This window comes from Candidatus Poribacteria bacterium, assembly GCA_028820845.1.
Lineage (GTDB): Bacteria > Poribacteria > WGA-4E > WGA-4E > WGA-3G > WGA-3G.
Window position 1 is genome coordinate 57,672 of the sequence record JAPPII010000074.1, and the last position, 100,762, is coordinate 158,433.

95 protein-coding genes and 6 tRNA genes (1 of these 101 running past the window's edge) are annotated in these 100,762 nt (G+C 47.2%); 59 read left to right on the forward strand and 42 right to left on the reverse strand.

What is annotated here, in order from left to right; genetic code table 11:
* Positions 1–271, reverse strand: partial view of a helix-turn-helix transcriptional regulator gene (locus tag OXN25_14945; protein ID MDE0426153.1) — the 5' portion only. 65 nt of this gene lie to the left of the window's left edge; 271 of the gene's 336 nt are visible here — the first part of the coding sequence; the start codon lies at positions 269–271; the stop codon falls past the left edge of the window.
* Positions 255–629, reverse strand: coding sequence for a type II toxin-antitoxin system RelE/ParE family toxin (locus OXN25_14950; protein MDE0426154.1), 375 nt, complete (start codon positions 627–629; stop codon positions 255–257). Before OXN25_14950 ends, OXN25_14945 begins: the two co-directional genes overlap by 17 nt.
* A 1-nt stretch (position 630) precedes the next feature.
* Here OXN25_14950 and OXN25_14955 point away from each other — a divergent pair, with 1 nt between their 5' ends.
* Entirely contained in the window at positions 631–813 is a 183-nt protein-coding gene (locus OXN25_14955; GenBank protein ID MDE0426155.1) for a transposase, read from the forward strand.
* A gap of 536 nt (positions 814–1,349) precedes the next feature.
* On the opposite strand, the gene OXN25_14960 is transcribed toward OXN25_14955, so the two are convergent.
* From OXN25_14960 to OXN25_14975, 4 genes are read right to left on the reverse strand one after another with little or no spacing between them, the layout of a single operon-like run.
* A complete protein-coding gene (locus OXN25_14960) occupies positions 1,350–2,192 on the reverse strand; it encodes a hypothetical protein (GenBank protein MDE0426156.1) in 843 nt (280 codons plus the stop codon).
* Between the two features lie 46 nt (positions 2,193–2,238).
* Positions 2,239–2,880 (reverse strand): hypothetical protein, encoded by a 642-nt coding sequence (locus tag OXN25_14965; GenBank protein ID MDE0426157.1) that lies wholly within the window; start codon positions 2,878–2,880, stop codon positions 2,239–2,241.
* A 10-nt stretch (positions 2,881–2,890) separates the two neighbouring features.
* Complete coding sequence (locus OXN25_14970) at positions 2,891–5,848, reverse strand: hypothetical protein (protein ID MDE0426158.1); 2,958 nt, start codon at positions 5,846–5,848, stop codon at positions 2,891–2,893.
* A gap of 11 nt (positions 5,849–5,859) precedes the next feature.
* Positions 5,860–6,612, reverse strand: a complete 753-nt coding sequence (locus tag OXN25_14975; protein MDE0426159.1) for a phytanoyl-CoA dioxygenase family protein — start codon at positions 6,610–6,612, stop codon at positions 5,860–5,862.
* Between the two features lie 62 nt (positions 6,613–6,674).
* Here OXN25_14975 and OXN25_14980 point away from each other — a divergent pair, with 62 nt between their 5' ends.
* Positions 6,675–6,833 carry a hypothetical protein gene (locus OXN25_14980; protein MDE0426160.1) on the forward strand — a complete coding sequence of 53 codons (159 nt, stop codon included), beginning with the start codon at positions 6,675–6,677 and terminating at the stop codon, positions 6,831–6,833.
* A 78-nt stretch (positions 6,834–6,911) separates the two neighbouring features.
* Here the strand turns inward: OXN25_14980 and OXN25_14985 are convergent, their stop codons facing one another.
* The 4 genes from OXN25_14985 to OXN25_15000 form a co-directional block, all read right to left on the reverse strand.
* Positions 6,912–8,126 carry a DUF362 domain-containing protein gene (locus tag OXN25_14985; GenBank protein MDE0426161.1) on the reverse strand — a complete coding sequence of 405 codons (1,215 nt, stop codon included), beginning with the start codon at positions 8,124–8,126 and terminating at the stop codon, positions 6,912–6,914.
* 79 nt (positions 8,127–8,205) lie between these two features.
* Positions 8,206–8,970, reverse strand: a complete 765-nt coding sequence (locus OXN25_14990; GenBank protein MDE0426162.1) for a Uma2 family endonuclease — start codon at positions 8,968–8,970, stop codon at positions 8,206–8,208.
* A 107-nt stretch (positions 8,971–9,077) separates the two neighbouring features.
* The gene (locus OXN25_14995; protein ID MDE0426163.1) at positions 9,078–11,126 is read right to left on the reverse strand and encodes an AMP-binding protein; all 2,049 of its coding nucleotides are present in this window, start codon (positions 11,124–11,126) and stop codon (positions 9,078–9,080) included.
* 19 nt (positions 11,127–11,145) lie between these two features.
* Positions 11,146–11,751 (reverse strand): Uma2 family endonuclease, encoded by a 606-nt coding sequence (locus OXN25_15000; GenBank protein MDE0426164.1) that lies wholly within the window; start codon positions 11,749–11,751, stop codon positions 11,146–11,148.
* Between the two features lie 161 nt (positions 11,752–11,912).
* Between OXN25_15000 and OXN25_15005 the strand changes: the two genes are divergently transcribed.
* Positions 11,913–12,200 carry a DUF4258 domain-containing protein gene (locus OXN25_15005; protein MDE0426165.1) on the forward strand — a complete coding sequence of 96 codons (288 nt, stop codon included), beginning with the start codon at positions 11,913–11,915 and terminating at the stop codon, positions 12,198–12,200.
* Complete coding sequence (locus OXN25_15010; GenBank protein ID MDE0426166.1) at positions 12,197–12,424, forward strand: hypothetical protein; 228 nt, start codon at positions 12,197–12,199, stop codon at positions 12,422–12,424. The genes OXN25_15005 and OXN25_15010 overlap by 4 nt, the downstream gene beginning before the upstream one ends.
* Before the next feature lie 7 nt (positions 12,425–12,431).
* Here OXN25_15010 and OXN25_15015 read toward each other — a convergent pair whose 3' ends face one another.
* On the reverse strand, positions 12,432–13,583 hold the full coding sequence (locus tag OXN25_15015) for a cysteine desulfurase family protein (GenBank protein MDE0426167.1): 1,152 nt from the start codon (positions 13,581–13,583) through the stop codon (positions 12,432–12,434).
* 74 nt (positions 13,584–13,657) lie between these two features.
* The gene (locus OXN25_15020; GenBank protein MDE0426168.1) at positions 13,658–14,695 is read right to left on the reverse strand and encodes a Gfo/Idh/MocA family oxidoreductase; all 1,038 of its coding nucleotides are present in this window, start codon (positions 14,693–14,695) and stop codon (positions 13,658–13,660) included.
* A 153-nt stretch (positions 14,696–14,848) separates the two neighbouring features.
* Between OXN25_15020 and OXN25_15025 the strand changes: the two genes are divergently transcribed.
* The 3 genes from OXN25_15025 to OXN25_15035 are packed head-to-tail and all read left to right on the forward strand — an operon-like array spanning position 14,849 to position 18,227.
* Entirely contained in the window at positions 14,849–15,391 is a 543-nt protein-coding gene (locus tag OXN25_15025) for a hypothetical protein (protein MDE0426169.1), read from the forward strand.
* Positions 15,392–15,416: 25 nt separating this feature from the next.
* The gene (locus OXN25_15030) at positions 15,417–16,478 is read left to right on the forward strand and encodes a cupin domain-containing protein (GenBank protein MDE0426170.1); all 1,062 of its coding nucleotides are present in this window, start codon (positions 15,417–15,419) and stop codon (positions 16,476–16,478) included.
* 15 nt (positions 16,479–16,493) lie between these two features.
* Complete coding sequence (locus OXN25_15035) at positions 16,494–18,227, forward strand: phytanoyl-CoA dioxygenase family protein (protein MDE0426171.1); 1,734 nt, start codon at positions 16,494–16,496, stop codon at positions 18,225–18,227.
* Positions 18,228–18,333: 106 nt separating this feature from the next.
* On the opposite strand, the gene OXN25_15040 is transcribed toward OXN25_15035, so the two are convergent.
* Entirely contained in the window at positions 18,334–19,143 is an 810-nt protein-coding gene (locus tag OXN25_15040; GenBank protein ID MDE0426172.1) for a LamG domain-containing protein, read from the reverse strand.
* Between the two features lie 328 nt (positions 19,144–19,471).
* Between OXN25_15040 and OXN25_15045 the strand changes: the two genes are divergently transcribed.
* Both OXN25_15045 and OXN25_15050 read left to right on the forward strand, forming a co-directional pair.
* Positions 19,472–20,617, forward strand: a complete 1,146-nt coding sequence (locus tag OXN25_15045) for a fatty acid desaturase (protein ID MDE0426173.1) — start codon at positions 19,472–19,474, stop codon at positions 20,615–20,617.
* Positions 20,618–20,662: 45 nt separating this feature from the next.
* A complete protein-coding gene (locus OXN25_15050; protein MDE0426174.1) occupies positions 20,663–21,556 on the forward strand; it encodes a creatininase family protein in 894 nt (297 codons plus the stop codon).
* A 213-nt stretch (positions 21,557–21,769) separates the two neighbouring features.
* Here OXN25_15050 and OXN25_15055 read toward each other — a convergent pair whose 3' ends face one another.
* Positions 21,770–22,927: a transposase gene (locus tag OXN25_15055; GenBank protein ID MDE0426175.1), complete on the reverse strand. Its 1,158-nt coding sequence runs from the start codon at positions 22,925–22,927 to the stop codon at positions 21,770–21,772.
* Positions 22,928–23,109: 182 nt separating this feature from the next.
* On the opposite strand from OXN25_15055, the gene OXN25_15060 reads away from it, so the two are divergent.
* The 6 genes from OXN25_15060 (at position 23,110) to OXN25_15085 (ending at position 28,102) form a co-directional block, all read left to right on the forward strand.
* On the forward strand, positions 23,110–23,337 hold the full coding sequence (locus OXN25_15060) for a hypothetical protein (GenBank protein ID MDE0426176.1): 228 nt from the start codon (positions 23,110–23,112) through the stop codon (positions 23,335–23,337).
* A 60-nt stretch (positions 23,338–23,397) separates the two neighbouring features.
* Positions 23,398–23,676, forward strand: a complete 279-nt coding sequence (locus OXN25_15065; protein ID MDE0426177.1) for a hypothetical protein — start codon at positions 23,398–23,400, stop codon at positions 23,674–23,676.
* A gap of 351 nt (positions 23,677–24,027) precedes the next feature.
* A complete protein-coding gene (locus OXN25_15070; protein ID MDE0426178.1) occupies positions 24,028–24,930 on the forward strand; it encodes an IS982 family transposase in 903 nt (300 codons plus the stop codon).
* Positions 24,931–25,271: 341 nt separating this feature from the next.
* On the forward strand, positions 25,272–25,835 hold the full coding sequence (locus tag OXN25_15075; protein MDE0426179.1) for a hypothetical protein: 564 nt from the start codon (positions 25,272–25,274) through the stop codon (positions 25,833–25,835).
* 332 nt (positions 25,836–26,167) lie between these two features.
* Positions 26,168–26,713, forward strand: a complete 546-nt coding sequence (locus OXN25_15080; GenBank protein MDE0426180.1) for a hypothetical protein — start codon at positions 26,168–26,170, stop codon at positions 26,711–26,713.
* A 357-nt stretch (positions 26,714–27,070) separates the two neighbouring features.
* Positions 27,071–28,102 (forward strand): transposase, encoded by a 1,032-nt coding sequence (locus OXN25_15085; GenBank protein MDE0426181.1) that lies wholly within the window; start codon positions 27,071–27,073, stop codon positions 28,100–28,102.
* Positions 28,103–28,177: 75 nt separating this feature from the next.
* On the opposite strand, the gene OXN25_15090 is transcribed toward OXN25_15085, so the two are convergent.
* On the reverse strand, positions 28,178–29,545 hold the full coding sequence (locus OXN25_15090) for a sulfatase-like hydrolase/transferase (protein MDE0426182.1): 1,368 nt from the start codon (positions 29,543–29,545) through the stop codon (positions 28,178–28,180).
* A 226-nt stretch (positions 29,546–29,771) separates the two neighbouring features.
* Here OXN25_15090 and OXN25_15095 point away from each other — a divergent pair, with 226 nt between their 5' ends.
* The 4 genes from OXN25_15095 to OXN25_15110 all read left to right on the forward strand — a co-directional run bounded on the left by OXN25_15095 (position 29,772) and on the right by OXN25_15110 (position 30,971).
* Positions 29,772–29,999, forward strand: a complete 228-nt coding sequence (locus OXN25_15095) for a hypothetical protein (GenBank protein MDE0426183.1) — start codon at positions 29,772–29,774, stop codon at positions 29,997–29,999.
* A gap of 69 nt (positions 30,000–30,068) precedes the next feature.
* Complete coding sequence (locus OXN25_15100) at positions 30,069–30,257, forward strand: type II toxin-antitoxin system HicA family toxin (GenBank protein ID MDE0426184.1); 189 nt, start codon at positions 30,069–30,071, stop codon at positions 30,255–30,257.
* Between the two features lie 13 nt (positions 30,258–30,270).
* Positions 30,271–30,504, forward strand: coding sequence for a type II toxin-antitoxin system HicB family antitoxin (locus OXN25_15105; protein ID MDE0426185.1), 234 nt, complete (start codon positions 30,271–30,273; stop codon positions 30,502–30,504).
* An 83-nt stretch (positions 30,505–30,587) separates the two neighbouring features.
* Positions 30,588–30,971, forward strand: a complete 384-nt coding sequence (locus tag OXN25_15110; GenBank protein ID MDE0426186.1) for a hypothetical protein — start codon at positions 30,588–30,590, stop codon at positions 30,969–30,971.
* A 23-nt stretch (positions 30,972–30,994) separates the two neighbouring features.
* Here the strand turns inward: OXN25_15110 and OXN25_15115 are convergent, their stop codons facing one another.
* Together OXN25_15115 and OXN25_15120 are read right to left on the reverse strand one after the other, a co-directional pair.
* Positions 30,995–32,485 (reverse strand): glycoside hydrolase family 32 protein, encoded by a 1,491-nt coding sequence (locus tag OXN25_15115; protein MDE0426187.1) that lies wholly within the window; start codon positions 32,483–32,485, stop codon positions 30,995–30,997.
* 22 nt (positions 32,486–32,507) lie between these two features.
* Positions 32,508–34,556, reverse strand: a complete 2,049-nt coding sequence (locus OXN25_15120) for a hypothetical protein (GenBank protein ID MDE0426188.1) — start codon at positions 34,554–34,556, stop codon at positions 32,508–32,510.
* A 292-nt stretch (positions 34,557–34,848) separates the two neighbouring features.
* Here OXN25_15120 and OXN25_15125 point away from each other — a divergent pair, with 292 nt between their 5' ends.
* Complete coding sequence (locus tag OXN25_15125) at positions 34,849–36,222, forward strand: hypothetical protein (GenBank protein ID MDE0426189.1); 1,374 nt, start codon at positions 34,849–34,851, stop codon at positions 36,220–36,222.
* A gap of 45 nt (positions 36,223–36,267) precedes the next feature.
* On the opposite strand, the gene OXN25_15130 is transcribed toward OXN25_15125, so the two are convergent.
* Together OXN25_15130 and OXN25_15135 are read right to left on the reverse strand one after the other, a co-directional pair.
* On the reverse strand, positions 36,268–36,678 hold the full coding sequence (locus tag OXN25_15130) for a VOC family protein (protein ID MDE0426190.1): 411 nt from the start codon (positions 36,676–36,678) through the stop codon (positions 36,268–36,270).
* Between the two features lie 27 nt (positions 36,679–36,705).
* On the reverse strand, positions 36,706–37,824 hold the full coding sequence (locus OXN25_15135; protein MDE0426191.1) for a Xaa-Pro peptidase family protein: 1,119 nt from the start codon (positions 37,822–37,824) through the stop codon (positions 36,706–36,708).
* A 321-nt stretch (positions 37,825–38,145) separates the two neighbouring features.
* Between OXN25_15135 and OXN25_15140 the strand changes: the two genes are divergently transcribed.
* From OXN25_15140 to OXN25_15165, 6 genes are all read left to right on the forward strand, one after another.
* Positions 38,146–39,969, forward strand: coding sequence for a sigma 54-interacting transcriptional regulator (locus OXN25_15140; protein MDE0426192.1), 1,824 nt, complete (start codon positions 38,146–38,148; stop codon positions 39,967–39,969).
* A 143-nt stretch (positions 39,970–40,112) separates the two neighbouring features.
* The gene (locus OXN25_15145; protein ID MDE0426193.1) at positions 40,113–40,916 is read left to right on the forward strand and encodes a phytanoyl-CoA dioxygenase family protein; all 804 of its coding nucleotides are present in this window, start codon (positions 40,113–40,115) and stop codon (positions 40,914–40,916) included.
* Between the two features lie 111 nt (positions 40,917–41,027).
* Positions 41,028–41,276, forward strand: a complete 249-nt coding sequence (locus OXN25_15150; GenBank protein ID MDE0426194.1) for a hypothetical protein — start codon at positions 41,028–41,030, stop codon at positions 41,274–41,276.
* Between the two features lie 29 nt (positions 41,277–41,305).
* A complete protein-coding gene (locus OXN25_15155) occupies positions 41,306–41,641 on the forward strand; it encodes a hypothetical protein (protein ID MDE0426195.1) in 336 nt (111 codons plus the stop codon).
* Positions 41,641–43,563, forward strand: coding sequence for a hypothetical protein (locus OXN25_15160; protein ID MDE0426196.1), 1,923 nt, complete (start codon positions 41,641–41,643; stop codon positions 43,561–43,563). Before OXN25_15155 ends, OXN25_15160 begins: the two co-directional genes overlap by 1 nt.
* A gap of 89 nt (positions 43,564–43,652) precedes the next feature.
* Entirely contained in the window at positions 43,653–44,780 is a 1,128-nt protein-coding gene (locus tag OXN25_15165; protein ID MDE0426197.1) for a mandelate racemase/muconate lactonizing enzyme family protein, read from the forward strand.
* Between the two features lie 3 nt (positions 44,781–44,783).
* Here the strand turns inward: OXN25_15165 and OXN25_15170 are convergent, their stop codons facing one another.
* The 5 genes from OXN25_15170 to OXN25_15190 all read right to left on the reverse strand — a co-directional run bounded on the left by OXN25_15170 (position 44,784) and on the right by OXN25_15190 (position 48,547).
* The gene (locus OXN25_15170) at positions 44,784–45,713 is read right to left on the reverse strand and encodes a zinc-binding dehydrogenase (GenBank protein MDE0426198.1); all 930 of its coding nucleotides are present in this window, start codon (positions 45,711–45,713) and stop codon (positions 44,784–44,786) included.
* On the reverse strand, positions 45,694–46,017 hold the full coding sequence (locus OXN25_15175; GenBank protein ID MDE0426199.1) for a hypothetical protein: 324 nt from the start codon (positions 46,015–46,017) through the stop codon (positions 45,694–45,696). The genes OXN25_15170 and OXN25_15175 overlap by 20 nt, the downstream gene beginning before the upstream one ends.
* A complete protein-coding gene (locus OXN25_15180; protein ID MDE0426200.1) occupies positions 45,980–46,258 on the reverse strand; it encodes a BrnT family toxin in 279 nt (92 codons plus the stop codon). The genes OXN25_15175 and OXN25_15180 overlap by 38 nt, the downstream gene beginning before the upstream one ends.
* Positions 46,259–46,353: 95 nt before the next feature.
* Positions 46,354–47,259, reverse strand: coding sequence for a type II CAAX endopeptidase family protein (locus OXN25_15185; protein ID MDE0426201.1), 906 nt, complete (start codon positions 47,257–47,259; stop codon positions 46,354–46,356).
* Positions 47,260–47,386: 127 nt separating this feature from the next.
* On the reverse strand, positions 47,387–48,547 hold the full coding sequence (locus OXN25_15190; protein ID MDE0426202.1) for a mandelate racemase/muconate lactonizing enzyme family protein: 1,161 nt from the start codon (positions 48,545–48,547) through the stop codon (positions 47,387–47,389).
* 187 nt (positions 48,548–48,734) lie between these two features.
* Here OXN25_15190 and OXN25_15195 point away from each other — a divergent pair, with 187 nt between their 5' ends.
* Genes OXN25_15195 through OXN25_15205 form a run of 3 tightly spaced genes read left to right on the forward strand, consistent with a single transcriptional unit; the run spans position 48,735 to position 51,329 of the window.
* On the forward strand, positions 48,735–49,577 hold the full coding sequence (locus OXN25_15195) for a carbon-nitrogen hydrolase family protein (protein ID MDE0426203.1): 843 nt from the start codon (positions 48,735–48,737) through the stop codon (positions 49,575–49,577).
* A 25-nt stretch (positions 49,578–49,602) separates the two neighbouring features.
* Complete coding sequence (locus OXN25_15200) at positions 49,603–50,856, forward strand: amidohydrolase family protein (GenBank protein MDE0426204.1); 1,254 nt, start codon at positions 49,603–49,605, stop codon at positions 50,854–50,856.
* On the forward strand, positions 50,853–51,329 hold the full coding sequence (locus tag OXN25_15205; protein ID MDE0426205.1) for an NUDIX domain-containing protein: 477 nt from the start codon (positions 50,853–50,855) through the stop codon (positions 51,327–51,329). The genes OXN25_15200 and OXN25_15205 overlap by 4 nt, the downstream gene beginning before the upstream one ends.
* Positions 51,330–51,347: 18 nt before the next feature.
* Here the strand turns inward: OXN25_15205 and OXN25_15210 are convergent, their stop codons facing one another.
* Positions 51,348–52,100 (reverse strand): phytanoyl-CoA dioxygenase family protein, encoded by a 753-nt coding sequence (locus tag OXN25_15210; protein MDE0426206.1) that lies wholly within the window; start codon positions 52,098–52,100, stop codon positions 51,348–51,350.
* Positions 52,101–52,793 (reverse strand): class I SAM-dependent methyltransferase, encoded by a 693-nt coding sequence (locus tag OXN25_15215; GenBank protein MDE0426207.1) that lies wholly within the window; start codon positions 52,791–52,793, stop codon positions 52,101–52,103.
* 135 nt (positions 52,794–52,928) lie between these two features.
* On the opposite strand from OXN25_15215, the gene OXN25_15220 reads away from it, so the two are divergent.
* Both OXN25_15220 and dgoD read left to right on the forward strand, forming a co-directional pair.
* Positions 52,929–53,993, forward strand: a complete 1,065-nt coding sequence (locus OXN25_15220; protein ID MDE0426208.1) for a sialidase family protein — start codon at positions 52,929–52,931, stop codon at positions 53,991–53,993.
* A gap of 18 nt (positions 53,994–54,011) precedes the next feature.
* Positions 54,012–55,136, forward strand: coding sequence for a galactonate dehydratase (gene dgoD / locus OXN25_15225; protein MDE0426209.1), 1,125 nt, complete (start codon positions 54,012–54,014; stop codon positions 55,134–55,136).
* Positions 55,137–55,147: 11 nt separating this feature from the next.
* Here dgoD and OXN25_15230 read toward each other — a convergent pair whose 3' ends face one another.
* The 7 genes from OXN25_15230 to OXN25_15260 form a co-directional block, all read right to left on the reverse strand.
* Positions 55,148–55,438 carry a hypothetical protein gene (locus OXN25_15230; GenBank protein MDE0426210.1) on the reverse strand — a complete coding sequence of 97 codons (291 nt, stop codon included), beginning with the start codon at positions 55,436–55,438 and terminating at the stop codon, positions 55,148–55,150.
* A 55-nt stretch (positions 55,439–55,493) separates the two neighbouring features.
* A complete protein-coding gene (locus tag OXN25_15235) occupies positions 55,494–56,063 on the reverse strand; it encodes a DUF309 domain-containing protein (GenBank protein ID MDE0426211.1) in 570 nt (189 codons plus the stop codon).
* A gap of 15 nt (positions 56,064–56,078) precedes the next feature.
* Positions 56,079–57,458 carry a UDP-glucose/GDP-mannose dehydrogenase family protein gene (locus tag OXN25_15240; GenBank protein MDE0426212.1) on the reverse strand — a complete coding sequence of 460 codons (1,380 nt, stop codon included), beginning with the start codon at positions 57,456–57,458 and terminating at the stop codon, positions 56,079–56,081.
* Positions 57,459–57,490: 32 nt separating this feature from the next.
* Entirely contained in the window at positions 57,491–57,709 is a 219-nt protein-coding gene (locus OXN25_15245) for a hypothetical protein (GenBank protein ID MDE0426213.1), read from the reverse strand.
* A gap of 18 nt (positions 57,710–57,727) precedes the next feature.
* A complete protein-coding gene (locus tag OXN25_15250) occupies positions 57,728–58,747 on the reverse strand; it encodes a MoxR family ATPase (GenBank protein MDE0426214.1) in 1,020 nt (339 codons plus the stop codon).
* An 11-nt stretch (positions 58,748–58,758) separates the two neighbouring features.
* Entirely contained in the window at positions 58,759–59,817 is a 1,059-nt protein-coding gene (locus OXN25_15255) for a GHMP kinase (protein MDE0426215.1), read from the reverse strand.
* Between the two features lie 323 nt (positions 59,818–60,140).
* Positions 60,141–60,422 carry an HU family DNA-binding protein gene (locus OXN25_15260; GenBank protein MDE0426216.1) on the reverse strand — a complete coding sequence of 94 codons (282 nt, stop codon included), beginning with the start codon at positions 60,420–60,422 and terminating at the stop codon, positions 60,141–60,143.
* A gap of 842 nt (positions 60,423–61,264) precedes the next feature.
* Between OXN25_15260 and OXN25_15265 the strand changes: the two genes are divergently transcribed.
* From OXN25_15265 to OXN25_15310, 10 genes are all read left to right on the forward strand, one after another.
* Positions 61,265–62,266 carry an aspartate-semialdehyde dehydrogenase gene (locus tag OXN25_15265; protein ID MDE0426217.1) on the forward strand — a complete coding sequence of 334 codons (1,002 nt, stop codon included), beginning with the start codon at positions 61,265–61,267 and terminating at the stop codon, positions 62,264–62,266.
* Positions 62,267–62,281: 15 nt separating this feature from the next.
* Entirely contained in the window at positions 62,282–63,418 is a 1,137-nt protein-coding gene (gene mtnK / locus OXN25_15270; GenBank protein MDE0426218.1) for an S-methyl-5-thioribose kinase, read from the forward strand.
* Between the two features lie 45 nt (positions 63,419–63,463).
* Positions 63,464–64,333 carry a J domain-containing protein gene (locus OXN25_15275; GenBank protein MDE0426219.1) on the forward strand — a complete coding sequence of 290 codons (870 nt, stop codon included), beginning with the start codon at positions 63,464–63,466 and terminating at the stop codon, positions 64,331–64,333.
* A 97-nt stretch (positions 64,334–64,430) separates the two neighbouring features.
* Positions 64,431–65,378 (forward strand): hypothetical protein, encoded by a 948-nt coding sequence (locus OXN25_15280; protein MDE0426220.1) that lies wholly within the window; start codon positions 64,431–64,433, stop codon positions 65,376–65,378.
* A gap of 71 nt (positions 65,379–65,449) precedes the next feature.
* Positions 65,450–66,634, forward strand: a complete 1,185-nt coding sequence (locus OXN25_15285; protein ID MDE0426221.1) for a pyridoxal phosphate-dependent aminotransferase — start codon at positions 65,450–65,452, stop codon at positions 66,632–66,634.
* Positions 66,635–66,994: 360 nt separating this feature from the next.
* Positions 66,995–67,486, forward strand: a complete 492-nt coding sequence (locus OXN25_15290; protein ID MDE0426222.1) for a hypothetical protein — start codon at positions 66,995–66,997, stop codon at positions 67,484–67,486.
* 10 nt (positions 67,487–67,496) lie between these two features.
* Positions 67,497–68,189, forward strand: coding sequence for a tetratricopeptide repeat protein (locus OXN25_15295; GenBank protein MDE0426223.1), 693 nt, complete (start codon positions 67,497–67,499; stop codon positions 68,187–68,189).
* A gap of 58 nt (positions 68,190–68,247) precedes the next feature.
* On the forward strand, positions 68,248–69,678 hold the full coding sequence (locus OXN25_15300; GenBank protein MDE0426224.1) for a DNA methyltransferase: 1,431 nt from the start codon (positions 68,248–68,250) through the stop codon (positions 69,676–69,678).
* A gap of 80 nt (positions 69,679–69,758) precedes the next feature.
* Positions 69,759–70,346, forward strand: a complete 588-nt coding sequence (locus OXN25_15305) for a hypothetical protein (GenBank protein MDE0426225.1) — start codon at positions 69,759–69,761, stop codon at positions 70,344–70,346.
* Positions 70,347–70,583: 237 nt separating this feature from the next.
* Entirely contained in the window at positions 70,584–72,314 is a 1,731-nt protein-coding gene (locus OXN25_15310; protein ID MDE0426226.1) for an arylsulfatase, read from the forward strand.
* 2 nt (positions 72,315–72,316) lie between these two features.
* Here OXN25_15310 and OXN25_15315 read toward each other — a convergent pair whose 3' ends face one another.
* Together OXN25_15315 and OXN25_15320 are read right to left on the reverse strand one after the other, a co-directional pair.
* Positions 72,317–72,814, reverse strand: coding sequence for a gamma-glutamylcyclotransferase (locus OXN25_15315; GenBank protein MDE0426227.1), 498 nt, complete (start codon positions 72,812–72,814; stop codon positions 72,317–72,319).
* A gap of 65 nt (positions 72,815–72,879) precedes the next feature.
* Positions 72,880–73,626 carry a LamG domain-containing protein gene (locus OXN25_15320; GenBank protein MDE0426228.1) on the reverse strand — a complete coding sequence of 249 codons (747 nt, stop codon included), beginning with the start codon at positions 73,624–73,626 and terminating at the stop codon, positions 72,880–72,882.
* 192 nt (positions 73,627–73,818) lie between these two features.
* Between OXN25_15320 and OXN25_15325 the strand changes: the two genes are divergently transcribed.
* A tRNA-Leu gene (locus tag OXN25_15325) sits at positions 73,819–73,903 on the forward strand.
* A gap of 159 nt (positions 73,904–74,062) precedes the next feature.
* Here the strand turns inward: OXN25_15325 and OXN25_15330 are convergent.
* The 3 genes from OXN25_15330 to OXN25_15340 form a co-directional block, all read right to left on the reverse strand.
* On the reverse strand, positions 74,063–75,241 hold the full coding sequence (locus tag OXN25_15330) for an MFS transporter (GenBank protein MDE0426229.1): 1,179 nt from the start codon (positions 75,239–75,241) through the stop codon (positions 74,063–74,065).
* Positions 75,242–75,285: 44 nt separating this feature from the next.
* On the reverse strand, positions 75,286–75,840 hold the full coding sequence (locus OXN25_15335) for an O-acetyl-ADP-ribose deacetylase (protein MDE0426230.1): 555 nt from the start codon (positions 75,838–75,840) through the stop codon (positions 75,286–75,288).
* 95 nt (positions 75,841–75,935) lie between these two features.
* Positions 75,936–76,835 carry a DUF58 domain-containing protein gene (locus tag OXN25_15340; GenBank protein MDE0426231.1) on the reverse strand — a complete coding sequence of 300 codons (900 nt, stop codon included), beginning with the start codon at positions 76,833–76,835 and terminating at the stop codon, positions 75,936–75,938.
* A gap of 250 nt (positions 76,836–77,085) precedes the next feature.
* On the opposite strand from OXN25_15340, the gene OXN25_15345 reads away from it, so the two are divergent.
* From OXN25_15345 to dpdA, 16 genes are all read left to right on the forward strand, one after another.
* A tRNA-Pro gene (locus tag OXN25_15345) sits at positions 77,086–77,160 on the forward strand.
* A gap of 30 nt (positions 77,161–77,190) precedes the next feature.
* Positions 77,191–77,264: transfer RNA gene (locus tag OXN25_15350), tRNA-Arg, on the forward strand.
* Positions 77,265–77,298: 34 nt separating this feature from the next.
* Positions 77,299–77,370 (forward strand) — tRNA-His (locus OXN25_15355).
* Positions 77,371–77,558: 188 nt separating this feature from the next.
* Positions 77,559–77,631, forward strand: a tRNA-Lys gene (locus OXN25_15360).
* Between the two features lie 164 nt (positions 77,632–77,795).
* Positions 77,796–77,880 (forward strand) — tRNA-Leu (locus OXN25_15365).
* Between the two features lie 69 nt (positions 77,881–77,949).
* Positions 77,950–79,254 carry a trigger factor gene (gene tig, locus OXN25_15370; protein MDE0426232.1) on the forward strand — a complete coding sequence of 435 codons (1,305 nt, stop codon included), beginning with the start codon at positions 77,950–77,952 and terminating at the stop codon, positions 79,252–79,254.
* Between the two features lie 55 nt (positions 79,255–79,309).
* Positions 79,310–79,903: an ATP-dependent Clp protease proteolytic subunit gene (locus OXN25_15375; GenBank protein MDE0426233.1), complete on the forward strand. Its 594-nt coding sequence runs from the start codon at positions 79,310–79,312 to the stop codon at positions 79,901–79,903.
* A gap of 152 nt (positions 79,904–80,055) precedes the next feature.
* Positions 80,056–81,570 carry an ATP-dependent Clp protease ATP-binding subunit ClpX gene (clpX, locus tag OXN25_15380; GenBank protein ID MDE0426234.1) on the forward strand — a complete coding sequence of 505 codons (1,515 nt, stop codon included), beginning with the start codon at positions 80,056–80,058 and terminating at the stop codon, positions 81,568–81,570.
* Positions 81,571–81,732: 162 nt separating this feature from the next.
* Entirely contained in the window at positions 81,733–84,174 is a 2,442-nt protein-coding gene (gene lon / locus OXN25_15385) for an endopeptidase La (GenBank protein ID MDE0426235.1), read from the forward strand.
* A 127-nt stretch (positions 84,175–84,301) separates the two neighbouring features.
* Positions 84,302–84,586, forward strand: a complete 285-nt coding sequence (locus OXN25_15390; protein MDE0426236.1) for a S4 domain-containing protein — start codon at positions 84,302–84,304, stop codon at positions 84,584–84,586.
* Positions 84,587–84,666: 80 nt separating this feature from the next.
* Positions 84,667–85,827 carry a 4-hydroxythreonine-4-phosphate dehydrogenase PdxA gene (pdxA, locus tag OXN25_15395; GenBank protein ID MDE0426237.1) on the forward strand — a complete coding sequence of 387 codons (1,161 nt, stop codon included), beginning with the start codon at positions 84,667–84,669 and terminating at the stop codon, positions 85,825–85,827.
* Between the two features lie 32 nt (positions 85,828–85,859).
* A complete protein-coding gene (locus tag OXN25_15400) occupies positions 85,860–86,309 on the forward strand; it encodes a hypothetical protein (GenBank protein MDE0426238.1) in 450 nt (149 codons plus the stop codon).
* 336 nt (positions 86,310–86,645) lie between these two features.
* Entirely contained in the window at positions 86,646–87,053 is a 408-nt protein-coding gene (locus OXN25_15405; protein ID MDE0426239.1) for a hypothetical protein, read from the forward strand.
* A gap of 115 nt (positions 87,054–87,168) precedes the next feature.
* Complete coding sequence (locus tag OXN25_15410) at positions 87,169–89,472, forward strand: ATP-dependent helicase (GenBank protein ID MDE0426240.1); 2,304 nt, start codon at positions 87,169–87,171, stop codon at positions 89,470–89,472.
* Positions 89,473–89,485: 13 nt separating this feature from the next.
* Positions 89,486–90,409, forward strand: coding sequence for a PD-(D/E)XK nuclease family protein (locus OXN25_15415; GenBank protein ID MDE0426241.1), 924 nt, complete (start codon positions 89,486–89,488; stop codon positions 90,407–90,409).
* An 89-nt stretch (positions 90,410–90,498) separates the two neighbouring features.
* Entirely contained in the window at positions 90,499–92,274 is a 1,776-nt protein-coding gene (dpdA, locus tag OXN25_15420) for a tRNA-guanine transglycosylase DpdA (protein ID MDE0426242.1), read from the forward strand.
* Positions 92,275–92,371: 97 nt separating this feature from the next.
* Here dpdA and OXN25_15425 read toward each other — a convergent pair whose 3' ends face one another.
* Complete coding sequence (locus OXN25_15425) at positions 92,372–92,494, reverse strand: hypothetical protein (protein ID MDE0426243.1); 123 nt, start codon at positions 92,492–92,494, stop codon at positions 92,372–92,374.
* A gap of 150 nt (positions 92,495–92,644) precedes the next feature.
* Between OXN25_15425 and OXN25_15430 the strand changes: the two genes are divergently transcribed.
* Positions 92,645–99,013: a C25 family cysteine peptidase gene (locus tag OXN25_15430; GenBank protein MDE0426244.1), complete on the forward strand. Its 6,369-nt coding sequence runs from the start codon at positions 92,645–92,647 to the stop codon at positions 99,011–99,013.
* 87 nt (positions 99,014–99,100) lie between these two features.
* Here OXN25_15430 and OXN25_15435 read toward each other — a convergent pair whose 3' ends face one another.
* The 3 genes from OXN25_15435 to OXN25_15445 form a co-directional block, all read right to left on the reverse strand.
* Positions 99,101–99,430, reverse strand: coding sequence for an NIPSNAP family protein (locus OXN25_15435; protein ID MDE0426245.1), 330 nt, complete (start codon positions 99,428–99,430; stop codon positions 99,101–99,103).
* Positions 99,431–99,599: 169 nt separating this feature from the next.
* Positions 99,600–100,274 (reverse strand): RraA family protein, encoded by a 675-nt coding sequence (locus tag OXN25_15440; protein ID MDE0426246.1) that lies wholly within the window; start codon positions 100,272–100,274, stop codon positions 99,600–99,602.
* Positions 100,275–100,425: 151 nt separating this feature from the next.
* Positions 100,426–100,762 (reverse strand): 5-(carboxyamino)imidazole ribonucleotide mutase (locus OXN25_15445; GenBank protein ID MDE0426247.1); only part of this gene is annotated, 337 nt, incomplete at its 5' end.

Genomic DNA, 100,762 nt, shown 5'->3' on the forward strand with positions numbered 1-100,762 from the left:
GAATCTCAATATCGCGGTTGAATCGATTCAGAAACGTCAACAGCCGTTCGACGCTATAATGATTAAACTTTCCTTTTTTGAGTCGTGAGATTTCAGGCTGCTTCACGCCGAGAATCTTCGCCGCTTCCGCTTGGGTGAGCTGACGATCTTCTATAATCTGAAACACTTCAAACCCAAGTGTCGCTTTGAGAAACAGTTCGTCGGCGTCCGGCAAGTCTAAATCCTTAAACACATTGCCAGAACTCTTTTCAAATTCAATCTTCTTGCTCATAACTCTTCTCCAGTTCCTGCGCCATTCTGAGGCGTTTCTTGATAAGGTCTACGTCTTTCTTGGGGGTCTGAATGCCGCGCCTTGATTTTTTCTGAAAACAATGCAGCACATAAACCCGCGCTCCAATTTTCACGGCATACACGGCACGATACGTGTCCGTCCGATAATCGGCTCGTATCTCAAAAACCCCTGAGCCAACGCCCTTGAAGGGTTTCGCTGCAGGAGACATGCTTCCCGCCTGTGCAATAAACAGAGCGTCCCCTATATCCTTTTGAACGGACTGCGGAAATTCTTTCAGATGTGCCTTAGAATCCCCGACCCATATAGCGTCTCTTAAGTTCAGCCTTTCGTGATCCATAATGTATTATAACCAAATGGATATAATAGGTCAAGCATCTCAATCCGATGTCGAAGCGACCGAGCAAAAGTGTCGGCTGCGGTGGAAGATTGAGCAACTTCACCGGGAACTGAAGCAGACCACAGGGATCGGCAAGTGTCGCAAGCATCGTGCCCAACGCAATCATATTGCGTGTTGTTTATAGGTCTGGGTGAGTTTGACGCGCACAGCGCGTGCAGCGGGTCAAACGATTTATCAACTCAAAGCAAGTTTACTTGAGGATTACATCCGACAGCAACTGCAAAATCCTACTATTTCTATTAATATTGCGTAAGTCCTAAATGGTTTATATGCTGAGTCGAAAGGACAATTTATAAGAACATTATCGGTATAATGGGCTGATCTCATGAATCCTTACAATCGCGTTGAGTTTCGGGCAAGTTTTCGCAATGTGAAATTATTCAAACTTCTAATAATTATGCCATAAATCCGCTGGTATATCAAGGGATTTTTACAACTTTTTCAGGCATATTTCGTTTTCCACTCTTTAGCCTCGTAGCGGCGGCATGTTTATAGAAAAACGTTCCATACGCCTTAGCCCCAGCGGGGCGGCACGTGTTAGTATCAGTTGCAGCCCATAATAGGTAGGTGCGGTTTCCTAACCGCACCGGACACTACCTAAACATTGCCTTACTTTTTAGACTTCGGTAAACGTTCCATATTCATAATATCCTGACTAAATCACATTTTAGGATTCCATGATACTTCTCCGCTTTCAGATGCGGTTTTCTTTTCCCAACCCAACAGTTTGGCTATAGGTTTTATATCTTTTTCAGATATATCTTGAAGATTCATCAAGTCGAAAATGGCTTTCCCGATACTTTCAAGTAGCATGCTATTAGGGTTAAGAGTTTCATATTGTGGTAGTCGTCCATTGAAAATGAATGTAAGTCCGCCCTGAATATATCCATTCGTGACGAGTTCAAAACAATCGTGCAGTAATTTGGATAGTTCCAATGGATGATCAAGTTGAGGATTAAGTTGCAAATCTCTAAGTGCGTCTTCTCCCTTCTCTCTCCTACCAACCATGCTCAAAATACAAAGATGCTGGTAGGTAAGTTGCTCAGCAGATTTTATGATTTTATGACTCAAATCTGCACTGATTTCCTGCTCAAAAACACTATTCTCATAAATCTTTGCGATATATCGAGCCTTCTTTTCCTCTGGTTCTCTCTGAACTTTCAATACCATATTTTCCAGCACTTCTTCAGCGTCCGCCCTTCCCGTATGATTTTTATCGAAAAAACCATCCTCACGGGGGTTCTCGTTTTTTAAACGTTCGCGAATGCCTTCAGCTGCCAATATTAATGCACTACCTACCCGCAAATTTTCTCTCGGACTCAACATGCGCTCGGCATATTCCTGTCCAATATTTTTCAACGAATTGGCTAATGTGGGAATTCCTATTTCAAGGACCTCTTCTGGGATTATGCCTTGTAAAGTGTTTGACGCAAGGGGACTACCTATTATAGAACCATATTCTATAACCTGCTTTATTAGTTTTAAACCAGCGTTATCTGACATTCTAAATCTCCTATGTAATAGTTCCCTTGCAATCCAATCTCTCAATTTAGAATAAATTTTTCAGAAGTGGTTCAGCAACAGACCAAATAGAAGCAACGCTTCCGGTATTCGTTAATATTTTTTCTAAGGCGGAAATAGCAGTTTGTCCCATGGTCGGCTGCAATTCTGACTTTGGAGTAAGAGCTTGATTTGACAAAAATGATAGCCACTCAAGTGCTGAGTTCTTATCTTCTGCTTTAATGTCAGTGGCATCTAAAATAGCTTGAGTAAGTTGTTGGAGTATATCGGCTAATTCTCGTTTGTTTTCAGCTCGCATTGCGTGCATATTAACATCAAGTTTTCCAATATTTCCAGTGTTAATGGTCCCTACAACGCTATTATCAACTCGTATATTATGATACATAAAATCCCCTGTTTTTATTGTATTTGGCATAGGTATATGAATGCGTCCTTTTTTATACCCCAAACCTATGCTATGTTCTAATTCTTCATTTTGATAATTCAATATTGAGGCCTCTATAACCCAATCAAGGTAATTAGCCTGTTGAAGCTTTGAATAACAGTCTACACAAAGATGGTTATCCGCTACTTCCAATATCGCTGGTTTTTTGCATTGACTGCATTTCTCAGGCATTTTCGTCGTCTTTTTATTTTTAGAGGGTCGTAGCAATTCTAAAATATGTTTCAAAATGAAATCCTTATTCCTCAACATACCAACTCGGAAAAGGAATCCCCTTCAGCTTAAGCTTCGCCAACTCTGCATCAAGATTGCATGGATCCTTTTTCTCACCTTGGATACTTGGTTCAGCGCAAAGCATCTCACGCAAAGTCTGCATAGATGCGAGGACACCTATATCTTTAATGCCAAGTACTTCCGTCAGTAGGTCGGTATCCAATTCGTGTCGGACAGAATCGTGGGCGCACTCGTTGACGGGTAGCATCCGCTTATACTTCAAACGTTCAAAGAGTGTATCAGCATTTGCTAACTGTTTTTCAGAGAGTTTACGAACATCTAACGTTGGTAGTGTTTTTAATGTCTGCTGGCGCAGTGTTCCGCGTCCCATATCCTGTTTACTGCTGTGTAACCAGTGGCAGAAAAAGCCTAATGTTGAGTTGCACCACAATGTCCACGCAATTTCGTGTCGCGAGTCGTTGAGTAAAACATTTATCATTGATCGGATCCCAATGGAGGGATCCTGAGTAAAGGAGGATATAATTGAATTTGAAGTAAATCTCAGATTGATATGATAATGGGTTTTACTCATGCAGTCTAAGGCTCGTTTAACTGTAGCGTTTTCAGTTGAACGAGGTATCGCTTTAGAGTCTGGCAAGGCAACCATGGTTCGTTGTAAAGGCGCGTTAACTTTCCATAACGCATCGTAACCATCACTGTTAGGTTCCCATCCTTCTACCATAATAAATGGTCCGTCTTTTCTGTACAGGTCAGCTGATCCAATTTTTGCTATATCTTGCATTCTGCAGATGTCAATCGGAATAGGTTCTCTTGCCATCGGAAGATGTAATTCTCCACCAGCAAGTTTGTGTGCACTCTGTAGCAATGCCATTGATCGCGCCCGTGTTGCAACCCACTCTACGCCATCTTTAATGGGACAATCTAGCATTTGCCCATTGTTTGTATCTCCCATACTGATAATATCACCACCGTTTGGAGCATCTTCGAGTTTCCGAATGCTTTTACTCCGAAGGATCTGATTTGCGATTTCCATGGCTTCAAGTGGTTTTTGGGGGCGCTGTTTTAGACAAACAAATTTCCCGCGGCCTGTATTTTCCCCGATGCCCTTCGTTGCGACGACAATACACTCCGCCTTTTTGGTATCTGCAGAGAAGGCACAATCCTCCGCCTTCCTTTTAGGTATAGTAATCACGACTACGTTGTGATATTCGGTTGCCCACATATCCCTAATTTTCTGTGTAATAGGTGACCTCAATACTGTCAACAGTAGAATAAATCCCATCGTCCCACCACGCTTAAGTTTCTTGTCCGCAAGATCAACGAAATTGGGCGCAAATTCAGAAATGCCCGATGCTACTCTTCTGTCTTTAGGTTTCAAGGCAGCCTGCATTGCTTTCTGGTCTTCGTTTGGACGATCATACCCTTGGAATGTAGACTTTGGGACTTCAGTGTTGCTATCTGCTCCTGGTCTCGTGAAAGGTGGATTTTGAATAACCACATCGAATTCACCGTGCTGGAACGCCTGCTGGAGTTTAACTACCGTATTCTCCTCGCCCCCAATTTGTTCAGCATCAATGTCCAATAGCGATACATCATCAAGCAACTCCAATGAGCCAATTGCGTAACTGCCATCATCCATAAGTCCGTATGGTGCTGTAAGTATCCGGGTGCCAGCGATTTTGGTATCTGCATGTGTGCTTGCAAGCGCAGCTGCTGTCAAGTGTGTCGCGTTGGGCATAATGTCTGCACCACCGATGTTTTCCTCAAGCATCCGCTGATGAATATTTTTACCGTTCCCACCTTGCTGTTCATACAGAGATAGGATACGCTGATAAACTCCATTAAGAAGTGCTCCCGTTCCACAAGCAAAATCCGCCACTTTCGGAAGTTTACCTTTGGGCAGTTCAGGCAACACAAGCGTTGACAGCAGTACGGCACTTTCTGGTAAGGTGTAATTCGCCTTAACATATTTCCTATCGGTGATGAGTTTTTGGAAAACGATGCCAGCGAGTTCGTGAATCTGTGCGATTCCGGTGTCAACGAGGTCTCTGGCTGCTTCGCAGAGGAGGGTTAAGACGGGTTTGACTAACCTATCATCAGTGGCGAGTGCCTCAACGAGATAGCGAGCATCTTCAAAAATAGGACGGTAATTGACTTTTAGGATAGTGTTCCAGTCGGCGATAACATCGGCGTAGTCAATTGTTGGCAGGAGTTGCCGAAGTGAACGGACGGATTCCATCTCTGCTTTGCCAGCAAGCGAACTCTGAAAAATGAAGGCATCCGTGATAATCAGGGCTGCCATGCGGAGGGTCTGTAAATTAAGTTTTTCTTCTTCGTCATTTTTATCTTTGGAGAAAACTTCTTGGTGAAGAATCGTCTCAATTTTGGTCCCAATAGCACGATGATCGGCGATTGCGTCTTCAAGGAGGTGGGCTGCGCTGTCAATGCTATATTCTAAGTCCTTTGCTGCCTGTTCGAGTTGAGAGTTAGGCATTGCGCCGACGTGCAGCGCATTGGCAATGTCTCCCACTGTGCCTGTTGCCCATCCATTTTTAGGAAAGTGTCCGACGGTGCCTCTGAGAGTACTGATGAGTTTGTATTGTAGGTCGTCCGCCTCACGGAGTTGCAGATTGATGTCGCGTCCCGGCATCGTCTTAAAACGCTCAGGATACAGAATCGCCATGACGTTGTTCAGGGTTTTCGTGGCGGTATGGTATTCGGCTTCGAGTTCGTAGACGAGTCTGGTTTCGGCTTGTTTGATGAGGTTTTTGGCGTTGGTAGTTGTGGCGAATTTGGCTTCGATGCCGATGGGTTCTCTGCCGCGTTCAATCACGAGTGCGTCGAGTTCACTGTTGCCTTTGATGAAGGCGTTGACTTCTGTTTCGAGTTCCCATCCGTGACGCATGTTCCGTAAGATGTTCACCAATTCATTTGTAATTGTTGTTTCGCGTCGGTTTGGCATGGTATTTCCTGTTACCTCGCGGGCTGATCCGGCGGTTGCGGTTGGGAATCGAATCCATAAATCCGACGCATCGTTGGTGTAGCGCGTTCAACGACTTCCGGTTTCAGGTGATGCACAAAATCGAACATCGGCTTCACAAAAGAACGACAACAGAAACATATTAACGCGATACGTTGTTTGTCGGTTTTATTCGCACCCGCAGAGTGCCAAATTGCACCGTTGAACAGGAACACAGAGCCTTTCGGAGCAGATAACCGGACTTCGTCGGGATGGTAGGTCGTGCCGGGAGGCGGTTTTTTCCGATGGAGATGGATGCCCGGGACATGACGTGTGCCGCCGTTTTCTGGCGTGAAATCGTCGAGAAGCCAGAGACTGTTAGCGACCAACGGGAAACTGGGGAGCGGTTCCGGCATTGTTCCTACGATATGATCGACGTGGTAGCCGCCATCAGTTGCCCCCGGGGCGATGATGTTGGAGGTGAGTGTGCTGAGTGTATAGTCGGAACCGAGCAGGTGTTCAAAGAACGGCATTACCTTGGGATGGGCGACAAGCTTCTCGTACATCTGTCCTTTGTTTACTAACCAGCGGACGTGCTGCCCATACCCATCGGTGTGTTGGCGCGCCAATCCGTTCTGCTTCTCTTCCGCTGCCAGTCGAAGTATATCGGCTCTGTAGACTTCAATCTCCGCATCGGAGAGCACATCTGGGATGACGATGCATCCCTGCTCGTCTAACTGTTTCTTCTGTGCGTTGGTGATACCCATTTTGTGTTCTCCTTTAATAGGCGAGGTTAGGAATGCACATCGCATGAATCAGAATCAACGGTATGAAGTCCGTATGGACTTCACCGGGTATTCATGCCTTAGGGCATTCCCCGGGAGCGTGTACGCTGCAAAACCTCGCCTACCAGATGTTAGGTGAACGGTTCGGAACCTCGCCTACCAGATCCTTTTTCTCTCCAGAGGCACCCCTCCTTGCGAGATAAAGAACGTTAATGCAGAAGCCTCTTAAAATCCGCGTCATCCGTGTCATCTGTGATAATCCGCGATTCAGACAGAGGAAATTATGCAGCAAAGGGTTTCAGACAATCTTCATAGACGTTAAAGCGTTCGCCTTCGTGCTCTTCGGCATCGACAAGTTTCAGCCAGAGTGCGCTGTCCTTCTTGTCACCACTCAACTGCCGACGGCTGCCGAGATTCGACGGATCCGGTCCGCTCCAGACGACTTGACCGTCTTGCATATAGATGAAGTTATCGCGATACCGGTCGATAAGGTCTCTCTGGTTTTCTTGATAGACTAACCCTTGTTCACACGTCGTCCGTCGCCAGTTAGCGACCGTTTCTGGCGTGTCCGTTTCTACTGAATCAAACTCCGCCAAAGGTGCCGTGACTTCGCTCTCCCAATCAATCTCATTGAGGTTGACAGTCCCATATCCACGTTGTGCAGCGATGAGGATATGGTTCCGATCGCGTTTGAACGGAGGTGTGGGCCAGTCGGACTGCGGATCGTGCCCCATCAGGTGCATACCGACAGCATCCGTAGTGATTGGGTGATCACCAGCAACGAGAGCATTACAGATTCTGCCTTCACCGCCCCACTCGCGTCCCCACTGTCCCGTCAATGCATCGATGATGTTGAGGCACGGCTTTGTGATGAGTGCCAAATCCGGGAGTACGTAGGAGAGACGGATGAGGTGGTGGTAATAACTCCGAGTTCTGCCTTCGGGGAGGATCATTGGTGGCAATCCGAAGAGATTCTTTGTGCATAGGGTGATACCCATGAAAGCGTGGTTCTTCATCTTTGCCACAGAGACGACCGCATCGGCATCGTCGAAGCAAGCACTCAGTGTATAGCGATTGAACATGGAGCCGCCACCCGGAACGTCGTAGGTCTTAAACGGCGGTAGGTTGGAATCGACGAATTGTACGTCGAATTCTTTTAGGTGGTGTAGGTAGTTGAAGTTTGGAGGCATCCGATGCCCGTGGGTATACGGATTCGTATCGGTAGCGACAAGCTGCGCCGTGGTGTGTTCCTTGATGAGTCGCAGAACGGCGCGGCAGGTGGCATCGTCTACTAATTCTCGGCGACGCCCTTCGTAGTAGATAATCCGCTCAGGGGGCTTCATCATATTGAATTTCATGACTACCTTCTTGGCGGTTTCAATCGGTTTCCAAGCGCGAGTGAGCGGGTCAGTGATACGGCGGAGCGTCTGATAGATTTCCTCTTCCGTGGCACGATAATCGCAGTGCGCTGCTCTAACTTTGAACTGTTTTTCCATTGGGGTCTCCATTACAAATAGTTAATTCGCTAAAATAATATGAAATTTTGGACAATTTTTGGACCTCGCTCACGAAGCGTTAGTCATCTGACAAGCGTGCTTTGAGACGCTCGAGTTCTTCACGCAGGCGTGAGACTTCCGCTTCCGCTTCCGCGCGTGCGGCGGCTTCACGCGCGCGTGCGGCGGCTTCACGCGCGCGTGCGGCGGCTTCTTGTTCAACGCGCTGCTCTGCTGCCTCTGCAGCCTCTGCAGGGGTTTGCAGCCAGCGTCCTGTCGTCTCCTCATAAACGGCTAACCCCTCATCTAACAGATGGAACGATACGCCTAACGTCACAGAAGGGATACTACCATCTGCGTTCTCGGGTATTCGCTCATAAGTTCCATCTTTGAGGCGAAACCCCATCAGCGGTGTCGGCAAATAGCGTCTATCTATATCGCAGAGAAAATACTCCGGTATTCCCATTGACGCGTAATGTGCCTTTTTATGCCCTAAGTCATTTTGAAACGTCCCTTTGCTCGAAAACTCCATCACGAAGTCTGGCGGCTTCCCCTCTTCCCACGCCTTATAGGTGCGGCGGAGTTTCTTGCCTATGCCGAAAGAGACGAGGATATCGGGCGAGACGGCGGTGCGGCCGGGACCCTCTATATCATACATCATGAGAGTCCCGGAGACATAAGTATCCGGGTTATCCGCGAAGAAGCCGTCAAAACGTTGCCGCAAGTCGATGATAGCCACTGCGTGCATATCCGTTTCAGCCATAGGTTTTCCATCCGATTCAGGATATAGGTCGGCAGTTTCTGTGGGAGCGTAAGGGATGTGGCGTGAATTCGGATACGTTTCCATGAGAACATCTCCTTTTCCACAAAGTGATTGAAAGAACAAGTGTATGTCACTCGGGTGTCTGTTAAGTATACCTAAAAAAATTCCATAAGTCAATCTTTTTGAAAAGGTCACATCGCTTGCTGGCGCAAAAGGCGACGCATCACCTTGTTAGAAGCGGTTCGCGGTAACGCGTCTACGATAACGACATCGTGAATCCTAAACAACGGATTGAGGTGTTCGGAAAGTGAGGCTTGCAACATGGTGTGAAGTTCCTGTTTTGTGGGTGCCGATTCGGGTTGTATCAGCACGGCATAGATGACGAGTTGGCTCGCTCCCCCGTCTTTTGGTGAGACGGCAACCGCTGCGGTCTCTTGGATTTCGCTGACGACATTAAGGACTTCCTCAATCTCTGCGGAACTTATTTTAATACCACTCAGATTCATCGTATCGTCAACACGACCGAGTACCCGATACTTAGTCCCCTCCAGCCAAGGTTCAGTATCAAAGCCGTTACCTAACTGTTCAAGTGCATCGCCGTGACGACGCAGATTCGGTCCTGGCGTTCCTGCGAAGTAGACCTCATTGTGATCGGCGTTAAGGAGACTTGTAGAGAGACCGAGAGAGGGCGGAACAATAAAGACTTCGCCGTTGTCAACTGGGTTTCCCTCATCATCGCAGAGTAAGAAATCCAAACCGAGTGCCGGTGTTGTGAACGTCGAAGGTGCAGCGGGTTGAACCCGGGTCCCAGTAACATAACCGCCCCCGATTTCGGTGCCGCCGCAGTATTCAATTACCGGTTTGTAACCCGCCAAGGACATCAGGTACAGCATTTCCTCTGGGTTAGAGCATTCGCCTGTTGAACTAAACGCTCGGATTGCCTGCCAATCAAGTCCATGCATGCAGTCAGTATTTTTCCATGCCCGGACAAGCGTCGGCACGACACCGAGCATACTCACTTTCGCGTCCTGCACAAATACGCCAAAGTCGCGTCCTGTCGGTACGCCGTCGTACAAGGCGATAGTCGCTTTATTGATAAGGCTTGCGTAGATGAGCCATGGACCCATCATCCAACCGAGGTTTGTATACCACGCAAGCACGTCACCCGCATGAATGTCGTGGTGTAGGTGAGCATCCGCAGCGCATTTGATGGGGGTGGTATGTGTCCACGGAATCGCTTTAGGTTCGCCGGTGGTTCCAGAGGAAAATAAAATATTAGTATGTGCATCAGGATCGCACGGGACAGCAGTAAAAGTCTCTATTTCACTGAGAAAGTCGTTCCACGTTATATCCTCCTCCCGCTCGTTCTGTGCGATGGTATTACTGCCTTCATTTGAAAAGAGAATGGCTTTCGGTGCGTTCGCAGCAATCACTTTCTCATATAAAGGCAAGTGTTTCCCTGCCCTATTGATGTAATCCTGCGTGAAAATGGCTTTTGCTCTACCGATGCGGAGGCGCGTGGCTATCTCATCTGGTGCGAAACTGTCGGCGATTCCGACGACAACACATCCTGCCTTAACGATTCCAAGATAAATGGCAACGGATTCAGCGTTCATCGGCATATCAATCGCCACCGCATCTCCGGGTTTTAGTCCAATATCTACAAGTCCATTTGCGACTCGATTCGTAAGGCATGCCAATTCGTGATAGGTAAGCGTTACGAGGTTATCGGTGCCTTCGCGTTGTGCAATAATCGCGATGGCATCATCGACGGCACTGAAGCAGCTATTGACGATGTTGAGTTTCGCGAGGTGTGTTGCAGTGCCTGTTGCGTCTTTTTGTGCTTCGGTATTTGTTTCAGTTGCGTTAATGCCCAGTCTGTCAATCATCATCTGCCAAAAGGTATCGCGATTGGCAATTGACCACGCGTGGAGTTCAGGGTAAGTTTTAATGGAGAGTTCCGTCATAAGATGCGTGATGTTCGCTTCGGTAATGTCTTCGTCGGTAGGAAACCACGCCGGTGGGGGGCCGTATGTTGCGTGATCGAAGTCGGCGTACACGGTGTCGTAAAGGAGTTGGTGGAGTGCAAAGGGGTGTTCTGGTCTGAGGATATAGCGCGATATTTCGTACCAACAGGCTGTCGGCGACTGTGTTGACATGAGTCGGTTGACGGTTTCTGCTATCTTTGATGCTTCTACCTTTTCCAATCCGCAGGCGATGAGTTGTTCAGAGGTTAGCATGCGACGCGCGTTTCCTTTTTTAGACGTTACGGGTAGCTGGGAGGGTATCATCTGTTTCCAATTCAACGAATCTGTAGATTTGATTCAAGGAGAGTTCTGCTCCGATTGAAGTGAGGGGGAACACGTTCTCAAGCGCGCGAAATTCGCTGAGCAGCCACCGTTCGCCTTGACGAAGATAATGCTCAACGTGGACCTGATCCTGCGAAATTAGGATATATTCTTGCAGTGATTCTAATTGGCGATAGCGTGCGAATTTCTCGCCCCGGTCGTAGCTTTCGGTTGAATCAGAAAGCACTTCAACAATGACTTGCGGATTGGTGAGTATGTCAAGAACGTCATCTTCAAAACGGGGCCTATCACAGGTAACAGCAATATCTGGATAGAAGTAGGAGACTCCCGCGCCAATGCCGACGCGCATATCACTGGCGTAGACTCTACATCCGCGTTCCGTCACTTGGTTGTAAAGTCCATTTGCCGTATTCATCGTAATAAGATTATGTTTATTACTGGCACCCGACATTGCGACGATCTCGCCGCTGAGGTATTCGCTTTTGAGCGTCGCCTTGCGTTCGGCAGCGATGTATTCTTCGGGGGTTAGATAGGTTCGGGCTGCAATGGATGACATGTGGGTATCCTGCTGTTATAGGCGTTAAATTTGACGATAGAAGTATAGCGTATTATCAGGAAAATTGCAACAGTTCTGCAAATTGGGCAATATCTTTTGCAATCTGAATTTGATCTATGCTATAATTATTTTGACTTATCAAGAAAACGGTTAGGTAGTAAATGAATATTCGCTTTTACAGTGATCCCGAAACTGGCTTGCCCCATATTTATGACCATGGTGTTACCGAAGACGAAGTAGAAGAAGTCTTGTTAAATCCTGTTGAAAAGAGATCAGGGAGTAGACGATCGAAGGTTGTCATAGGTCAAACACAAAGTGGTCGTTACCTACGAGTTGTCTATGTTGAGGATCGACGGCCTGATAGTGTTTTTGTGGTTACGGCTTATGAATTGAGTGGAAAACCTTTAACGGCATACCGTCGGCGACGAAGAAGGAAAGGCAGACGATGAAAAAAAATGAATTTCCCCCAGGTTGGGATGAAGAGCGCGTCCAGAGTGTTATTGCACACTACGAGCAGCAGACAGAGGATGAGGCCGTTGCCGAAGACGAGGCAGCATTCGCAGATGAATCCAGTGTGCTGATAGAAGTTCCCATCGAGCTCGTTCCTGCTGTGCGTGAATTGATTGCTAAGCACGCCGCAGAAAATCCACTACAGCCGGAACAAAGTTCCTAACGCTTTGCTATTCAGGTGCTAAAGCGCGTAACCGATTAACAACCTTTGTAACCTCATCAGCAACAATATCCACCTCTTCAGCTGTATTGTAGCGTCCCAGGCCGAAACGGACGGTCGTCAATGCCAATTCATTCGGAACTCCCATTGCAACCAAGACATGTGATGCCTTCACCGACTCCGAATCACATGCTGACCCTGTGGATACCGCAACACGCTTAAGCCCCGTCAGTAAAGCGTGACTTTGCACACCCGCGAAACAGAGATTCAGATTGCCCGGGAGCCGTTGTTTCGGGTGTCCGTTGAGATGAATGTCATCTAAGTTTTCTCTGAGTTTCTGATGAAGTGCGCCGCGTAAGGTAGACACATTACTTTTTCCCGATGCCATGTAACTTTTAGAAAGTTCGCACGCCGCACCTAAACCGACAATCCCGGCGACGTTTAGCGTGCCGGGTCGCACCCCTGACTCCTGACCACCACCGTAGAAAAGCGAATGCGGTTGCGGAGTGCCTTGACGGATGTAAAGCGCACCGATCCCCTTCGGACCGTAAATTTTGTGTGCCGTCAAGGATGCCAAATCCACACCAAGCCCCTTCATATCCGACGGCAACTGTCCAATCCCCTGTACGGCATCTGAATGGAAAAGCACACCGTGTTTCGCAGCCACAACCGCAATATCGGATATCGGGTTTATCGTGCCGACCTCGTTATTCGCATACATGAAACTCATCACGGTCGTCTCTGAGGTTATCGCTGCTTCAACATCATCAGGATTGACCCTCCCATATTTATCCACAGGAAGGTACGTCGTCTTAAATCCTTCAGCCTCTAAGGCGTGGCATGTATCGAGGATGGCGTGATGTTCGGCTGTGCTTGTGATGATGTGGTTTCCCTTGTCTCTACAAGCGTAGGCGATTCCCCTGATGGCGAGGTTGTCCGATTCAGTCGCGCCACTGGTAAAGAAGATCTCTTCTGCTGAGCATCCGAGCAAGCCAGCGACTTGGTTACGCGCCTTCTCTACAGCGTCTTTCGCCGTCGTGCCGAAGGGATGCGTGCTGGAAGCGTTGCCGAAGTGGGTCGTGAGATGGGGCAGCATGGCTTCCAACACTTCGGGTGCGATTGGCGTTGTCGCATGGTTGTCCATGTAGATGAGGTTATTCATCGGTGTAATTTCTTTTGTAAAGCGTACTTATATTGAAAAGGTGGTGAACGGCGCACGGAGTGCGCCTACTACTTTTAAAGCCGCTCTCTGAACATGTCAATCATACCATCAGGTGGGTCAAACGGCAATTCGACGATTGTGTTCGTTAGTCCACTGTAGTAAATGCCCAGAAGCAGGTTGAATTCAGCGAGGGATTGCTTGAGATGCGTCGGATGTACCTTACTCTCATCGTCAAGCCACTCAAAAACCGCGTCGGTAAGTCCACCTTGCGCGATGACATCCTGATCGCCGTAGCTTAGGTCCCCGCCTTCATAGCCGGTTTCCGGTAGATTGCGTTCCCAACTCTCAAACCGCCAGTGGACGAACCCTGTCTCACCGAACACACAGACGCGTTTGTGTCTATTGTTTGAGGTATCGGGTAGCACACGGGGTGCCATTTCTGGACCGAATGCGACTGAAGCTTGCACGCCGTTTGCGTAAGTGACGAGTGCTGTAGCATTTGCAGGCGAAGGTTGCGCCGAATCGAGTTGGCCGGCTCCGGAGATTTGCCCCTGCACCTTCACCGGACGCGAATTATCAATGTAAGAGGACACGAGTTGTAGGACGTGTGGTGCCTGATCGACGGGTGGGTTGCGTGCGCTTGCTTCTATAAATTTAATCGCTCCGATTTTTCCTTCGGCGACATCTTGTTTGAGTGTGAGGTTCTGTGGGTGGAAATTGAGTTGTGTGTTAACGACGAACTTCGTTTTCGTGCGTTCGGCGAGTTCAGAGATCTGCCGCCAGTCTTCACTCTCGACAGCAATCGGTTTTTCGACGATAGCTGCAGGCACGCCGTGTTCAGAGGCTTGATTCATGAGTGGATAACGAATGCGTTCGTTGCTGCCTCGTAGGACGGGTGCGGTAACGATGTGTAGTAGATCCGGTTTTTCTTTTGATAGCATTTCGTCGAGGTCGGTATAACGGGCATCAATCCCGAATTCATCGCCGAAGTCGTTGAGCAGGTCTTCCTTCATATCGCAGATCGCAGCGAGTTTACCGCCCTTGACGTGTTGATAGGCGCGAGCGTGCCCGCGTGCACGTCCCCGACACCCCAAAATCGCGCTTTTGTACATAGTTTTCTCCTTTATACCTATAGATGCAGATAATACAATTATATGTCGGATGCGGTTTTAAAGCAACGGTTTTCACAAAATTCTGGTTCAAAGAAGAATGGAAATGTGGTATGATATTCTCCAAAAGCGGAAACAGACAACAGGAGGCGGGAGATGCGACGTTACCTCTTTATCTTACCAGCAATTTTCGCGGTTACAATCGTTTTAGGATGTCAGTCCAAAGTATTGCAGATGATTTTTGAACCGCAGGAGCTTTACAACTACGCTGTCACGGAAGGCGTTACCTGTACTTCACCGGAGATGATAGACGGTGATGTCCAGACGAAAGGATATGCGGATGGCAGATGGATTCACCTAAACTTACCAACGCAAAAGGCGATTCATCGGATCGCGATCCGCGGGACTAACATCATAAACTGTATGATATACGAGAAATTGGAGGGTGAAGGACATTGGCGCGCAATTCTGCAGGTTCAGAACAACGACAGTCCAGTCATTGAGGCACGCGTCAGTGGTGTTGTGACGGATACAATCCGTATCTACATCAGCGGGACTACTGAAGATAAAAAGAAAGCGGGTGAGTGGGATCCAAGGCGTGGCGGAATTGTGGCGTATACAGTGTTGGGTAAAGCCTTCATACACGAACTTGAAGTTTACGGGTTCGTCTCAAAGGAGAAACCTGAAGCCGTCCCATAGCAACTAATGTGTGAGGCATGTAGTAATGAAACGTTTGATTTTTGAAGATTTATACAGTTGGAGCGTCTTTAGTCCAGAACGGCAGGTAGACTTTAACGGGCATTTGTGGGTGCGTCCTGACGGAAATATCCTTATAGATCCGGTTGCAATGTCAGATGCCGATCAGGAACACCTGACAGCACTCGGTGGCGTGAGGTCGATTGTGCTGACGAATGCCGATCATGAACGCGAAGCCGCTGCGCTTCGGGAGCAGACGGGTGCCGACGTGATTGTGCATGAAGCGGATGCTGACGCGCTGAGCATCAGACCCACAAGGACCGTGCAGGATCGAGAGGCGATTGTCCCTGGCTTACATGCTGTCCATCTCGGTTATGGAAAAAGCCCAGGCGAAATCGCACTCTACTTTCCAGAGAAGGGGACCGTTCTGTTCGGCGATCTGGTGGTAGGCGCGCCGATGGGCGCGTTGACGCTACTCGCCGATGAAAAATTAGCTGATCCGCCTAAGGCAGCACTCGAATTGCGTAAGATTTTGGGGCTCCGCTTTAACACGATTCTCGTTGGCGATGGACACTCCATCTTTAAAGATGCCCGACAACACCTCGTTGACTGCCTCCAAGCGCGCCGCGACATCTACATCAATCGTATCCATATTGATGAAGTAGAGTGGCAGTATAAAAATGCCCCACATCCTTATGATTTTGAGGACAAGGACATTGATCCGCTCATCGGTGGCAAGAATTTAGGGTATCGCGTGATCCGTCTCCTACCCGGTAAGATGAGTTTCCCGATGCATTTTCACAATTTCGGCGAAGAGATGTGCTATGTGATGGAAGGAGCTTGCACGCTGAAAACCCCACGCGGCGATGCGGAAGTGCGGGAGGGAGATTTCATTGCGTTTCCGCCCGGCACAATCGGCGCGCATAAGTTTGTGAATAATAGTGATGCCCCAGTCGTGTTATTTATACTCGGAACCACTACACCTCACGATGTAAGCGAATATCCAGATTCTAACAAGGTGTTGCCTTATGTCGTCGGAAAGATTTACCGTAAGGATCCAAGTCTCAGTTACTGGGATGGCGAGGTTTAATAACAGGAGGAACAGATGGATAACGAACTCATGAGCAATGAAGAGAATTACGCTTTTGATGTGGCGGGCTACCTACACGTTCCGGGTGTTCTCACTCAGGAAGAGGTGGCAGCACTGAACGAGGCGTTAGATGCTGTTGCGGACAGTGAGATGCTCTTAGGCGGTCTACATCGTGAATTGTTCCGCGACCTACTCGTACACCCTAAAGTGGTGTGGTATCTCAACCAGATCGTCGGACACGGTTTTCGACTCGATCAAGCCCCGCGACTGCTGGGAAATCGAGAAGGCGAAGTCGGGATGACCCTCTTCGGTGGCGATGAGCCGAGAAATCCGTCCCAAGCCTATTTTCTACAAAACGGTCAGCGAAGTTCCCAAGGTGTGAGAGCGATCTGGGTGCTGGATGATGTTGCAGAAGAAGACGGTGGATTGGTTGTCGTGCAGGCGAGCCACAAGAGCAATGTTGAAACCCCGCGCGACTTGACGACCGGTGTTGATGATATGGGGTTAGTGATACAACCCGAACTCAAGGCAGGCGATCTGTTTTTAGTCGCATCCGCTACGCTCCAAGGCGTTCGACCGTGGAAAAATGGATCGAAAAAGTTGTTAACTTACTGGTATGCCGGACGTGCAGCAATTCAGTCGAATCCCGATGGACCCAACGCAGAAACCGAGGCTTTGCCGAGATGGGCTGACGAAGCAACGCCTGCGCAAAAAGCGGTCATGTATGTCCCTGGGTTTAAGGGGTCAAGCCCGTCGCCGGTGCTAAATACAGATGGTGAGGAGACGTGGGTCGAGGAAGGGACATCCGTCATTCATCCATCGATTTATACCCGCGACCCGATTTCAGGGATTGATGAAAAAGAGTTTTATTTCTGGGATCTGAACGGGTATCTCGTGATTCGCGGTGTGATGGATGAGGAGTGGTTGGCAGCTGCCAATGAGGCGGTGGATAAATTCCAAGATCGCATCGTCGTTGGTAGCGAACTGGCGCGGGGTTCGATCAGTCAAGCCGGGACAGGACGGCCGCTCCTACCGGGTTTGTTAGACCTACCCGATCCGTATAACGAACCGTTTCGGCGGATGATTGCACATCCGGCTGTCGTGCATCGCCTCAATTGGATGGGCGGTAGCGGCTATCGCACAGGGGGTGCGACGGTGTTCTGTGCTGTTCAAGGCACATCGGGGCACTCACTCCACGATGGAAATGAGCCGATGAGTCCATCGCGCGGTTATTATTTTAAGAACGGACGGAGTTATTGCGAGACCGTCACCATTACATGGCAATTGCGTGATGTCGAGCCAGAACTCGGCGGTTTCGCATGTGTGCCGGGATCTCACAAGACCCAGTATCCATCGCCCCGCGGGATTCGGACGTGTGATGACACGATGGGGTTGGTGGTGCAGCCGGTTATGAAAGCCGGGGATGTTCTCTTCTTTATGGACGGCGGTTGCACACACGGTGCCTTAGCGTGGAAGAATCCAATCCCGAGACGCGGCGTCCTGATTAAGTATCAGTCGAAAAATTCCAATTGGGGTGGCGGTGTGATTGACCCACAAGATCGGTGGGGCGATATGGTTGAAGATATGACGGAGGCACAATTCGCTGTCATGCGGGGACCCGAACGCGATGGTCGCCACCGCACTGTACCCCGACTCGTTGTGCATGATGGACAGGTATCCGTTTCGTACGATCCGGATGGCGATAGCTATTCGTCGAAGTATCGCAAACCCGGTGAAAAGCGGGAATAATGGTTATTTCTCACCTACCGTTCCCGGACCAAATCCGAGAACGGTAGGTGATAGCATAGATAAGTAAACGATTGTGTTTCGCACCGGATTCTACCAGCGGAATCCGTCATTTATCATTACCGACTTTTAAGTCGCCCCAGGTCACTGCCAATTTGTCTGAAGGTTCGACAGCGAGTATACCGAGTGTCTCCTCCAAGCCGTCGTTCATGATGGCGTTGATGTCTTCTTCTTCCAAAGCGACGCTAAAAATCGCAGCCTCGTCGATAAGACCGTTTACTGGCTGAATGCCGGTTGGGTAATTGGTTCCAATGACTACAGGGGCGTTCGTGTCGGCAATGTCCGCAGAAAAGACCCGCGTGCCAGAAAGCACGCCGTCAACGTAAATCTGTGCTTCTTCGCCGGTATAGACACCAGCTACATGATACCATGTGTCATCTTCAGGTAGGATGTTGGATGCTGTCCAGACGGTATTGCCTGCTTCCCCGAAAGGCGCGAACTCGAATTTGCCATTAGCAGCCCGTTGTAACAGGTAACACATGTCGACTTGCCATCCTTGTGCTTTTGTCACTAACCCGTGCCAGTCGTTCGGCCTGTAAGTGCCTTGAACCCAGATGACGATTGTGAGTGCCTCACTGAGTTCGGTATCCAAGGTTTTATGGTCAGGGACGCTGACGTAATCACCTGCACCATCCAATTCCAGGGCGTTGCCAAATTTGCCACCGGGGACCCAATTCGGGTCACCCTCCAGTGTGCCATCATTGCCGTTTCCAGAGGAATCGGATGCCGTGTCACCATCGGTCTCGTTAAAGAGCCATACGCCAACGGCAGTTGTTGGATCGATTTCAGCGTTGCTGTATCTCAAGGATATGGCAAGGCAGCACAGGATACCGAAAATTATGACTGTTAGACGCATCATTTGATTCACCTCCATTAGGTTCATCTGAAGTCTACTTTAGTCTTCGTTATGCCTGATATTTTCAAACGCAGAAAAAAATCGTCAATTTCGCAGAGAAGTGATACAATATCCGTAGAGGCTATTTTTCTGAAATGTGAGTTCCCGCAATTATACCAAAGCGGTTCTCTTTTTACCATATTTTTCTGGAACTTACGTTTTAATGGCAAGATCCATTTTGTGCTGTTGTGTGGCATGGATGCGCCATTTTCCAATGCAGATGTCAAATTAGTACCCGTGTGTGATGCCTTACATACGGGTCAACAAACGTTAGAGATAAAAGGGTATTCAAATGACTTATCAACCTCTTGCTGAAGTGCGAAAAACGCTGCGTGTCAAATGGTACCGGAGTAAAATAGACCACACAACCTTACGGAATTTATCAAAACGGAGCGACTCGCAAGGCTGGTTTCAGGCTGGTGGGCATCTTGCCCTCTGGTTATTGACGGGTAGTTTGGTTTACTTCTTTTGGTCACAAACGATATGGCTCGGTTTTTTCATTGCCTTGTTTGTGCATGGTACGGTCGCCAGTTTTTTCAAAGGGACAGCCAACCACGAATTGGGACACGGCACTGTGTTTCGTACCAAATGGCTGAACAAATTTTTCCTTTCCCTACTGAGCCTCATAAGTTGGTGGGATCATTTTGACTACGCCAGTAGCCATACCTATCATCATCGCTACACCTTGTACCCCGAAGGCGATCGCGAAAATCTTCTCCCGCTTGAACCCAAGTTAGGTTCCTTGTTCGTCCTCCAACTATTCACCATAAATTTGCTCACGCAACCCGGTCGCACCTTTAGCAAAGGCGGGTTGATTGCTGCGGTTATCTGTACCATCCGCAGTGCGTTTGGTAAAGAGGGACCGCCAGAGGTTCCGAGTCAAGAGTGGTTGGCATCCTTACATACTGACCAACCCGAAGAGCATAAAAAATCGATGGGGTGGTCTCGGGTTCTACTCCTTTTTCACGGCACGCTGTTTGTCGTTTCACTCACTACTGGCTATTGGGTTTTTCCGCTTATCATCACTGCCAGCGCATTCATTGCAAACTGGGGATCCTATGTCGTTTCTCTGACCCAACATTGTGGTTTAAAGGAAAATGATCCTGACTTCCGCAAATCCACACGGTCAATCAAGCTCAATCCGTTGGCAGAGTTTTTGTATTGGCGTATGAATTGGCACATTGAGCATCACATGTTTGCAGGTGTGCCCTGCTACAATTTGAAAAAATTGCATCATCTGCTTGCCGAAGATATGCCCGAACTGCGCACGCTTTTCGGAGCTTGGCGAGAAATGCGCGAAACTTGGCGGCGGCAAAAAACTGATCCCGACTACTTTTTTGATACGCCACTTCCACCAACGGCTCAGCATATACCCACGGAAGCATCTAATCTTCTGGAAAGTTCCATCGGGGAATTGGCACCTAAAGGGTTGAAATAAGGCATCTATAAGAGGTATTTTTCTGTTCTTGGAAAGGAGTATTGTATGAGACATAATGAAGTGCGATGGGAACGGATGTTTCCTGATGAGTTAGAAGCGGCATTAGCGGCGTGTCCAATGGTGTATCTACCTTATGGGTTGTGCGAACCGCACGGTTGGCACAATGCAGTCGGAATGGATGCGATTCGGGCACACGAATGCTCCTGTCAGGCGGCGGAAGCACACGGTGGAATTGTGGCACCCCCATTTTATTGGCACTGCCATGAGATTGGTGGCTACGGTTCATGGGGACACAATCAAGTTAATCAAGAACGACCCTGGCTAACAGCGATACCACCGTGGATGTTTTTGAAGAATATTTGCTATCACATTCGAGCGGTGGATGCATTGGGGTTCCAAGGTGCGATTCTGTTTTCGGGGCATTCGGGTCCGCATCGGTTAGACGTACCAATAGTGATTGACATTATGCAGGCACATGTCGGTGTTCGGATGTATTCGACGATGAGCATAGGCGCGGATATTGAGCGTTTCGAGGATGGTAAAGGATTGGGTGGACACGCCGGACGCGGCGAAACCTCTGTGCTTTGGGCAGTCGCTCCCGATTGTGTGGATATGTCGCGGATGCCGACGGATGATACACGCGCCCCTCATTTTGCAATGGGGTCTTTCAACGAGTCCTCGAGCCGTCGCGTTGGAGAACAGATGGTCGCAGATATTGTGGCGCATTTTGGTGAAAAGACGAAGGAGTTGCTGTCTGCTTATGAAGCGGAGGTGTCGAATCGAACACCGTTGACGTTTGATGATGTCGAAGGGATTTGGGAAGACGAAATCCGACCGAAGTTGGCTGAGTTTGCTTCTCTGCAGCCTCCCGAACCATCACCACCCGCTAATTCTCGGTGGTATCCCAACTCACAACCTCCCAAAGGACGGGTCCTGTAGAACGCAAAGTGATTTTCAGCATTAAAACTTCAGTTTTGATCTGCTGCCGGATTGGAAGCGTGGAAGTATGGAAGCAAACAAACAGATTTTCTTGAAACCCTAAAATTTATCAAATTCTTTAGAGGCAAAACTCTGGCTTTCAAGCCAGAGATGTAGCCTCTGCGGATGGCGTAGTTAAACTGGTATTTCTCAAAAGATTGTTTGTTTCAATAGTTATATGTGTTCTTGTGGGTAGGGTTCATGAAAATGCGCGGCGATGACAGACAAGAGCTGCCTATCTCCGGAAAGTTGAAGTTTTATGTGATGAAAAGTGAGTCGTGTTGAGCGACTGACTTGCTGTATCATGAGATAACTGAGAACCTTTATGCCCAATGTGCCATAGGCACCATTTCGGTGATGCAAACTCATTGCCGAAAGTCGGAGATCGGTCTTCAGATGTCGCCAAAACTGTTCAATGCCATGGTGTTGGGCCCAAATATGCAGGGTCTCTGCGGCGCGTAAAGGTCTCCCAAAGACCAGCATTGTTTGCGTCTTAGCGTTGGCTGAAAAGCAGAGGAGCACGAGTTGCCGAAAAGTCGGACTTTTTGCTCGAAAACGCCGCACGGGTTTATCACACCCCCATTGCTGGGTCAGCAACTTCACGGTCTTCTTATGTGCTGAAAGTTTGGCAGTTTTAGCGTCAATCTCCATAACGTAGTTGCTTTTACCATGAACAAGGATGCGAGTAAATCCTAAATCTAACAACGTTTCAATGAGAGTTTTACTGCCATACCAAGAATCAAAGGTGATTGGATACTTTCTCAAATCAATGCCTTGTGCATCGAAGACTTCAAGAACTTCTTGGATCATCGTCCGAAAGCACGTCGGTTTATCGGTGTTCCCTCTGCCTTGTTTAGAGACGATACGGATGTTTAACGGGAGAATGACATCACCTATCTTGAGAGTGATTGCCAATATATTTCGACCTTTGATAGCCTGCTTCTGCTGTGTTGACCACCATTTATAGCCATAAGAGAGCGTCTTAGCATATCGCGGGTCGTTGGTGTCATCAACACTTATCGTGATACAGCGTCGAGATTGTGTCGATGCTGACTTTGATTCAGTCTGACGGATCGCTTCAATAGCGATTGTAGAGGCGACACCGACTAACAGAGACTTCCACTGATAAAGACTCATCTCTTTCAGGTCTCGATAGCGTTTATTTTTCGAGATGCTGAGAGCATCTGCGACTTGATTCGGATTGTAAAGTCCAAAGAGATGTCCCGTTGAAAGGAGCAGCAAGGTTTCAGCGAGTTCGGATGTCATCTTCGGAGCGGTTGCGTAGAAAGCGGATTGAAAAAACCCCGCTGCTCTGATAATATGGTGTCGCATGAGATGTCCTCCTGAAAAGTTGAGTTAACTCTTAGGATGGCATCTCATGTGCTAAAAATCAAGCAACTTTTTGAAAATAAAGCGCATTTTCATAACATGACACGCTCTTAGGCAACGCTTTTAGTAGACCGACTATAACTTTGATAGATGTCAGGTGTATTACAAGTTTGGAGGTGAACTATATGGAAAATCCGACTCTTGAGGATTTACAGTCACCAGACTCTAAAATACTCTATCAGTTGTTATCTGAAAAGATAGACGAGAGGGTAGAGAGTCTGGAAGAATTTATGAAAGACACTACAAAAGCGCTTGCTGATGACCTTTCTAATGTCAAGGACGACGTTGATATGATTGCATCTGTCTTTGGTTTCGTTAGAAATGGCGAAGGCAAACTGCATCGTCCTATTTGAAAGTAGAAGGTGTGGGTTATAGTTGCCCGCACCTTTTTTTTGCGAAAGAAAGGAATTGATATGACAGTCAAAACACTGGCACATATTGGTATTGTTCATATAGAAGAAGCTATTGCGACAATCTTATTTGGATCCTATCCTGAATGGACACGTGCTGTTGATTTGAACAGAATGCTTGGCTATAAAGATTGGGACACAGCAGATTGGATAGTCGGTGTTATTTTACCCAAAATGGAATCAGCGGGACGGCTTATGCACCGTAGGGAAGGTGGCAGAGCAACTGGCTGGAAACTGACAGAAACCGAGTATAATCGGTTGAACGGAGATAATAATGAGTAGCAAAAGGAGTTATCTATGCTTTTCGGAGTATTTTCTTGCGTAATGGTGCTATTGTAAAGGCTTGGAGTTGATATGTGGGGTAAATACTTTATCTACAGAGGCATCGTAGAGGCTATAAGGGGCAACGGCTATAAACGCTATAAAGATGACGGGTGGGGTTTTTGGAGTTTCGCGTTCTTTGTTCTTATTGTTTGCATAATACTGTTCGCCCTTGTCTATGTGGTCATTCCGCTTGCGACTGGGTTTCTGTTATACTTGTTTTTAAAACGACTTGTGCTAAATAGAATTAAGGTTGAATAGGTCCATGCTTATGTTATCCTATAAGTTCAGCTAAGAAAAGGAAACATAAGGATGGAGTTACAGTCTACTTTAGAAGCCTATGCGTTGCAACTGAAAAATGTGCCCTGCACGCTCATAGCCGTCGCAGGCGTGGTGCGGCAGGTCATGAAACTCCTTTATGAGACGCATTTTCGAGATGCCGAGGATCATAGACCCGGTCGCAACCCCGACTGCCCCGACAGCGACATCCTCGCCATCGGGTGGCTCTTGGAATCCATCGGAGCAGCGCGTGAAAGTTCGGGGTATCGACGTTTGAAATCTCAACTCCGCACGGTTTTCCCGTGTTTACCTGAACGCTCGCGTTTCAATAGGGGGAGACGCAATCTCTGGGGTGCCTCTGAAGTCATCCGTCGGACTTTGACGCAGGTCTTACCCAAGTCGGATGTCTTTATCGTGGATTCTTTTCCGATGCCCATCTGCGATGTGAAACGTGCCACAGCGTCAAAGTCCGACCTGAAGTGGGCAGACGGTTCGGGAACACTTGCCACTTATGGACATGCTGCCACGAAAAGTCTCGGAACGTTCTTTGGATTTCGGGGACATCTGATAACCACCCGGGACGGCGTGCCTGTTGACTTCGCCATCGCTTCTGCACATATAGACGACCGAGAAGTCCTGCGCGTGATGGCTGAAAACCGTGGGTACCCCATCGTTCTCGGGGATAAAGGTTATGTCTCTAAGGCACTTCAGCAAGAGTTGCTTGAAACTGAAAATACCTGTTTGCTGGCGACGCTGCGCCGGAATCAGAAGCAGCAGTATCCAGAAGACTTTAGCAAATGCCACGTCAAAATGCGGAGACGCATTGAGACGACGATGAGTCAACTCACAGAGCAGTTCGGGGTTTCTCGCGTGCGTGCGCGAACGCATTGGGACTTCAAACCCGCATGGGTTTCCATAAGATCGGTGCCTGTCTGATTGGTGTTTTCCTCAATAAGTGTTTCGGACGCCCTTTGATGCAACTCAAAGACCTCGTCCTCGCATAAACTGAAATCTCGAAAAATCTAATTAGCACAAGTCGTTTTTAAAAAAACTGATTACGTCCGCCACTTTCCGACGCGGCGTATGGTGTGTCTTGTTATGTATATTCGCAGTGGCTTGTGTAATTGCCATTGCACGCGGTGTGGCATATCTATTTTTCTCATGATACGGTTGGATACTAAAGTCCATAGAGAAAAAAATCTTTGCCTTACTGTGTGAAATCCGATTTAACTAATTCCGAATCTACTGAATGCGAAAAGAATAAATAGGAGAATGCTATGTTAGAAACAACAGCGAAAGATAATGTGAATCTATTATCAAAAGAAGCCTTGCATAACGTGATACAAGGCAATTTAGGGCTTTTGTGCCAATATGTTAAAGGCACAGTTGCTAATAAATGGGCGTGCGTTATTCTGCTGTTACAATTTATAGAATACTTGCTAAAGCATCAGATACAAAATGATGGCAACAAGTTTCCAAAAGGGAGCGATGGACACAACCTCAAAAAGTTGTATGGGATGCTCGAAGATCATCAGGAGCGCATAGAAACGCATTTTAACAGATTAATGGCACATAAGAAACAGATCGATCCAGAAAGTTTTGGCACAGTAGAGGACTTTGTTGAAAACTATCACAACTCTTACACGCTTTTTCGCTATTGGATATTGGAAGAAAACTTTGAAACGGAGGTACCATATTTTTACATTACAGACACATTCCTTGTGCTTATCACGCTTATGGAATGCTCGGATATTGATTTTGACTTTTCCGAAGCGCATAGTGTGCTACAGGAGAGAATAGCTTTAGACAAAGTATTAAAGGCGGGCATAATAAATTCTTAGCACGTCAAGGTATCAACAGTGCAAGTAGAATAAGAATGAAGGGAAATTATGAACTACTGGCGACTTTTAGGAAATATCCTCCTGTTTATCTGTAGGGCACTTTTTGATACGCACCACCTTGCAAAAGACGTGCTATTGGTTTAGGCTGAATACGTTGGCACGCAAAGACCATCACTTCCTGTTTACATGCTTGCCGTTATACGCTTGGTCATCTTTGGTGTGTTTTACGTATGTTGGATGTCCGTTTACTTCATTATCAACCGTGCAATAACTGGCACGTGGAGATTATCCTAATCTTCACGCGCTTTCGCGTTTAAAAGGAAAGGTAAATTATGTTTTACAAAAGTCTTTTTTTAACAATAGTTCTTATGGTTAGTCTAATCGGTTGCCAACAGCCCGACAATTCCGCATATATAAAAGCGTTAGAGGATCAAATTCAGACGCTGGAAGATCGCGTAGATATATTGGAGAGTAAGCAAACCGAGCAAACTACAACTGATATGTCCAGTGACACCTCTAAAGAATTTGAACGTATCAATTTACAAATTCAAGACCTCTATTATATGACAGAACCCTTGCGAACACAGGTTATAGACAAAATGGAAGGTAATTATTCTTATGCGTTTTATGGTCGGACAGTTAGAGGAATGTTACCGTCTCAGCTCAAAATGGCTGAACTCTATTACAAAATTCGCTCACATGAAATGTCCGATTTAGGGTTCTCTGAAGATGAAGTTAAGGCGTTGACAGCGGAATTAGAAAGTTATATGAGTAATCCGTACTTCACACGCTACAAAGCAAAATATCTATATGATATGAGTGAGTTGACTTATCACCCGGACTTACGAGCCTATGTAGAAAGTTTTAGAGGTAAATAAGAATCCGTTACAATTTTCACACAAATTGTTGTGAAAATTAATTTAACCAAGTCCGAAACTACTTATTGCGAATATTTTTGAGTAAAGCACTGCCAATGTAGCGACTGCTATCTTAGCAGTGCTTTTTACTTGAATTACTTGAATTCAGAATTTATATGTGATATAATATAAGTAAATCTATGTGAGGTATTGGTAAAAAATGCGAACTTTCAAGATCAAGATACCATATTCGGAGCAGTTGGATGTATTGAATTCTGCTTCTGCGTCGGTTTGGGGTGAATGTCTCAAGCTTCAGGAGATGTGGTGTTATGCTCATGGTTCTTGGGGTTATTTTCCGAATATTAAGGAATGTGAATTATGGATAAAAGATTAACAAAGTCACAGCCTTTGCATTCACAGAGTATTCAGGAGGTGCGTTCGCGGTATTTCAAGAATTGGCAAGGTTTTCGTGTATTGCGTCGTAATGGTGATAAGACTGCGAGGCCTCCGTATAAAAAGAAACGTTTTCAAACAACCACTTGGAAGAAGTCAGCGATACGTTTCAAAGAGGGTTTGTTTGGTAAGCAGGTTGTTCTATCTAATGGCAGGCGTGGTAAGCCTTTGGTGGTGGATTTGCCAAAGCGGTTTGATATAAAGAATATTCCTGCTATCATCAATCTTGTGTATAATAGGGGTCAGTATGAATTGCATTTTGTTTACAAAACTGATAAAGCTGTAAAAACAGAAGCGAAGGGTATTGTTGGCGTTGACATTGGCGAAATACACCCTATGGTAAGTCATGATGGCATGGTTACTGAAATCTTTAATGGACGGTATATTAGAAGTTTATACCGGTTGAGGAATAAGGTGATTGCGTCTATGGACAAGAAGATAGATAGGTGTGAGCGTCATAGCAACCGCTGGTGGCACTTAGTAAAACACAAATGGAAACACATCAGAACAATTGACAATCAAATCATGGACGGCTTGCATAAACACACTACAAAGTTTGTGAAGTTGTGTGAGTCACGGGGTATTGGTACGATTGTTCTTGGTGATTTGACGGGTATACGCAATAATATCAAGGCGAGGAAAAAAGAACGTCAAAAGTTGCATCAGTGGGCTTTTGGCAAAATTACGCAAATGATTACCTACAAAGCAAAGGCTTTAGGTATCAAGGTGGAATTAATTAATGAGGCGTATACTTCGCAGACTTGCTTGAATTGCGGCAAGAGGAACAAACCACAAAAGCGTTCTTACAAGTGCAAATGTGGATTTGAACATCATCGCGATGGCGTTGGTGCGACTAATATAAGACAAAAGTATCTTGGGTGTTTCGGCACCCCAGTAGCGGCGACTATGGCATCGCCCGTTGGTATTCGCTTAGAATGCCGACGTTGCTCCGCCTGAGCGGAGAATATTCCCACGAGGAACAAAAGGAATCTCCAGACTTTAGTCTGGAGAGGGTTCAATTTCTGATATTGTTTAACTGTTCCTACTATTCAATCTACGCACCCTTTGGTTTTCTTTTGCGCGTGCATCTTCTCGTTCTGGATCGAGAATCGCGCGCAAGGCGGTTTCCAGTTCGCTACGTCTTGCTGCATATTCAGGTTTTGCTGCTAAATTGTTGTTCTCCCGTGGGTCAGTGTCTATGTTAAACAGCTGCGGTTCGCTCCCGACGTAGTGACACAATTTGTAATTCCCGCGCTTGAGCATAAAACCTGCGTTAAGCATACCCATGTGATGGTATTCAGAAAAGACAGTGCGCGTCGTTTCGTTTGGTTGGTTTCGGGCTATCCGCAGCAGGCTATCCCCCGGTAAATCAGACGGTGTTTCCAGACCGGCGACTTCCAACAGGGTGGGCAAAACATCTACCAGAGAGACGTTTTGTGCCACACGACCGTTCTCACCTGAAGGTAGGCGCACCATTAATGGCACCCTCACTGCAGGTTCGTAGAAACACTGCTTCTGCCAGATGCCGTGGTGCCCTGCCATCTCGCCATGGTCACTCGTATAGAGGACGAGTGTATTTTCGCGTAGTGGCGACGTATCAATCGCCTCAAGTATCCGTCCGATGTGCGCATCGAGACACGAGACAAGGGCATAGTAGGAGGCTAACGCGCAACGGACAACGGCTTCAGGGGGTGGGATGTCGTTCCGCCACGACCAACGGTGGTGTCGGATGATGGGGTGTTGGGATTCAAGTGCTTCGTTCCATGTCTCAGGTAATTCCAGTGTGTCTGGGTCGTATAGTGCGTAGAATTCCGGTGGTGCAATCAATGGAAAGTGTGGGTGCATGAACCCGCAGTAAAGTAGGAAAGGGTTATTGTCAGGAGATGCAGCTTTTTCTTGAAGGAAATCCACTGCTAAGTCTGTGACGTTTCTGTCGTATCTCGTGTGTTCGTGATCTCCCGGTCCACATTCGGCGACGTGTGAGTTAGAGCCTCGACGGGCATCCGGCGTGCGCCGTGGTGGACGACCGGTTGTGTGCCGCCATCGATGTAGGTCATCCAGCAAGCGATGGGAGAAACCGAGCAACCGATCTGTTCCGTTGAAATGCGTCCGTCCACATAGCACGGTCTCATAATCTGCCCTCGCCAAATAATCTCCCCACGTCTGGTACTGTCGATCGGCGATTGCACCCAAATCCCAGGCTTCAATCTGATGTGGGTAGCGTCCTGTAAGCATGGACAAGCGTGAGGGTGTACAGATTGGATAATTGCAATAAGCGTTATCGAATGTGTAACTCTGTTCAGCGAGGCGGTCGAGATGCGGGGTCTGGACAACGGGATGTCCGCTGTTTCCCATGATACTACCGGCGTGTTCGTCTGAGAATAGAAAAACGATATTCATAGATAGGATACTCCGTTCGCTGCAAAGTCGCGCAATGGACGATTCTCTGGTAGCACCTTGTAGAAGTATACCCGATTTCGAGAAAGAAAGCGACAATTTTTCTCAGAAAATATCCGATTGATTTTATAGGGAATCTGTGGTATAATTCTCCTAATTGGTTAGGTTACACTCCTAATGGGCATCGCACGCTATTTTTGCCCCTTGCAGTAAGGAAGGAAATTAATCAATGGAAGAGCAAAATATTAGTCTCAAAGATATAAATTCATTAGGGTATGACGTTATAGCGACAGTGTACCAAACAGGCGCGTTCAAAGCAGGTATAAAGTTTGACAATAACGGTAAACTACTGATAATTCATGAAGGTCGCGTTATATGCTCGTTCCATGCTGAAAAATCCGAAAGCGAGGAAGGAAAAGTCTCAGCGGCTTTTAGCCAGAAGGCATATGATGGATGATTATGGCACAAGGAGCTGGACCCGTCATTTTCTTCCAATTAGTGAACTTAAAACCGACAAAAGCCTACTATGAAGGTTCGATTGCTCATAAAACTGATTCAAGACGATGGTTGGTATCTCGTCCGGACGCGAGGTAGCCATCGACAATTTAAACATCCAACAAAAAAGGGCACCGTGACAGTTGCCGGAAAATTGAGTGCGGATGTCCGTCCGGGCACACTCAACAGTGTTCTAAGGCAAGCTGGACTCAGATGGTGAGGTGAATAAATCCATGGAATACGTTGTTATTTTTGAAGAAGGAGAAAATGGTTGCAGTGCTTATGTCCCCGATCTTCCTGGGTGCATTGCGGCAGGTGATACAATAGAGACAGTGCGGACATTGGTCGCTGAAGCCATTGCGTTTCATATTGAAGGTCTGCGCGAAGATGGAGACGTTGTTCCATTGCCGTCGTCAAGTTCACCCATTCCAATAGATCCGGGCATGTTGGTGGAACTTAGAATCTGATGCCGGAGGGAAAGCCTTACGCTGTGCTAAACCTCATCAGTGCTTGAATCTGAAATATGCCAATTAGTATTTGAGGTAGAAGTATGAAAGAAACAATCGAAGTCGAAATCATGGAAGTGCTTGATACGTGGATGGAAGCCTTTAATCGTCTTGATATAGTGGCATGGGAGAAGACGTTTCACTTTCCGCACTACCGTCTCGCGTCTGGCAATATGCGAGTCCTCAACAAACCGGGTGAGCAGGATATGGAGAGAATAAGACACAACCTAACCACAAGAGGCTGGCACCATAGTGATTGGGACAGACGCAACATTGTCCATGCGTCGGAGTCTAAGGTCCACGTTGATACGCAATTCACGCGCTATCGCGCCGATGGTACAGTCATTGCCTCCTACGAATCGCTTTATATCTTAACCTACGAAGCGGGACGCTGGAGCATCAAGCTGCGATCGAGTTTCGCGCCGTAATAGACTAAGGAAAATTCAACATCTCACCAAGGGTTGGTTGCGTCCATCTCCCATTTAACGATATTTCTGACCGCAATTCGCCCATCTTCGCAAAACAATCTCACCTGTTTGCTGTCGGGGCGCGTCGGATAAACCCGTTGAACAATGCACATCTCGGTGTTGACGAACATTTCAATTACCGACCTGTCAACAAAGATATCGAGTTCAAGTACTTGGTCGTCTCCCAATGCATAAGGCACTGTTTGCTTGAACCTTCCGGGTTTCAACACTTCCCGTCCACAACGGTATGAGAGGGTCCAGTCGTTACTTGCTTTTTCAAAATCGACAACAAAGGCTTGCTGTCCCACATCGTAGCGAATCACCGTTTCCTCCTCAAGATCTGGCGAACAGAACAATTTTAACCCAAAGCGTTGCGCAGAACGTGGCTCTATCGTCAGTTTCAGTTCCATACAGTCCGAAGCAAGCCCTTCAACGGTGATCTCCTGCTTTGCCTCTAAAAATATATCTTCAGTTTGAAATGGGTTGTATCTCAAGGACTGTAATTCTGGAACCGGTTCAATGTTTAAGTGGTTGTCCGAAGTCGGCTTTAGATGCCAAGGAAGCGTCATGATGCTCTGCCAACCGTGTCTATCTGCATCGTGGGCATCGGCGATCCACCCCCAAAAGATGCGTCTCCCTTTATCGTCAATCAGGGTTTCGGGACCCGCGAGCATACTGCCGAGATGGCTGAGTTGTCCGTTAGCTTCTGGGTAGAAGGTCTCGTTTTCATAGTGTCCAATATAATATTGGCACTTATTGAACGGAAAGTGTGTGTGCATCAGGAGCATGTATTTCTCCCCAAAGCGGAAGAAGTCGGAGCATGCGCAATCTTCAACCGCTGCTGTCCATCTACGCGAGGATTTATAGAAGGGGCCAACGTAGTTCCATTGCTTGAGATCTTCCGACTTAAACAGGCTCGTCGAATCGCCTTCATACCCGGGGCGATGGTTTTTATTGCCGATTAAGGCGTAATAGATATCCCCTTCTTTCCAGCCACTCGGATCGAAAATCACGCATTCGGGGAATTCGTCGGTATCGATTGGAATTACTGGGTTTTCTGCCAACGGGGTCCAGTGTGAGAGATTGGCATCGTGACATTGGTAGATACAGATTCCCCTTCTCGGCATATTGGTAATGATCGTCGGAATTTCCATTCCTTCCATAATGTCGCCGCTGTTGAAATAATCGCCCTTTTTCCCTTCAAGCGGTTCATCAAGATATGCTGTGTGATAGGTCCAATGTAGTAGATCTCGACTCGAAATGTGTTGCCAACTCGAAAAGTCTCTCTCATCGGGCCCGTTTCTTATCTTTTGGAGGTAGCCAATATGATACCTACCGTTGAAGAAGATCGCACCGTTGATGTCATTCCAACGGCCATAAGGTGGTAAGAAGTGATATTTCGGGCGAAATTTATCGGCGACCATCTTTTCCCTAAATTGATACGACTCCATTAAAAAATCGTCATACGTACGCATAGTTTACCTTTCTTTTTTTATTTCAATCCAACAAGATGCGATAGCCGGTTTGAACGCCGGTTATCATCCCAACGATTGACCAGAGCCCGGCACACGTCATCTCACCGAGGATCAATCCAAGAAACAGCGGACGTGCTTCCCTATACGCCCTGAGGCCCCCATATTTCACAACACCATATTTGAGAAAATAACCGAGCATGATAGAGAACCATAGCTTAAACGATGCCCATGAGCTGAGCATCGTATACCCAATCGGATGAATCGGCCACCAGACAAAAACTTTTCGTATCCACATCAATCCGATTGTAAACGTGCTCCCGAAAAGCGTCCAACCGGTATTCGCCCAGTCGGTTCCCTCCGTAGGGCTCGTAAGGACAGCACTCAACCAGCGCGCCCCGCCGCTACCGCCTGTATGCACGAATAGTGCGCCGTGTTGGTAGCTGACTTTCAGCACGGAATAATATGAGACAAACAGTCCGAGCACCATCGCCACACCCATCGCCATGAGGAGTCGCCGCCGGTTGGTTCTAACGGTGTCCGCTGCCTTTAGCCCGTTCATCACATTCGGCATCATAAATTCTCTCAGGTGTGAGGTTAAGCCGGTCGGTTGCATGAACAGCCACGTTGTCGTTGAGGGAGTGATATGTGCCGTCCCAAGTGTTGTCAGGAAGAAACTTTGCGGTGAAAATGAAGGATTGATAAAAGGGATACCGCCGTTGATAATCTGCCATGTCAAAGCAACGAACACGCCAATTGAAAAGATTACAAAGAGCACCGCAAATCCGAGCGACATTCCCATCAGGACGCTTAGGTATATCAAGACGGATAAACCTCCGAGCAACCCAAAAACTGTCAACCCGGCGGACATCGGTTCGTTCTGAGCGTCAGATTGGTGGGATCCGCGTCCGAAGCCGCTTAGAAAGAGTTGCTTGATGTGTGTTCTGGCTTTGAAGAGTGCCCAAGCCCCAAGCGTCAGACACGCACCCGCTTCCTGTGCTGCACTGAACGAATACGCTGTCCATTTTACACCCGGACCCTTCGTTATGAAGAAACCGAGCATACTGCCGATGAGACATTGTAGTTTGAAAAACAAAAAGAAAAACCAGAGACTAAAGGCGACCTCAAGTGTGAGCAAGTAGCTGAATCCTACCATGGACATCAATATCACAATCTGAAAAGGTCTCAAGGCGTTGAGGGGTCTACCGACGAGGAACGGGTCGAGCCAATATCGGATGGGGATATTGGGTAGCGTCGGAAAATACGCATGAAGTCCGTTCAACGTGTGAACAAACGCCGGTATCGCGAACCCGACCCACATCTTTCTGTTTTTAAAAAATGAATTGACCACCCCTGATTGGTGGACAGAGATTTCCACGGGCAGTTGAACGAGTGGAAACGTGCATTTCTCGTATTCGATCCACTGTTTTCGGAGCATCACAGCGAGACAAACCATAACAAAGTAGGCGGTTAGAACATACAAGGCCCACACAGAGAGCGGTTTCAGCCATGCCCCCCAAGGGATCCGCTCGCCGACGGATAGGCCTTCATAGAAGGAGACAATCGCGGTTTCATCTCGTACGACGCGCCATTCGGGGATATATTGAAAGAAAAGGGATCGCCATTCATTCTCTGGGGTGGCGAAATAGTTGTAAGCTGCGAAAGTAGATAGCGCGTCTCGCATCATGCCTGATGACGGGATACCCGCGACGGCAATCATGATGCACCAGATAACGACGAGTTCTTGGGCGGAGAGGGCGAGTTTCGGATGCAGAAGCCTTAGGACAGAATTAACAACCAACGCCAAAGCGGTCAAGACAAAAAATGGGGCAAGCGGAAAATGACCGCCTGCCAAAAATGTGTTCCGAATGACAAAATCGTTATAGGGCGCGATTAAACACTCTAAAACTGCTAAGGCGAGTCCAATGACCAACGCCCTTTTTGACCATACGGTTTGATATTGGGTGCGTACTGATGACACGTTACCCGTATCACCGGCTCGATGGTATTCCAGGTTTCCCCTATTTTTCCCCATTTTTTGACCAAGATTTTTATGATTTACGTGATTTGCCATTCATCTCATCTGCCTCTTTTGCGTTAAAAATTCTATGCAGTCACTACATTAGCGAACCATAACGTAATTCTCAAGATTATAACATACGTCAGTTAAAATGTGGATTTTTGTTTTTTATCAGAGGACAACCACAAGGGCTGCTTCTACTACACCCCACCTACATAGGAGCATTCGATTTTTCTGTAGGAGGGATTTCCGAATCCTGACACACCGCGACACCAAAAAGATTGCTAAAAACCAAAGAATCGTGATAACATAACCCGCATATTAAGGAAACAACGAACACACCGACATGCTTATTCTGCAACTTAAACATCTCAGTCAATCAGAACTCGCGAAGAAGAGAGCCTTATGGGTACTATCCATCGGACTCCTATTTCTTGGGTTTCTCTTTAACGTATGGCATGTCGCCGAACAGGAATGGTTTGACACGCATCAACGGGACACCGAAAGCCTTATTGTCGGAAGAATGGTCAAATCCCGCCAAGACGGCCTCTTCTCGGCAGGCGGACTGACGGGGGCAGGAATTGCGACGAATATTCAGCAGGACTGGATATCTGAAAATCAGATTGACAATCAATATGCAGCCTATCTTAACAGCGGATCCTTTGATAAATTCTCGCCGTACATGTCCCAACCCGGTGGACAAGGCATAATTTTCAGTCTACTCGATGGACTCATCCCCCTCTCACCCCAAATCAAACTCTGGTTGTTCTATGTATTGACGGCTCTACTCTCGGCAATCGCATTGACCTTAATTGTAAACTGGTTTTATGAGGCGTTTGGCGGCTGGGTCGCGATCTTCGTCTTATGTTCGGTGGTGCTCTCGCAATGGTTGACAGTCTTTGGGAAGAATCTTTGGTGGAGTCTATGGGCGTTCTATCTGCCTATGATTGCTGTCTTGTACTTCCTTAAACACCACAGAGTTCCAGCGAACCTTCAGGGCATCAGACTTGGAATCCTAATCTTCATCACCGTTTCTATTAAGTGTTTCATCAACGGCTATGAGTACATTACAACCACGCTGTTAATGATGATGGTGCCGTTCGTCTATTATGTTGTCCTTGACAAGTGGAGCAAACAACAGTGTGTGAAATCGGTCCTTGCAGCCGGACTGGGATCAGGGGTCGCAATTTTTGTCAGTCTCATCATGTTATGTGTCCAAATAGGTGCTGTCAAGGATGGGTTCATGGATGGCGTGGCGCATGTGATCTGGTCTTTTGGGAAGCGCACGTATGGAGAGACGGGAGACTATCCGGCTGTATATGCTGCCAGTCTGGAAGCCGGTACAATAGGCGTGGTCATTACCTACATGAACGGTATCTTCTTTGATCTCAACAACTATCTATCTGTTACTAATTCCTTTGTCTCTAATTTCCTATTCAAAATCCGCTATGTCTACCTGATAGTTCTGTTTATAGCGATGTCTGCGCTGCTGTTTCGGCGTAGCACTGAAGAGCGGCAACAACATTTCATCGCTTTAATCTGGACGACGTGGTTTTCGATTCTGGCACCTTTATCGTGGTATGTCATCTTCAAGGCGCACTCATATATCCACATACACATGAGTTTTCTTCTCTGGCAGATGCCCTTTACTTTCTTCGGCTTTGCCGTGTTCGGTGCTGCCGTGCTGCAAAAAACTTGTAGGGCAAGCACCACGCCTTAACCCTACAAGTTTTAATAAGTATTGCGTCCCGAACGAAAGTTATTTTTATTGTGAATAATCGTTCCGTTTCGCTGGATCATCCGTGAAGTATTCAACGAACTCCCATTCAAAACCATCCGCATCCATGAAATAGATTCGCTTTCGGTAGGGATGTGGTTCGACTTTATAACCTTCTTTATATCCGGCAGCCAGCATACGTTCCCTGATACCTTCAGCGTCATCAACAGCAAAACCGAGATGGTTCACATAAGTCCCTTTCCGGTCTCCTGTGAACGGATGCTTGCGGTCTGACAATGCAATGTAAAAATCGTCAGTCCCAAGATGACACCATTTCGTCCCGTTTGCATTATCACCACCGCCCCTGACTCGAAAATCTGGAAAGGCGGTTGTTAGAAAATCGATCGCTTTTTCAAGGTCGTTCACGCTCATGTTCGCATGTTCAAGATAACGGCTCATTTCTTAATCCTCCTGAAAAATTGAGAGTTATAGTGGTTGTGGCAATTTTAATTCGGCAGGGAAAGCTGTCAACGGCTTCGCGATGCTCCCCGAAATATGGCAAGTATCCTCCAACCGAACGCCTCCCGTTCCCTGAACAGAAAGTACGGAATGTCCGACGGTCACCGTCATTCCGTCAGAAATCTGGATACCAGAATCACCGGGATGGATTGTTGGTGCCGGGGTCTCCTCAAAACTAAGTCCGATGCTATGACTGATCCCCGCGACGTAGAATTCACCATAGCCGTTTTCAGTGTAAACTTTCTTTGCCGCTGCGTCAATATCTCGCATCTTCCTCCCTGGTCTCAACGCTGCGATCCCTGCGGCTTGGGCACTTTTATAAGTCTCGAACATATCCATCTGTTTCGCTGTTGGTGTCCCAATCGCAAATGTCCGGCAGAGGTTTGCACAATACCCTTTATAACGCGGCACCAAATCCAGAACGACCAGGTCCCCCGCCTCAATAACTTTGTCAGAAGCAGTGCCGTGTAGCCATCCCGAACGGACTCCCGAATTCACAAACACAGGCGTTGCAACACCATGTCCACCGGCTTTCCGCATAGCGTACTCAACTTCCGCTGCGACCTCATTTTCCGTTATACCCGGTCTAAGCGTTTTGACTGCCGTCTCCATGCCGATGCCAGCAATTTCTGCAGCACGCTGCATGAGTGCTATCTCGGTGTTATCTTTCACCATACGGAGGGCATCCATAACCGGGGCGATATCCATGACATCAACAATCGGATTCGCTCTTTGGAACATGTTCAATAGGAAGGCAGGGGTGCCGAACCACATCTGGACACCAATTTTGAGTTTCTCCTTATCTCCTATCATACCACGCATCACCTGAACAACGTCCTTAATCTGTTGACCGACAGAGCCGAAAATCCGGACATCTTCGACACCCAATGATTCTTTAACCTCTTCCTCTTCTCCAGCAAAAGTGACAACAATTGGCACCCCGTGTGCGGGGATAATAGCGCGCGGTTGATACCGATCCTCTCCGAAAAAGTAGATATAATCATCGTGCGTCAGAATAAGATAGGCATCAATCCCTTGCTGCTTCATCCTGTCCTGCGCTTTCTGAATCCTCTTTCTATTTACCATCGTAATTTCCTCCTGTTAGGATAGTTACCGTTCTCTTGTCGTATTAAAGCATAGTATTGCAAATTTCGTGCCAAATGTTCAGCACCTGTCCAATTGAGATATATCAGCGTTTTACGGGCTAAAATGAAATTTCAGATTTTGCCGATATGTTTCAAATCTGAAACAAAACCTGAATTAATTGCTGAGAAGCCTCGTAAATAAAAGTTATTTCACAAATGAAACAAATTTCATTTATGAAACAAAATTCTTGACATCCGCTGCACTATGTGATAATCTGTAACCTATAGGGAACAAATCTTGTGCACGCGTGGGGGGGAAATAGTGAAGTGGATTAATACCGATCAGGTCTATGGAATCCTTGAGCAGATTCAGATCGGAAAGACACTCGATGAAGTATTTGAGAACATCTACGCTGGACTTCAGAATATAGTGCCACATAACCGGTTAGGCATCGCACTCATTGACGAATCCTCCGGCGATTTAGTGCAGTGCAAAACGAAATCGAACAAAAAAATTTTGCTGGACAACGGGTTTTCAGCAAAAATCGAGGGGTCAAGCCTTGAACCTATCCTCAATTCAGGTGAAGCACGAATTATTGACGATTTTAGGGAAATTCTTGCAAGGAGACCGGCGCACTGGACACGATTAATGGTCCAAGAGGGGATGCGCTCAAACCTGACCCTTCCGCTCAAGGTGCAGGGTAAACCCATTGGGGTCGTCTTTTTCACCAGTGAAAAACCCCGAGCATTCTCCGAGGCACATATTGGGCGGCTCAAACCTATTGCCGGACAACTCTCGATTCTGATTGAAAAAGGGAGTTGGACAGACAAACTCGCCGAAAGCAATAAACGGTATCGCACACTTTTTGAGATGTCCAATGACGCAATCTTCATAGTTCCATCACTCACAGAAGCGTTTGTTACCGTAAACGAAAATTTCTGTGCCTGGCTCGGTTACACACACCAAGAACTCGTCAATCTGTCGCTGCGTGACCTAATGCATCCCGATGAATTTCAAAACACCCGCGAAACCCTCAAAAGCCTCGATCAACAGAATCCGATTACCTTCCAAACCGAACTGTTCCGTAAAAACAAGAATCGCTTGCCAGTGGAAATTCGCGCAATCCGAATTGTGCATGACGATCGGGGATTCATCCAAGGGTTCGCCCGGGACCTCTCAGAGGTAAAGGCACTCAATGCCCAACTCAAGGAACGCCATTCGTTTGGGAATCTCATCGGAAAAAATCGGAAAATGCGGGAGATTTTCGAGTTAATTCAACTCGTCGCCCCTATGAAAACGACGGTCCTGATTCAAGGCGAAAGCGGCACCGGCAAAGAACCGATTGCCCACGCAATCCACGACAATAGCGAGCGGGCAAAACAACCCTTCATCCGCGTCAATTGTGCTGGCTTGGTTGATAATTTGTTAGAGAGCGAACTCTTTGGACATGTCAAAGGTGCGTTTACGGATGCCATTGCGACCCGCGAAGGACGGTTCGCAGCTGCGGACGGCGGCACGCTTTTCCTTGATGAAATTGGCGAATTAAGTCTCGGAACACAAGCGAAGTTGCTCCGTGTTTTACAAGAGGGCGAATATGAGATGGTCGGTTCAACGGAGACAAAAAAAGTAGATGTCCGCGTCATTGCAGCGACAAATCGAATCCTGAAAACAGAAATTGAGGCTGGACGGTTCCGCGAGGATTTATACTATAGACTCAACGTCGTCCCGATTACCCCGCCGCCACTCCGTGAAAGGCGAGACGACCTTCCACTTCTCATTGAACACTTCATCGAAAAATTCAGTCAACAGACACAGAAACCTATTCATCGCGCCTCACCCGAGGTCCTTGAAATCTTAATGGATTATGCCTACCCTGGCAACGTGCGGGAGTTGGAAAATATCATAGAGCATGCCTTCGTTAAGTGTCAGGGTGGCAGCATTGAAAAGCAACATCTACCGCTTGACCTTATTGCGTCGAGGGACGATATTGTTACGCAGGCACTCCGGGAAAGCAACCCGCTTGCTGCATTGGAACGTGAGTTAGTCCAACGGGTTTTGGAGGAGTCTGATGGGAAACCACAACTCGCTGCACAACGCTTGGGGATTAGTCGGACAACCCTATGGCGCAAACTTAAGACAGTATAGCTGAGCTATAGGACAATCGATTTGTGGTGGACCTGAGAAGAAATCCAGTACCAACATATTTTTTTATTGACAACTTCGCTGAGGTTAACATACCATAGCAATAAGCGTTGACCCATTGCTACCGTCCGAAAGGAGTACTGAAAATGGCGAAGGAACTCTCACTCGTTGCCTATAACGATTTAGAAAGCCAAGTTGAGGCACTGGAAAGGGATGGGTATGTCTATTTCCCCAACGTGCTTGATACCAATGAGATTGCTGAATTGCGTGCGACTATGGATCAATTGCCAGCAATCCCAGCGTCTCATGACAGGGACGAAACACTTGAAAATGGTGACGCATTCCTCCACAAACTCATTAGCAACGCCTTTAATCGCGACCCCTTGTATCTCCAATTCCTTGACAGATCCCCCGTTTTTGAAGTCGCCGAAGCAGCGCACGGTGAGGATTGCCATTGCATCGGTATGCATTCGTGGTTGACGGGACCGGGCCGCCCGGATCAGGGATTACATACGGATTGGCTGCCGATTCGTCTACCTGCAGATGTTCGTTCCGATCCACGCGTCAAAATCCCAATCTTCATCACGACTGCCCATTACTACCTCAACGATATGTACGAAGAATTGGGTCCGACGAAGTTTGTGCCGGGCAGTCATTTCTCTGGGTGTTCTCCAAACGGCGCAACAGAATGGAATAATCGGGGAGAAGAGAGTATCCTATGCAATGCGGGGGACGTGGTGCTTTTCCGCAGTGAAGTCTGGCATCGTGGCTCAGCCAACACGAGCGACGAAACCCGTTATCTCTTGCAGGTACACTATGCGATGCGGATGATTACACAGAAATATCCGCCCTATCTGAATAAGTTTCAGTTTGATCCCTCAATTCTTGCCCAAGCGAATCCTCGACAAAGACGACTCCTCGGCGACCATCGACCCAGCAATTATGATTGAAAGCACATGTAATGTTGTTCTAAAGCGTAAGCAGCTCAAACCCAGTAGCGAATTAATCGGGAACCTGCCTGAAACGAAGTGGAAGGCAGACCGGAAACCTAACAATAAAAAATGAATACACAACGGACAGGCGATCAGATTGAATTTTACCGCGAAAATGGATTTCTGGTTATTGACGACTTTCTGACGGGTGCCGAGTTGTCAGTGTGGCAGGATGCTGTTGACGAGGCTATCACAGAACATGTGAGCCGTGATGATGCCTACCACAATCGAAAGGGAGAAGACAATTACTACAAAGATGAACATCTGCCGTTGGTTTTCTCATATCAAAACGGTAGCACGTTGTCAAATCAGTCTTAAATCGAAAACCAAATATCAGGAGTTTTCTCATGTTGCGCGCAATTGTGAATGAAAAAATCATCGTGTTGATTCTATTGACGATATTATTTCTTACCGCTTGTGGTAGTGATGTCGATTATCTTGGGGACTCCTACTCGCCTACCGCCCATGTAGATGTTTACTTCTCGGAGGATGATATAATCAAAGACTATCTGGTGATGGGACATGCTACTATAGAGGGAGGTGAGGCGGAGGCGTTACAAGAAAAGTTAATGGAAAAGGCACGCGAGAGCGGCGCCGATGGAATCGTATTTGAAGAACTTCGAGTAGAGACCGGAGTATTACAAGTTAGATCTATTTTTATCAAGTATAAGAAGAATCAGTAATGTCGGACATAAAACCGACCCTATCCTTATCAAAACCGCCCTCACCAATCCGTTGGCGGTCTATCGCAGTTGGACTTCTTCTCATCCCCATCAATTGCTATTGGATTACCTATATTGAACTCGTCCAGTATTCCGCGCAGCCCACAATCGTCTCGTTGATTTTCACGGTTGTTTTCAACCTGCTTGTGTTGATAGGATTCAACCAGATATTCAAGCGATTCGTGCCTCGATTGGTGCTATCCCAAGGTGAACTCCTCGTCATCTATGTCATGTTATCTGTAGCGTCCGCCACAGCGGGGCACAGCATGATGGAGATTTTGGTCTCCACACTGGGGCACGCTTTCTGGTTCGCAACGCCAGAGAACGATTGGAAAGACCTGTTTTGGCGATATATCCCGAGTTGGCTTGCTGTGACCGACAAGAACGTTCTTTCCGGCTACTACGAGGGTGATTCTACACTGCACACAAAGCAGCATCTGTTGGGGTGGCTAACGCCTGTGATGAATTGGTTCGCCTTTCTCTTTGTAATGCTGTTTGTGATGGTTTGTATCACTGTCATCGTGCGGAGACCATGGACGGAAGATGAGAAACTGGCGTATCCGATTATCCAACTTCCATCTCGAATGACAAGCGATGGTTTTTTTACGAATCGACTCATGTGGATTGCTTTCGGAATTGTAGCAGCTTTCGACATCATTAACGGTCTCCACCACGTCTTTCCTGCGATACCTTCTGTGTACGAGAAGGCATACCGTTTCAGATTCACAGAGAAGCCTTTCTCCGCGATGGGGTGGCTGAGATTAGGGATTTACCCGTTTGTGTTGGGCATCGGATTTCTGATTCCGTTGGATCTATTGTTTTCGACGTGGTTTTTCTTTTGGGTGTGGAAAGGACAACAGATCGTCGGAAGCGTTATGGGATTGGAAGGGACGGGTTATCCTTACATCAACTATCAGGGATTCGGGGCATATATGGGCATCTTTCTGATTGCGGTGTGGAGGAGTCGAAAACACCTTCAGAATTTGTTGGGCGTGAAAACCCAGTCTGTGTCCACGCGGGATGAACCGATGTCGCCCCGGACTGTTGTTCTTGCACTTATTTTTGGCATTGCATTTCTGACCTTCTTTTGCTTGAGGGCAGGTATGTCCTTCTGGGCGATACTCGTTTTCTTTGGACTCTATTTTGCCTTTTCGACGGCGGTTTCCCGGATGCGCGCCGAACTCGGATCGCCGATGCACGACTTGCACTACACGGGACCCGAACGGGTCATGGTTGCGGCTGTAGGCACCCGTCCGCTGGGACCGATGAATCTTTCGATGTTCTCTTTTTTCTGGTTCTTTACACGCACCTTCGATTCGCACCCGATGCCCCATCAACTTGAAGGATTCAAACTTGCCGCAACGTCAGGAGTCCGAAGTCGTTTCATGCTATTTGCGATCCTGATAGCACTGTTCGTCGGCATCCTCTCGCAATTTTGGGCACTTATATCCATCCCTTATCGACTCGGTGCTTTACACGAGATGTCCCGCGTGCCAATCGTCTACGGGTCTGAACCGTGGACGCATCTACAGAAATGGTTAACACACCCATTACCTCCGGATTATTGGGCGTTAGGATTTACTGGGATAGGGCTATTGTTCGCACTTTTCCTGATGCTAATGCGAATGAAGTTTTTTTGGTTCCCGTTTCATCCCGCAGCGTATGCCGCTGTGTGTGGGAGTTGGGCGGTCAATTACATCTGGTTCAGTCTTGGGATCGTGTGGGTGCTGAAATTGGTTCTGCTGAAATACGGCGGGAGAAATGCCCATCGAAAGGCGATGCCATTTTTTCTCGGCTTGATACTCGGACAATTTACCGTCGGGAGTCTGTGGACAATATTGGGGATGGTGTTTAACATACCTGCTTATGGAATTTGGCCATAGTCAAAGTATAGTGAGTTTACGGGCACCCACAAGGGATGTCCCTACATATTTCTATAATTCACCACAATCTAAAAGGAGAGAAAAATAGAATGAGGATTCAAAAAATTCAGGCGTTTCCGCTTGCGTATCCTGAGCCACACTACAAAGGTATCGAACGCTACATCACGCTCGCTCGCGTGGAGAGCGACGACGGTCTTGTGGGTTGGGGGGAGTGTATCTCACAATTTCGAGAAGCAACACTCGCGACACAGATAATCATTGAACAGGGATTCGCACCGTTAATTATTGGTGAAGACGGTTTAGATGTGGAACGGCACTGGCGTAAAATGCTTGATCACATCTGGTGGTATGGTCCCGAAGGCATTGCTGCTTTTGCTGTCAGTGCTGTAGATATGGCGTTATGGGACTTAAAGGGCAAAGCACTCGGTTTGCCGGTTTGTCAACTCCTTGGCGGTCAGCTCCACGACAAAATCGTTGCTATGGCATCAATCATTTTTGATATGGAAGATTTGGATTGGACGCTCAACGAATTTCAGTGGATGCGCGAGGAAAACTACCGCGTCGTTAAAGGGGGTTGGGGAATGCGACCAGAAGCGGTCTTCGGTCTCGACCGCCAGCGCGACCTTGAGATGATTCGGCGTGTGCGTGAAGTGATCGGAGACGAGCTTGAGTTTGTCATTGATACACCTGGCCACCGTCGTATATGGGATGTCCCGACCGCCATTCAACGTTTCCGAGACCTTGAGCCTTATCGACTCAAATGGATTGAGCAACCCCTGCCTCCTGAAAACTTTGAAGCATACGCTCAGCTGCGGTCAGCGGTTATGACCCCCATCGGGACCGGTGAAGATGAGTGGAATGTCGAAAGTTACAAACGACTCATCCAGTCCGGTGGTGTCGATATTGTCCAAATTGATCCGGGACGCTGCCACGGACTCACTGGCAGCCGACACGTCATCAAACTCGTTGAGGCTGAGAACCTTCTGTTCAGCGCGCATTCGTGGAGTAGTGCCTTAAACACCGCTGCGAGTCTGCACATGTTAGCGAGTTCGACACATGCCGATTGCTCGGATTTTAAGCCCCACGAATCCCCGATGCAGCATGAATTGGTCAGCGATCCGTGGGGGCAAGAGGATGGTTACGTCGCTCTTCGCGATGTTCCAGGATTGGGAGTCACCGTACGGGAAGATGTTGTGCAAAAATATCTGTTTGGATAGCCATTACGTCCCTGCTACGACCCCCTTGATATAACTGCCGTCTCCATTTGTTGCGTCCTTGAGAAGTGCAGGATAATCTTCAAGCGGTACGATATGCGTTACAAGCGGTCTTAGGTCGATGTGGCCACGCTCAAGCATCCGAATTGCGGGTGGAAATGTATCCCTAATCTTTGCGCCCGGCGATGAGCTCACCAAGTTAAACGCACCGCCGTGCCACTCGGAACCGTTGATGGTCACCTCTTCTCGGATGCAACCGAAGAGGTTGATGTGTCCGCCTCTACGAACGATTTTCGTCGCGAGGTTTAACCCATCAGGCTTCCCCGAACAGTCAAATACCACATCAATTGGAAATGCTTTCAGCTCCGATATGAGTTCAGAGGCGGAAATTTCCTTAGGGTTGTACGTGAGGTCAGCCCCTAACGACTTCGCCAGTTGCAGCCGTTTCTCAACAATATCAATAGCGATAAGGTTAGATGTATAAAAGCGGCTGAGTGCTTGGACGAACATCATCCCCATAAAACCACATCCGATGACTGCGACGTTATCAGCCGGTAGCAGCGGTGCCGTGTCGAGTCCTGTTACAACACATGAGACGGGTTCAACTAACCAGTATTCGTCTGGAATGTCCGATTCTGGAACGATGTATATCTGATCCGCTGGGCAGTTTTTGAGACCATCAAACCCTAACACGCTGCCCGTAACACGCATCCCTTCCTCAATACCTTGAACACCGCTCCCAACTTTAGTAACATAGCCGACACCTTCATGACCCGGCGGCGCGTACCCGCCGTCCCGAAAGGTCGCTAAGTCCCATGCGCAGACCCCACATGCAGCGCGCTGGACTTGCACTTCTCCCACTTGCGGGTCGCGGACATCAATATCAATGATCTCAACTCCGCCGTTTTCTCCATACCTAATCGTTTGTGTCTTCATTTGATATGCCTCCCTGTCCGTTTGCTTCCATGTATGACCGGAGTACCGTATTAATTTGTGCTTCGTAATCAACGTTACGGGCTTTGAACCACTTTAAGATATCCTGATCGATACTCGCAAAGTGTGAAGGGAGAGGCGCGGTTTTCCAAAAAGTTTCATCGGTAGGTTGGGCATCTTTATCATTAAGCGCGTCCTGATAAACTTCCTCATCGGTCATGGCATCGACCTTTTCCCAATCTGTTTCATCGGGAACATGTGCAAGTTCTTCACGCGTATATTTGACTAAAGTAGATTTGTCTTTCATTTTTCGTTGCCTTCCTTGCTGAAATAATGCGACGCCTGCTGCCGCGCCACGTATAAACCACATACAAGAGACTACTTGCGCTTCGACCAAGGACAACGATTCTTTTTTCATCGTAGTCGTATCGAGCATCTACGCGCTCTATCCGATCCGGATCATCAAAGACGAGGGAAGCGCGTTTGAAACTAATTCCACGTTTTTGGATACATTCTTGATTCTTCTGCTCGTCCCATTCGAATTCCATTATGGCAGGTTTGAGGCGTGTCTTATTCTAATTCTTACAAATTGTCTGAACTTTAATGCAGTATAACATATTTTGTGTGAATAGTTAAGAGAAATCTAATCGGACAAATTCGCGTTACTTCCACAACCGGCAGTCTCCGTGAGGTAGGGAACTTGCCAGTCAGTGTTCCGAATATAGTGTTTCCAGAAGAAGATAGCAAACGGTGTAATGATTGTGAACCCTATGAGTCCTATCCACCAGAGTTCTTGAAATTCTTCGAGCGTCGTTTCTGAAGGAGAGGCATCAGACAGTATCTCAAACCACTCCATAATTGATGGAATGCTGTTATTTGCTATATGGATGACCATTGGAATAAAAAGCGACTTCGTTCGGATATAAAAAACAGCCATCACACAACCGAAACAAAATGCACCAATAGGGTCGAGATGCAAAATGGCGAAAACCAATGATGACGCAAAAATGCTTCGCAACACACCCCACTTGACAGCCCATCGCGTTAATAAGATACCGCGAAAGAAAAATTCTTCAACCATAGGTGCGATAAAAACAGCCGTTAAAAAGACCAACAGATTCGCCAGCACATGTTTATCGCTACTCAACGAGATTGTAGAGTGGTCACTTTCAATAAATCGCTCTTGGAAGAATTCAGGCATGAAGAAGGCTATGGGAAAGTAAAGGAGAAAGAAGGTTGATAAGGAGAAAATGACCTGGGGGAATGCCCAGAGACTATACAATCCAAGTCTACGCCACGTCGGGAACTCTCCACACAGTTGCCTGTAAGACAGACCTGCACGCCCTAACATTCCGAAGGTAAACAGACAGAAGAAAACATACAATAGTGGTAGTATCACGGATCCTCGAAGTGGTGCCGACTTACCTTTAAACCAGGCAGGTAAGAATGCTCCGAGGATAACAACGGTAAAACCAGTCGCGATAAAGGCGAGAATGGCGTAGCCAACTAATGCCCTAAACCGAATTTTTTCAAAAGGATTGATGTACATGTTAATATCTATCTAATGCCTCTGTCCTCTAATCAGAGAAGATAGGTGAGACTCTGACGCAAACTAACAGTTTATGCTACATACAAAAAAGAGGCTCGCGTTCGGCGCGCCTCTTGGTAGAGATGTGCTACCAATTCGTATGGGATCCGTCCCGTCGGCGGAGGTGTGGCGGTTCCGAGAATTTGAACGTCTGCGCCATTACGAGTTCTTCATTAACCTCAACACCCAAACCGGGACCATCCGGTACGGGTATCGCTGCCCCTTCAAGTTTGTGCTGCACAGGAAACAGATCTTCATCATAGTGTCCAGAGGCTTCTGTTGGAGAGACCCGGATTTCCAACCATGCAAAGTTTGGAACCGCTGCTGCGAGATGAACCGTCGCAGCCGTGCATATAGGACCTAACGGGTTATGGGGCATTAAATCGATATAGTGTGCCTCTGCCAAGCTCGCGACTTTCATCGATTCCGTCAGTCCACCAACATTACAGACATCAAGGCGGGCAAAGTTGGTGATACCGCGTTCCAGATACGGGAGAAACTGCCACTTACTGGAGAATTCTTCTCCGATAGCGAATGGGACATCGGTCATCGTCCGGAGGGATTCATAAGCCTCTGGGGTCTCGTCTCGAATTGGCTCTTCCAAAAAATCAAGTGTGCCAGACGGCATACGCTGACAAAAGGACGCTGCTTCCGCAACACTGAGTCGGTGGTGATAGTCAATACCGAGAACAGGTTCCGATCCAATGGCTTCTCGCAGTGCTGTCAACCACTCCGCTGCGAGGCTGATCGACTCACGCGGTTCAAAGATGTTTTCCTCACCCAGTTTCGCACGATGCAGTACGTTTGTGCGGATGACGTTCCAACCGTTGTCAAGTAATAATTGGGCGTTTTCGATCAACTGCTCAACCGATGCTGCACCTGTCGTAGCAAAGCACGGCACACGGTCTCGCTGTTTCCCACCGAGGAGTTGGTAGACCGGCACGTTCAGTGCTTTTCCTACAATATCGTGGAGTGCGATATCGATCGCTGAGATTGCTCCTGTCAAGGCACGGCCTCCCTCAAAATACTGGCTTCGGTACATCTCCTGCCACAAGCCACCAATCCGCATCGGATCGCGCCCAATGAGGAATTCGCGATAGTGTTTCACCGCACCCGCAACAGCCAATTCTCGGCTTGAAAGTCCAGATTCACCCCACCCGTAAATGCCTTCGTCGGTCTCTACTTTAACGATGTGTTGATTCCTGTGTCCTACCCAAACAGGAAACGGTTTGATGTCGGTAATTTTCATAATGTCTTTCTCCTTGGATTTTGTGCTCAATTTCTAATCCTTATACCAAATCGCTTGGCAATTGTCAACCGATTTTTGTATGTTGACCATTGATGGCTGACTGCTGATTGCTGAAAACCTATCGCGCCACTTGAATTAGATTCGCAGGTCTGATACAATGGCGAAAATGGAAAGAGGAGGTATTAAGATGGCGAATAACCAGATTAAGGTCGCAGCAGGTCAGCTGCTAACAAGTGAAGACGTTTCCGCCAACACCATCAAGGTATTAGATCAAATCGAAGCGTGTGCAGAGATCGGGGTTCAGATTGCGGCGTTCCCGGAAGGGTGTCTGTTCGGCTACTGCTGCCGGACAGATTATTGGGAACGGACCTCGCCGCAAGTCTTTAAAGAGGCTGAGGCTGAAATTGCCGAAGCAGCACGTCGGCACGGAATAGCCGTTGTCGTCGGTTCAGCACATCACGATGGTGAGAATTGGCACAACGACCTTGCCGTATTTAATCAAGAGGGTCTCCTGAAATACCGTTATGGCAAGACCTTTCTCGCTGGGGAGAAATGGTGCATCAACAATCGGGGTCCGTTGCCGATTGTCGAACTCGCCGGTGTTGCGTGTTGTTTTATCATCTGCCACGATGTACGTTATCCTGAATTAGTTAAACTTCCTGCAGCAATGGGGGCACAACTCTGCATTTTCTGCTCGTGTGAATCCGGACTGCTCTCAGAATATAAACTCTCCGCTTACCGCGCTATGCCGATTTCGCGTGCGACAGAAAACGGCATCTATCTCCTAATGGCGAACACACCTGCGAACCCTGATGACATTCGGGCACCCGGTTCATCACACGGAAACTCGAAGATTATCCATCCAGATGGCAACGTCATCAAAGAGGCAGGGTTTTTTGGAGACACCATCATCGCTGAAACAATAGACCTCTCACAAGCAACGGGTTCACAGGCGAAACGGACTTATGATGAAGATACGATCTTGCGGGAGTGGTTCCTACAAGGCTGTGAGTTTGTTGTGAAGGTTTAAAGCAAGCATTTAAGGAAGAAGATTCATGTCAGATCAAATCGTTTGTATCCGTGCCAATTCGCTTGTTGATGGGATAAGCACATCTGCCAAATCCAATCAGGCAATCCTTGTGACTAACGGACGCATTGATGCAGTAGGCGATCAAGAAGAGATTGCGAAAAAGACACCGCCTGACGCAGAGGTTATTGACCTCGGCGATGCGTGTCTCGCGCCGGGTCTCATTGATGGACATACACACTTGAGCCTGGCAGGCGATGGACGGAACTATGTTCAAATGTTCTCTGAGACGGATGAGATGATGGTGTTGACCGGCGCGATGAATCTACAACGCCATCTCGCCGCAGGGATTACAACGATCCGTGAACACGGCGCGCGGAACAAGGTAGGATTCACGCTTAAGGAAGGACTTGAACGCGGTTATATTCCGGGTCCACGCGCCTTGGTCAGCGGACGACCGATTACCTGTACAGGTGGACACTTCCATGTATGCAACGAGACAGCGGATGGCGAGGCGGAGATGCGGCGTTCAGTGCGTCGCTTAGTTCATGAAGGCGCGGATTATATCAAGATTATGGCGTCAGGCGGTGGAACTGCCGGAACGATTCCCGGACGCGCCAGTTACACCGTCGCCGAATTGCACGCCGCTGTCCACGAGGCACACCATTTCCATCGGCTCACGGTGGCGCATTGCCGTGCCAGTGAGTCGATGGTACGCGCCGTTGAAGCAGGTATTGATCTGATGGAGCATGCGGAATTTCTTGATCCGGACGGTGAACTCCGGTTTGATCCGAAAATTGCGGAGATGATGGCAGAATCGGGTATCTGGATTAGTCCGACGCTCCAAGCGTGGACGGGATATCCACGCATCGTTGAACTCCGAGCAAAACGGGACAATGGGACGATTTCTGCCGATGAAACAGCCGAATTGCAACGAAGTGAGGCGCGAGCAGAAGTCCGATTGGATGTGATGCGGCGTATGCTCGACTACGACCTCCGGGACCGGATTGTTCCCGGCACGGATTCAGGTGTCGGTAATCTTGCATTCGGACATCTCGATTACGATTTGCAGCTACTTGTCGAAGTTGGGTTTACACCCGCAGAGGCACTCATCTCAGCAACCCGCATCTCCGCCGAAGCAATCGGGATGGCAGATGAGATTGGAACTATCGCGCCGGGCAAAATCGCCGATCTCGTTGCTTTTGAGAGCGATCCGACAAATGATGTTGGGGTGGTGAGTCGAGTGATTGCGGTATTTCAAGCAGGGCAACGCGTAAAATGACGCACAATATGCAGTCAAACATTGACCCCACTATCTTTCAACGGTTGTTGATCGATGCTGAAAAAGACGGTGTGCAAAAACTGGTTGTGGGCGCGGTCATCCGTAAAAACAGCAAATTCCTACTTTTGGAACGAGTTCCGTCTGATTCCATGGGTGGATTTGTTGGAATTCCGAGTGGTACCGTGGAGGATGAGGAAGACCTACTTACAGCACTCGCTCGAGAAGTGCAGGAAGAAACGGGACTCATTGTAACATCAATCCTTGAATATCTCGGCTCCTTTGATTGGACATCCAGTTCTGGGAAAAAAACGAGACATTTCAACTTTTTTATTCAGGTTGAGGATGGTGAAATCAAACTTAGTCCTACCGAACATCAAGCATACTATTGGGTTGCGTTGTCCGACGCAGCTTACACAACGCTTAACATCTCAGATGCTACTAAGCAGATTCTCAAAACTACAGTACAACAATAACACGAGCGTTTGGTGCGATTAAAATTCATAGATGTCAGCGCGTCGTTTTGCGACCTTATGTCGAACAAGTGCTTGGAGGTCTTCCGGCATCCGCGCAAACGTCTCTGGAAAAACGGGTTGATGACCACCCTCACGCATGAGATTCCACCAAGCAGGATAGTAAGCGATATTCAACGCCATGCGATGTTGATCGTCGGTTGTATTTGCCCCTTGCCCGTGCCATGTTCCGCCGTGCCACAATAACACAGAACCTTTTTGCCCGCAGACCGGCACTGGATGGCTTTCTACAATGTCGGATTGTGTAGGTCTGCGCCGTGCGCGATGGCTAAACGGCACAACGAGCGTCGCGCCGTTCTCGATAGTAAAATCCGTTATCATCCAGATGGAGTTAATCATCCATGGCGTTTCGGGAAGGCGTGATGGCAAGTCGTGCGTCGAATCGGAGTGTATACCACCTTGGGGTGCCCTTGGCTTGACCCACTTGGTGCAAGCCTCACCCAGTCGCGCACTATCGCCGAGAAAATGACGGACGACTTGTAGCACTTGTGGATGTGCGATACATTCCCAACACATCTCATCGAGGTTGACTACACCGAAAAGCGTTTGATAGAGTTCAGCGTTCGGGTCCTGAAAAGCATCCCGATTCTTTGGGTCTCGGTGGAGTTGGAAGTATTTCTCTGCCATCGCGTCTGCTTGTACTGTGGGGATTGCATCTTCAATCAGACAGTAACCGAACGTTTCGAGATGTTCTATCGCTTCTTGTTGCAGCATTTACAGACCTCCGTTTCTCTTTTTGTTACGGAACACCAACATAAATCTGTTTTCTTCTATTTGCGCAACGCGTTCAAAAAGAAAGTACTTCTCAATAATGTGCTTCGCAAAGGGGACTGTCCAAAAGTAGGATGGATACGCGTACGTACCTTTGTCAGGAATTGTCCTACTGCCTCCTATCAAACCGGTCTGCACGTCGTATCGATCTGGAAGGGTTTCCTCTCCCACTCTCTTCACCAATTCATCGTGCATTATTACAAGGAAGATGCCATTGTCCGATAGAATTTCTTTAAGTTGAACTGTTAAGCACTCCAGCATCTGATATGATAAGTAAATGTTATTTTGAGGAAGCAGCGCGAGGTCGAAAGAATTCTCTTTGTAAGGTAGCGCAGCCATATCCCCAATATTGAATCGACATCTGCTCTTTCTTTTCTCTGCGACCTCTTTTGCGTGACGGAGTGGAATCTCCGCGCAGTCAATACCTGTTGCTATCGCGCCCATGTCTTCCATGGCAAAGGTAAAGCGTCCAGCATTGCAACCTAAATCCAAGGCGCGCATGCCGGGTCTTATGAGTTTACGCAGGTGGTCTTCATATCTGTCAACGGCAAATTGTGATCTTGGGTTATCAGGGTCAGTCGTCGGATGGACCCCCGCTGCATTGTAATGTTTCCGAGTTGCATCGAATACGTTCATATATTTCTTTGCCTTCAAATATGGCTTGCATTGTCCGGTGTTATCGTGTAAATTGGTCGGATAGGATATACCGAACATTTTGCCATAATTCATTATGTAGGACAAGAGAAATTTACTGTAAAGGGAGTCCAGCAAATGCTCTCAACCGAAAATATGGGTGGCGTTGTCGTCACGCCAAATCAATTAAGTGAGATGCAAGCGGGTGATTATATTCTGCATGCCCGCGATGGTCTGCTAAACAAGGTTCCAGTAGAGAAAATCCGCATGCCGTTGGATCCGCAAGGGCACTATCAGGGATTGAATTTCGTTCAGGCTCCCGATGGTACTATCTATGCAGTCCAGCACACCATTATCTCTAAGTCCACAGATGGTGGCAGGAGTTGGGAACATCTCAACAGGGTCCCTGCTGCTTTCGGTTTCAACGGATGGTTGTTGCAAGCCAATAGGCATGGGCAGCTTATTCACGTGAGTCAACATGGAGAAGAACAGCCAACCACCGTCTGGGTTTCTGATGATGAAGGTGAGACATGGGAGCAGACGAGCGAAATAGATGTCGCGCCGTTTCAGAAAACCGTCGCTGGTTCAAGTCTGACCCGACTCAACGATGGCACGCTGCTCCTACCAATTAAAAGAAGAGACGACCCGTTTTACGAAGGCACGAACCCGACTTATGTCTTTGTTTCCGAAGATGATGGATACACCTTCTCGAACCGCTTCTTTTTGTCGGATTATGGCAATGAAGTCAACATCGCAGAACTTTTTTCTGGCAGACTGCTCGCGGTCATCCGATACCAACCGGGACACCCAGACCAACCGCATACAAACAAAACGGTTTTTCTTGCAGATTCAGTAGATAGCGGTGTTACGTGGACAAATCTCCGTCAGTTAACGAGTGTGCATGGGCAGTGCCACGGCGCGGCTGTCGGACTTTCCAATAAGCGTGCTGTTGTGGCTTATGATCACCGGTATCCGAGGGAACTCGGCAGCGGTAGGGCAATGGTAAGCGACAACAACGGCGAAAGTTGGCGTGATGAAGTCTATTACCTCTGTCATGGGCATGTTGCTGGCTTTCCGAGACACATCACCTTAGATGGCGAGGAAATCCTAACCTTTATCGGTTCCTGCTACGGCGATGTCAGCAAATGGGAGAACGCCACAGGGAACTCACACTTCTGTATTATCCGGTGGCGACCGGTTTAGGACGAAAGAAAGGATACTATGAAAATTACCGGATTTGAAACAATACCTATTCAAGGTCGGGCGATGATCTTGAAAATGTTCACAGACGAAGGAATCATCGGCTACGGTGAACCGATGAACTATGAGCATTGGCGCGTCGTTGCCCAAGCCGTAGACGACATGGCGGAATACCTAGTCGGCAAAGACCCACTGCAGATTGAAGCGCACTGGCAAGCGATGTACAGGTCGAGTTACAGCCGGAGCATGCCTGTATTGGTCGGAGCACTCAGCGGTATTGAGATGGCGATGTGGGATGTATTCGGCAAGGTCGTCGGAATGCCGGTCTGGAAACTATTAGGCGGTTCCGTGCGGGATCGGATTCGCGTCTATACCGGTATAGGGGGTACAACACCTGAAGCGTGTGCAGAGCATGCGAGGAAGGCAGTGGCTGCAGGATTTCGGGCAGTAAAGATGGGAGCCTCGCCGCAACCTGTTCGATTTGTTGATACCCCAAAGGCGATTGGCACGATGGTGACACGGGTGGCAGCCGTGCGAGAGGCAGTCGGTGATAAGGTCGATATTGCTGTTGATCTGCATCGACGCTTGAGTCCAACGATGGCAGTCATCTTGGTAAAGGAATTAGAACCCTTCCGTCTCCTGTTTGCCGAGGAGCCGTGCCATCCTGAAAACAATGAGCCGCTTTTGATCTTATCCCGGTCCACAACAGTACCCATCGCGACGGGTGAACGGCATTTAACACGATGGGGTTTCCGGGAGATAATTGAACGTGAGATGTGCGCGATTTTGCAACCCGATATCCGACACTGCGGTGGGATACTGGAACTGAAGAAGATAGCCGCGATGGCGGAAATCCACAATATGGCGATTGCACCGCACAACGCTGCCGGTCCTGTCGGAGTGGCCGCATCGGTACACGTCATGGCGACCGTGCCGAATTTGCTGATATGTGAGGGCGGACACCGACGCGGAGAAGGACTGTTTCAAACACCTTTGGTTTTCAAAGATGGATTCATTGAACTCCCGACAGCACCCGGACTCGGTGTGGATATGGACGATACAGCTATTGAAGCGATTCGAGATGAAACATTTCGGCTGCGTGGAATGTTCTGGCACGCAGACGACGGGGCTTTCGCAGATTACTAACCACGCGCACTTTACGTCATTTTATTTTGATCATTCGGTCGTGTGGAAAGATTTGTTTTCGGAGGAATGTCCCATGAAATGTGTCCACAGCGCGGGCATCGCATCTCAAATTCGACGAGATTTCTGACTGTGCCGGTTTTTTCGGGTTTCCGTCGGGTTTGACATTGTGGACACCGGACAGCCCGAAATTCGTCGGCATCGCTTTTGCCAAAGTAAGCACCTATCTTAAAGAGAATAAATAGCAACACAACGATGAAAATGCAGAAGAGGCTGAAAATGAGAAAAGGGACAAGCGTTGGCATGTGGCTTTCCTCACAAGGGTCAAGGCTGGAAAATAAATGTGGTTGTCGGTCGGTGTTAACCTGTCAGCAATATGAGCGGTTTAACAGAGTTCTGAAGATACGTGGTTTCTGTGACATTGTCGGCGAAGAAAGGGGCGAAAAATGCATCAGCGATTTCCAAGAATGCGGGCAAGTCGAGTCCCATATAGTTTCCGAAAGCATCGTCACACTCAACGACAACCTGCCTCAATTTGTCCCGTCCCGCAGTGGAAAGTGTGCGCAAGGGTCGCAGCATTCGCATGTGATATTTGATGAGGGATGCTGAAACCTGAATCAGTCCTTGAAGAAAAAGACGATACGTGTCCTCTGCTTGGTGCCACAACCCTTCCCACGCTTCATGTGCTTCCCACCAATAGGCAAAGTTATATAAATCTATCCCGTAGAGATAGTCCTCGTTTTCTCGCCAGAGTTCTGGAGGTAGCGGATCAGCATCGTGTTCTTCTTCGAGGCCATAACTGTGTCCGCGCGGATCTCGGATGGGATGCGGTGTGACACCAGGGATATGTCGATACGGCGGGAACGGTTTTTGTGGACAATATCGATGCCAATTTGCATCAAAAGGTTCGGGTTGTTTAATAGTGTCCATATCGTCAGCGGCATTCTATATTCTGCCGACCCCGATGTAATGAAAACCCGCAGCTTTTGCTTCTTCCGGCGAATAGACATTACGTCCATCAATGAGGATGCGGGTCTTCATCTGTTTGGCGAGTTTACGGAGTTCGAGTCTGTGATAGAGTTCCCATTCAGTGACAAGCACTAACGCATCCGCATTGTAGGCGAGTTCATCTATATTTTTTGTGAAGTAGAGGTTGGTGTTAGCAGATGGATCCCTTCCACTCAAAGCACGCTGCGCATTTTCAATAGCGATCGGATCGTGTGCGCGAACGGTTGCACCCTCAGCAATAAGTTCACGAATAATGTCAAGCGACGGGGCTTCTCTAACGTCATCCGTGTTAGGCTTGAATGCGAGACCGAGGATACCGATAGTTTTACCTTTGAGCGTCTTCAGAGCACCTTGCAATTTTTCGATGATATGCGCGCGTTGGCGAAAATTAACGGTACGCGCGGCTTCCGTGATAGGCATCTCGTAGCCGGATTGCGCTGCGACCCCTAACAACGCTGAAGTATCTTTAGGGTAACAACTCCCACCCCATCCGAGACCGGCACGGAGAAACTGATTTCCGATGCGAGCGTCGAGTCCAATACCACGCGCAACCTCCGTCACGTCTGCACTGACCTTTTCACAGAGTCCTCCAATTTCATTGATAAAACTGATCTTGAGGGCGAGGAATGTGTTCGCAGCATATTTAATCATCTCTGCACTGTTTGGATCGGTGGTCATCATCGGTGGCAAGTGGTAAGCCGACGGACGTGGAAATCCACTCGGTGGATCAAACGTCTGTTCGAGGATCGGTTTATAGAGGCGACGGAGGGTATCAATCGCTTCATCGCTATTGGCACCAACAACAATCCGATCCGGATACAGTGCGCCTTGTAACGCTAAACCTTCTTGTAAGAACTCCGGGTTTGAAGCAACGGACACATTTCCCTGAATACCACGTGTCGAAAAAACAGACTCGACAACCTTAGCGACGCGTTGGTTGGTGCCGATGGGAACCGTGGACTTAACGACGAGCGTATAGTGTCTATCGGGCAGACAGACTTCTGCAACTTCCCTCGCTGCTTGTTCAACGTGCTGTGTATCAGCTTCTCCATTCTTTTTCGGTGGTGTCCCGACAGCAATCAGAATCAGCTCTGAATCGGGGACGACCTCAGCGACGTTTGGCGTAAAACGGATGGTGTGCTGCACTTCTTCAAGAAGGTTCTGGATGCCGGGTTCGTGAATAGGGCTTTTCCCTTCGTGCAGAAGGTCTAATTTACTTTCGTCTTTCTCTACTATTGCGACATTGTGATTGAGGTAAGCGAGGACGACACCCGTGGTCAAACCGACGTATCCTGCTCCTATAATTGCAATCTTCATTTTTTTTGCTATTGAATCTGGTCATCGTTCCTTTAACTTGGTGTGAATTCAACAACTTCAAGAACTCTTTGAAGTCGTTCGGTAGTTGGATCGTAGCCATAATTAATCTGTCGCATCAATTCGAGGGCTGCCATACGTTCTTGTGGGGTTTTGGAATGCCAATATGCTTTATCAGCCACATCTGCTTCTTCAAAAGAGGATAAAACTGAAAATTCCTCCTTATCCACTCTAAAACTATCAATCGCTCGCATTGCTTTCATATCCTCTATTTATTCAACCGGTGGGGGTTCAACGCTTTCCAGCAACCTATTGATAATATCTAAACTCGTGATACCGTCAGCCTCGGCGTTGAAATTCGTCAGAATTCGGTGGCGTAGGACGGGGATCGCAACAGCTTTAATATCTTCATAAGCGACATGATAGCGTCCGTGGAGGATGGCTCGCGCCTTTGCACCGAGAACGAGATATTGCGATGCTCGGGGGCCTGCTCCCCATTGGACCCAATCCTGAATGAAGTCGTATGCATCTGGGGCAGGACGCGTCTGCCTATTCAATTCCACGGCATACTCTACAATCGCTTCAGCGATGGGGACTTTCCGGACGACCTGCTGTATTTGTAGGACCTCTTCTCCGGTGATAACGGCATTGATTTCCGGTTCATAAGCCGCTGTTGTTGTCATCACAATCTCTTTTTCAGAAGTTTTGTCTGGATAATCGAGGGTGATATGGAACATAAAGCGATCAAGTTGTGCTTCTGGTAGTGGGTAAGTCCCTTCTTGTTCAATTGGGTTCTGTGTCGCTAAAACAAAAAACGGGCGTTCCAAGAAATATGTTCTACCGCCTGCGGTGACCTGATATTCTTGCATGGCTTGTAAAAGTGCGGCTTGTGTTTTCGGAGGTGTTCGATTGATTTCATCGGCGAGAACGATATTGGCAAACACTGGACCCTTAATAAATCGGAAGGCACGTTTACCGGTTCCATCTTCTTCAATAATATCGGTCCCTATAATGTCGGACGGCATTAGGTCTGGTGTAAATTGGATGCGGTTAAATGGCAATTTGAGAATTTGTGCGAATGTGCTAATGAGCAGCGTTTTTGCCAACCCCGGTACCCCAACCAACAAGCAGTGTCCCTGCGAAAAGAGCGCAATCAGGAGCTGCTCAATGACCTCGTTTTGTCCGATGATACGTTTTTTGAGTTCAGTTAGAATATTTTCTTTGGCTGTTTTTAATGTTTCAGCGATTTCTATATCAGTTGCAGGTTGCGTGGAGGGCATATCGTTTTTCATATATTTAAGGTTTAGTAGTTTGAGACTCTCCACATTTGGAGACCATCGAAATCGAAGTTGACATCAATAACGCGTGCACCAGCGTCTTCGAGTTTCTGGCGCACACTATGTTCGCGTGTCGGTTCACAGTAGAACAGGAGACACCCGCCACCACCGGCACCACACGCTTTTCCGCCGATGGCACCGTGTGCTGTCGCGATTTTAAAAAGCTGCTCAATCTGCTCGTTTGTAACAGACGGGTGTAACTTTTTCTGATTCCGCCAATTTTGGGTGAGTAATTCGCCGAATTCGGTCAATCTGCCGCGCATCAGTGCCGTTTTTGTCGCCTCAGCGGTGGCTTTGAGCGTCTCTAAGGCATCGCGGACACTTGGATCGGCACTTTTATAGGCGGTTGTCACGTTCTGATGGATGTTGCCCGAGAGTCTCGGTTGCCCGGTATAACAAAGGACGAGATTTTTTTCAAGTTCGTAGCGGATCTGAGGAGGGAGTCTCAGCGGCGAAGTTTTGACCTCTTCCCCTTGGAATTCCATAAAATGAATACCACCGAGGGCACTCGCGTAATGGTCTTGCTTCCCACCGAGTATACCGAGTTCATGGCGTTCGATAGTGCTGGCGAGTTCGGCGTATTCATACGGAAGATAGGTGGCTTCTTTGAGTGCGCCGAGGACGCTGACGAGGGCAACTCCCATTGCTGCCGAAGTTCCCAATCCACTCCCAGGAGGGGCATTGGACTGTGTGATCAGGTCGAATCCACCGATCTGTATAGACATGCGCCGGACCCCTGCCTTTACTAAATCGATATTTCCATCGTATTCGAGTTGACGGACATCGTCGGCTTCAATGAAGGTATCGAAATCTGCGGAATAGATACGAATACTTTTATCTAAAATCCGCTGCAGTTCAACGGAATCGTCCTGCGTTGTCTGACTTTCACAGCGGAGCGTGGCGTAAGCATACCGGTTGATTGCTCCGTTAACGACCAGCCCCTTTGAATGCTCGGTGAATAGGGCTACGTCGCTCCACCCCCCAGCAAAGTCAATTCGGACTGGAGCTCTCGCTCGGATTAGCATGACGAGTCTCCTGACATCGGTTTTTACGAGCACGCTTGCAAAGAATATGTATAAAATAGTGCGAAAAGTAGACAAGCGAAACTACAGATCGGACAAACCGGAAATAGACACATGCCCTCGCAAAAGATGATGAATACAAAAAATTGTGGCGAAGGTTAGCCGATAGTCGTATTGAAATATTTGGCAAGGGCAGTCTCTGTCGAGAAAGTGGTTAAAATAGTTGATGGTAGATGTAACGTGGAAAAGCCGCAGCTACCCCCGATTCGGAAACGGGGCATAGCCCCGCGGCTTTTCCCAGAAACTGAGCGAAATAACCGCTAATCTTAGGCAGCAGCGTCGCGAAGCTTCTTACCAGCTTTGAAGACAGGGACGGTCTTCTCAGGAATACTGAGCGGTTCGCCAGTCTGTGGATTGCGACCTGTACGGGCTGGCCGAACTTTGGCTTCAAATGTTCCGAAACCGATCAACCCAACGGAATCGCCGTTACTCAAAGCATCGCAAACAGTCGCAGCAAAAGCGTCAACAGCGGCTGTTGCCTCTTTCTTGCTAAGACCCGTCTGTTCGACAATACTGCTGACGACATCGTTCTTCATTAATTTTGCCATGTCAAATGTTCCTCTAATTTTCAGCCCGAACAAGAAAACAATACGTCTGCTAAATAATTAAGAAACGTGGGTTCTCCCATATCGAGCGTAAATTGGATTTAACAAAAAACTAATAGTAGTAATTATATTATACTATACAAATATAGATATGTCAAGATGAATAGCACCCACAACCTGAAGATTGGGGCTTCGGCTTCGTAGCAACTGCGGTTTTCTCAAAGAGTCAACCGTCTTAGTATCGCTCCACCCGTAGGCAATTCCCCTATACCCTGAAAGAAATAGGTAAGGGCATATCGTGCGGAAACTTTCACGGCTATTCCTGCCTACAAAAAAAAAGGAGAGTAGCAGTAATGCAACGTGCTGGCTTTCACCTCCGCTCCGAAACTTACGCGTGAACTGCTACCGATACATGTTTTTTACAAGGTCTCACTTGACACCCGCCACACACCATACGACTGGTGAGGATAGGACTCTCTCAAATGAGAGAGGTCGTATTCCTATCCAGCAAGTGTAATATCATTATACTACATTTTTAGGTGAATAACAAGTTTATTTTTCAATAACGCCATTAGTTTCCGCCTACATCCCGCAAACGAAAGCATAGAATTCGATGCCGAATGTTAAAATTAATACCATAGATTGCGGAATTTGTCAAATTTTTTCTTTACAGCCATAAATCAAATTTTTAGCGGAATGATTGATTTTCAATAGTTCCTTTGCCTGCCGATATTGAGTGGCTTGACCGAAATATTTGCTTTAAGCGGTACGTTTGTGGTAAAATTAATAAAATATAGTTTACTGAAGATTCCGCTTGAGTAACACAATAAAGGAAAATATCAAAAATGCATGAAAGTTATCGTGTAGCAGTTGTAGGCGCGACCGGTGCTGTCGGCAACACGATGTTGCAAATTTTAGAAGAACGAGGCTTCCCTATTGCCTCCTTGAAACTTCTGGCATCGCACCGTTCCGCTGGTGAGATTCTGTCCTTTAAAGATGCCCCAATTATCGTTGAAGAATTAACGCATGATTCCTTTGGAGATGTGGATGTCGTCTTTTCATCGGCGGGTGGGTCTGTCAGTCGCGAGTTCATTCCGACAGCTGTCGAAAAAGGAGCACTCGTCATTGACAACACAAGTGCCTTCCGTATGGATCCAGACACACCATTGGTTGTCCCTGAAGTTAATATGGATGCTGCACGGACACATAACGGACTCATTGCCAATCCGAATTGTTCCACCATTCAGATGATGGTAGCACTTAAACCAATTTATGATGCCGTTGGTATCAAGAGGATCGTTGTTTCGACCTATCAGAGCGTTTCTGGCAAAAGTGGACGCGCTGTTATAGAATTGGTTCAGCAAACAAAGGACGCTCTCGAAGGGATACCGGTTACTTTAGATAAATTTCCACACCAGATGGCGTTCAACGTCGCCTTTGATTGGCCCTTTTTAGATGGCGGGGACAATGAGGAAGAGGTCAAAATGATCAATGAGACTCGGAAAATACTCGCCGATGACACAATTGGGGTCTCTGCTACAACCGTTCGAGTCCCAGTCTTCTACGCACATTCCGAATCCATAAACCTTGAAACACACGGAAAACTCACCGCAGCTGAAGCGAGAGAATGTCTCGCCACTGCTCCGGGTGTGAAACTTGTGGATGATCCGAGCAATCAGCAGTACCCACTTGCTATAGATGCTGCAGGCAAAGATGATGTTTACGTAGGTAGAATCCGGGATGATGCCTCGATAGAAAACGGTTTGAATCTTTGGGTCGTTGCGGACAACTTACGGAAAGGCGCAGCCTTAAATGCTATTCAGATAGCTGAGAACCTGCTGTTATAGTCGGGTGAAAAAGATATGGAACTCACCCTTGCGACTCTCCAAGACTACTTGTGTAGACGAGGGACGGAGATAGGTGCATTTGAACCTGATACGGAGTTCCACATAGAAGAGATTGGTGATGGGAACCTTAATACAGTCTATCGCGTCTCGGATGCAACGCGCCCAGAGCATTCTCTCGTCTTAAAACATGCCCCACCATATATTAAGATATTGGGGCCCGATTACCCATTATCTACCAAACGTTTGATTTATGAATCCCGCGCATTGGACGTTTACAATCGGTTGGTGAGTGGGGCTGTGCCTGTGCAATACAGCTTTGATGCAGATATGGCGGTCATAGCGATGGAAGACCTCCGAGACGCACACGTGCTCCGAGACGATCTGATTGCTGGTATAGTGGACCTCACAATCCCTGAACAAATTGGACGGTTTATGGCGGTTGTGCATAGTCAGACGTATGTTGAGAACCTTGATAGTAAGACCGCGCAGCACTATAAACAGCAGTTTGCCAACACCACTATGCAGTTGATAACTGCCGATTATGTGTTCACCTTTCCCTATACTGAACACGAGACGAACTTCTGGACTCCCGGATTAGCGTCTGATGTTCAGCAGTTGAAAATGGATACGGACTTTTTGCAGCGGGCAGCGCATCTAAAACAGGTTTTTCTGACTGCGCAGCAGGGCGTTACCCATGGTGACCTACATACAGGTAGCGTTCTGGTCCAAGACGACACAGCTAAAGTTATTGATGCCGAATTTGCCTTTTACGGTCCCGTTGGGTTTGACCTCGGATTATATTGGGCGAATTATCTGTTATCCTATTTTTCGCATCAAGGTGCCTTGCGCGTCCAATCGGCACTTAAAGCGGCGATTGTGCAAACGTGGCATACCTATAGTGCTGAGTTCAAAATGGTTAATGCTGCGTTGAAGGCGCAAATATTGCAGAATATCTTTCACGATGCAGTTGGGTTTGCAGGATTGGAAATGCTACGTCGTCTCATCGGTGCCGCGCATGTCAAAGATATAGAAGGTATCGCTGATATGTCTCGGAAATTACGTATAGAAAGAGCAGCCCTTCAATTCGGAACGCGACTGGTCAAACAACACCAATCTTTACATGATGTCGCATCGGTCATAGTGATGCTTTAAGATAATTGCGTATGTACCGCGCAGCCTTTACAAGATAACATATTTATGAGAGATTACTACGAAATCCTCGGTGTAGACCGAAGAGCAACTCCAGAAGAGATTAAAAAAGCCTATCGCAAACTTGCTGTTCAGTATCATCCGGATAAAAATCCGGGTGACAAAGGGGCAGAAGAGAAATTCAAGGAAGCATCGAATGCCTATTCGGTCCTTTCTGATCCAGAGAAGCGACGCGTCTATGATACGCGCGGGCATGCTGGCGTGAACAATATGGGATTTGAAGGTTATACGACGATGGACGACATCTTCGCGAATCTGAACCTCGACGATATTTTTGGGCGCGGTGGGTTTGGTGGATTCGGTGGGTTCGGCGATGCGTTTGGTGATGCTTTTGGACAACGACGCACAACCGCTCCCACACGTGGACGCGACATTCGTATGAACATCAGTATCCCTTTCGGGGATGCCGTATTGGGTAGCAAGAAAGAGGTGACTGTCCGAGGAAAGCGGATCACCCTTACAATTCCACCAAGTATTGAGAATGGGAAAACCTTACGCATTCGCGGGCAAGGCGAATCTCTCGGTATTGGTACTTCCGGCGATTTATTGGTGACAGTTTCTGTGCAACCGCATCCGACGTTGACACGTGATGGCTTAGATCTGCTGACAGACGCAAAAATCTCTATGACAACTGCCGCATTAGGGGGTGCGGTTCGGGTGAAGACGCTAACTGAGGATGTGGATCTGAAGGTCCCACCAGGAGCGCAACCTGGGCAGCAGCTGCGTCTGCGTGGCCGAGGGGGAACGGATCCCTCTGGACGGAAAGGGGATTTACGGGTGCGATTGGTTGTGGAGATACCGAGATCGCTGTCGCGCAAGCAGCGGAATTTATTGAAGGAACTTGAGAAGACACTGTGACAAATACAAACCAGCTAGCACCAAGCCTCAGCGTAATACGTGATTCAGAAAATAAAAATTGCTGATATGCATTGACAAATCGGTGTGTGGGCTTCGTATGCAAAATATCTTACGCGACTTCTTTGAAAACTTACCTCACAACCGGTTCGATATTGTAAGTAAAGACATCTTCGGGACGTTCACCGAAGATTTGTTGAAGAAACTCACCAATATCCCCGGACTGAAGTTCGTAGAACAACTTGAGACAGAATTGACGACCGTTGAAATACGGCGTATGGATATTTTATCGAAAGTAGCGGTTGACGATAAAGAAGTTTTGGTGCATATTGAGTTCCAAGTGAGTCGTGAGAGTACATCAGAGATACTAAAGCGAAAAGTGGGCTATTTCGGAAGGTGCTTTGAGAGATACGGCTTGCCGATTTTGTCTTTCACCATCTATCTCCGTTCAGATGCCGGTGGAAACGACCCGGGTGAGTATAGCCAAGATTTTCCAGGACATAATGCTCTGATAGAGTATCAGGTGATCCGACTAAGCGAGTTTGATGGGCAATCCATCTTTGACACCGACCAGACCAGTCTGATAGCATTTACACCGTTGATGCGACCACCGGAAGGCATATCCAGGGTTGAATGGGTTGAGGAGTGTCATAAGATGACGTTTGCTCTCCCGCTTGCGCCGGCTCTACAGAATAACTTATTGATATGGCAATGGATTTTGAGTGGTTTGATCGTTGATCCTGCCGAAATTCGCCATCTGTTGGAGGGACCCATGTTAGAATCATCAACTTACCAATATATCCTGCAACAAGGTATTGAACAAGGTATTGAACAAGGTATTGAACAAGGTGAGAGGAAAAATGCTGTCAAAAGTATCCTTAACGTTCTTGATGCTCGATTCCACGTAGGAGCAGAGCAAACCTTAAAGCTATCTCTTGAGGGTATTGAAGATTTGAAACGCCTTGAGCAATTACTCCGGACAGCCGCACAAGCAGAGAGCCTGGAGGCGTTCATGCGGACTTTGATGACAAACGGCAATTCCACTTGATATTCAATTTCTCTTCGTTCAATTCAACCGACAGCTATACGTAAAAACCTATTTTCAAAGGAGAAAGAATGATCGCATTATCACAACGAAGTCAAAGTGTAACACCCTCATCTACCTTAGCAATCACTGCGAAAATTAACGCCTTGATTGCCGATGGCGTAGACGTTGTCAAATTCGGGGCAGGCGAACCCGATTTTGATACACCCGATTATATCAAAGATGCCGCAGTCAAAGCACTCAGTGAGGGTTTTACGAAGTACACCCCAGTCCCCGGCACCCCCGAGCTCCGAGAGGCAATCACGGAGAAATTCAAAAGGGACAACGGACTGAGTTATGAATCCTCTGAAGTCATCGTCTCGTGCGGTGCAAAACACACCATCTATAACATCTTCCAAGCCATCTGCGACCCAGGCGACGAGGTTATCTTCGCCGCGCCGTATTGGGTAAGCTACCCAGAACAGGTTAAACTTGCAGGCGCAGTGCCAAGCGTCATTGAGACGACCCCCGCACAGAACTTCTGCATGGCACCCGATCAGGTCGAAGCAGCCATTACCCCGAAGACAAAGGCAATCCTCGTTAACAGTCCAAGCAACCCCACCGGTACAACTTACGATGTGGACACGCTCAAAGCCATTGCTGAGATTGCCGTTAAACACCAAATTTACCTTATCTCCGATGAAATCTACGAAGCGTTGCTTTACGACGGGGCAACCCATCAGAGTCCGGCTGCCTTCAATGAAGAGATCAAGGCGATTACCTTTGTTGTCAACGGCGTTTCTAAGGCCTACTCTATGACAGGGTGGCGGATTGGGTATACCGCAGGTCCCGAAGACGCTGTTTCGGCGATGTCGCGTATCCAATCCCATAGCACTTCAAACCCGACATCCATTGCACAGAGAGCCGCACTGGCCGCACTCAATGAACCGCAAGACGCTGTCGAAGAGATGCGAAAAGCGTTTGAGGAACGCCGAGATGTAATCTGTCAACGTTTTGACGAGATTGAAGGGGTCAGTTATGCCAGACCACAAGGCGCGTTCTATATCTTCCCCGATTTTTCCGCACATTATGGTAGAACACTTGGTGGGAACAAGGTCGAAAATTCGATGGATATGACCGATTATTTATTAAATTCTGCAGGTGTTGGTGTTGTGCCGGGAGACGGTTTCGGTGCCGACAATCATTTGCGACTCTCCTTTGCGACTTCATTGACGGAGATTAACCGCGGATTGGATCGCATCAAAAAGGCGTTGCAGTAAGTGAATGCTGTATCAAGTTTGAGTTTATGGGGAGTAGGTTGGGTGGAGCGCGAGCAAAACCCAACATAATTCCCCGACATCCGATGAAAAAACGAAAAAACTTGACACCTATCCGAAAGTATGATATAATTATACTACACTGGGAATAAGTTAGACGTTAATCTTGGAAAGTTCACAATCGCTAAAATGTTACACTTTTGGCAAAATTGCTTTTTTTCACACAAGAGAAAATCGGAAATTAAACGTCAACGAACCCTTACGGGGACTGGTTTCTTTAACGTTGTAGGCAACACACCCTAATGATACACGGGTGTAACTTTAGTGTAACATTTTTAAGACGAATCTATTAACTCAAGGAAAATGATGATGTTGAACGGACGCGTAATGCTGTGGAGCATTTTCGGAGTACTCTTTATTTTTTCGATCGCCTTTACTGCTTATGCACAGCAGGAGCAACAATCTGATGCCGCCCTGTCACAATCCCAATTTATGCAGATTATTGATAGGATAGACAAATCTAAAGAAGAAATACGTGAGCATGTAGACGAAAGATTTGAAAAACTTGACAAGAAAATTGATGAAAAATTTGGTGAACTTGACAAGAAGATTGATGAACTTAACACAGATGTTGCCTTTATAAACGGACAATTGACCGTTATAAAATGGAGTATTACAATATTTGGTGCCCCTCTTCTTGTTGGTTTGCTAATTTATTCCTTGCAAAACCGTAAGAAGACGGTTAATACAACTGCTGATGTAGCAACTAAAATCCCCGCTGAAAGCAGAGAAGAATCGGATAAAGATGTCATACGAAGAAATTTAACAGATGATCAACAATCCGAAGCCGCGTAGGAATAGTCAGATGAAAAAAGATAATTCCCCTAAGAACGTTGACAAATCAGCAAAAAACTACTTTGATAAAGGTAAACAATTATATGAACAAAAGTATTATAGCACTGCTATATCTACGCTTGACGAGGCGATCCGTTTAGACCCTAAATATGCCCGTGCCTATAATGGCAGAGGTGCCGCAAAAAGCCGTTTAGAACAATATTTTGAAGCCCTCTCCGATTTTGACGAGGCTATTCGTTTAGACCCTAACCTTGCACTCGCCTATCATAACAGAGGTCTCGCAAAATACAAATTAGGACACCCTCAAGAGGCTATCTCGGACTATGATGAGGCTATTCGACTTGACTCAGGGTATGTAAACGCCTATCGCAATCGTTCCCTTGCAAAAAGCGAGATAGGACAACATTTTGAATCCATATCCGACCTGGACATGGTCATCCGTTTAGAACCTGAAAATGACGCAGCATACAACAATAGAGGAGCCGATAAAGCACGTCTAGGACACCATGAAGCTGCTGTACTTGACTTCGACGCGGCTATTCGCATAAATTCCAAAGAGGCAGATGTATACTTCAACCGTGGGCTTTCCAAAAAGAAATTAGGACGCACGGCAGAGGCAGAACAAGATTTTCAGAAAGCACTCAGTTTAGCACAAGAAGCAGGAGATGCGGAACTTATAACCACAATTAAGAAGTATATATAATCTGCCCATAATTGACCTATCGTGCAGGAGCGGTTTTCAACCCCGATAACAAAACCCCATGAATGTCCAAAACCGAACCATCTTCTCAAACGACAACCTACCCGTCTTGCGTGGTATAGACACAGAATCCATTGACCTGATCTATCTTGACCCACCCTTCAATTCCAACCGCAACTACGCAGCACCTATCGGCAGCGACGCAGCAGGCGCAGCGTTCAAAGACACTTGGACGCTCTCCGATGTAGATAACGCATGGCACGGCGAAATCGCTGACCGCCAACCCGCGCTGTATCAAGCAATACACGCAGCCGAGCTCACACATGGCAAAGGCATGAAGTCTTACCTGATTATGATGGCGGTGCGGTTGTTGGAGATGCAGCGTGTTCTCAAAAAGACTGGCAGCATATACCTGCACTGCGATCCGACTGCGAGCCATTATCTCAAAAGTGTAATGGATGCAGTGTTTGGGAAGAATAACTTTCGGAATGAAGTTGTGTGGCAACGCACAAATACACATGGTCTTGGTAAGCAGTTCGGTAGGGTTCACGACACAATACTATTTTATAGCAGAAGTAGCCAAAGGGTATGGAATGATGTCTATACCGAACACGATCCAGAGTACGTCCAGAGAACTTATCGTCATAGCGACGAAAGGGGACTTTTCCAAGTCGATAATCTTACTGGCGGAAGTGTCACGGAAAAAGGGGAGTCTGGTCAACCTTGGCGCGGTATAGATCCGAGTCTTGTCGGTAGAAACTGGAGCACTCCCCAGAGATCAGCGTGGCCAGAAGGTGTAGAACCGCCCGATAATTACGAAGAACTCTCAGTTCATGAAAGACTGGATGCTTTGGACGCTGCCGGTTTGATTTATTGGCCCCCAAGAGGAAGGGTGCCAAGATTCAAGCGTTATCTATCAATATCAAAAGGGCGAAAAGTACATGATGTCATTACAGATATAAATCCGGTTGCAAGCAAATCCAAAGAACGCGTCGGCTACCCTACCCAAAAACCCGTCGCGTTATTAGAACGCATCATCAAGGCAAGTAGCGAGAAAGATAACGTCGTATTAGACCCGTTCTGTGGATGTGCCACAACCTGTGTCGCGGCAGAAAGGCTACAACGTCAATGGATCGGTATTGATATATCGCCCAAAGCCGTTGATCTTGTGCGAGTGCGCTTAGAGAACGAGGTTGGACTTCTCGGAAAGGTCATCCACCGAACAGATATTCCCAAAAGGAGTGAGAAATTACCCAATTATCGTACACACAAGCATACGCTGTTCGGTAAGCAGGAAGGCTTATGTAACGGATGCAGGACACAATTTCCATTTAGAAATATGACAGTTGACCACATCGTGCCGAGATCACAAGGCGGCACCGACCATGAGGACAACCTACAACTCCTCTGCGGTGCATGCAACTCCACAAAGGGACGAGGCACACAAGCCGAGTTGATTTCACGCTTAAAAGCACAAGGCGTTTTACGCTAACTCTCTTGGTTCGTGCGCAATTCTACCCACGTTTCTTCATCTTGCCACTTTGCGACCCTCTGATCAAAGGAGAATTCAAGATGATATTTAGATGTTTCAAGTTTTTCAGTCTCATCATAGTTGTAGTGTTAATAGCAAGTTGCGACCCACACACACCAGATTTAAACGCCATACTGGATACAACACAGTGTCCACTTCAGCTTGAAGGACCTTATATCGGACAATCTGCCCAAAGTCTGAATAGCGATAACCCTTATAGTTTATCACCTGCTGAAACACGATTTGCTCCTGACCAAGTTTTTCGACCGGATGATCCGTGGCAGATACATAGTGGAGAAGTGTTTACTTCTAATGACGCTTTTCTCATTTGGGATCTGTCGGAGACAGGAATAGACGCATACGCTAACAACACTGATAGAATTTGCACTGTTTCCTTCTCAACGAAGGCATCAAGTCTGATTACTGATGATTCTGACTATCGGTATACCTGTATTTTTACCTTCAGAGATGCGCGTTCAAATATTCTAACTTACTCCAAACCTTTTCAGTTATCCTTTCAAAGACAGATTCATACTTTCTCGTTTTCTGCCCCTATAGATATACAATATCCGACCTTCGGCATTTTATTCGGTCATACGGGCGCGGATTTTATCGTAGACAGCTTTTAGGCATCTTTCCTCAATGGTGATTACTGCGAATTAGAGAGTCAGCCTTGATAAAGTTTCTCAAGTCCGAAACGGCTTATTCCGTTAGAGTAAGTGCAAACAAAGCGAACCGCGACCCCCAACCTGTCGCGGTTTTTCCTTGCCAACGCCCCTCGAAAATGATACAATGTTAACTGTGAAATTCAATCTAACCAAGCCCAAATCTGCTAACTGTGTAGAAAAAATAAAGGAGATACAATCGTGGCAGAACAGACGACACCGAATCTCGTCTTTGTCATCACCGACGACCAAGGCTACGGCGATTTGGGATGCACCGGAAATCCCACTATCAACACACCGAATCTGGACGCACTCGCCGACGAGAGCGTACAACTGCAGAACCTACACGTCGGACCCACCTGTTCCCCGACCCGTGCCGGTATTATGACGGGACACTACTGCAACTCTACAGGCGTATGGCATACCATCGGTGGACGCTCACTCCTCCGTAGCGACGAGGTCACGATGGCGGATATTTTCCGACGCAACGGCTATAAAACCGGTATGTTCGGTAAATGGCACCTCGGCGATAACTACCCCTTCCGTCCACACGACAGAGGCTTTGACGAAGCACTCTACCACGGCGGCGGCGGTATCAGTCAAACCCCGGACTATTGGGGCAATGACTATTTTGACGACACCTATTTCCGCAACGGTTCCGAACAGCCGTTTGACGGTTACTGCACGGATGTCTGGTTTGATGAGGCGATGGCGTTTATTGAGAGACAGGCTGGAGAAGGTCAGAACCGTCCGTTCTTCTGTTACCTCTCTACCAATGCCCCACACGGCCCATTCCGTGTCCCTGACGCTTACGGCGAAGTCTACCGACGGAAAGGTGTGCAAGGCGAGCGTGCGAATTTCTGGGGTATGATAACCAACATTGATGACAATATGGCGCGGTTACGGCATCACCTCAAGGTATTGGGAATTGAGGATAACACGATCCTTATCTTCATGACGGATAACGGATCTGCTGCGGGATGCGATTTGGATAGACAGCAGTTCGTCAGGGCGGGGTACAACGCCGGAATGCGCGGGAAAAAAGGATCGCCTTATGAAGGTGGGCATCGCGTCCCGCTCTTTATGCATTGGCCCGGTGGCGGTTTCAGTGAAAAGCACGAGGTACACGAACTGACTGCAAACATCGATTTACTTCCGACACTGATAGACCTCTGTGATCTTGAAGTTTCCTCAAGCGCGAGTTTCCACGGTAAGAGTATTGCCCCGTTATTGAACGGTGAGACCGAGGCGTGGGAAGAACGGGTTATCGTCACGGATTCACAGCGCGTTGAGAACCCAATTAAGTGGAAAGACAGCGCAACGATGTCGCAGCGGTGGCGGCTCATCAACGGCACTGAGCTGTATGACATTCAAGAGGACCCTGGACAGCGAGATGACATCGCCGATGAACACCCAGAGGTTGTCGCAGAACTCCGCGAACATTATGAAGTGTGGTGGAAACTCGTTTCGGAACGGTTTGATGAGGATTGTCCCATCGTCATCGGGACGCAAAACGAACCCATTGCCTGCATCACGACGCACGATTGGCACGGAGAAGCACAGGCTTGGAATCACGGCATGATTCGCCGAGGGCTGGAATGTAACGGATATTGGGCTATTGAGATTCCCGAAGATGGGGAGTACAGCTTTGAGTTACGTCGATGGCCCCTCGCCGAAGATAGAGCAATAACGGACGGCATACCCGGCGAACATATCGATCTTTACAACGGCGGAAAGGCTTTGGCATTAAAAACGGCACAAATTCGCGTCGGGGAACAGACCGCAACGCAGGAGATTTCACCGGATGCGAAAGGCGTAACCTTTACGTTTCACCTTACTGCCGGTCAAACGCGCATGCATACCGAATTCGCTGATGAAGCAGGTGAGTTAGCGATTGGGGCGTATTATGTATATGCGAAACGGGTCATCTGAAATTAGAGGAGAGACGCATCGGGACAAGCGGCTGTTGCAGCGAAAAACAGATCCTCTAATTCAGCCATTGACACACCGAGGCTCTCTTCAAGGTCCGTCTGTGTTAACCCAAGCTGCTTGACACCGAGGCTCTCTTCAAAGTCTTTTTGCGTTAACCCGAATTCACAGTATCCCTGAATGACCATTTCCAGATACCATTTTGCTGGTGGTTCTGAATCTGCGCCCCCTTGCGCCATCCGGTAAAACATGACCTTGTCTTGGTAATATTTGCCGTAGTAGTCTGGATAGCCTTCATAGCGGTCAAGGGCTTCTTCATGGACTTCTGTAATTTGCCAGAGTCCGCCGTGGACTGAACAGCCCTCCATCGGGATAATATCGGCGTGATAGTTGAAAACGAGGCGAAAGCCTTCAAGTCTCAATTTCCCGATGGAAACAATACCTGGGCAGTGTTGTTGCATGTGATCGTGATTCATGTTCGACCCGTAAGCGAAATATTGCATCGACCGGTTCCTTAATCCTAAAGAGAGGTCTCCGCGCCAGATAAAGCGTGGAGACCTCAACATCATTATCGCGCCTTCAGTTCACCCCAGAGGACGGGAAGTTTATCCAACGGTTCCACAGCAAAAGCGGTGTGATAAATGCCGTCATTCATAATCCCCTGAACTTCATCTTCGGTGAGTGCATCGTTAAAAAGTCCAACATCATCCATAATAGTGGCAGAGAGGAAGCCAGTCCCTTTATCGGTAGCGAGCCACGCCGTCTGGTCCTGGTCTAAAAGTTGGAATTTCGGGACCTTTTGTGAGACTTTCTCCTCGCCATCAATATAGATATTACAGGTTTCTCCGTCATAGACATTGGCGACGTGATACCAGGTCCCCGCCTTAACGGTCACACCACTGGCGACATCCCATGTATTGGTCCAACTACGCATGAGGTTTCCACCGTTTTTGTAAGGCACATAGCGGTTATTGCTCTGATCCCATATAGAGAAATAGTTCTGCTGACCACCGATGTCAGTAAACTGCAACCAGAGGATAAAAGTCACCTTATCTTCAATAATGCCTTTACCGAGCGGAATGGTAACAGTCCCACCTTTCTTGATTTCAAGCGCACCGTTGAACTTACCTTCTTCCCATTGACCTTGTGTAATCGTCCCTTCACGGCCATTTTCAGATGCGTCTTCAGCAACATCACCCTTGCCTTCGTCCAATAGCCAGATACCGACGATTCTATCTGGATCAATCTTGGCATAACTATAATTGGCGACGAGACCCAACAGGAATATCGCACAGACAAATATATTCATTCTCATGGATTTGTGCTCCTTTTTGTTATACAGAGAGTCACGACCATAAATCGTTCCTATCCGTAGAAATTGCAACCGGTCTGTCAGTTACATTAGACTTATTGATTATATTTGACGTTTAATTCCGAATTTCTGCTGACTCGTTCTCTCTGATTTAATTTGACAATGAACAGAGATTCGGGTATACTATAATTACTTGCCGGGATGCTGGAATTGGTAGACAGGCTAGGTTCAGGGTCTAGTGTGCATTACGCGCGTAAGGGTTCGAGCCCCTTTCCCGGCATTTTCCAACAAACTGAGAAACTGATCGGTTAAAAAGACATCTCACTTTGGACAATTTTCCTTATTAGGATGGTTGAGGGTGAGACGGTTCTCCGCCTGCAACCTTCCTCACACTTTAGTTTGCGGGCTCTTTCCTTGCCAAGCAGGTGGATGGAGAACATTATTCTTTCCGTAAGGTCTCCGGGACCAGCCACAAAAAAATGCCAACCGCGAGATAACCGATGCCTCCCAAAGCGAAGCCAGAATAACCCAATCCGAACAAATCGGCAAGGTTACCGACAATAACAGGTCCCGCAGAACCACCGAAATCTCCCGTCAGTCGCCACAGACCTAAGAATTCACCGGTACCCTCGCGTGGCGCGAGGTCTGCCCCGAGCGTCATCATTGTCCCTGAAGCGATACCGTTGCCTATTCGCATGAAGATCGCTGCGAGCAGCAATCCTGTAAATGTACCCGTAAACGGCATCAACATCATTCCTGTAGCAAAAACACAGACCCCCGGCACTGTCGCGAATCTTCGACCAAATTGATCCATCATATAGCCAGCAATGGGGAACATCGACATGTCCACTGCTGAGGAAATCATAACCACCGCTCGGACTTGCTGCGTTGTTAATCCAACAACCTCGTCGGCATAGAGCGGAATAATGATGTTGCAACCGCGCCGAAGCGTTTGTACACATACCTGTCCCACGCCGGCAGTCGCAAGGAGCCGTGCATGGTGACGCGATATTTCGAGGAGATGTCTAAGATATGGAAGTTTTTTACCAGCAGTTTGGTTTGTCGAACGCCGTGTTTCTGGAATAAAAAAGAGACAGAGGATAAAATTCAAAACCACAATACCCGCAAAGATGAAGAACGGCAGGCGGAGATTCACCCCAAGAAAAACGGAACAGAACTGTCCGGCGAAAGTGCCCATCCGGTTTACACCGCCAAACAGCGCGATCGCTCGTCCACGATTTGCTATTGGAATGACATCTGTCATGTAAGCATGCCGAGCGAGCATCCACAATGCATTTCCGATACCCCCAATTAATTGTGCACCGATGAGTTGGAAGAAATTCGTCGCTATCCCCATCCCAAGCGTTGACACCCCTATCATTACCAGTCCCAGCAACATTGAGGGTTTACGACCCAACCGTTCCACTAAGATACCTGCTGGGATATTTCCAATCACTCCGACAGCAAGGACAACAGTCGTTAATGTGTAGGATAACTCAAACGATTTAACATAAATGGAGAGCGTTGGTAAAACAATACCCGCGCCTGTTGACAAGAGAAACGCTGGAATGTAAAGCGGAAGAATCAACGAGGCACGGCTAAATTTCGGGTTGTTCAATTTTGGATAACTTTCAGCAGCGGTGGCTTTCTAATGTGTGAACCCTAATTTGGGAAAAAGATGGACATAACGTCCACATAATGCGTGTGTGTCGCCTCGTCAAATAGGACAAACTGAATCTCCCTGAGTGCGACGGGATTCTCCTCTTGCACAAAACCTTTTACCGCCATCAGCGCAACGACTGCTGCCTTCTCCGTTGGATAACCGTAAATTCCGGTGCTAATGGCGGGAAAGGCAATGCTTTGAATACCATTTTCTATCGCGAGTCGAAGGCTCTCCCGGTAACAACTCGCTAACAGTTCGGGTTCACCTAAATTACCGCCTTCCCAGACGGGTCCAACTGTATGAATGACATATCTTGCAGGAAGATTGCCCCCTGGGGTGATGACCGCCTGACCCGTCGGACAACCACCGTCGCGTCTACGAATTTCCGCACAGGCTCGCTCAATTTCGGCACCGCCAGCACGACGTATTGCACCATCCACACCGCCTCCGCCGACGAGTTGGCTGTTCGCTGCATTCACGATAGCATCAACTCGCGTTTTCGTTATGTCACCTTGGAGGAGCGATAAATTAATCCCTTGAATTTGTATTGTCATTCCACGACTCCTTTAGGGTTTACGCACTTCACCCGTAGAGGCGAGGTTGCCTCGCCCTCTGCGTAATGTCTCATGAATTGTAAATTCTACCATAGTCATCGATTTCTCTGAATCAAACCAGTTCTGTGAAGTTCCTCCAGAACAAAGGTTTCAATCGGCGTATCAGTTTTTAATTGGGCGTAACCGATACCTTGGTCGGTACAGAAACGTTGTAGATTATCGCAAAACGCTTGCTGTTGGGTTTGGTATTGCGTTAAGATTTCAGCATTAATTGTAATAGCCTTCGTTTCACCCGTCTCGGCATCTTCCATCAACCAATCGTTTCCTGTAGCTGCATTTTCCAAGTATGTCTGCGGATCTATTTCTTCTCGACTTACCACGTGAATTGCTGTGAGTGAGAATCCGTGTCCTCTGAGTGATTTAAAACCTGCTGTGTAACTATCTGGGTCCAAAAAATCGGAAAAAACAACGATCATTCCACGGTGTCGTTGATACGTGGGAAGTTGCTTGAGGCATTCCGTCAATCGTGTGCGTCCGCCTGCTGCAATGGCTGTGATCGCCCTTGTAAGTCGTGGGAATTGCGCTTTGCCCGATGTAGGGGGTAGCGTTAACGAGAGGCGTTCAGCACAGGTGTAAACTGCAACGCTGTCTGCGTGTGCTAAAGCGACATAGCCAAGTGCTGCAGCAACCTGCTTGGCACATGTCAACTTCGTCGGTGCGCCAAATTCCATAGATCGGCTCCTGTCAAGTAGGAGAACAATGGGCAAGTCTTCATCAGTATGATGAAGCTTGATAAAGAGTCTGCCAAGGCGGGCATAAATGTTCCAATCGACATACCGTAGGTCATCACCGGGTTCGTAAGCCCGATGGTCGGCGAATTCCATACCTGTGCCACGATTAAGGCTTCGCCGTTCGCCTCTGAGTTTTCCTCGAAATGGATGTTTCGAGTGGATGTAGAATGGATCAAGTTGTTTCAGGAATTGTGGTGTAAGCATTATTGATGTAGGTTTTTAGAGGGTAGGTGAATGCGCCTGTAACTCTTCTTTTCCCGATGTCTACTATATTAGCATGGGTCTAAGAAAAAGACAAGAATTTTCATATTTAACTTGACAGACCCCAAAAAATGATGTATAATTTAAACACTGAAAAAGATATACAGTTTAACTTGCAAACGTCCATTACACCAGCAAATGTAGTCTTCAGTTTTGCTTGTGTTGCTTGTAAGTGTAGGCTGTAGATACAGCTCGGGGCGTAGCGCAGCCCGGCTAGCGCGTCTGCTTTGGGAGCAGAAGGTCGGAGGTTCGAATCCTCTCGCCCCGATTTCAAAACAGAATAAGATTTCTAACACAAGCGCCTATAGCTCAATTGGATAGAGCAACGGACTTCTAATCCGTAGGTTGCAGGTTCGATTCCTGCTAGGCGTGCTTTTCATACTACTGAAGGCAAAATCTAAGTGTGGTGGATGTAGCTCAGGGGTAGAGCACTTGACTGTGGATCAAGTGGTCGTGGGTTCAAATCCCATCATCCACCCTCATTCGTATCCGGGGTCCGCTCTATCACTGGGAAAGGAACCCGTTTGTATACGGACGTCGGGAGGCGTTAACGGTTTGGCTCCTTCGCGACGCGTTACTTAATAATAGACTGGGAGACCAAGTACGTCACAAGTTAAGAGCAATGCTTGTAGAGACCCTCTCCAGTGGTAAAGATACTGGGCAGACGCGCCGTTAGCTCAATTGGCAGAGCATCTGACTCTTAATCAGGCGGTTGAAGGTTCGATTCCTTCACGGCGCATCGCTTATAATATTCGACGAATGTAAGACAAAGGTAAATTTGGTTTCCGCGTAAATCAACGTCAGAATGCGTGTGTGGCATTCCAAATCAGAATCAACGGTATTCATGCCTTATGGGCATGAACCGGGTATGAAGCCCGTGTGGGCTTCCCCGGGGCAAAATTTGGGCGGGTGCTGGAATTGGTAGACAGGATAGACTTAGGATCTATTGGGGTTACGCCTCGTGAGGGTTCAAGTCCCTCCTCGCCCATAGTCGCAGATTTTTAGTCAGTGATTTAAAGTATCCGGGCTTTAAGGGCTCGGCATGAGGACAAAAGACTTGAAAGTTCAAACTGAAAGGTTAGATGCCACGCGAGTTCGTCTCAATATAGAGGTTCCTTCTGAAGATGTTAACACGGCGTTGGCTGAAACTTATGAGACGCTGCGGTCACAAGTCTCTATTCCCGGTTTTCGCAAAGGGCGCGTCCCTGTAGCTATCCTTAAATCTCGATTTCCCGAATACGTTAGTAGTGAAGCTGTCCGGTATCTCATCGTACCTGCTTACGAAGATGCGGTTGATAGAGAAAGACTCAATCCGCTTTCACAGCCTATTTTTGAGCCACCACTCAATGAATTGCAAGTTAAAGAAAACCAACCGCTCGCGTTTTCAGCGACTGTTGACACCCGACCCAGTATCCATCTCCCAAATTACGACGAACTCGAAACCGATAAAAACCCCGTTGATGTGCCTCGTGAAGATGTTGATGCCTATATTACACGATTACAAGCCCAATCTGCTACTTACGAACCACTTGAGGTTGAACGATCAGTGGAAGAAAAAGACTGTGTACGTATAGATTGGGAATGCTTACTTGACGGTGAGCGTGTTGACCCTGAATCGCGACAAGATGTTGATATAGAACTCGGTGTCGGTGCGATACACGAAAAACTTGAGCAGGCGTTGCTTGGTATGCAAATCGGGGATACAAAATCTGTGGATATTGGGTTTCCGCAAGAACACAGCAACCCAGAACTTGCAGGAAAGTCTGCCCACTATGAAATTGCACTGCATGCTATCACGCAGAAACATCTTCCCGATTTAGATGATGAGTTTGCGAAGGATTTGGGGTATGAAAGTTACTCTCAACTCTATGGATTAATATGGAACAATCTTGTTGAGGAGGAGACCAGTATACACGTTGATAAGCAGAAAGCGGAGTTACTGACGCAACTCATTGAAAAGACCGATATCGCTATTCCTGAACCTTTAGTGGATCAGTATGTGCAACAAACACTTCAGAACCTCCAACGACAGTTGCAAAATGAACATAGAACGCCCGAAGAGGCTGGAATTGACATGGAAACACTCCCTGAGGAATTGCGGAGGGATGTCATTCAGCAAACGAAGCAGTCATGGATTTTTGAGACTATCGCTGAGAAAGAAGGCATCTTCGTATCCGATGATGAACTGGAATACGAGATTCGGCGCGCCGCTGAGCAACAAAATCGGGACGCTCAAAAATATGCTGCGCTTCTCAAATCAAGCAATCGATTGGAGGATTTCCGAGGGCAGTTACAACACGAAAAAATCTATCAGTTCCTAATTCAGCGTGCCTCCGCCAAACAGTCGCTTATCATTACCTAAGGAATAGTTATCAGTTATCGGTGATTGGTAGTTAGTGGTTAGTTAAAATATGAATTTGATACCTGTCGTTGTTGAACAGACAAGCCGAGGCGAACGCTCTTATGATATTTATTCTCGCCTGCTTGAAGACCGTATTATCATGATTGGGACACCGATTGATGATGATGCCGTCGCAAACATCGTAACCGCACAGATGCTTTTCCTCGAGGGAAAGGATCCTGATGCCGACATTGTACTCTATATTAACACGCCGGGTGGTTCTGTTTCTGCCGGTTTGGCAATCTACGATACAATGCAGTACATCAAAGCAGATGTACAAACTTGGTGTCTGGGGAGAGCCTATAGTATGGGGGCTATCTTGCTCGCTGCGGGTGCACCGGGCAAACGCTACGCGCTACCACATGCAAAAGCACTCATTCACCAACCCATGGCAAGTGGTATTGGCGGACAAGCCTCCGACATTAGTATCCATGCAAACGAAATTTTACAAGAGCGCGATCGGCTTTATACAATTTTAGCGCAACATACTGGTCAAGCTGTTGAGAAAATCGCTACCGATGCCGACAGAGATTTTTATATGACTGCCGGACAGGCACTTGAATACGGTTTGGTCGACCAAGTTGTTTCCCAACGTGCTACAGAGTCGTAGAAAGTTTGCCAGTTGAAAGTGTTCTAAAGTCCGTAAAGTTGTATGTGTGTCCCAACAACTTTAATTCACCTTAACCATACTTTAGTACATTTCTTCTTGTCTGACTGTTGAAAGCGCAGCGACCTGATGGCTCATAGAGAGGAGAACTCTATATGTCACAATCCATCCAGCGTGAGTTATTCTGTTCTTTCTGCCAACGCGATAGTACACAAGTTCGTCGCCTCCTTCAAGGCAGGGAAGCGAATATTTGCGTTGAATGTATTGTCCGGTTATCTGCATCCACTGCGGAAGAGGCTTCTTGTGCCTTTTGTAGACGCGATAATACCCAAGTTGAAAGGCTCTTTAATGGGCTTGAGGCAGATATCTGTGAGAAATGTCTTGCTGAGTGTATTACTGTCTGTAACGACATTCTCGCCCATCAAAATCCAGATGGCAGTTTTGATGTCTCGATGGAAAAAGATCAGCAGGAACACCACGGAGTGGGTCGCGAGCAGCAGAGACAGGCAAGAAGACAGAGCAGTGGACGGCGCGAAGCAGACACTGAAAGCGCAACTCGCCCCCAAGCACAGGATCAACAAGAAACACTCTCAAAACCGCCTTCACCCGAAGAAATAAAAGCAAAACTTGATGAATATGTAATAGGTCAAGAGCAAGCGAAAAAAAGTTTATCTGTTGCTGTTTATAATCACTATAAACGTCTACACCACGGCGAAACGACAGATGAAGTTGAATTAGATAAAAGCAATATCTTGCTCATAGGTCCAACAGGTACAGGAAAAACGCTACTCGCCCAGACGCTCGCTAAGGTTTTAGATGTACCGTTCGCTATTACTGATGCAACGACGTTGACTGAAGCCGGTTATGTTGGTGAAGACGTTGAGAATATCATCCTGAAATTGGTCCAAGCGGCGGATGGTGATGTCGCACGCGCCGAAACTGGCATCATTTATATTGATGAAATTGATAAAATTACGCGTAAATCCGAGAACCCTTCAATTACTCGTGATGTTTCTGGTGAAGGCGTTCAGCAGGCATTGCTTAAGATTCTTGAAGGCACAACAGCAAATGTCCCACCACGCGGGGGGCGGAAGCATCCACACCAAGAGATGATTGAGGTGAATACCAATAGGGTCTTGTTTATCTGCGGCGGGACTTTTATTGGCGTCGAAAAGGCGGTTAAAGATAGACTTGGCAAACAGAGTATCGGCTTCGGGACTGCTATACAATCCAAGGATCAGACCAAAATTCATGAGCTTCTTGCACAGGTGACACCCAAAGATCTCATCAAATACGGCTTTATACCGGAGTTGATTGGTCGGCTCCCGATTGTTACAACCCTCCACGAGTTGGATGCTCCAGCATTAATTCGCATTCTTACTGAGCCGAAAAACGCGCTCGTCAAACAATATCGTCAGCTTTTAGTTTACGAGGATGTGGAGTTCCACGTAACCGATGCGGCGTTAACTGCTATCGCTGATGAAGTGATTGAACGCGAGACAGGGGCGCGCGGATTAAGAGCCGTTTTTGAAAAAATTATGCTTGATACGCTCTATCACCTCCCTTCACTTGAAGATGTTGAAGCCTGTCATATTACTGAAGACTCTGTCCGTAACCATGAGCCACCGCAACTTATCTACAGAAAATCCGAAGAACTTAAAACTGCTTAAGGGTTATTGGTCTTCGGTTATCGGTTTTCGGACGAGAGATTTTTGTGGCAAGTAAAACGTTCGCAACCACTACAACGCGCTAACCGACAACTCGGTTCATGCCACACGGCATGAATACCGTTGATTTCAACTGGGAACTGATAACCAAAGAGGATAAAAATCATGAACTCGACAGCAACAAAAGAATATGAAACGGTAAGTTTACCCGTTATCTATTTGCCTCCGGATTTTGACGCTATTTTTCCGAGAACGAAATCTGTTTTGAATGTCGCGCGTAAAATGGGAGTTGCAGCAACCCATGCAGCCCTGCGTTTAAAGCGGCATATACTCCTCCTCCATCAAAAAGTGGAGTTGGACGAGGGAGAAGAAGCAACCCCCGAACATCTCCATGCGATTGGTGCTGTCGCGAATATTATTGAGTCTTATGAACCCGGCGATGGTACTATCCGTATCGCTATTGCAGCCGAGCAGCGCGCAATTGTTCTCCGCTATACCAAAACTGATGACTTTTTGAGAGCGGATGTCCAGATTGTTCATGAAGAGATAGGTTTGGCAGATGCTGCCGAACCTCTTATGAAAGAAGCTAAGAAACTTTTCAGTAATTACGCAAAAGTCCGACAAAAAGACCAAGGACAAGGCTCACAATCCCACGTCTTGACCTCCGAAGAAGTCAAACGGGCTATTACAGAACAGGAAGAACCCGGACACCTTGCTGATACGATCGCTGGACTTCTCAACCTCACACCCGCGGAGCGTCAAGCCATTATTGATGAACTCAATCCTATTAAACGACTGCAACTCGTTATCCAATTCTTAAAGGAAGCATCAGAGCGAAACGAGTTACGCGACGACATTCACAATCAGGTCCGGGAATCCATTCAGAAAACACATCGTGAATTTTACCTGCAGGAGCAGATGAAGGTTATCCAGAAGGAACTCGGTCGCGATGACATCGCCGAGGTTGATGAACTTCGGGAGCAGGTGAAAAACGCCGGAATGTCCGAAGAAGCTGAAGAAAAAGCACTCAAGGAACTGGATCGGCTTGCACAGATTCCACCTCAATCTGCTGAATCTGGGGTTATCCGCACTTATGTCGATTGGATACTCGCGTTGCCTTGGAAAGAAAGCACTGAACATCAAATCCATCTTCCTGAAGCTGAACGTATCCTTGATGAGGACCATTACGGCTTGGAGAAACCCAAGGAGAATGTGCTTGAGTACCTTGCTGTTTTGCAACTCGTCAAACATCTGAAAGGACCGATTATCTGTCTCGTCGGTCCCCCAGGCGTTGGAAAAACCTCGCTCGGTAAGTCGGTCGCTCGTGCCACAGGTAGGAAATTCGTTAGGATGTCGCTCGGTGGTGTTCGCGATGAAGCCGAAATTCGTGGGCATAGACGCACCTATATCGGCGCAATTCCCGGTCGAATTATCCAAGGACTCCGGGATGTCAAGTCAAAAAATCCGCTGTTTCTGCTCGATGAGATTGATAAACTGAGTTCAGATTTTCGAGGGGATCCGGCATCGGCACTCCTTGAAGTCCTTGATCCCGAACAGAATGCAACTTTCCGGGATCACTACATGGATATCGCATTTGATCTTTCTGATGTGATGTTTATCACAACGGCGAATACCCGTGTCACCATTCCACCGGCACTCGAAGACCGGATGGAAATCATTGAATTGCCGGGGTACACTGATTTTGAGAAGCATAAAATCGCTACCTTTACACCGAATGGACTTATTCCGAAGCAGCTTGAACGTCATGGTCTTTCATCTGAGAATATCACCTTCACAGATGAAGCCATCTTTGAGATGATTCACAAATACACGCGCGAAGCTGGGGTGCGAAGTCTTGAACGAACGATTACGACTGTCATGCGAAAGATAGCGAAGGAAATGGTCACTGAAGAAAAACCTGACTTCAATATTGAGATAACGCCAGTGAATTTGAGTGATTATCTCGGTCCGGCGAAATGGACACGCACAAAGGCTGAGGAGAGTGATGAGGTCGGTGTCGCTACAGGAATGGTGTGGACCCAAATTGGTGGAGATATCGTCTCTGTTGAGGCAACAACCATGCCCGGCGAAGGTAAACTCAGTATGACTGGACAACTTCAGGAAGTGATGCGTGAGTCAGTCCAGGCGGCTGTCGCCTACATTCGATCGCGTGCGGAATCTTTTGGAATCTCTAAAGACCAGTTTGAGAAGCACGATATTCACATTCACATTCCAGAAGGGGCTGTCCCGAAAGATGGTCCCTCAGCAGGTATCACTGTCGCTACGGCGATACTTTCTGCCTTGACAGGAAAATCTGTCCGAAAAGATGTCGCTATGACTGGCGAGATTACACTCCGGGGTCGGGTGCTACCGATCGGTGGCTTGAAGGAGAAGGCACTCGCTGCCTATCGCAATGGTATTTTTGACATCATCATCCCCAGCGATAATGAAAAAGATGAGGTTGACATTCCAACTGAAATTCGGGAGGGTATCCGTTTTCACAAGGTCAACGATATGATACAGGTGCTGGAACAAGCACTCAGAGAGCCGATGGTGGAAACCGAAGTTCCCGTAGAGATGCCGGTTCCCTCCCAACCCTCTGTGTAATAGCGGATAGCGGTTAGCAGTCAGGTCGCTGCACTTTCAGCATTGTCCCGCAAGTCCACACGCGACTTGTGTGGCAAGGTTTCTTGTGCTGAGCACTGACGGCTGATGGCTGACGGCGATAAAAAACATGCGATTAGACAAATTTCTACAGATCAGCCGCCTTGTGAAACGGCGAACGATTGCCAATACGCTCTGTAGCAGAGGTGCTGTGAGTGTCAATGGACACGTCGCAAAAGCCGGGAAGGTGCTCGCTGTTGGAGATGTAATCCGATTGCCTGTCGCTGTATCTGTTACTGCAGAGGCGCATCTGGATGAAGAAGCTGCCGACCCTGCGTATGAGGTCCTTGAGTTACCATCAGGGAATGTCTCACGCGCCCGTGCTACAACACTCTATCGCCAAATAAATCCGTAGCCTCCATCTCTTGATCGAGGCCCGGGTCCCCGCCCGTTACAGGGGAGGGTATCTTACTTGATCAAGGGAGAGAACTTGCTATGACTCCTGAAGAGGTCCAAATCCGACAAAAAGCGACAGGTGTGTACCGAAAAGGTAGGGCATCTGGTGTCAGGAAACCAAAGATTGGGATAACGATGGGCGATGCAGCTGGCATCGGTCCCGAAATCATCGTCAAGGCACTCGCTTATGAAAGCATATATTCGGTGTGTCAACCGATAGTCGTTGGTAGTCCAGATATCCTTCGGGACGCAGCTGTTAGATTTACTCCCCCTGGTATACCACAGCTAAATCTCAATATCATCAATACACCGGCGCAAGCGGTCGCAGTGCATGGAACGATTGATGTTTTGAACGTAGTTCCAATATCTCCACAGGATATTCCTGTTGGGACTGTGGATGCGCGCGCGGGTGCTGCTGCCGTCAAAGCGGTTGAAACAGCGACTTATCTCGCGATGGATGGCGAACTTGATGCAATCACGACCGCTCCCATTTGTAAAGCTGCCATACATCGGGCAGGGATGCCGTATCCGGGACACACGGAAATGCTTGCTGCCTTCACCAACGCACCTGATGTGGTGATGATGCTTTGCACAGCTGAGGCATTAGGTGGCAGTCGGAAACCGCTGACCGCTGACCGCGAACTGCGAACTGAGAACCACTTCCCGCGGTACGCGAATAGCGATACGCGAATAGCAGTCTCTTTTGTGACAAACCACATTGCACTGGCTGATGTGCCAAAACATCTGTCTATACAAAGAATTGTGGATGTCATCTGCCTCACCCATCAAGCACTCATTCGTAGTGGTATTTCTGAACCACGGCTTGTTGTTGCAGGGCTGAACCCTCACGCCGGTGAAGAGGGGATATTCGGGAAAGAAGAACAGCAATTTATCTGTCCAGCCATCGCGCAGGCACAAGCGCACGTCGGCAAAATAGACGGACCTCTTCCTGCCGATGCACTTTTTGTCAAAGCAGTTCAAGGAGAGTGGCACGCCGTGATTGCTATGTACCACGATCAGGGTAATATTCCGATAAAACTTTTGGGTTTCGGTGAACTTGTAAATGTTACCTTGGGTTTGCCGATAGTCCGCACCAGCGTTGATCATGGGACAGCTTTTGATATAGCCGGTAAAGGAATCGCCAGTGAAACGAGTTTAGTGGCGGCACTAAAGTGTGCTTCACAACTCACAGAGACATAGATCCATAAATTAAAACCTATGAAAAAATGCTGATGCATCAAAAAAACAAACTTGATTTTTACCTGAAACAGTTATATAATTTGCGCAGTTTGTCGGAAAGAAAAAATCATGAGCAAGCAGGGCAAAAGGGACCACTAACTATGAAAACCATTTTGCTATTTTCAATCCTGTTGTCTGCGATCACTCTCCCAGCGACCGGTGAGCTGACGGTTGAAGACATCGAGAAAATTGATGCTAAAATTCAAGCCTCCGAGACTCGAATAAGAGAAGATTTCGGCGAAAAAATTCAGGCAGTAGACAAGCACATGAACTCGAATTTCAGTTGGATAAAGTTTTTTCTAACCATTATTGCTGCCATCGTCGGTATACCACAAATAAGTGTTGTCTGGCGTAGTAGAAAAGATCAGGCACACGAGCAAGAGATTGAAGAACTCAGGAACGAAGTAGAGATACTGAAACAACAGCAGGTTGTAAACCCTTGATAGCATCTATCCAAGGAGTTGCTATGACCTTTATCATCCAGAGTTGAAAAAACATCGTTCCGTGCCAGTGAAGGTCGCAAAATTCTCCAATTTCAAACCGCTGAAGCCGTTTTGAAAAAGATTCTATCGGCAATCAAGAAAGGCAAAAAAGCCATCGCCATCGTGGATTTAGAACAGGACGAACTTCAAACTTAATAACCGTACGCTCGGAACTCAAAGCGGGATGTCATTCAGTGGTTTGCTAAAAGGGGGAAGTGGATATTTATGAAAAAGTCTTTACTAATTATTAGTTGCTCTGGAAGGAAAGATAAAACGCCAGGATTGATCCCCGCACTTATGAGATATAAAGGTCCACTCTATACGACGCTACATAAGGCTAGTAGAGAGAATCAATTCCCGAAAAGTCTTGATATTCTCATCGTCTCAGCGAGATATGGGTTACTCCAATCGGATGAACCAATTGAGGACTACGATCAAAAGATGGACGATAACCGTGCTGGAGAGTTACGTCCCAGTATACAGAAAAAACTTGAGGCATTTTTAGATGGACAGGACTACGACCAACTTTTCAACGGTTTGTGGAAGGATTACCAAGCAGTGCTCGAAGGATTTGATTTAGAAAGGCATTTTGAAAATGTGATTTTAGTAGAAACGAATAGAGGGAAAAAGATGTCTCAATTTAAAACATGGATCACAGATTTGTTTAAATCTGAAACACAGCAAGAGCACGACAGTACTCGCTGAATCACTATTAGGATGTTACAACCCGTTCCACACCAACCGTTTCTTTTTCATATTTTGCATAAGAAATTTACAATAGTCGGAAGATGTGCTACTATAACTAAGGGAGGTATAGTGTATGGATCTTCAGGAAATGCTAACTACCATTAATGATAAAACAAAAATCGAAGTCAACGATGAACAGAAAGCAGTAATTGCTCATGAAGATGGACCGCTATGGGTTATTGCCGGTCCTGGTTCAGGAAAGTCGGAAGTGTTGGTATTGAGGACCTTGAAATTAGTCTGTGTTGACGGAGTTCACCCTAAGTCAATTATACTCACTACTTTTACTGAAAAAGCAGCTAGGAACATACAAGATCGGTTAGCGATTTACAAAAACTATCTTGATCAGGTTGATGAGAATCTACGCCTAAGAGTTGATTTGTCCCAAGTCCGAGTGGGGACGTTGCATAGTCTGTGCAACCGCATAATGCATGAATATCGTTACTCAAAATATCAGAATTATCGCCTGCTTGATGATATAGAGCAATTGCTTTTTGTTTATGAACAGTCAGACTTATCTACGTCTCAACAAGCACATCTGCCTTTATGGCAAAGATTTGACCTTTTGACAGCAAGGTACAATCAGGCAGCAGGGACTCGGTGGAATAGATCATCTGGTTATCCGCCACATAGATGGATTCGTGTCAACGCGGCTGTTACCTTATTCAATCGAATTGTTGAAGATCAAGTTGATGTTCCTCAAATGCATGCTGAAGGCGGAACTTGGGAAATCTTAGCGAATGCTTATACACAATATCGGGATAGTTTAGAAGAACATAAGACTTGTGACTTTGCTCATCTACAGTTAAAATTTCTTGAATTTCTTGATTCACCCAGCGGTAGTCGTTTTCTTAATGGTGATGGTTTATCAGATCAAGATCATCCTGGTATAAATCATGTTCTTGTTGATGAATACCAAGATACGAATCCAATCCAAGAAAACATTTACCTACGGTTGACACAACGTTTTCCTCATAACTTGTGCATCGTGGGAGATGACGATCAAGCTTTGTACCGATTTAGAGGAGGGACAGTAGAATGTATGGTAAACTTCGATCGCGCATGTCAATCTGCATTGGGGGCTGGAGTAAGGCCATACCCACTTCATCTTTCTACAAACTATCGTTCACATCCTGATATTGTTGATTGGTGTGATAATTACATTCAGTCCTTCCAGGTTATGACTGAACCTGGAGCAAGGGTTAGTAACAAACCCAGTCTTTCACCGGATCCACAATGGGTTGATCGTCAAACTCAACAGGGATGCTCCATTGGTAATTATCCGGCTGTATCCTACTTGCTAGGTCAAAAATATGAAGATGTTGCAGCGCGCTTTGCGGAAACGGTAAGGGGTTTATTGGACAATGGGATTGTAAACGATCCGAGTCAATGTGTGCTTCTGTTGAGGAGCACACGACTTTTGACTCAGTCAGCCGAGCCGTATCAAAGAGCATTACAGGACCAAGGATTTGATGTTTATAATCCACGATCTCGAACGTTCCTGGAACAACCTGAAATCCAAACGGCATTGGGAACATTAGTGAAAATACTAGATCCGAATCAAAACGGACTTTCTGACGTAAAAACGAGAAATGTGAGAGAAATGATTGAAGATTGGATTCAAGTTTACACCGATCAAGCATCACAGAACCCCGAATTAGCAACTTATGTCGAAGGGGCAATCAGTCGGATTATGCAAACTCCGGCTAACAAAACAATCACGCAATCCGCAGGACAGGATAAAACGATGAGCCCAGCTACGATTCAAGACATCTTCTATCACATGATTAGTTTTGAACCTTTTGTGAAATGGCGACAGGACACTGAGCGAGATTTTCGTTTAGGAAAGTTATCACAAGTCCTTGAGTCATATTGCATGCTTCCTTTTAGCGGTTCAATAGGGTCAACACGAGAAATTCTGCGAACAGGCTATACAGATGGTTTAATCAGTTCTGGCCAATTGGGACACCTTTATTACTCCCTCGTAGGGTTGCTTGTTTCAGAAGGCCTCAACGATCCAGAGCATGAAGAAATTATCTGTCCACAAGGAAGTTTCCCGATAATGACAGTTCATCAAGCGAAAGGTCTTGAGTTTCCCTTTGTTTTTGTTTCACTATTGGGTAAGATTCAAAAAGTAGAGATAGGATCAGAACTTCAGATTGAAGACACTATGCGGCAGTTTCGGAATAATCCATCCCCATCAAGTTTCAGTGATCAAGAGCGTGCAGAACAAGACAGGATCCGTTTTTTCTATGTGGCATATTCTCGTGCCATATATTCCTTAGTGTTCTTGGCAAGAAACCAAGACTTCAGAAATCAAGGGATTGGTTTTGGAGATAAGGGTCTTCAGTGGTTTACGGATGAAGTTAAAAGGTTATAAGGAGGAGAAGTAAATGTCCTGGCAGAAATTTCAAGATCTTAGGGTACCCCAAACTACGGATGCCTCAGTTAAACGTAGGTATAGCGTAACAACAGATATTCTATCATTTAAACGTTGTCGTCGCCAATACGGACATTTTGTGGTGAGAGGGTATGAACCGGCTCATGCTGTTCAAATTTATTATGGAACACTTATTCATCAGGTTTTAGATCGTGCTTATATGCACTATGCTGGATTAAGAGATAAAAAGACAGAAGGTCAAATCCCTAGAGATGAAGATATAGAGTATTATTTCAACGAAGTTGATACTGCTTTAAAAATCCGTGGTATTCGTTCGGTTCGCGCGTTCACACACGCAGCAGAGCGCGAGGCAGCTCTAAGACGGCTAAAAAGATTTAATCAAATTGAGGGATCTGAACTTTATCCCAGAATCAAAGATACTGAGCATCACTTGCAATCCCATCAAGGCGATTACTTGCTTCACGGAACGGTGGATGTTCTGGCAGATGTCCCAAACTGGCACCCTGGAATGAAAGCAGAAATATGGGATTACAAAGGAGGACACCCACCCGATGATCGTTATTCTGAAGGATTTCGCCAATACCAATTCCAAATGAGGGTTTATGCAGAACTTTATCGCGAACGCAATGGCGTTTATCCTGAGAAGGCAATTCTTTATTTTTTAGGTGCATTAGATGCTGTCGAAGACTCTTCGACTCGCCCATCGAATGCTCTTATTGAGGTTTCATTGGATGAGCAGAGTATCCAAAATGCTTTAGCAGATTTTACTAACACTGTAAAGAAGATTGAGGATTGCAGGCGAAAAGAGAACTGGCCCGCACCTGACCCTAGTCCAGATGATAATACTTGTAACATTTGCGATATTCGCTGGAATTGCCCTGCCAGAAAAGGCGAATATCAGATGCGGTATCCATAAAACTGGGTTGCCTTAGGGACACCGATGTCCTCTCAACAAAATACCTTTTTAGTGTTCTGAAACCTATCGTTGGGACGGTAATAACAAGTATGTCAAAGATTTCACAATCTAAACCCGAAGAATCTCCAGCAGGACATTTACTAATTTTGGGATGTTCTGATGGGAGAATTAAGAATCCCGATTTTAATAAAATCCCCGCATTTATGGTTTATAAGGAGCACAGCTACAAAGTGCTGCAAAAGTTTCTCAGAGAGAATGGATGGCCTCCTGGTCTTACTATAAAAATTGTTTCTGCAAAACATAAAATCATTGATGCCACAGAGCTCATTGAACCCTACAACGAGTGTTTAGATAAAGAGAAGGCAGAAAAGATAGGACCACAAGTCATCCAAAAATTGGAGAAACTTGAACGACCAGAATCTGTTTTCATTAGTATAAATAAAGACCACCGCCCCGCAATTTCCAGCATTGAGACCTTATTTGATGTTGAAATTGAGTATGCCGAGGGTAGAGGTGGGAAAAAAAAACAACAGCTGAAGGAGTGGCTTCATAATTTACCAAATAAGTTCCCTTCCGTCAATTCTCATGAACAATTAGATGAGCGTCCTTATTTGTATTTCTTTCCTGATTGGGGCGATTATGTTTACGAGCCATTCTGCCCTGATGAAACAGATGAAAACCGAAAAAAAGAAAATAGGAAATACGCACATGAGATTTTCGAGGATGATCCTCCTTATAACGGCCTACTACTTAGTCTTGCCCAGTTGCGAACTAAAAATGGGCCTCTCAATGATTTCATGGAAAATTTTCGGGAGAAGATGCAGGTTCCTAAAAAACTTTTGTTGTTTGGAGATTGCGGTGCGTTCTCATACATCAAAGAGGAAGCTCCTCCCCTTTCCTGTGAAGATGCAGCCTCTTTTTACAACCAATTTGGTTTTGAATTCGGGGCATCTGTTGATCACATTCCCATTTCATCATTATCCGTGAAAAAAAGAAAGCAACGAATGAAGTTAACGGCTAAAAATGCCGAAAAGTTTTTTAACATTCATCGGGATAAGGATTATGATTTTAAACCAGTCGGTAGTATACAAGGCATCACTCCCGAAGATTACGCTTATTTTGCTAATGAATACATTAAGTGGGGATATAAGCATATTGGTTTAGGTGGATTGGTGCGTAGACAAGATTCAGATATTTTAGAAATAGTCGCAGCTGTTCGGGAAGTATTACAAAAGGCTACCCGCGGTAAAAAAGAAAATATTTGGGTTCACCTTTTTGGTATACTGCGTCCCAAACTTCAACCCATCTTTAGGGAACTCGGTGTTTCCAGTTTTGATAGTGCATCTTACTTGAGAAAAGCATGGTCCTCTCCAGATAGAAATTATTTAACAGAAGATGGCACATGGTATGGCAGTATCCGAATTCCTTTTAGTACATCAAAAGTGATGCGCGAAGCTGCGGAATCTAATCCTGAACTTTCTAATGTTAATATGCAAGCAATCGAAGAAAAGTGCCTCTTGAGTCTTAGTCGTTTTAATGATGGGGAGATACCAGAGAAGGAAGTAAAGAAAATTCTTCAAGACGTTAATAAATATAGTGAGTGTTTTCCCAGAAAAAATTGGCCTCTGCAAAAAAAGTCAAGCAATCATCTCTGTAAGAAACACGAAAAACTTCGTAAAAAACACGAAGAGTTACTCATGGAACGTCCTTGGGAGAAATGTGAATGTAAAGTATGCCAAGATGCCGGTATTCATGTTGTAATTTTCAGAGGAGCAAATAGAAATAGACGTAGGGGATTCCACAATACTTGGGTGTTTTATCACAAAATTTTACATGGACGGCGTAAGAAACCTTCAAAGAAATAGGTTGTTTCAGTCATTAGACCTTAAAGATTGCCATTCATGTGATGTCAATATTGCATGGAAAGGAAATCATTAGTCATTAATTGTTTCCAGAGGTTATCTATGCGGTCTGCAAATGAATTGGATATTTTAAGACATCTTTGAGGATTAACAGATGCGCCCCACCGACCTCTGTGGAAGGTTCATCAATCTTCAACTCAGATAGATTTCGGTAGTGCTTCACTAGTTTTACCGCGACGGGTAAGATGCCCATACGCAAATAGAATACGACTTATGGGTAAGGTTCTCCGACAGTCGCGAGTCATTAGCGTTAGGACAGATTGCCAAACCTTCATTAGTTAACCGAAAATCCCCTTTTTTTCAAACTCATGTTATGAAAAAAACTTATATTTTTTTATTCATAGCTCTTATACTCTATATTGCCTCGACATCAATTTCTGTAGGACAGACACATCCAACGTCGCCGCTCCAGGTGCTTTCGACCACAGTAGATACGCTCACGGCACGCTTTGCGTTACCTGAACTTCAAGTAAAGACAAGTGCTCATTCTGCTGAAGACAGTTCTGCAGACCCGATAACCGATATCCGTTTTGCCGGTGCTAATTGGACGCTTGACGTGGGTAGACCTCGGTTACCTGTCTATGTACAGTGCATTGGGATTCCTCTCGCCGGAACGCCTATCGTTACTGTGATTCAGGCGCGCCCGGAAGTAAAAAGTGTTGAAAATGTCCGCGTCACACCCGATGACCCGATTTTTCCAACTTCAACCCCATCGCGCCCTGATTTACAAGGGTTTTATCCGTCGAAACTGGTAGAAGTTATTCCGAGTGGGCTTGTGCGCAATCAGCGTGTCGCGAGCCTACAAATCAATCCGGTGCAATACAATTCGGCGACAAAGCAATTAAAGGTCTACACATCTATAACATTCCGTATTGAATTTCCGGGTGCTGTCCCGTTTGCAAAGAATGGCGCGATAGAATCTACCACGCTTCCGTCCTTCCGCTCTTCTGCTTTTGAAAGTCTCTTTCGGGGAACACTAAGGAACTATGAACAAGCAAAGTCGTGGCGAAACCAGCGACGGATGTCCTATAGAAGTGCGCCCGGAGCACCAGAATTAACGGCTTCTACCACCTACCGCTTTAAAATTCCAGTTCTTAGAACAGATCTCTATCGTATCACTTATAATAATATCAGGGCTGCCGCTGGTATTGAACCAGAGGATATTGATCTGAACACCCTTCGATTAGAAAGTAGCGGACAGAAACAGGGTGTTTACATTTTTGATGACAATGAAAACGATAGACTCGATGCAGGCGAACAGGTTGTTTTTTATGGACGGGCATTGTCGGACAACAAATTTACTGACGAAAACGTTTACTGGCTCCATTTTGCTTTACGAGGTGAGCCTGTTACTGGAGACCTTGAACCGTCCCGTGTGGCAACGCGAGACGCAACACCTCTCACGCCAAACTTAGTAACACCGACTGCCTTTTTAACGCGCGCCCGTTTTGAAGAGAACGTACATCACGATGTTTTAGCCGGAACCAATATTAAGTCCGAACTTGCTGATCACTATTTCTGGACTCCCTTCCGTGGTGGAAATATCAACACAAGTCGAAAGGATTTTCCTATAGAACTGCCTGCCGCAGTCCCGCGTCTTGAGATTGATCGCACTGCGACGCTGCGTATTAAATTCCAAGGGGCTTCCCGCAGAGGCGCAGCCCTCCACCAAGCCCGAATCGCTTTCAATGGGCTTCAACTTGGTAGGATTGAGGAGTGGAAACGCCAAGCTGCGCCTATTGCAACCCGCAGCATTCCGCAATTACGCATCCACCATAACCAAGTCAATTATATGCGCATTGAGGCACTTGATACCAACAGAACCCCCGCAGGTTCCTACGATTTCTATCTCGATTGGTATGAACTTGATTATTGGCGAAACTTTCGGGCGGATGCCAACCGTCTTGAATTTAATACAAATACCGAACCTCGTAACCGCGGCAAGGTCCAATACCGGGTTGAGAACATTTTTGATGAAACAATTGATGTGTATCAACTTGATGAAAAAGGTATTGCGAGTAAACTCATCAACGGTGAAATTTCGCGAAGAGGTGCGACTTATCAAATGCTCTTTGAAGATACCGTCAATCTGCATACGCGCTATTTTGTCATAGGGCGTTCTGCCTATCGGAGTATCAACGCACTCATACCGACACCACCAACCTTGCTGAGGAATCCGTCCAATCAAGTCGACTATGTCGTCATAACGCATCCAACCTTTACGGAGAGCATCCAGCCGCTCGTTGAATTCCGGCGCTCGCAAGGCTTAACAACGATGGTGGTTGATATCGGCGACATCTACGATGAATTTAGTGATGGACTCTTCAACCCACTGGCTATCCAAAAATTCCTCCGATATGCCTATGATAATTGGCAACAACCCGTCCCAACTTATGTTGTTCTTGTAGGGGATGCCCATTACGATTACAAGCGTGCTACTGTTGAACTCTACCGTCGAGATCCGTCATTCCGGGGGACCTATAATCTCTATCCAATCTTCGTACCAACATTCCACGGTTGGGCACCTGAAAGCGGTGAAACTGCCATGGACCAGCGTTTCGTCAATGTGAGTGGCGAAGATCCGCTACCCGATATGCTTATAGGGCGACTCTCCGTTCAAACCACTGAAGACCTCGCGACTATGGTTGAGAAAATCATCAATTATGAAAAGAATTTGAGAACGGGATTATGGCAAGGCACATTAATTCAGGTTGCTGATGACAACACAGACAACCCTGGCGACGGACTCTTTGAGGTGTCGCGGGATGAACTGGTAGCAGATGTTATACCCGTGGGCTACAACACACGCCAAATCTATCTCCGAAAAATTAAAAGTCCCGAGCGCACACGCCTCCAGATACGATCTGCCATCAATCAGGGCGCGATCGCAATTGAGTATACAGGACACGGTGGCATTCAGACGTGGGCGGATGAATCTATTTTTCGACTTGAAGATGTCGTCGGATTGCGGAACCGATACCTACCCTTTGTTATAACGACAACCTGTCTCAATGGGCAGTTCGATAAACCGCAACAAGTTGGGAATTTCTGCCTCAGTGAGCAATTCCTATTGGGTGAATACGGTGCTATTGCTACACTCTCGGCGACGCGGTTAACTTATGGCACAGCAAACGCTGAGTTTGACATCGATCTCTTTGAGTCCTTGTTCGGGGTCGGGCGCGCTGGGCATCTGGATACCGGGTTTCAGCCCTCGCGAACTGCACCGACTGTGGGGCATATTGTTGCCAATGCTAAAATTAGTTTTCTCTCCCGCATTCGGAACACGCAGTGGATTCCCGGCACGGAACAATACACGCTCTTTGGGGATCCAGCATCTCGTCTCGCACTCCCTGAACTTGATATAAAGGTCGAGTTAGAACGCATTGCGCTCAACGATGGTCACCAGATAGTCATCAAAGCGAACGAAGTAGGGACAATTGAAAAGACTGGTATTGGTGGAACAGGCGATACAACTTTCACACGCGCCTCCGATTTTAGCACAGAATCACTTTCTGCTTTTGCCGTTTTCGCAAATAATTTTGACGATGACCCTGGAAATGAGTTAACGCGGCGGATGGGTGGCAGAGTTTGGCAAGGTGAGTATGGAACGATTCGTATTGATGTGCCTAACAACGCCCTGCCGGGTGGTGGTGTGGCACGGATCTTCGCTTTTGATGATACGCGCGCCGCTGTTGGAGGTACTCGCTTCTGGGTTGATACACCCGTTGTCCACGACATCCGAGAAACGCTTGATATTAAAGTTACTGACACTCTTAATATTAGTGTCCTCGTTGTTGATGATGGCGGACCGGGGGGTATACGGAGCATTGAGGTCTTATGGGATGATACTGCTACCTTCAAAGACGAAACGATTCCTATGGTTAAAGCACCTGTACCCCTCGGTGATGTGCCCGTGGGTGGGCAGTGGTATGAACTCCAAACACCTATTCCACTTCCACAAGGTGGACGACAGATCCGCTACCGAATCCTTGTTACGGATAGGAGTGGAAACAATATTGCCATTCCATCAAAGATAGAGCGCAACGTCGTTAAGGTACCTGAAGGTCCCAATATCGCAATCGGTACGGACGAAACGAACAAAGCACCGATTCGATATGAGTTTGCTGAAGAGAAAGATGCCTACCAACTCGTTGCGGAAATTGTTAACATCGGTGGACGACCTGTACGCGCAGATATTGAAGTCGTGTTTGCTGAAGGAAATCCGGATGTAGAGGGTGATAGTATTATTGATGAAGATGCTAATATTTTGGGTCGCCTAATTATCAAACTTACTGATTGGACAGATGGCACCCATGTTTTGCAGCATGTGACTGCAACCTTAGATCTTGACAAGCCCCTCCTGACGGGCGTACATAAAATCTATGTTCTTGCAGATCCAGATGATCCCGCAGTTGAGGATGAAATCCGCGGCAGCGTTCAAGAATCGCGCCAGTTTGATAACAAACAACACGTCTCGTTTATCGTCAATGAGTTTAGTTATAAACCTCAAGAAGCGTTGACGGCGTTTAGTTTGGATCGGGTATTTGACATCCATTTCCCCGCGAATGCCCTCGACATCGACGAACAAAGTAAGGCAGGTATCCCACTTTCTGTTTCTTCACAGGCACCCGTTGCGCCAACCCAACCTGACCTCCAATTCGCACCCATTCCTCGCGTCGCAGCACTCCGCCGCGGTCTCATCCGGCAGGGACCAGAAGTCGCGCAATACTATGAACCCAGTTTCCGCGCAGGGATAACAGAACTCGCTAAATCTGCTGAGGTTAAACTTCGTTTCGATGTGAGTGCTTTGGAAGATATTGTGCGAGAGGAGACTGCCCTCCGAGATGACACTCCTGCGTTTAAAGCCGCATTAGCCGAAACTGCGGATCAGTTGGCGATTTATGCGTGGCAAGCGGATTTTTCGGCGTGGCGACGCTTACCCTCCGAAATCCGTTACGTCTCTGAAGGGGAATTTTTGCTTGAAGACTATGTCACACCAACGCAGATGGAGAACGCAAGTGAGCAGAAATTAGAGGATTCCGCTATCACCGTCAATCCAAATCTTACACCTGCTGGGACGTGGGTGCTGGTCTTTCTGGATTCTTATGAATACGAGGTGTTTCTCCAACGGAAGGGAGAAACGACTGTCCAGAAACTCGATCAATCTGGTCAATTGGACAATCCGTTCAGAGAGGAAGGCTTCGGTTTAGAATTGCGGATCCCGAGGCAAGAGAGCACGCCACTTGGAATTAATTACACCTTTGAATTTGCTGATGTTCTTGCTTTTAAAACTGATTATAATCCGAGAGGTGATGTCGTTCTCACTCGCACGTGGAATACCAACACCGGGAACGGCAATGCGACAGTGGACGGCAGACGCGGACCCAGAGGCGAATTCATAATTGGGGATTGGTTCATCTTTTTTACTGAATCTGAACGCTACGAACTTCGTAATGCCTCCGGCGAACCGTCCTATTATCCGAATGGTGTCAAGATTCGAGGTAAAGTGAACGAACCGATTTATCTTGGGCATCTCGGATTAGAACTCCTTGTGACTGCCAGTTCCGAAAGTTTCGCATTTGGCGATAAGATTAAGTTTAGCAGTGCTCAAGTCGGAACGATTACAGCGGAGGTCAGCGAACTGACACAGTTTAGTCTCATGCGCAGCACCGATACCGAACCACCTGCCTTCAGTCTATGGTTGGATGGTATCCAGCCGCAAACCGGTAGTGTGATTCCGCCGCGGCCTATCATTTCTATTGTACTCGAAGATGCTAACGGCATTGATATGGACTTCTTTGCTTTTGAGGGAAGAAAGGATGGTGCTCCCTTTACACCTATCACCGACTATGAGATCCGAATACAGGGAAGGGCGCAAACTGTGCCAATTGATTATCAACCAATTCTCTTCCCGGGTGAGCATACTTTTAACATCAGCGCACAAGATTTCAATGGAAACGCCATCGGTGGGGACGAAAAAGTCATCAGTTACAGATTTTTTGTAACCGAGGCTCCTGATCTGACACCGCCTACTATTGATATCCAAATCACTGCACTCGGTACAGGTTCAACGCGCGAACCAATTGACGAACCTTTGATAGATGGTGCTGTGCTTACAGAACAACCCCGCTTTAAAATTACACTCACCGATGATAGTGCGCTTGACGAGACCTCTTTTAATCTCGGTTTTGGAAGTCTGTATGAGACACTTGACCCGTTAGATGCAAGTGATTATACTGAAACCTTCGATCCTGATGCACCAGCGGATGCCGCTATCACTTATGCCCCGGATCTCGCTAACGGTGAGTATCAGTTCCATATTACCGCTGCAGATACCAGTGAGAACACAGCAGAATTTGTTACGACCTTTGTCTTGAATGAGGAAGTCACACTCAGTGAGGTTTTCAACGTTCCGAATCCGACAGTTGATGGAAAGACCTTTTTTACATATCACCTCGCACAAGCACCCGACACTGTTACCATCAAGATTTACAGCGTCAGCGGCAGACTCCTTCGTACACTTACCGATGCAAGTGCCAATCGTGGTGTCAACGAAACCTATTGGGATGGTAGGGATGAAACAGGGGTGCGGTGTGCCAATGGTGTATACTTCTATCGTGTTATTGCCCACACGGAAAATGGAAAAATCGAGCAGATCGGGAAGTTAGCCATTTTGCGTTGAATGGTTATTAGTTGTTAGTTGTTGGTTAAAGAGGTTTCTGATTAGCAGAAAACCTCTTTGCTGACCGTTTCCGATTGCTGGCTGCCACTAACGCAACGGCGAATAATCCGTGGGTTCAATAATCTTGGAACTCGCCACGTTTACCAAGGGTCCACCAACTTCCGTCAAGCGTTTCGCATTTTGCCACTCTGGATCAGCGATAAACGCGTCCCACGCTCTCTGATAGTGTCCTAAATCCTCAAAAGCGAGCATATAGATGAGTTCGGTTGTCGTCGCCTCACCAATAGCCGTCTCCCAAAATCCGATAACCTTCATACCGTGCTTTTCAAACAGTGGAATCGTAATGTTTGCGAACCGGTCATTCAGATTTTTCATCTTTCCCGGCACAACCTGATAGGTGCGCAATTCATAAATCATCTTTTTAATTTTCCTTGCGATTCGTTCAGACGGGTTTTACGAAGAACATCCATCTCCGTATATCCAGCCTGGCCCGTTAGTTGAGCTTACGCGCTTTTCTAAAGAATTGAAGTTGCTCTCTTTAATTTTTTCTTGGACGGTGTCCCCGTATCTCTGTCCAATCTATTGGTTAAAGTATCCCATATTTATCATAGACTTCCCGAAGGGTCGCGCCAGCGCGGAGTTCATCACGTGTGCGGTTTTCACCACTCACCTTTGCCAAGGCAGCCTCAATTACCTCGACTTCCACCGCTTGTGGAATGACAACGACCCCGTCTATATCGCCGAACACAATATCACCGGGATTAACTGTGACACCGCCGCATTCGATTGGAACGTTATACGCAACCACATCGCCACGTCCATAAGAATCTACGGGAGATAGACCCGTCATAAACACCGGAAACTGCATCTCTGTAATCTGTCGGGCATCTCGGATGAAGCCTTCAATAATGGCACCCCGTGCCCCGCGCGCCCGTGCTGCTGTTGAAAGCAGTTCTCCCCAAATGCAGTTACGGGTGCTCTGATTTGTAGAACAGACGAAGATGTCGTTCTGTTTGAGGCTATCCACTGCCGCAATTTCCTGCTGATACGGTTCAGCTGGCATTTCGTAGACATCTACACACAAGACAGGCATCGCCCGCCCCACGACAACTGCCTCTGGATATAGTGGACGGATGGTGTGTTGCAGTGTTTGCTCGCGGTATCCAGCTGCATCGAGAGCATCCGAAATTACAGCAGCATATAGCTGCTTTTCCATCATGTCAAACAGTTCTGTGTCGTCATGCCACTTTTGAGTTTCCATAGTGCATCCTTGTATTGGCTATCAGAAACCATCGACTTTCAGAAGAATGGGCTTTCAGCATTCAGTAAAAAAAAGAGTCGGTAACGCTTGCGTCTTTGCTGACGGCTGAAAGGATTGCGTAGCAATCCGTGCTGACGGCTGAAGGCTAATTCTAATAATTCTGATAGCCAACTTTTGCGAGACGTTCCGCTTTCTCCGCAACGCCATCGCTCAACTTTTCTTTGTATGCCAACAATTTTGCATCGAGTTCAGGGAATTGGAGTGCCAGAATTTCGACAGCGAAGAGTCCGGCATTTCGCGCACCCCCAGATCCGATTGCCATTGTTCCGACAGGAATGCCGGGTGGCATCTGCACTGTTGCATAAAGCGCGTCTACACCGTTGAGGGGGCCACCATCAATCGGGACACCAATGACCGGCAGAGTCGTGTGTGCTGCAATGACACCCGCGAGGTGTGCTGCGCGTCCTGCGCCAGCAATGATTACCTTA

Bases quoted from the DNA above. Each gene is read 5' to 3' on its own strand.
- OXN25_14950 (MDE0426154.1), bottom strand. From the start codon at position 629: ATGGATCACGAAAGGCTGAACTTAAGAGACGCTATATGGGTCGGGGAT.
- OXN25_14955 (MDE0426155.1), top strand. From the start codon at position 631: ATGTATTATAACCAAATGGATATAATAGGTCAAGCATCTCAATCCGAT.
- OXN25_14960 (MDE0426156.1), bottom strand. From the start codon at position 2,192: ATGTCAGATAACGCTGGTTTAAAACTAATAAAGCAGGTTATAGAATAT.
- OXN25_14970 (MDE0426158.1), bottom strand. From the start codon at position 5,848: ATGCCAAACCGACGCGAAACAACAATTACAAATGAATTGGTGAACATC.
- OXN25_14975 (MDE0426159.1), bottom strand. From the start codon at position 6,612: ATGGGTATCACCAACGCACAGAAGAAACAGTTAGACGAGCAGGGATGC.
- OXN25_14980 (MDE0426160.1), top strand. From the start codon at position 6,675: ATGAAGTCCGTATGGACTTCACCGGGTATTCATGCCTTAGGGCATTCC.
- OXN25_14985 (MDE0426161.1), bottom strand. From the start codon at position 8,126: ATGGAAAAACAGTTCAAAGTTAGAGCAGCGCACTGCGATTATCGTGCC.
- OXN25_14990 (MDE0426162.1), bottom strand. From the start codon at position 8,970: ATGGAAACGTATCCGAATTCACGCCACATCCCTTACGCTCCCACAGAA.
- OXN25_14995 (MDE0426163.1), bottom strand. From the start codon at position 11,126: ATGCTAACCTCTGAACAACTCATCGCCTGCGGATTGGAAAAGGTAGAA.
- OXN25_15000 (MDE0426164.1), bottom strand. From the start codon at position 11,751: ATGTCATCCATTGCAGCCCGAACCTATCTAACCCCCGAAGAATACATC.
- OXN25_15005 (MDE0426165.1), top strand. From the start codon at position 11,913: ATGAATATTCGCTTTTACAGTGATCCCGAAACTGGCTTGCCCCATATT.
- OXN25_15010 (MDE0426166.1), top strand. From the start codon at position 12,197: ATGAAAAAAAATGAATTTCCCCCAGGTTGGGATGAAGAGCGCGTCCAG.
- OXN25_15015 (MDE0426167.1), bottom strand. From the start codon at position 13,583: ATGAATAACCTCATCTACATGGACAACCATGCGACAACGCCAATCGCA.
- OXN25_15020 (MDE0426168.1), bottom strand. From the start codon at position 14,695: ATGTACAAAAGCGCGATTTTGGGGTGTCGGGGACGTGCACGCGGGCAC.
- OXN25_15025 (MDE0426169.1), top strand. From the start codon at position 14,849: ATGCGACGTTACCTCTTTATCTTACCAGCAATTTTCGCGGTTACAATC.
- OXN25_15030 (MDE0426170.1), top strand. From the start codon at position 15,417: ATGAAACGTTTGATTTTTGAAGATTTATACAGTTGGAGCGTCTTTAGT.
- OXN25_15035 (MDE0426171.1), top strand. From the start codon at position 16,494: ATGGATAACGAACTCATGAGCAATGAAGAGAATTACGCTTTTGATGTG.
- OXN25_15040 (MDE0426172.1), bottom strand. From the start codon at position 19,143: ATGATGCGTCTAACAGTCATAATTTTCGGTATCCTGTGCTGCCTTGCC.
- OXN25_15045 (MDE0426173.1), top strand. From the start codon at position 19,472: ATGACTTATCAACCTCTTGCTGAAGTGCGAAAAACGCTGCGTGTCAAA.
- OXN25_15050 (MDE0426174.1), top strand. From the start codon at position 20,663: ATGAGACATAATGAAGTGCGATGGGAACGGATGTTTCCTGATGAGTTA.
- OXN25_15055 (MDE0426175.1), bottom strand. From the start codon at position 22,927: ATGCGACACCATATTATCAGAGCAGCGGGGTTTTTTCAATCCGCTTTC.
- OXN25_15060 (MDE0426176.1), top strand. From the start codon at position 23,110: ATGGAAAATCCGACTCTTGAGGATTTACAGTCACCAGACTCTAAAATA.
- OXN25_15065 (MDE0426177.1), top strand. From the start codon at position 23,398: ATGACAGTCAAAACACTGGCACATATTGGTATTGTTCATATAGAAGAA.
- OXN25_15070 (MDE0426178.1), top strand. From the start codon at position 24,028: ATGGAGTTACAGTCTACTTTAGAAGCCTATGCGTTGCAACTGAAAAAT.
- OXN25_15075 (MDE0426179.1), top strand. From the start codon at position 25,272: ATGTTAGAAACAACAGCGAAAGATAATGTGAATCTATTATCAAAAGAA.
- OXN25_15080 (MDE0426180.1), top strand. From the start codon at position 26,168: ATGTTTTACAAAAGTCTTTTTTTAACAATAGTTCTTATGGTTAGTCTA.
- OXN25_15085 (MDE0426181.1), top strand. From the start codon at position 27,071: ATGGATAAAAGATTAACAAAGTCACAGCCTTTGCATTCACAGAGTATT.
- OXN25_15090 (MDE0426182.1), bottom strand. From the start codon at position 29,545: ATGAATATCGTTTTTCTATTCTCAGACGAACACGCCGGTAGTATCATG.
- OXN25_15095 (MDE0426183.1), top strand. From the start codon at position 29,772: ATGGAAGAGCAAAATATTAGTCTCAAAGATATAAATTCATTAGGGTAT.
- OXN25_15100 (MDE0426184.1), top strand. From the start codon at position 30,069: ATGAAGGTTCGATTGCTCATAAAACTGATTCAAGACGATGGTTGGTAT.
- OXN25_15105 (MDE0426185.1), top strand. From the start codon at position 30,271: ATGGAATACGTTGTTATTTTTGAAGAAGGAGAAAATGGTTGCAGTGCT.
- OXN25_15110 (MDE0426186.1), top strand. From the start codon at position 30,588: ATGAAAGAAACAATCGAAGTCGAAATCATGGAAGTGCTTGATACGTGG.
- OXN25_15115 (MDE0426187.1), bottom strand. From the start codon at position 32,485: ATGCGTACGTATGACGATTTTTTAATGGAGTCGTATCAATTTAGGGAA.
- OXN25_15120 (MDE0426188.1), bottom strand. From the start codon at position 34,556: ATGGCAAATCACGTAAATCATAAAAATCTTGGTCAAAAAATGGGGAAA.
- OXN25_15125 (MDE0426189.1), top strand. From the start codon at position 34,849: ATGCTTATTCTGCAACTTAAACATCTCAGTCAATCAGAACTCGCGAAG.
- OXN25_15130 (MDE0426190.1), bottom strand. From the start codon at position 36,678: ATGAGCCGTTATCTTGAACATGCGAACATGAGCGTGAACGACCTTGAA.
- OXN25_15135 (MDE0426191.1), bottom strand. From the start codon at position 37,824: ATGGTAAATAGAAAGAGGATTCAGAAAGCGCAGGACAGGATGAAGCAG.
- OXN25_15145 (MDE0426193.1), top strand. From the start codon at position 40,113: ATGGCGAAGGAACTCTCACTCGTTGCCTATAACGATTTAGAAAGCCAA.
- OXN25_15150 (MDE0426194.1), top strand. From the start codon at position 41,028: ATGAATACACAACGGACAGGCGATCAGATTGAATTTTACCGCGAAAAT.
- OXN25_15155 (MDE0426195.1), top strand. From the start codon at position 41,306: ATGTTGCGCGCAATTGTGAATGAAAAAATCATCGTGTTGATTCTATTG.
- OXN25_15160 (MDE0426196.1), top strand. From the start codon at position 41,641: ATGTCGGACATAAAACCGACCCTATCCTTATCAAAACCGCCCTCACCA.
- OXN25_15165 (MDE0426197.1), top strand. From the start codon at position 43,653: ATGAGGATTCAAAAAATTCAGGCGTTTCCGCTTGCGTATCCTGAGCCA.
- OXN25_15170 (MDE0426198.1), bottom strand. From the start codon at position 45,713: ATGAAGACACAAACGATTAGGTATGGAGAAAACGGCGGAGTTGAGATC.
- OXN25_15175 (MDE0426199.1), bottom strand. From the start codon at position 46,017: ATGAAAGACAAATCTACTTTAGTCAAATATACGCGTGAAGAACTTGCA.
- OXN25_15180 (MDE0426200.1), bottom strand. From the start codon at position 46,258: ATGGAATTCGAATGGGACGAGCAGAAGAATCAAGAATGTATCCAAAAA.
- OXN25_15185 (MDE0426201.1), bottom strand. From the start codon at position 47,259: ATGTACATCAATCCTTTTGAAAAAATTCGGTTTAGGGCATTAGTTGGC.
- OXN25_15190 (MDE0426202.1), bottom strand. From the start codon at position 48,547: ATGAAAATTACCGACATCAAACCGTTTCCTGTTTGGGTAGGACACAGG.
- OXN25_15195 (MDE0426203.1), top strand. From the start codon at position 48,735: ATGGCGAATAACCAGATTAAGGTCGCAGCAGGTCAGCTGCTAACAAGT.
- OXN25_15200 (MDE0426204.1), top strand. From the start codon at position 49,603: ATGTCAGATCAAATCGTTTGTATCCGTGCCAATTCGCTTGTTGATGGG.
- OXN25_15205 (MDE0426205.1), top strand. From the start codon at position 50,853: ATGACGCACAATATGCAGTCAAACATTGACCCCACTATCTTTCAACGG.
- OXN25_15210 (MDE0426206.1), bottom strand. From the start codon at position 52,100: ATGCTGCAACAAGAAGCGATAGAACATCTCGAAACGTTCGGTTACTGT.
- OXN25_15215 (MDE0426207.1), bottom strand. From the start codon at position 52,793: ATGAACGTATTCGATGCAACTCGGAAACATTACAATGCAGCGGGGGTC.
- OXN25_15220 (MDE0426208.1), top strand. From the start codon at position 52,929: ATGCTCTCAACCGAAAATATGGGTGGCGTTGTCGTCACGCCAAATCAA.
- dgoD (MDE0426209.1), top strand. From the start codon at position 54,012: ATGAAAATTACCGGATTTGAAACAATACCTATTCAAGGTCGGGCGATG.
- OXN25_15230 (MDE0426210.1), bottom strand. From the start codon at position 55,438: ATGCCAACGCTTGTCCCTTTTCTCATTTTCAGCCTCTTCTGCATTTTC.
- OXN25_15235 (MDE0426211.1), bottom strand. From the start codon at position 56,063: ATGGACACTATTAAACAACCCGAACCTTTTGATGCAAATTGGCATCGA.
- OXN25_15240 (MDE0426212.1), bottom strand. From the start codon at position 57,458: ATGAAGATTGCAATTATAGGAGCAGGATACGTCGGTTTGACCACGGGT.
- OXN25_15245 (MDE0426213.1), bottom strand. From the start codon at position 57,709: ATGCGAGCGATTGATAGTTTTAGAGTGGATAAGGAGGAATTTTCAGTT.
- OXN25_15250 (MDE0426214.1), bottom strand. From the start codon at position 58,747: ATGAAAAACGATATGCCCTCCACGCAACCTGCAACTGATATAGAAATC.
- OXN25_15255 (MDE0426215.1), bottom strand. From the start codon at position 59,817: ATGCTAATCCGAGCGAGAGCTCCAGTCCGAATTGACTTTGCTGGGGGG.
- OXN25_15260 (MDE0426216.1), bottom strand. From the start codon at position 60,422: ATGGCAAAATTAATGAAGAACGATGTCGTCAGCAGTATTGTCGAACAG.
- OXN25_15265 (MDE0426217.1), top strand. From the start codon at position 61,265: ATGCATGAAAGTTATCGTGTAGCAGTTGTAGGCGCGACCGGTGCTGTC.
- mtnK (MDE0426218.1), top strand. From the start codon at position 62,282: ATGGAACTCACCCTTGCGACTCTCCAAGACTACTTGTGTAGACGAGGG.
- OXN25_15275 (MDE0426219.1), top strand. From the start codon at position 63,464: ATGAGAGATTACTACGAAATCCTCGGTGTAGACCGAAGAGCAACTCCA.
- OXN25_15280 (MDE0426220.1), top strand. From the start codon at position 64,431: ATGCAAAATATCTTACGCGACTTCTTTGAAAACTTACCTCACAACCGG.
- OXN25_15290 (MDE0426222.1), top strand. From the start codon at position 66,995: ATGATGATGTTGAACGGACGCGTAATGCTGTGGAGCATTTTCGGAGTA.
- OXN25_15295 (MDE0426223.1), top strand. From the start codon at position 67,497: ATGAAAAAAGATAATTCCCCTAAGAACGTTGACAAATCAGCAAAAAAC.
- OXN25_15300 (MDE0426224.1), top strand. From the start codon at position 68,248: ATGAATGTCCAAAACCGAACCATCTTCTCAAACGACAACCTACCCGTC.
- OXN25_15305 (MDE0426225.1), top strand. From the start codon at position 69,759: ATGATATTTAGATGTTTCAAGTTTTTCAGTCTCATCATAGTTGTAGTG.
- OXN25_15315 (MDE0426227.1), bottom strand. From the start codon at position 72,814: ATGCAATATTTCGCTTACGGGTCGAACATGAATCACGATCACATGCAA.
- OXN25_15320 (MDE0426228.1), bottom strand. From the start codon at position 73,626: ATGAGAATGAATATATTTGTCTGTGCGATATTCCTGTTGGGTCTCGTC.
- OXN25_15335 (MDE0426230.1), bottom strand. From the start codon at position 75,840: ATGACAATACAAATTCAAGGGATTAATTTATCGCTCCTCCAAGGTGAC.
- OXN25_15340 (MDE0426231.1), bottom strand. From the start codon at position 76,835: ATGCTTACACCACAATTCCTGAAACAACTTGATCCATTCTACATCCAC.
- clpX (MDE0426234.1), top strand. From the start codon at position 80,056: ATGTCACAATCCATCCAGCGTGAGTTATTCTGTTCTTTCTGCCAACGC.
- lon (MDE0426235.1), top strand. From the start codon at position 81,733: ATGAACTCGACAGCAACAAAAGAATATGAAACGGTAAGTTTACCCGTT.
- OXN25_15390 (MDE0426236.1), top strand. From the start codon at position 84,302: ATGCGATTAGACAAATTTCTACAGATCAGCCGCCTTGTGAAACGGCGA.
- pdxA (MDE0426237.1), top strand. From the start codon at position 84,667: ATGACTCCTGAAGAGGTCCAAATCCGACAAAAAGCGACAGGTGTGTAC.
- OXN25_15400 (MDE0426238.1), top strand. From the start codon at position 85,860: ATGCATCAAAAAAACAAACTTGATTTTTACCTGAAACAGTTATATAAT.
- OXN25_15405 (MDE0426239.1), top strand. From the start codon at position 86,646: ATGAGATATAAAGGTCCACTCTATACGACGCTACATAAGGCTAGTAGA.
- OXN25_15410 (MDE0426240.1), top strand. From the start codon at position 87,169: ATGGATCTTCAGGAAATGCTAACTACCATTAATGATAAAACAAAAATC.
- OXN25_15415 (MDE0426241.1), top strand. From the start codon at position 89,486: ATGTCCTGGCAGAAATTTCAAGATCTTAGGGTACCCCAAACTACGGAT.
- dpdA (MDE0426242.1), top strand. From the start codon at position 90,499: ATGTCAAAGATTTCACAATCTAAACCCGAAGAATCTCCAGCAGGACAT.
- OXN25_15430 (MDE0426244.1), top strand. From the start codon at position 92,645: ATGAAAAAAACTTATATTTTTTTATTCATAGCTCTTATACTCTATATT.
- OXN25_15435 (MDE0426245.1), bottom strand. From the start codon at position 99,430: ATGATTTATGAATTGCGCACCTATCAGGTTGTGCCGGGAAAGATGAAA.
- OXN25_15440 (MDE0426246.1), bottom strand. From the start codon at position 100,274: ATGGAAACTCAAAAGTGGCATGACGACACAGAACTGTTTGACATGATG.